At 54.4% G+C, this 93,753-nt stretch carries 62 protein-coding genes and 5 pseudogenes; 29 read left to right on the forward strand and 38 right to left on the reverse strand.

Going from position 1 to position 93,753, the window contains the following annotated elements:
* Positions 1-114: 114 nt before the first annotated feature.
* Both HDF15_RS22110 and HDF15_RS22115 read left to right on the forward strand, forming a co-directional pair.
* Positions 115-1,299, forward strand: a complete 1,185-nt coding sequence (locus tag HDF15_RS22110; RefSeq protein WP_260331260.1) for an arabinose isomerase — start codon at positions 115-117, stop codon at positions 1,297-1,299.
* A 157-nt stretch (positions 1,300-1,456) separates the two neighbouring features.
* Positions 1,457-4,219 carry an alpha-L-rhamnosidase gene (locus tag HDF15_RS22115; protein ID WP_184259568.1) on the forward strand — a complete coding sequence of 921 codons (2,763 nt, stop codon included), beginning with the start codon at positions 1,457-1,459 and terminating at the stop codon, positions 4,217-4,219.
* A 287-nt stretch (positions 4,220-4,506) separates the two neighbouring features.
* On the opposite strand, the gene HDF15_RS22120 is transcribed toward HDF15_RS22115, so the two are convergent.
* On the reverse strand, positions 4,507-5,076 hold the full coding sequence (locus tag HDF15_RS22120; protein WP_184259570.1) for a cytochrome P460 family protein: 570 nt from the start codon (positions 5,074-5,076) through the stop codon (positions 4,507-4,509).
* Positions 5,077-5,554: 478 nt separating this feature from the next.
* Here HDF15_RS22120 and HDF15_RS22125 point away from each other — a divergent pair, with 478 nt between their 5' ends.
* On the forward strand, positions 5,555-8,560 hold the full coding sequence (locus HDF15_RS22125) for a sensor histidine kinase (RefSeq protein ID WP_184259572.1): 3,006 nt from the start codon (positions 5,555-5,557) through the stop codon (positions 8,558-8,560).
* A gap of 73 nt (positions 8,561-8,633) precedes the next feature.
* On the opposite strand, the gene msrA is transcribed toward HDF15_RS22125, so the two are convergent.
* The 6 genes from msrA to HDF15_RS22155 form a co-directional block, all read right to left on the reverse strand.
* A complete protein-coding gene (gene msrA / locus HDF15_RS22130; protein WP_184259574.1) occupies positions 8,634-9,143 on the reverse strand; it encodes a peptide-methionine (S)-S-oxide reductase MsrA in 510 nt (169 codons plus the stop codon).
* Positions 9,144-9,147: 4 nt separating this feature from the next.
* A complete protein-coding gene (msrB, locus tag HDF15_RS22135; protein ID WP_184259576.1) occupies positions 9,148-9,603 on the reverse strand; it encodes a peptide-methionine (R)-S-oxide reductase MsrB in 456 nt (151 codons plus the stop codon).
* Positions 9,604-9,747: 144 nt separating this feature from the next.
* Positions 9,748-11,304: a hypothetical protein gene (locus HDF15_RS22140; RefSeq protein ID WP_184259578.1), complete on the reverse strand. Its 1,557-nt coding sequence runs from the start codon at positions 11,302-11,304 to the stop codon at positions 9,748-9,750.
* Positions 11,305-11,631: 327 nt separating this feature from the next.
* Complete coding sequence (locus tag HDF15_RS22145) at positions 11,632-11,778, reverse strand: hypothetical protein (protein ID WP_184259580.1); 147 nt, start codon at positions 11,776-11,778, stop codon at positions 11,632-11,634.
* A 28-nt stretch (positions 11,779-11,806) separates the two neighbouring features.
* Positions 11,807-11,986: a hypothetical protein gene (locus HDF15_RS22150; protein ID WP_184259582.1), complete on the reverse strand. Its 180-nt coding sequence runs from the start codon at positions 11,984-11,986 to the stop codon at positions 11,807-11,809.
* A 180-nt stretch (positions 11,987-12,166) separates the two neighbouring features.
* Positions 12,167-13,546, reverse strand: a complete 1,380-nt coding sequence (locus tag HDF15_RS22155) for an FAD-containing oxidoreductase (protein ID WP_184259584.1) — start codon at positions 13,544-13,546, stop codon at positions 12,167-12,169.
* Positions 13,547-14,140: 594 nt separating this feature from the next.
* On the opposite strand from HDF15_RS22155, the gene HDF15_RS22160 reads away from it, so the two are divergent.
* The 3 genes from HDF15_RS22160 (at position 14,141) to HDF15_RS22170 (ending at position 17,238) form a co-directional block, all read left to right on the forward strand.
* The gene (locus HDF15_RS22160; RefSeq protein ID WP_184259586.1) at positions 14,141-15,625 is read left to right on the forward strand and encodes a hypothetical protein; all 1,485 of its coding nucleotides are present in this window, start codon (positions 14,141-14,143) and stop codon (positions 15,623-15,625) included.
* A 171-nt stretch (positions 15,626-15,796) separates the two neighbouring features.
* Positions 15,797-16,345, forward strand: coding sequence for a hypothetical protein (locus tag HDF15_RS22165; protein WP_184259588.1), 549 nt, complete (start codon positions 15,797-15,799; stop codon positions 16,343-16,345).
* 155 nt (positions 16,346-16,500) lie between these two features.
* Positions 16,501-17,238 (forward strand): alpha-amylase family glycosyl hydrolase, encoded by a 738-nt coding sequence (locus HDF15_RS22170; RefSeq protein WP_221314569.1) that lies wholly within the window; start codon positions 16,501-16,503, stop codon positions 17,236-17,238.
* Here HDF15_RS22170 and HDF15_RS26305 read toward each other — a convergent pair.
* The 5 genes from HDF15_RS26305 to HDF15_RS22195 form a co-directional block, all read right to left on the reverse strand.
* Positions 17,228-18,544 carry a carbohydrate porin gene (locus tag HDF15_RS26305; protein ID WP_184259590.1) on the reverse strand — a complete coding sequence of 439 codons (1,317 nt, stop codon included), beginning with the start codon at positions 18,542-18,544 and terminating at the stop codon, positions 17,228-17,230. The genes HDF15_RS22170 and HDF15_RS26305 overlap by 11 nt on opposite strands.
* A 397-nt stretch (positions 18,545-18,941) precedes the next feature.
* A complete protein-coding gene (locus tag HDF15_RS22180; RefSeq protein WP_184259592.1) occupies positions 18,942-22,328 on the reverse strand; it encodes a carboxypeptidase regulatory-like domain-containing protein in 3,387 nt (1,128 codons plus the stop codon).
* Positions 22,329-22,431: 103 nt separating this feature from the next.
* A complete protein-coding gene (locus tag HDF15_RS22185; RefSeq protein WP_184259594.1) occupies positions 22,432-23,130 on the reverse strand; it encodes a cytochrome P460 family protein in 699 nt (232 codons plus the stop codon).
* A 247-nt stretch (positions 23,131-23,377) separates the two neighbouring features.
* Complete coding sequence (locus HDF15_RS22190; RefSeq protein WP_184259596.1) at positions 23,378-23,800, reverse strand: Dps family protein; 423 nt, start codon at positions 23,798-23,800, stop codon at positions 23,378-23,380.
* Between the two features lie 239 nt (positions 23,801-24,039).
* Complete coding sequence (locus HDF15_RS22195; RefSeq protein WP_184259598.1) at positions 24,040-25,299, reverse strand: hypothetical protein; 1,260 nt, start codon at positions 25,297-25,299, stop codon at positions 24,040-24,042.
* Between the two features lie 519 nt (positions 25,300-25,818).
* Here HDF15_RS22195 and HDF15_RS22200 point away from each other — a divergent pair.
* Positions 25,819-26,460 (forward strand): thioredoxin domain-containing protein, encoded by a 642-nt coding sequence (locus HDF15_RS22200; RefSeq protein WP_184259600.1) that lies wholly within the window; start codon positions 25,819-25,821, stop codon positions 26,458-26,460.
* Between the two features lie 8 nt (positions 26,461-26,468).
* Here the strand turns inward: HDF15_RS22200 and HDF15_RS22205 are convergent, their stop codons facing one another.
* The 10 genes and pseudogenes from HDF15_RS22205 to HDF15_RS22240 form a co-directional block, all read right to left on the reverse strand.
* Positions 26,469-27,587, reverse strand: coding sequence for a HoxN/HupN/NixA family nickel/cobalt transporter (locus tag HDF15_RS22205; RefSeq protein ID WP_260331262.1), 1,119 nt, complete (start codon positions 27,585-27,587; stop codon positions 26,469-26,471).
* Positions 27,588-27,620: 33 nt separating this feature from the next.
* On the reverse strand, positions 27,621-28,502 hold the full coding sequence (locus tag HDF15_RS26505; RefSeq protein ID WP_184259602.1) for a TlpA disulfide reductase family protein: 882 nt from the start codon (positions 28,500-28,502) through the stop codon (positions 27,621-27,623).
* Between the two features lie 193 nt (positions 28,503-28,695).
* Positions 28,696-30,012 (reverse strand): NAD(P)/FAD-dependent oxidoreductase, encoded by a 1,317-nt coding sequence (locus HDF15_RS22215; protein ID WP_260331263.1) that lies wholly within the window; start codon positions 30,010-30,012, stop codon positions 28,696-28,698.
* A gap of 3 nt (positions 30,013-30,015) precedes the next feature.
* Positions 30,016-30,402: pseudogene (locus HDF15_RS26510) on the reverse strand (cyclic nucleotide-binding domain-containing protein); the annotation flags it as partial.
* A 121-nt stretch (positions 30,403-30,523) separates the two neighbouring features.
* Positions 30,524-31,864, reverse strand: coding sequence for an NAD(P)/FAD-dependent oxidoreductase (locus tag HDF15_RS22220; RefSeq protein WP_184259606.1), 1,341 nt, complete (start codon positions 31,862-31,864; stop codon positions 30,524-30,526).
* A 377-nt stretch (positions 31,865-32,241) separates the two neighbouring features.
* On the reverse strand, positions 32,242-32,871 hold the full coding sequence (locus HDF15_RS22225; protein ID WP_184259608.1) for a response regulator transcription factor: 630 nt from the start codon (positions 32,869-32,871) through the stop codon (positions 32,242-32,244).
* 127 nt (positions 32,872-32,998) lie between these two features.
* Entirely contained in the window at positions 32,999-35,422 is a 2,424-nt protein-coding gene (locus HDF15_RS22230) for a sensor histidine kinase (protein ID WP_184259610.1), read from the reverse strand.
* A 1,012-nt stretch (positions 35,423-36,434) separates the two neighbouring features.
* A complete protein-coding gene (locus HDF15_RS25600) occupies positions 36,435-38,672 on the reverse strand; it encodes an amylo-alpha-1,6-glucosidase (RefSeq protein WP_260331273.1) in 2,238 nt (745 codons plus the stop codon).
* The gene (locus tag HDF15_RS26050; RefSeq protein ID WP_184259612.1) at positions 38,584-39,090 is read right to left on the reverse strand and encodes a DM13 domain-containing protein; all 507 of its coding nucleotides are present in this window, start codon (positions 39,088-39,090) and stop codon (positions 38,584-38,586) included. The genes HDF15_RS25600 and HDF15_RS26050 overlap by 89 nt, the downstream gene beginning before the upstream one ends.
* A gap of 60 nt (positions 39,091-39,150) precedes the next feature.
* On the reverse strand, positions 39,151-39,567 hold the full coding sequence (locus HDF15_RS22240) for a DM13 domain-containing protein (RefSeq protein WP_184259614.1): 417 nt from the start codon (positions 39,565-39,567) through the stop codon (positions 39,151-39,153).
* 635 nt (positions 39,568-40,202) lie between these two features.
* Here HDF15_RS22240 and HDF15_RS22245 point away from each other — a divergent pair.
* The 8 genes and pseudogenes from HDF15_RS22245 to HDF15_RS22280 all read left to right on the forward strand — a co-directional run bounded on the left by HDF15_RS22245 (position 40,203) and on the right by HDF15_RS22280 (position 49,178).
* Entirely contained in the window at positions 40,203-40,625 is a 423-nt protein-coding gene (locus tag HDF15_RS22245) for a hypothetical protein (RefSeq protein ID WP_184259616.1), read from the forward strand.
* A complete protein-coding gene (locus HDF15_RS22250; protein WP_184259618.1) occupies positions 40,588-41,217 on the forward strand; it encodes a response regulator transcription factor in 630 nt (209 codons plus the stop codon). The genes HDF15_RS22245 and HDF15_RS22250 overlap by 38 nt, the downstream gene beginning before the upstream one ends.
* Positions 41,218-41,945: 728 nt before the next feature.
* Positions 41,946-44,357, forward strand: coding sequence for a sensor histidine kinase (locus HDF15_RS22255; RefSeq protein WP_184259620.1), 2,412 nt, complete (start codon positions 41,946-41,948; stop codon positions 44,355-44,357).
* A gap of 423 nt (positions 44,358-44,780) precedes the next feature.
* Positions 44,781-45,584, forward strand: a complete 804-nt coding sequence (locus tag HDF15_RS26515; protein WP_184259622.1) for a two-component regulator propeller domain-containing protein — start codon at positions 44,781-44,783, stop codon at positions 45,582-45,584.
* Positions 45,536-46,723, forward strand: a complete 1,188-nt coding sequence (locus tag HDF15_RS22265) for a two-component regulator propeller domain-containing protein (protein WP_184259624.1) — start codon at positions 45,536-45,538, stop codon at positions 46,721-46,723. The genes HDF15_RS26515 and HDF15_RS22265 overlap by 49 nt, the downstream gene beginning before the upstream one ends.
* Positions 46,724-46,776: 53 nt before the next feature.
* Positions 46,777-46,923: pseudogene (locus HDF15_RS26055) on the forward strand (triple tyrosine motif-containing protein); the annotation flags it as partial.
* 120 nt (positions 46,924-47,043) lie between these two features.
* Positions 47,044-47,739 (forward strand): sensor histidine kinase, encoded by a 696-nt coding sequence (locus tag HDF15_RS22275; RefSeq protein ID WP_184259626.1) that lies wholly within the window; start codon positions 47,044-47,046, stop codon positions 47,737-47,739.
* Between the two features lie 542 nt (positions 47,740-48,281).
* Positions 48,282-49,178: a hypothetical protein gene (locus tag HDF15_RS22280; RefSeq protein WP_184259628.1), complete on the forward strand. Its 897-nt coding sequence runs from the start codon at positions 48,282-48,284 to the stop codon at positions 49,176-49,178.
* Positions 49,179-49,269: 91 nt separating this feature from the next.
* Here the strand turns inward: HDF15_RS22280 and egtD are convergent, their stop codons facing one another.
* The 5 genes from egtD to HDF15_RS22305 all read right to left on the reverse strand — a co-directional run bounded on the left by egtD (position 49,270) and on the right by HDF15_RS22305 (position 54,529).
* On the reverse strand, positions 49,270-50,217 hold the full coding sequence (gene egtD, locus HDF15_RS22285) for an L-histidine N(alpha)-methyltransferase (protein WP_311733180.1): 948 nt from the start codon (positions 50,215-50,217) through the stop codon (positions 49,270-49,272).
* Positions 50,218-50,298: 81 nt separating this feature from the next.
* Positions 50,299-51,447 (reverse strand): sensor histidine kinase, encoded by a 1,149-nt coding sequence (locus HDF15_RS22290; protein ID WP_184259632.1) that lies wholly within the window; start codon positions 51,445-51,447, stop codon positions 50,299-50,301.
* The gene (locus tag HDF15_RS22295; RefSeq protein ID WP_184259634.1) at positions 51,444-51,935 is read right to left on the reverse strand and encodes a heavy-metal-associated domain-containing protein; all 492 of its coding nucleotides are present in this window, start codon (positions 51,933-51,935) and stop codon (positions 51,444-51,446) included. The genes HDF15_RS22290 and HDF15_RS22295 overlap by 4 nt, the downstream gene beginning before the upstream one ends.
* A gap of 1,267 nt (positions 51,936-53,202) precedes the next feature.
* Positions 53,203-53,898, reverse strand: coding sequence for a sigma-70 family RNA polymerase sigma factor (locus HDF15_RS22300; RefSeq protein WP_260331264.1), 696 nt, complete (start codon positions 53,896-53,898; stop codon positions 53,203-53,205).
* A 400-nt stretch (positions 53,899-54,298) separates the two neighbouring features.
* Positions 54,299-54,529, reverse strand: a complete 231-nt coding sequence (locus HDF15_RS22305; RefSeq protein ID WP_184259636.1) for a hypothetical protein — start codon at positions 54,527-54,529, stop codon at positions 54,299-54,301.
* A gap of 48 nt (positions 54,530-54,577) precedes the next feature.
* Here HDF15_RS22305 and HDF15_RS22310 point away from each other — a divergent pair, with 48 nt between their 5' ends.
* Both HDF15_RS22310 and HDF15_RS22315 read left to right on the forward strand, forming a co-directional pair.
* A complete protein-coding gene (locus HDF15_RS22310; RefSeq protein WP_184259638.1) occupies positions 54,578-57,349 on the forward strand; it encodes a two-component regulator propeller domain-containing protein in 2,772 nt (923 codons plus the stop codon).
* A 346-nt stretch (positions 57,350-57,695) separates the two neighbouring features.
* The gene (locus HDF15_RS22315) at positions 57,696-58,559 is read left to right on the forward strand and encodes an alpha/beta fold hydrolase (protein WP_184259640.1); all 864 of its coding nucleotides are present in this window, start codon (positions 57,696-57,698) and stop codon (positions 58,557-58,559) included.
* Between the two features lie 126 nt (positions 58,560-58,685).
* On the opposite strand, the gene HDF15_RS25605 is transcribed toward HDF15_RS22315, so the two are convergent.
* The 3 genes from HDF15_RS25605 to HDF15_RS22330 form a co-directional block, all read right to left on the reverse strand.
* Complete coding sequence (locus HDF15_RS25605; protein WP_221314572.1) at positions 58,686-60,242, reverse strand: hypothetical protein; 1,557 nt, start codon at positions 60,240-60,242, stop codon at positions 58,686-58,688.
* 116 nt (positions 60,243-60,358) lie between these two features.
* The gene (locus HDF15_RS22325; RefSeq protein WP_184259644.1) at positions 60,359-60,898 is read right to left on the reverse strand and encodes an ester cyclase; all 540 of its coding nucleotides are present in this window, start codon (positions 60,896-60,898) and stop codon (positions 60,359-60,361) included.
* Between the two features lie 45 nt (positions 60,899-60,943).
* Positions 60,944-62,806, reverse strand: coding sequence for a glycoside hydrolase family 15 protein (locus HDF15_RS22330; protein ID WP_184259666.1), 1,863 nt, complete (start codon positions 62,804-62,806; stop codon positions 60,944-60,946).
* A gap of 391 nt (positions 62,807-63,197) precedes the next feature.
* Here HDF15_RS22330 and HDF15_RS22335 point away from each other — a divergent pair, with 391 nt between their 5' ends.
* Both HDF15_RS22335 and HDF15_RS22340 read left to right on the forward strand, forming a co-directional pair.
* Positions 63,198-63,917: a MarC family protein gene (locus tag HDF15_RS22335; RefSeq protein ID WP_184259646.1), complete on the forward strand. Its 720-nt coding sequence runs from the start codon at positions 63,198-63,200 to the stop codon at positions 63,915-63,917.
* Positions 63,918-64,431: 514 nt separating this feature from the next.
* Positions 64,432-67,455: a two-component regulator propeller domain-containing protein gene (locus tag HDF15_RS22340; RefSeq protein ID WP_184259647.1), complete on the forward strand. Its 3,024-nt coding sequence runs from the start codon at positions 64,432-64,434 to the stop codon at positions 67,453-67,455.
* On the opposite strand, the gene HDF15_RS22345 is transcribed toward HDF15_RS22340, so the two are convergent.
* A complete protein-coding gene (locus tag HDF15_RS22345) occupies positions 67,437-68,429 on the reverse strand; it encodes an MIP/aquaporin family protein (RefSeq protein ID WP_260331266.1) in 993 nt (330 codons plus the stop codon). The genes HDF15_RS22340 and HDF15_RS22345 overlap by 19 nt on opposite strands.
* Positions 68,430-68,739: 310 nt before the next feature.
* Here HDF15_RS22345 and HDF15_RS22350 point away from each other — a divergent pair, with 310 nt between their 5' ends.
* From HDF15_RS22350 to HDF15_RS22360, 3 genes are all read left to right on the forward strand, one after another.
* On the forward strand, positions 68,740-69,630 hold the full coding sequence (locus tag HDF15_RS22350) for a hypothetical protein (protein WP_184259649.1): 891 nt from the start codon (positions 68,740-68,742) through the stop codon (positions 69,628-69,630).
* Positions 69,631-69,672: 42 nt separating this feature from the next.
* Entirely contained in the window at positions 69,673-70,743 is a 1,071-nt protein-coding gene (locus HDF15_RS22355; RefSeq protein WP_184259650.1) for a DUF4331 family protein, read from the forward strand.
* A 346-nt stretch (positions 70,744-71,089) separates the two neighbouring features.
* On the forward strand, positions 71,090-72,253 hold the full coding sequence (locus HDF15_RS22360) for an outer membrane beta-barrel protein (RefSeq protein ID WP_184259651.1): 1,164 nt from the start codon (positions 71,090-71,092) through the stop codon (positions 72,251-72,253).
* A 94-nt stretch (positions 72,254-72,347) separates the two neighbouring features.
* Here HDF15_RS22360 and HDF15_RS22365 read toward each other — a convergent pair whose 3' ends face one another.
* The 7 genes from HDF15_RS22365 to HDF15_RS22395 form a co-directional block, all read right to left on the reverse strand.
* Positions 72,348-73,352: an MBL fold metallo-hydrolase gene (locus HDF15_RS22365; RefSeq protein WP_221314573.1), complete on the reverse strand. Its 1,005-nt coding sequence runs from the start codon at positions 73,350-73,352 to the stop codon at positions 72,348-72,350.
* A gap of 132 nt (positions 73,353-73,484) precedes the next feature.
* Positions 73,485-75,863 (reverse strand): MGH1-like glycoside hydrolase domain-containing protein, encoded by a 2,379-nt coding sequence (locus HDF15_RS22370; RefSeq protein ID WP_260331267.1) that lies wholly within the window; start codon positions 75,861-75,863, stop codon positions 73,485-73,487.
* 308 nt (positions 75,864-76,171) lie between these two features.
* A complete protein-coding gene (locus HDF15_RS22375) occupies positions 76,172-77,203 on the reverse strand; it encodes a VOC family protein (RefSeq protein WP_260331268.1) in 1,032 nt (343 codons plus the stop codon).
* Complete coding sequence (locus HDF15_RS22380; protein WP_184259655.1) at positions 77,200-78,804, reverse strand: GMC oxidoreductase; 1,605 nt, start codon at positions 78,802-78,804, stop codon at positions 77,200-77,202. The genes HDF15_RS22375 and HDF15_RS22380 overlap by 4 nt, the downstream gene beginning before the upstream one ends.
* Before the next feature lie 42 nt (positions 78,805-78,846).
* A complete protein-coding gene (locus HDF15_RS22385; protein WP_221314574.1) occupies positions 78,847-79,716 on the reverse strand; it encodes an aquaporin in 870 nt (289 codons plus the stop codon).
* Positions 79,717-79,792: 76 nt separating this feature from the next.
* Positions 79,793-80,596, reverse strand: coding sequence for a glucose 1-dehydrogenase (locus tag HDF15_RS22390; protein WP_184259656.1), 804 nt, complete (start codon positions 80,594-80,596; stop codon positions 79,793-79,795).
* A gap of 634 nt (positions 80,597-81,230) precedes the next feature.
* On the reverse strand, positions 81,231-82,961 hold the full coding sequence (locus HDF15_RS22395; RefSeq protein WP_184259657.1) for a DUF5597 domain-containing protein: 1,731 nt from the start codon (positions 82,959-82,961) through the stop codon (positions 81,231-81,233).
* Between the two features lie 112 nt (positions 82,962-83,073).
* Here HDF15_RS22395 and HDF15_RS22400 point away from each other — a divergent pair, with 112 nt between their 5' ends.
* The 7 genes and pseudogenes from HDF15_RS22400 to HDF15_RS22425 form a co-directional block, all read left to right on the forward strand.
* Entirely contained in the window at positions 83,074-84,282 is a 1,209-nt protein-coding gene (locus tag HDF15_RS22400; RefSeq protein WP_260331269.1) for a PKD domain-containing protein, read from the forward strand.
* 38 nt (positions 84,283-84,320) lie between these two features.
* Positions 84,321-85,700: a rhamnogalacturonan acetylesterase gene (locus HDF15_RS22405; protein ID WP_184259658.1), complete on the forward strand. Its 1,380-nt coding sequence runs from the start codon at positions 84,321-84,323 to the stop codon at positions 85,698-85,700.
* Positions 85,701-85,893: 193 nt separating this feature from the next.
* Positions 85,894-87,438, forward strand: a complete 1,545-nt coding sequence (locus HDF15_RS22410) for a sialate O-acetylesterase (protein ID WP_184259659.1) — start codon at positions 85,894-85,896, stop codon at positions 87,436-87,438.
* A 166-nt stretch (positions 87,439-87,604) separates the two neighbouring features.
* Complete coding sequence (locus tag HDF15_RS22415) at positions 87,605-89,383, forward strand: glycoside hydrolase 43 family protein (RefSeq protein ID WP_184259660.1); 1,779 nt, start codon at positions 87,605-87,607, stop codon at positions 89,381-89,383.
* Between the two features lie 234 nt (positions 89,384-89,617).
* A pseudogene (locus HDF15_RS22420) lies at positions 89,618-90,886 on the forward strand (family 43 glycosylhydrolase); the annotation flags it as partial.
* A gap of 134 nt (positions 90,887-91,020) precedes the next feature.
* A pseudogene (locus HDF15_RS26520) lies at positions 91,021-91,176 on the forward strand (hypothetical protein); the annotation flags it as partial.
* A 700-nt stretch (positions 91,177-91,876) separates the two neighbouring features.
* Positions 91,877-93,282: pseudogene (locus HDF15_RS22425) on the forward strand (error-prone DNA polymerase); the annotation flags it as partial.
* Positions 93,283-93,753 lie beyond the last annotated feature (471 nt).

The following is a 93,753-nucleotide window of genomic DNA, read 5'->3' on the forward strand; positions in this document are numbered from 1 at the left end:
TTCTCCCGCTTCGAGAAACTGGACGTACTCTTTATCGGCTTCCTCCACTTCGCACTCCTCGTCGAAGCGCTCAGATAGCGTGAACACGCCCTAATCTATGCAACGACTTATGCATTGTCCTCCACGGTGCTTCCGGTGATCACGCGCGCCAAGGTCCCTGTTCTTTTGTTGAACCTGCAGCCTGCTGCGGCGATCAACTATCAGCGCTTGAACAGCATGACAAGCCGCACCGCGATGACCGGTGAGTGGCTTGCATACTGCAGCTCCTGTGCGATTCCGGAGATCGCCAATGTGCTGGTGCGACTCGGCATCCCATTTCACCAGATCACTGGCATGCTGTATGGGGATCAGCATGTGCAAGATGAGTTGGAGACGTGGCTGCAGGCTGCAGGCGTTGCGAAGGCTCTAAGCCATAGTCGGCTTGGTCTTATGGGCCACTACTATAGCGGCATGCTCGATATCGCAACCGATCTTACCCAGATAAGCGGGCGTTTCGGGGTACACATTGAGCAGATCGAGGTGGACGAACTTGTCGCTCTGCGAAGGCACGTGAATGAAGCGGAAGTCGTAGCGAAACAAGCGGCGATTGAAAAATTCTTCGACGTGGATCAGGGATGCACGGGCGTAGAACTCAGTCGCGCTGCAAGAACCGCTGTGGCTCTCGATGCACTCATTGATCACAACAACCTGGACATGATGGCGTACTACTACAAGGGAGTCGGCATCCCGGAGAACGAGGACGTGTTGAGTTCTATTATCGTGGGTACATCAATGCTGACCGCTTCGCATGTTTCCGTCGCGGGCGAGTACGAAGTGAAGAACGTCATTGCGATGAAGATCATGGACCTGCTCGGTGCAGGTGGCTCATTTACGGAGTACTACGCCATGGACTTCGACGCGGACATAGTCATCATGGGGCACGATGGTCCAGGTCATCTTAAGATCGCCGAGGATCGGATCAAGCTCCGTCCGCTGCAGGTGTATCACGGAAAGGTAGGCAGCGGGCTTTCGGTGGAGATGTCGGTCAAGCATGGTCCCGTCACACTGCTCTCAGTGGTTGAAAGCAACAAGACGGGTTTGATGTTGCTCATCGCGGAGGGGCTATGTGTTCCCGGCGCGGTCCTCGAGATTGGTAACACAAACAGTTTTTATCGCTTTCCGCTCGGCTGCCGGCGCTTCGTCGAAGCGTGGAGCGCACATGGGCCCGCGCACCACTGTGCGATTGGCGTAGGTCACCTTGCGAAGGTACTGGAGAAGCTGGCAAAAGTTCTCGAGTTGGAGTTAGTGCAAGTATGTTGAATCGCTTTGAGGAAGATCGTGTTGTCGATTGCGCGCAGAGTGCTCCGGCCTCTGTGGGCACAGCTACGTGCAAAGCTTACGACCCGAATCTCCCTGCTGCAGGATCGATCATCGTCGTGCGGAGCCTTAACTGCTCAAAGGACAAAAGCTACAAATCATGACACTTCTCAAGGCTATCCTCAAGGCTGTCTCGCTTCTTTCGCTGCCCCTGATCGTGCCTGCTTCAGAGTGCCAGGTCGCACTGGTGGCCCATCTGCAAACGGGTGACACAACCGCGGCGCGGCTTCGCCTTGCATGGTCGCTTGATCCGGAAAAGGCACCGCGGGCCGTGCACGAGATCGCTTATGAAGTTCGCGTCGCGACCACGGCACAACTTCTCGCACAGAACAAGCCGGACCTTTGGGATTCCGGGAGAATCACCTCGCGTTCGATGAACGCGGTCTACATAGGGAAGCCGCTTCCCGGCGGTACGTCGGTCGTATGGCAGGTCAGATCGTGGCAGACCTGGATAGGACAACCCAGGTCTCAGGCATCCCAATGGTCCGTTCCGGCGACGTTTGAGACGGGACTCGTGAGTTGGTCGGCAAGGTGGATTGCCGCGACGCCAGACGCACTTCCGAAGTCACCCCTCGGAGTGGCCAACGACGTAACCTTGCCGATCTTCCGGCATACCGTCAGCCTTCGTCGTCAGCCTTCGTCGGCCATGCTTTTTGTCTCGGGTCTAGGTCAGTATGAGTTCCGGATCAATGGCCACAACATCATGCCCGATGTCCTCACCCCGGGGTGGACTGACTACGGTAAGCACATTCTGTATGACAGCTACGATGTAACCGCGATGCTTCGTTCGGGGCAGAATGCGCTGGCCGTACTCCTCGGCAATGGCATGTACAACGCACTTGCGGTCAAAGGGCGCTACAGCAAATTTTCCAACTCCTATGGTCAGCCGAAGCTCATCGCAGAGCTGCACCTGACGTTTTCCGATGGCACGAAGCAGACCATCGTCACCGACGAGAACTGGCGTACGACCTCCGGGCCCATCACCTTCTCGAACACGTACGGCGGCGAAGACTTCAATGGTTCGCTCGAGCGCTCCCGTTGGGATCAGCCGTCCTTTGACGACATCTCCTGGGCGAATGCTTTAGTTGTCTCATCTCCTGGAGGGGACCTGGTCCTAGACCAGATGCCGCCTATTCGCATCGTCGCCCGCTACAAGACGGTCTCCATCACCCATCCCCGCGCCGGCATCACCGTGTACGACCTAGGCCAGAATTTTGCAGGCTGGCCCGACGTGACAGTTAGCGGCCCCCGAGGCTCCTCCGTGCGGATGCTATGCGGTGAGTTGCTCGACAAGGACGGCCTTGTCACACAGCGATCCGCCAACGCGTTCGCGAATGATCCTGCCTTGTTTAGTTACACACTCCGGGGTACAGGAGAGCCCGAACAGTGGCACCCCCGCTTCAGCTACTACGGCTTCCGCTATGTGCAGGTGGAGACAACTTCTCCCGAAGTCGCAATCGTTTCGTTGACCGGTGAAGCCATTCGTCAAAACGACACGCAGACGGGAGAATTCAGCTCTTCGAATGAGCTACTTGAACGCATTCACCACTTGATTCTGAATGCTCTGAGCAGCAACCTGATGAGCATTCTCACGGACTGCCCGCACCGTGAGAAGCTCGGATGGCTGGAGCAGACTCACCTCTTCGCTGCGTCGCTGATGTCCAACTACGACGTGGAGGCGCTCTACCGGAAGATGGAAGATGATATAGCGGATTCCCAGATCGCATCCGGCCTGGTGCCTTCGATTGCGCCCGAAATCACGAAGTTCGTTGACGCAAACGGTCGCTCGTCTGACTTTCGCGACTCACCGGAGTGGGGCTCTGCGGTTGTGCTTAGTCCATGGGTGGCCTACCAATCTTACGGTGACTCCGAACCGCTGCGCGAGCACTACAGCTCGATGCAGCGTTACGTCGCGTTTCTCGAGGCGAAGACCGACAACCATTTGCTCGACTATGGACTGGGCGATTGGTACGATATGGGACCTGCCACTCCGGGATACTCCCAACTGACGAGTAAGCGAGTGACCGCTACCGGTATTCTCTATCAGGATCTAACAACCCTGGCGAAGATCGCCTCCATTCTCGGCAAACCAAAGGATGCGCGTACCTACAGGGAGCACGCGGATGCTGTGCGGGACGCGTTCAACGCCGCACTCTTTCATCCCGCAACACAAAGCTATGACCGCAATAGTCAGACAGCAAACGCTATGCCTCTGGCGCTCGGGATCGTTCCACCAGACTCGCGAACGGCCGTCTTAAACAGCCTCGTTCGCGATATAGAGTCGCACGGCTATCACGTCACTGCAGGCGATATAGGGTTCCACTACGTCGTACGTGCTCTAACGGATAGTGCCCGTTCGGATGTTCTCGCCAGGATGCTGGAGGTGACGTCAAGCCCGAGCTACGGTTATCAAGTGTTCCATGGGGCAACCACGCTCACCGAGGCATGGGACTCGAACCCGGACTCGTCGCAAAACCACTTCATGCTCGGTCATGCCGAGGAGTGGTTTTACCGCGGACTGGCAGGAATCGACTTCGACCTGAGCCGGACGCCGGGAGAGCAGATTCGCATAGCCCCGTACGCTCCTGATACGCCTGACCTGACCATCCACAAAGCAGCTGCATCCATGCTGACGCCCCTCGGGTTGATTTCCTCCGCATGGACGCAAGCCGACGGGCTTATCACCGTTGAGATTACGGTTCCGCCGAATAGCTCCGCCATCGTCGAACTGCCGTCGCGCTATGAAGGATGGACAGAGTCGGCGCATTCTCTCGAGCATGCGCCGGGTCTGCGTCTGATGGGAGGCAGAAGGATTGAGGCTGAGTCTGGAAGCTATCGGTTCGAGGGACATTCGATCCGGTGATCGTTTCGAGATCCATCGCCCGGAGACGAGGAAAGAAGGATCAGCATGCGTAGCGATCAAGTTACATTTGCGCTGAGGATGAGAGTCAGGACTGTTCTCCGGATCCGGGCCGCTTGGATAACGGTTTCCTCTCGGGGCCACGCTTGGCTAGAAGCTTGCAAAACCTCTTTTGCTGATTTAAAGGTGGGAAGATCAGAGAAACGGTACGTGCATCAATCCGATCTTGCCTGGCGATTTAGTGATATGGATGTGGGGAGTTTCCCTTCGACATGCTTGGCGATAGCGGTCTAGTCCATAACGACATAGTCTGTTTTCTCTCCAAGTTTTACATGGCACGACTCACATTGCTGTCGTGGCCGGGCGTTAGCTGTGCTGGGAAAGTTGGAACCGTTTGGCAGAAAGGCGTAGTAGGACCAGTTGCCGGGCGCGCCCGGAAAACGCTCGCTGCTCTTGACCATCAAGCCTATCCCCTTCTTGCCGGTCTTGACCACGCTGAATTCGTTGACGATCGTCGTGCCGTCGCGCCATTGTCCTGTCTTCTTAAAATAAGCGAAGGCAGACGGCTCGACGTAGGCTCCCTTTAAGGTAACGATGTCTGTCCCGTCCAACACCGCTTTATCAATCGGAGTAGACGGCTCTCCCATATGCTTCCATTGCTCGTAGCCGACAGGCAGACGGGCACTTCCATCGCGATCGAAGAGCTCCTGGGATGAACTCGAGGCTCGCGAACTCTGAGCCGCGACGCTGACTGTGCCATGCCATTCAGTGATCACGATGAGCATAAGGATAGCGGCACCACCAGCGACTCCTAGCGAAATTCCTCGTCCCCGCAGGAAAACAATCAAAGACTTTGTCATTCAGGTTGACCTCTCTAAATAGCAATCGCGCGCGTTTGGGCATTGGGAAATGTTCGAAGAACAATCTTCTAATCATTTCCTTCCTGTCCGGATCACAACCCCTCTGAAACTTCAGCTGAATACCCATCACTTTCTTCAGGTCTTCTATCCAGACGCCCCGCATTTGACCCGATTCGATAAGCTCAACGACTCGATAATTCGATGCGACGTACTAGAGCTTTCTATAGTCGACTGAACAACCCTTACAACTAAACTTGGGACGCCCTCTGTGTGTCTAACGATGCGCTGAGTAATCTTTCCTGCAGTTCCGAATCCTGCGGCTGCCATTCCACTTCACGAGCAGAATGATTTGTTGCTTTATGACCAAGTGATGCGCGCTGTCCGGCCGCAGTTCCTGCGTTCTTCGGAAATTTCGTGCTCGGAGCTCCGCTTCACCGGTCTGAAGAGAAAGCTGGCGTACAGAAAAGTCGAGGCCCCTGTGTCGTCGCTCGTCACACTGGCAGTCTGTTGTTTCTTCTTCTGGTGTGCTCCCAACGCTAACGGTCTTGAGCCTTCTACGCAGATCGCACAATATGGCCATACAGCGTGGCCAACAGGACGCAGTGGATTGACCAGCCCTCCAAGGGCAATTGCTCAAACGAGCGACGGGTACATCTGGATAGGAACTGACGATGGCCTCTTTCGCTTCGATGGGGTCCACTTCGTTCGCTGGAATCCACCGAAGGGCGAAGGCCTTCCCAGCCAGAACATTACCTACCTTTTCGGCGCCCACAATGGCAGTTTGTACATAGGAACCGAACTTGGCATGGCACGACTAACCAAGGACGCTTTCTATATCTATTCAGATCGCCAGAGAGCATCGGGCCCGTTTGCGGAGGATGCCCAGGGGAACGTCTGGGTAGGGCAGTCCTCGCCCTCAAGCGAATCAGGCAGTCTATGTAAAGTCGGCGAAACCAATTTGGAATGCCACGGCGACGGACTCGGGTGCCAGCGTAGCTCCGCTGTCTTGTCAGAAAGATCCGGTTCTGTGTGGTTGGGGTGCGACGCGCGCATCGCGCATTGGCAGCTGAACAAGCCACCCGAGTCTTACCCTCTTCCCGCACTGAAGCCTCTCGGCATCATCCACGCATTGGCTATGGATCAAGAGGGGTCGCTTTGGGCAGGAGCTACTTGTATCGGGTCTGGCTGCGGTTTACTTAAATTCTCTGATGGCGCATGGCATACGTTCAGAACGCCACAGGTCGATGGCAGAAAGCTCTTCGTCCAGTCCCTGTTGCTTGATTACCGCAACAATATGTGGATCGGAACCGATCGAGGGCTTTATAAGTTCGACCAGGGAAATCTTGATCACTACTACACAACGGATGGCCTTACTGGCAAGTTGGTCCATCAGATCTTTGAAGATAAAGAACGGAATCTTTGGGTTGTGACGAGCGCCGGCCTCGACATGTTCCGCGATCTCCCAGTCGTCTCCTTTACAACTCGCCAGGGATTATTGGACGACAACGCGAGCGCTATCGAAGCGAATCGGGATGGGAGTGTATGGATCGGAACGCCAGGTTTCATCAACATCCTTCGCGGCCAACGCTTCTCCTATCTCAAGGTGCCACACGCAGGGAACCCTGGTAACGTTTCGATCATCTTTCGAAACTCCCAAGATCAGATGTGGATCGTCGATGATGGGCAGGTCTTTCTCTATCGCAACGGTCGCTTCGATCCCTTGATCGGCTGGCAGAATGTGGCCAACCATGATGTGGTTTGCATAGCGGAAGACGTTCACCACCAGACATGGCTTCTCGATCACATTACGGGAACGCTGCACTACAGTCTCGTTCGCCTCAAGGGGACAACCGTTGCGGAGACGCTTTTGGTCCCCCACGCCCTTTCTCAAATCGAGCCCGACCTACGTGACGGTTTTTGGGCTTCTGGCTTACTTGGCGGCCTATTTCGGTTCCACGATGGTGCTCTGGACCGTCTGCCCCTGATCGAGAGCAACGAGAGAATTCTTTACATGAAAGCCGATGCCGAGGGCGCACTTTGGTTCGGAGGTGCGCAGAGCGGCATCGTTCGCTATTTCGAGGGACGCGTCCAAAGGCTGACAAGCAGGAACGGTTTACCTTGCGACGCTGGCTACGATACAGCCGATGATGGCCAGGGATCGCGTTGGTTCTATATGCGATGCGGCATAGTACGAGTCCCGAACAGTGAGCTTGCCCGTTGGTGGCGAGACTCTTCTTATCATGTCCAATCAACAATCTTTAACGGGTACGACGACTATAAACTGCAGAGCTACCAGGATGAGGTCGCGGCCTACTTCCCCTCCAGCGGTCGCCTTTGGTCGGTGAGTGGAACCGGAGCCCAGAGGATCGACCCTAGCCATCTGCCTTCGAACGCAGAGCCTCCACCAGTTCACATCGAGGGTCTTCTCGTTAACCATAAAGAATTTTTGTTGAACGGCAAGCATAACATCCCTGCAGCACCAAGAGAGGTTGAAGTGGACTACACAGCTTTAAGTTACGTCGTACCAGGCAGGGTGCGATTCCGCTATCGGCTGCTGGGTCACGACAAAGACTGGACGGATGCGGGTTCGCGCCGGCAGGCTTTTTACACTGATCTCAAACCTGGCCACTATACGTTCCAGGTGATTGGATGCAACAACGATGGTGTCTGGAACAACCGGGGGGCCCTACTCGGCTTTGTTGTTCTGCCCACCTGGTATCAGACGCCGTGGTTCCGGCTCACCTGCGTATCGATTGGCTTCGTTCTGGTCTACTCGCTCTATCAGCTGCGAATCCAGCGGTATTCGAGAGCCATGAAAATGCGTTTCGACGAAAGGCTCGAAGAGCGTATGCGCTTGGCTCGGGATCTTCACGACACTTTGCTGCAAACCATACAAGGCATAAAGATGGTTGCTGACCAGGCAAAGGAGAGCGCATATGAGCCTGCTGCCGCAAGCGCATTCGCCAATCGCATCTCCGAATGGTCGGAACGCGCTTCATTGGAGGGTCGAGCGGCACTTGATTCCCTTCGCAACTCGACAACAGAGGGAAACGACTTGGCAGCAGCATTTCGTCGGTCATTTGAAAACTATGTCAACGACGGAACGACAAGCGTCAACCTATCAGTGACCGGCAAAAGTAAAGACATGCATCCAATCGCACGGGACGAAGTATATCGGATCGGCGATGAGGCAATTCGGAATGCCTGTCTCCACTCTGGTGGTCAGCGGATCGACATTGAACTCGTCTACGACGAAAATATGTTGCTCCGCGTTCGCGACAATGGCAAAGGTATCGATCCGATGACTCTGCAGGCCGGAAAAGCCGGTCACTACGGTCTGACCGGGATGCGCGAGAGGGCGACGCGTATCGGAGCCAAACTGGCAATATCGAGCTCCACGCAGGGAACACAACTGGTACTGAGCGTTCCAGGAAGGGCGATCTATGCGTCGCCGCCTCTTCGAACCAAGTGGCGAGGGCGATAAAGCTCCAGCGATAACATACATTCCCCGATTGAGGTTTTGCGGACAATTCGATAGTCGAAGCGGCCTCGATACGTTAGCCAACTCGCTTTGGAAGGGTCCAATTCGGTCTGATGAAATGGCAGGTATATCCGTTGGGGATTCGTTCCAGATAGTCTTGGTGCTCCGGCTCGGCCTGCCAGAATGCAGTTGCAGGGACAACCTCGGTCACAACTCTGCCGGGCCATAATCCAGAGGCATTGACGTCAGCAATCGTATCTTCTGCGACCTGTTTCTGTTCATCGGTCGTATAAAAGATGGCTGAACGATAACTTGTCCCAGTATCGTTTCCCTGCCGGTTGGACGTTGTTGGATCATGAATCTGAAAGAAGAACTCCAAGAGTCGTCGATAGGCTAATTGATTCGGATCGAAAACGACTTCGATCGCCTCGGCATGCCCATCGTGATTGCGATACGTCGCGTTCGAGACGTCGCCTCCCGTATACCCGACTTGGGTCGAAATTACACCAGGGTATCGGCGCAGAAGGTCCTGCATACCCCAAAAGCAACCGCCGGCAAGCACTGCACGCTCATTCGATGAGGCCATATCGTTACTTTTGCTCCTTTGCTTCAAACAGACGGAGATAGTCACCGTAGCCTTCGCCTTCGAGCTCATCGAGCGGGATGAAACGGAGCGAGGCGGAGTTGATGCAATAGCGCAGACCGCCGGCGTCCTTTGGACCATCACCAAAGAGGTGACCCAGATGGCTGTCGCCATGGCTTGATCGGACTTCCGTTCGGCTCATGCCATGACTGCCGTCAGGCCGTTCTTCCACGTGAGCCGGTTCAACCGGCTTCGTGAAACTCGGCCAACCGCAGCTGCTGTCGAACTTGTCCAACGACGAAAACAGCGGCTCACCTGAAACAATGTCTACATAGATTCCAGGCTCGTCATGATCCCAATAGGCATTCTCGAAAGGGCGCTCGGTCCCGTTTCGCTGGGTGACTTGAAACTCCTCGGGGGACAGGCGAGAGATGGCCTCTGCATTTTTGGTGTATTGCGACATATTTGCTCCTCGCAAGGAAAGCTAAAGCTCAATCTTACAGTGCCGTCGCTCGATCGATCAGAGCGGAGCGGCAGACGTCTCATCCTCTGTTGGAGGAGTGCCACACCACGAAGCTGCTCTTGCAGAAGCAGCGCTTCGCTGCCCTTAGTCGATCTTGCATGAACCAGAACGCGCGCCGTCACTCATTACCCATTGCCATCCGGGCTGTGGAGGCCCGTAGGGTGAGAAGTTGAATGTGAGCGGCTGGCCGGCACGTATGACTTTCATCTCCATCATCTCGCCGGCCGTCTTCTCCAGAACACGCTTTGCGGTCATTGAGACGATCAGGTCGCCCTCCTTGACGCCGGCTTTGGCTGCTGGTGAGTCGCCAAGTAGGTTGCTCACAATGGCGAGCCTCATGGGGTCGAAGCCGGGATCGTATCTCGGCAGTTCGACGGGTTCGGGATGAAAACAAGGGCCGAAGCTATTGACCGAAGGTGCCTCAGTTTTGCCAGCAACCATCGCTTCGTATTGCTGCCTGCCTTCGGGACCGAGCTCTTTCTCCACGAGATTCAACCAGTCCCGAAGTCCCACCTTCTCCCCGTGTCGTTGCCGGTCCGTGAGTTCAACGACGAGCGTATCTACACTACGCTGGCCGTTCGACTTTGCCCTAATCTCTGCATCGACGAAGGCAAGATACATGAAGCCGCGAGCGTAAGGAACCTTCTCCGCAGCGTCATCTATCCATGCTTTGGCCGCAGCCTCCTTGTTACTCTTCCCGCGGTACGGGCTCGTGTAATACACCTGGGCGTGGTCGTTGATCAGCGAAAGGAAGTCCGCGCTTGAAATGATGCCGGCACGCAGCGGAAGAACGGCTGAGAAATAATCGGCCGTTCCCTCCGCGTACCAGGCTGTATCGCTATACTCGTCGCTATCGAGCGAGGGCCAGTTATGCACCATCTCGTGGGCGATATACGTCCGAACGCGGGAAGGGTCCGTTCCACCTTTCTCTGAATAGCCATACATGAACGAGTGCGCCAACGCAGTCCCGCCAAAACCGGGGTATGGATTGGATCGGATGAAGATGCGATACGAGGATTGCTCATCGTGGAAGAACTTTGCCAAGTACGAGTGGACGGCTTGGAGTTGCATGGCCGTTGTCTTTACATCCGGGGGTGCTAAGCCCATCCAATAAAAGGTGAACTTCGAGTCGCCGGCTTTCGGCTCGCTATGGACAATACCAGCTGCATAGTAGGATCGAGCCAGAATCTCCGCTGGAGCGACGGTGTGCTGCGTGCCTTCGCCCAGGCTCCAGACGCCGCGAGAGCCAGCCGGCATGTGCGAAAGGTCCCAACGCAACGTGATGTTGTACGTCAACGTGGTGGCGACATCCGCAATGAAGTAGTAGCCCGCTCCCATCATGCCGTCAGACTGCGCGCGAAGGTCGTAGAGAGGTCCGTTGCGTGTGGCGAGGGAGACGGGGCGCGGCGGTGTGCCGTACCGCACGGAAACATCGCCAACGGTGGCCCGATCGACGATCCAGTGACGCATCGTGTCATGCGGAGTCGCCGGTTCGTCCACCGAAGTCAGATGCAGAGCCCCCTTTGTATCGCTGGCATGGATGTCGATTGTGGAATAAGCCGCCGACGGACATCCCACGAGGATTAGAGGCATGCGAAGGAACGTATCTCCGGCAGCCAGATGAGGACTCTGAATCTGCATCTTCACCTCGATGCGCTTAAACGCAACATCATCGCCAATCGGCGTCAGTGTGACGAAGAGATGCGGCGCTCCCGGATGTTGCGTTCTGGGCGAGGACGCATGCGCCCGTGGTATCAACCCCAGGAGCAGTACCCAAGCAAATATTCGTATCCGCTGCATAGTTATTGAGTCTCACTCAGTTGAAATTTCTTGCTGCGCGATCGGGTGAGTCTTATTGGCGACGTCGACGGTGGAGGCGATGCACTCTCGCGATTTCGACGGAAGCCGGGTCTCGGTCGACGGAGTGCGTCGATGAAGGATGCGCCAGTATCATCATTGGTGACACAGCTACTGCGCAGCTGACGGAGGAGGCAGACCAGGGATCGCTACGTCGCGCGCCATCTTCCATCCTGAGGAGATCTTTACCCCTTCGATCAGGATCAAGAATGTTTTGGGAACCGCCTGCAGTCCACCGTGGCCAACAGTAATCTGCACGGGCAAATAAGTCTCGGCGACATCTGCGCTAAGCAGGCTTCGCCCTCGTGTAATCAGAATCGATGCGAGAGGGACCGCCGTAGATAACCTCGTGGAGATGCTTTACTACAACGTCGTGTCGCCAGAAACCGGCCCAGATGAGTGCGGGGCTATCAGGATGCGATGTGACTACGGTAAAAGCAATCTCTCCGCGAGAAGTGTTTGGCATCGGGATACTCCGAAAACCTTGCAAGCCTCAACCAGGTTTGCTACACGACGGCATACACAATCGGTGCTGGTCATTATGGCCTCGTCCATTGTCTAAAGGTGATGCCAGTTGGAGGTGAATCGCCCGAACAACATTCTTATAATCCTCCGCAAGCCCGATGCTCCTCAACTCCAGTTCGACTTAAGGAGCCAACGGCTGTAGGGTCTGGAAGACTGTCGGGATCAATTCTGCCACCGTGGGATGGATGTGAACCGAACGCGCGAGTAGAGAGGCTGGCTGGCGTGCGTACATCGCCGTCGCGATGCAATGGATCGCCTCATCGCCACCGACGCCCAGAATAGTGCCTCCAAGAATCTCCTGGGTCTCTGCGTCTACGAGAACTTTCATGAAACCATAAGTCTCGCCTTTCTCGATCGCCCTCCCGATGGTTGACATCTGTCGCATGCCGATGAGCGCGGGCCTGCCCCGCTCGCGAACCTGTCGCTCGTTCATCCCCACTTGAGCTAGCGGAGGGTCGGTGTAGAGAGCATGAATTGGAATACGATCTGTGACGCGTCGAGAGCCGCCATCAATCAGGTCTGCGGCGACGACATCAGCGTCGTTATAGGAGGTATGCGTAAACCCACCGCGGCCATTGCAGTCTCCCAGAGCCCATATTCCTTCGACCGGGGTCCGAAGCTGGTCATCTACCTCGACAAAGCCTTGGCTATTCACGGATAGTCCCGCATGCTCCAAGCCGAGATCGTCGGTGTTTGGATCGCGTCCCACAGCCAGAAGGACATGAGACCCGTGGATTTCTGGGCTGCCATCCTTACATCCAACCCGAACGACGACGCCCGATGGTCCGCGCTCAAGAGCAAGGCACTCTGCATGAAAACGAAGAGTAATATCTTCAGCTTGGAGGATTTCTGTTATGCCTGCGCAAACGTCGGCATCTTCATGCCCCAGGAGCGTCGCCCCTTTTTCAACAACAGTTACCTTCGACCCAAAGCGTCGGAACATCTGCGCGAACTCGAGGCCCACATAACTGCCACCTATTACGATGAGGTGCTCGGGAAGCACCTCGAGATCGAGAATGGTCGTACTCGTTAAGAATGGAACATCCTCAGTTCCGGGCATCATGGGGATTCTGGGGCGGGCTCCAACATTTAGAAAGAAATGCCTCGAGCAAAGCACGTCATCCCCGACTCGTAACCTATCAACCGCTTCAAAGCGCCCAACGCCATGAAACAGCGTGCAACCCTTCATACCCGCAACCGCCGCTTCGTTCTTCGCTCGAAAATTCAGGACGATCGCGTCTTTTCGTGCCTTGACTTTTCTGAGGTCAACACGAACACCTCCGTCGCTGAGCACCCCGAACTCATCAGTGTGAGCAGCGACATAGGCTGCTTTCGCGCTAGCGACCATGGCCTTCGTAGGCGTGCAACCGACATTGACACAGTTTCCTCCGAGCCATTTCTTTTCGACCAGAGCCACTGTCCAACCTGCTTTGGTCAACCGTCCAGCGAGCGACGCGGCCTGGCCCGCTCCCACGATCACTGCGTCAAATGAATGCTCCATACGAACCTCATCCTCACTAGAAACATGTCCGAGTGTTGTCGGCACGACAAAGACGCACCTCGAAACACTGGATTCATCTTCATTAGTTTGGGTAGCAGAAGCGAGCCGATTGCTCGCTTCTGCTACCCCAACCTCACGCAGGCTACCATGTCAACGTTGGCCAATGAAGTGGCTTTCAACAGGCAACATCCTGTAGATATCTCTAGCTGCAATCCGCGCAAAACGCGGGACAATAATTTGATTTCGATTTGATCGCGAGGTCGTCGGGTCGTTGTCGCTAGCTAGGCAAAGCTCAGAGAAAAGATTAATCGCACCTCCGGTTGCGTTGGCACCGGCACAAAATGACCCTTAACTCTTGAAGAAATGATCAACAGAAAACTGTCCCTGACCCCACGTTGGCGCATTTCTCGTCTGCCCCTTTGGTTGATTAAAGTCATATACAGAATCGCCGACGTGTCCTGAGCGGAATCGTCAGAAATGTAGAGTGTTATGCGTAGTGAGAACTCGACAAAGGTCTCGATCATCGCATCACGGCGTTCGCTGTGCCGCACCTCCGGTTTTTTGCTTATATTTGCGTTCGGAGTTGGACCCTTTATGAGTCTTGGTCGAAATGCTGGGCTGGCGCAGGAGGCGAGTGCTTTAGTCGTAGTGGTAAAGCCAGTCCGCGCCGCCGACGGGACGGTCTCCGCCCTCGAGATTCGGGAACAGTTGCAGTCGTCCACGCGGGATGGCGCCCCCCTTAGCTTGAAGGCCGCTCTTTCCGCCATTACCGTGAAGCACATTGCCGACAGCATCACGAACCTTCAAGTTACTGACGCTCAGGGTAGCGTCCCACTCACCACAACCGACGACCCCCCGGTGACCAGCGATGATTCTGCCTATCGTCATTGGAAGGCAACACGTCAGACGAACTCACCAATAGCGATCAGCTATCGTTTCCCGACAAATCCGACTGTCGCTCGCCGTGGACCTCCTCTTGGCATGGAAAGGGCTGGGCAAGGCGTTGCAGGGAGTGGCATCGGGTTCTTCTTGCTTCCCGAAAATTCAACCTCGGAGACGACGAGACTATCCTGGGATCTCTCGGACATGCCAACGGATTCGGTCGGCGTAACCACAGCCGGAGGAGGGCAGGTGAACATTGCCGGACCTCCGTCAGAGCTCTTCAAGTTATGGGTTCTCGCTGGCCCGGCGCTTGCTGTTCACGCCCCCCCGCCCTCGGGCTTTAGCGCCTATCTGGTTGGCACACCACCGTTCGACGGTACAGAGATGTTGAAGTGGGCAAGCAAAGCCTATAGTTCCATCGGTTCCAGCTTTCAATACATGGGTTTGCCCAAATATAACCTGATGATTCGGGCACTTGACGGCGAATCTCTTGGAACCGGGACGGCTGGCGAAGGACGTGGTGCAAGTCTCATCAATGTGGGCAAGACTTACTGGCCAGATCAGGACCGAACGTACTTCCGGAACACCATCTTTCATGAGATGACGCATCAATGGGTTGGGCTGATCAAGGACCGAGCAAGCTGGTACGAGGAGGGACTGACGGTGTATGTTACCGCAACCCTACCCTGCGAGTCGCACCTGCTCAGTCCTGCCGAATGCGCCGATGACCTAAACCGAACTCTAGAAAGCTATTACACAAGCGAGGGACGAAATTGGTCTCAGCAGAAGATAACTGATTCGCCCTTTCTAAACGAAGGCGTTCGCGATGTGCCTTACGGACGCGGCGCTCTTTACTTCGCAAACCTGAACTCGCAGCTACTGACCAAATCGCATGGGCGGCGCGACCTCGAAACAGCGCTTCATCCTCTGCTCGTCGCTCGTCGCGATGGCAGCGGTCTTGATCAAGCAGACTTCGAGGCTATGCTTCGCCGTGAACTCGGTCGCGTTGCGGTCACTGAGTTCCATGAGGAGGTCATCGACGGAACCAAGGAAATTGTCCCACCATCGAACGCCTTCGGGCCATGCCTCATGCGGGTAAGAGTGACCTTTCCCTCCGAGAAAGGTGGCAACTCTGTGAACGGGTATGTGTGGCACCCGATAGGGAAGGGAGCGCCGGCTCTATGTAACATCCCGTAATACGCCGGAGATATGACTACGAGCAACATCCTGAGCGACGCGTAGAAATCAATCCATCACTTCAGAGATCATGGATTTCTGGATTTGGCGCTTAAAGGGTCCGCAATGTTGATACAAAGCAATCCACGATCGCTTTGAACTGAACGCACTATTGATACAAGAGGAAAAATTGTGATTCTGGGAATGAGTCGATCTACTTTCGTTGTCGTCCACACCTCCCTAAGTGTGGTTGCCATCATAGGGGGATTTTTCGTAGTCTTCACTTTCTTGAACGGGACACTGTCCAGGCTATGGAACGCAGTCTTTCTTCTGACCACGACCCTCACCAGCGCCAGCGGTTTCCTGTTCCCTCGCACCAGGGTGACGCCAGGGATCGTTCTTGGCATCCTCTCAGTGACACTTCTCTGTATTGCTATTGTCGCCCTGTACGGTTTCCGTCTCCGTAGCCATTGGCGCCGCATCTACGTCATTTCCGCGCTGATCCCTTTTTATTTTAACCTCGTCGTTCTACTCGCCATCATGTTCGCAAGGATCTCGGTGCTCCAGATGCTAGCTTCTGCAACGAGGGGAGCAGCCTTCTCGATCGCCCAAGTTCTTCTGCTCATTCTTGCCATAGGTGTCATCGCGATCGCAGTCAAGAAATTCTGCTTAACGCCCTCATCGGATCTCTGGAAGTGGAATAGAGTGGAAGGCTTGCCGCGAGACGCGGGGGGATCGTAGAACCCTCACCCCGACCATCCAGAAAGGAAATCAAATTTGATAGACCGCCGTACCTTTTCCAAATATCTCGGCGCTTCAGCGGGCTTCGCATTGATGCCTCAAGGCTCAAATGCGGCTGCGGGTCTTATCCCTGTGCCGAATGACGCAGGCGAAGCATGGTGGAAGACTGCCGTTCTCTATCAGATTTATCCACGCCCCTTTCAAGATTCGAGTGGAAATGGTCTCGGGGATTTCCCGGGGATGACCTCACGGCTGAGCTATTTGCAGGATCTGGCATTGACGCCGTTTGGATCACAGCCTGCTTCGATTCGCCGAATGCGGATAACGGCTACGATGTCCGCCACTACCGACGCATCCACCCCGACTTTGGCACCATGGACGACTTTGAGCACTTCATGGCTGAAGCCAAGAAATGCAATATCCGAGTCATCGTCGACATGGTCTTCAATCATTCGAATGACGAGCACGATTGGTTCAAGCAGAGTCGGTCTTCGCGAGACAATCCTTACCGGGACTTCTATTTTTGGAGGGATCCGGTCGATGGAGGACCACCGAATAACTGGCCATCTTTCTTCGGCAGCTCCGCTTGGGTGTTCGATCGAGCGACGGGTCAGTATTATCTTCATCACTACGCAGTCAAGCAGCCCGATCTCAACTGGGAGAATCCGAGGGTTCGCAAAGAGCTCTATGCTGTCTTGAACTTCTGGGCGGCCAAAGGGGTCAGCAGATTCCGTTTTGATTGCGTCGGCGAAATCTCCAAACCACTGCCTTTTCGTGACATGACATCAGCCGAATGTGCCGGGGTCAGAACCCGCCCTGGCGGGCACGCTTCACCTTCTGCTGTGGCAAGCGACGATGTTCGCGTAGGAGCGCTGGGAGAATCTAAAAAATGATCCGCATCCTCGCGCTGGGCAGAACGCTCGTGTAAGCCTTCGCAGCATACGTCGGATGGATCGTCACTTGAAGGTCAGGCCCTACTTCGATGCTGTTCGTCAGTCGCAGTCGATAGAAGGTTTCAAAAAGACTTTCGTGGTGTCTGCCAGTGTGGTTTGGCTCGGTGTAGTTCATCGCAACGCCAAACATATCTCCTCGTCGTCCAAATGGTCTTATGTTCGTTACACCAAGCGAGGCCGCCCGCTTGATCAGTCCCCCCGTATCTGTTGCAAAGCCAACTCGTCCCAAAGGTGCCCAGCCGTTGCGGTATTCGTGGTCGAAACCAAAACCAACTCCAAAACCACTCCCAAGATCCTTCGTATCGTCACGCCAAAATGCAAGGCGAAGACTTTGAAAGCCACTTCCGGGCTTACCTGTGAACCAACCCAACTCAGTAGCTTCGAAATATTTCTTGTCTACCAATGTCGCAATGCCATCTTGGGGTCCCCCCACTGTATCCACGGCCACACTATGCAGATATAGGTGTGGAGTGAATTGGTACTCTACCGCCGCACCACCCGCAAACGCACCAGCGTAAGGAACGGTGAGGTTGCCATTATCTACGCCATTCAGGAACTGCGTCGTCTCATCGTCGTTATATAGACTCAGGCCGATGTGTTGATTTGGATGCACCTTGCCTACATAGATCGAAAGCCGCTTATGAAGAAAATCCTGTCTCCAGTAAAGAATATTGAGCGTGATCGGCTGCTGTTCGCCGCCACCTTGCAGTGAATTCAAAAAGACTCCCGACCCCATCGCGTCACTCAAATTAAACTGCTGGCTCATACCGATATTCGTGCCGGAACGTGCCAGTAGCCCGATCGACCCACTCGTGCTCTCGCCGTCATACACTGCCAGGTTTCCATTGAAATCGAGACGTCCACTCACCTGATCGTGCCGCACATCAGGAGGGGTTTCCGTCGCATACTGGTTAATGACGGTGTATGTGGCACCCAAACGCAATCGTGAGGCCTTCTCCAGCCAACTCACACCATTATCGCTCGGTCGCGTGATGAATCCCAAAGGATCACCATTCAAAAGTGGATCTGCTGGAACCATTGCGAGAGCCACCTCCACTGTATCCAGTTCCTGCATCACGCCCGGCGACATCTTCAACAGAGGCGGCATCGCATACGGCTCCATCTGGCTGGTCCTCGTACTGTCTCCAGTGATGCCACTCGATGCCGTGCTCTGAGCCGCGAGGATAGCAGGTGTTCCTACCAGGGCAATCACAATCAACCTTCTTAGGTACTTGCCGATCTTCACTCAACTCCTTATGAGACTTTTCTCATGGCTTGCCTTAAGACGTAATCTCAACGAGGTCTTAGGCGATCGAGAGTCAGTCACGATTCAGCGGCCTCATGCAAAGAAAGCGGTGAATCGACATGAAAATGTCAGCGATTCATCCGGCGCTTCAATGGTCTAGACGAGGATCGCTGCCGTGCTCGATTAGTGTTGCAAAGGGGAGCGAAATCGCGCCTGTAGAAAAGTGCAGTGGAATGCCCCACAAAATTGCCGCCGAAACCGACGGCCAGCATCTTGCCGGCGCTTCCGCTCTCTGAGGTGCTTGGTCTGGACGCGTGCGCTACGCACACCGCTCTTACTGTGGATGAATAGCGGGAAAGCTGCTTGCCGCACATCATGGGGCGCAACCAAGGCAAGCTTAGAAGTTGATCTTTACGGCCAACTGTCCGAATCGCCGTTCTTCGCTCGTCGCGCCGTTCACCCCACCCTTCGAAGCCAGGATCTCCGGATTAGAAGGATAGTAGTTCGCTGCGTTCGCCAACGCCTGCTGGACATACAGGTTGTGATGGTTCAGCAGATCGAAGCCCTCCGCTCGCAGCTCAATGTTGGCTTCTTTCCAGACATAGAACTTTTTACTCAGAGCTAAGTCTATGTTCCACGCCCCAGGTCCAACGAACGAGTTCCGCTGGGGCGCGTATGTCGGAAAGGTCCAATTTGAGTATCCGCCCAGTTTCTGATTCACGATTTTTTGGCCAACCGGCAGGCTTGACGTTAAGTAGTACCGATTAACGCCCGCATTTACTTGTCCCCTTGACTTCGTATATTTCCAGCGCGTGACCGGCGTGGAGGGAACGTATCGGGCAATGTTGAAGAACGTCCCATCGTTGTTCGTCGAATCATAGTAGGTGAACGACGTTCCGGTTCGTGCCGTGTAGATGCCCGTTACTTGCCAGCCGCCTAATGCTTGGCCTTTCACCCCGTGAGCGCCCTTGAACCAAGGCGTCTGGTAGATCGACGCAATCACCAGGCGCTGCCGGACATCCAGGTCGCCTGTGCCGCGGTCGTACCCCGGGTCGAACGGATTGGTATATCCCAAGTTGTATCCGACGCCATTTGCATTAGTCTCCGATAGGGTCGAACTCAAATCGTCGATCTGGTGACCCCACGTGTAGTTTGCGGTCAGCCCCAGGCCCATCCGATGCAAGTCCACGGTTTTGAATCGCAGGTTAGTAGCTTCATAGTAAGAATCGCCGTCCGAGCCGCGGTTGTTGATATCCGAATACGTCGCATTCAGCCGAGTGAGCCCAGCATAGTTTGCACCTGGGTCCGGGTCGCCCAGCAGGTAGTTACCCGAGCCGAGCCCGTTGATATTCTTGATATCGTACAGGTGCGTACCACGCGCGCCCACGTACTCCACCGCGACTACCGTGTTTGGGGCAACTTGCTGCTCGACCGCAAGGTTCCAGAATTGGGTCTGCGACGTCTTAATATCCTGCGAGACAGTCCGGAGGCTGGTGCTTGGAAGTATTACGGGGCCGATCGAACTCCCCAGGTCTCCTAGGTTTGTCGTTGTCACCTGTACCTTGTTCTGCACAATCACGCCATAGTTGGGCGGATTCTGGATCACGTTGTACGTCACATTGCCGAAGTTCCGCTCATAACTGATTCCGTAACCACCACGAACCGAGGTCGTGCCCTTACCTGAAATATCGTAGGCGAACCCAAGCCGCGGGCTCACCGCGCCATAGCTCGGCTTCCACAACTCGTGGATCGGACTCTGTGGAGCCGTATATACTGCGCCGGTCCGCACCTGTTGCGGCAGACCATTACCCGGTCCCCAGTAGAAGTTAGAGTCAAGATCCTGCCTGTTGTTATGTTGCACACCGAAGTATTCGTATCGGACGCCGTAGTTCACTGTCAGCTTCGACGTCGCGCGCCAACCATCCTGTCCGTACACCGCCCAATCATGGAACCGGTCACTGCGTGCAAAGTTCGGCTGCGTTGCCGGCGTAGTAATTGTCTGACCGGGATAAGCTCCTTCCGGGTTTATCGCAGTGGAAAACGTTCCCAGAGTTCCTGAAAACAGGCCCGGATACCCGGTCGTGTCACCGGTGACTGAGCCGGCCAGTTGCTCTGTCGCCTGCGCATAGGCTCCGAAGGTCCTGTTCTCCTGGATGTACAGAACCTGCGAACCGAACTGCAACGAGTGGGCCTTCTTCGACCAGTTCACATCCTGGTTCCACTGAATCACATTCTGCGGTCCGCCAAACGGTAAGGGGAATCCTGTACCCGACAGCGCTACAGCCACACCACCAATATTTGCGTTCGCTCCAAGAAACAGATTTGGCGTCGTGACGGCAATCGGTGTCGAGTCATTATTGAGATTGATCCGGCTGAACGCAACCCGGGCATTCGTTACGAGCGACGTCGAGAAGCTGTGCGTAACGCCAGCCAGAGCGGAGTAATCCTTCTGAGTCGTACCTATATCGTAGTTCGAGTATGGGGTATATGCGATCGCACCCAGCGGTTCCGACAGCTTATATCCGATATAGCGTCCGAAGATACTTGTCTTATCCGAATAGGTATAGTCCCCGCGCAAGGTGAAGTTGTACGAGTTCACCGGCACCCCCCCGCCTGCATCCTGGGGAACGGTGTAATTCACCAAGCCCAGCACCGGCGTTGTCGCTGGAACACCGGAAAACAATGGAGAAGGATTCGGATTGCTGGGGTCCGAGGCCGTGCCCGCCTGTGCATTCGTCAGCGTTCTCGCAAAGTTGAACGTTTGGCCGTACTGTGTCAGAAATGACTGCACTGTCGGTGCCAGGTAGCTTTGTACCTGTGGCGTCAGAATATAGGCCTGAATGTTTGCGCTGCTACGCACGCGCAACCACTCCGTGCCTGTGGCGAAGAACAGCTTGTCCTTCACCACTGGCCCGCTCACAAAAAAGCCGAACTGGTTTCGCGTATATCCACCTCTCGGCTGCCCACTCAGAGCACCCGTCACACTGTTGGCCGTATACGCTGCAAGGCGGTTGAATTCCGTGAGCGTCCCATGAATCTGGTTGGTGCCGCTTGCTGTCACCACATTCACAACCCCACCTGAGGCACGTCCATACTGCGGTCCAAAGTTGCTCGTCGTCACCCGTACCTCGGCGATCGAGTCGATCGGAACCGGGAGACCCACCACATCGTCGAACAGTTCCGTATTCTCAATACCGTCCAGCAGAATCTCCGTACCACTCGAACGCTGCCCATTAATGGAGTAGCCGACGCCGAGGCTGGCTGAATTCTGCGCATGGCCCTGCGCCGCGTCGCCGTTTGAGATATTGCCAGAGATCGCTACAAAGTCGTATACATTCCGCGTCAAGCTCGGTAATTCGCTTACCTGCTGCGGACTGATAATCTCCGAGATTTCCTGCGAGTCTGTATTCACCTGGGACCCGCCCAGCGACTCCACCTCCACTGTCTGAATAACACCCGCGGCTGAGAGTTTTACATCGAGCGGCGCATGGCCACCCACCGTCACCTCAACCGCAGCCTTCAACGCCTCAAAGCCGACTGCCGTCACAGAAACCCTGTACACGGCGGCAGAGAGATTTCCTAACTGGTAGGTGCCATTGGCCGCCGTCTTCACCGTGTGAGCAGCATTCGTGCCTGCGTTGAAGGCCGTCACCGTCGCCCCGACAACTGCTGCACCCGTTGCATCCGTCACTATGCCCGAGAGCACGCCGGTATCGACCTGGCTGAACGCGGTTCCCACGGAAACTGTAAACACGAAGACCAATACGAACAGGCGCTTGAGCACTGAGACCCCCAATGGTGATACAGAGAAGCGCAAAAATCGGCATAGTCACCGGAAATTGCTATTACCCTGAGGATCGTAGGCATCGCAAGTGCCGGCTGACAAATCAGGTCCCAACGTCGTTATTGCGAATTGCCCGGTAACAGCCCAATGTGTGTGCTCGAAAAGACATAGTCGTATTCGACGAGAGCCTCATATGGCAGGACGCGCACTGCTGCTGAGGGCGGACCGTGGCAGTCGTTTGATACATCGATCCGTTTGATCGGAATGCGAAATAGCCCCAGTTGCCGGGTGCAGACGGAAAGTGTTTGCTGTCTTTCACCATCATTCCCATTCCGATATAGCTAGCCTGAAAGATCCCCGACCCAAACGATGTGGAACAGACAAAAGTGTTTTTATCGCAGTCTTTTCCAGTCTTGATAAGGCTGATCTCTTTAACGATCTGTGTGCCGTCCGGCCAGATCCCATTCTTCTTGAAGAACTCGAACGCTGCAGGAGCGATGTATGTATCCATCACTTGCGGTGTCGTGATCTGGGAGCCGTCAAGAACGCTACGTCCGTCGGGCTTGATTCGGGTGCCTACATGTTCCCATTGCCGATAGCCGGCGGGAAGGCGAAGGCTTCCGTCCTCTTCGAAAACTGCAGAACGAACAGGAGATGCCGATTCTGACTGAAAAGCCAGCACGTAATTTCTAGCCCAGCCTTCGGTCGTGACAATCATGACCACCAAGGCTGCAAAAGCTCCCAGCGCAATTCCTATGAGGCGGAGACGAATGGTGACTTTTAACAGCCTGGTATTCATCATGGAAAACTCCTGTCCAAATACCGTTCGATCCTTCATGCGGCTGGTTGTCGAATCGAGAATCTACGATATCGATGATAGATATCTATCATCGGCGTCTGCAGGAGCGCTCGGTACCCTATAGAACACGGGCCCAGACCTGTATTTTTCTATAGGTTCTTCTTTGCGTCGACAATACAGCTGGAACTTCAAGTTGCCCGGGAACCGCATCGGGCAGAACAACTGCCAATTGCAGTTCCTGGGAAAAATGCTATTCGCTGCGAGTCGCCTCGAACAGAAACCACCCACGCCGTTGGGCTTGATCGATCCAGTTCTCGAGGAGGCTGGCCGAAGCTATATCGCCCGCTTCGTCGCAGAGTGTATGTACGGCACGCATTCGCAAAACTAATGCCTTCTCTTCTTCATGAAGCTCGCTCAACATGTCGACCGGGGTGACGAAGTCGGCATCGTTGTCGGCGCCCCCTTGTAAACGCGCGATTTGTCCAATCGAGCGAATGGTATTCCCACTGATCTTTCGGACGCGCTCAGCGATATCGTCAGTCATCGCAAAGATCTGGTCCGCATGATCGTCCAGTAGAAGGTGGTCGTCGCGGAAATGCGGGTCACTCATATGCCAATGAAAATTCTTCGTCTTCACGTAGAGCCCGAAGGCATCAGCGAGAAGTGCATTCATAGCAGCGGTGATCTCTGATATGGATTTGGAATCGATGTCGGATGACGTATCCAGTGCGAGAGTTGCGGAGAGCGATCAGTTCAGACCTGTCGGACACGATCTTTCCTTTCGTTTTCTGGAAAATGGGAAGACAACTGACTACCTGTAATAGGCGTTCAGGATGTTGGGGTTTTGACGAAGGTTGTGCTACCCCGCAGCTTCTGGCATCGCCTTCAGCTGCGGGGTATCCGGCGTGTGACTCAACGAGCCGGCAACTCGGGGTGAGCAATCACTGGGCAGTTGATGATCAGACCTGAAGGATGCAGGCCACCGACGAAGGCATTGGATGGTGAGGAGTCGTCACCTGTGCCGCTCGTCAAGTAGCCATCAGCGATCAACTGCTTCTGCTCATCCATCGAAAGAATCCGATGGACTTTGCCTTCCTGTATTGCCTTGGGTGTCCACGCACTCACGTGGGCGTCCCACAGTGGGCTGTAGTTGTTCGATTCCGAGCTGTTGTCGTTGTCCGGGCCGAGGGGGAAAACATTGATGGGGTCGATACCACCGTTCGAAAGCGAGGCGGCAAATCCCTGCTCTTGGCCGGAATCGAGCTTCGTCACACCGTTGGCGTTCGGAGAGAATCCGAGCAGCGCGGAATTATCTGTTGGTTCGGATTTACCGAATGCGGGCAGCATCGCTAGACGAGGCGCAAAGACTCCCTTCTCAAGCACCGCCGGCAGGCTGTCCGATGCGTCGGTGACGAGATGATAGAAGTACTGTTTGCCGCCTTGGACACCATCAAGTATCGACAGTGTGACGGTGCGGTGTTTAATGTCAATACTCACAAGGCGATCATGGGTGCCCGTCTTGTTATCCACAATCTGAGCATTGATCACGATACCGCTCGGCAGGACCACAATCGACGACCAATCCGCGTCGGCGACTGCGCCAGGCTCAGCAACGGCTGGAGGGAAGGGGTTGGGCGAGCCTGGGACTACTTTGTAAACCGGGGAAAAGTCGACCTTTCCCTTGAAGGTGATCAGGCCGTCTTTAATCGTTGCAGTCTGGGCACCTGGGCTGCCGGCCGCCTTGCGGAGCTTCGGCGCATAGTTGATCCCCATCGCCTTCGCGAAAGCGAAGTCTGATGCATCGGTCAGAATGTAATAGACCGATTCACCGCTTGGGTCCATACCGCGAAAGAGGGGCAACGTGACGTTGGCTTTGCGATACGTGAAGTCCACCGCGAGTGCGCTCTGAACAAATACGTGGTCGCTCAGTTTGAACTTCGAGGGTGCGTCAGGGCTATATGCAGGACGATGGCTTTCCCGCGCCTCGAATTTGCTGAGAGCAGTGGCTTCGGAACTTGTTTGTGCGAGGACAACAGCCGGCGCACAGAGTGCCAGCAACAGCAGGATCGATTTACTGTACATTTTCATGACCTTTCGTCGTGTTAGGCCATTCTCTTCATATGGAGAATGACGGAGTTGAACTGCAATCAAGGAGTCGCATTGATCGTTCACATCACCGCTCTTACCTGTTTGCAGACTCTTCGTCAGTGCCTAGCTGGGCATTCTTGAGAAGCCGCTTGCCGTAAAGGCGTGAGCGTACCGCTTCGGTACCTTGATGTTCTCTGAGACGCGACATTTGAGAACCATCCCGTGCGACAGCAGAGGCCCTGTATCTTTCTCTAGGTGAACGCCAGTTTGTAAACCTGGCATGGGAAGATTGAGTAATGTCAATTTCGTCCAAGCTATTTCGAAGCGCGGTGCTTTCCTGTTAGACCTTTGTTGGCGCGGGTACAAGCCGCGCTGAAGACATCAAGGCACCGCCTCAGAATCAACTACTTTCGCCACAACTGAAATGGGGAGTCGAAGCCATCTTTCGCTCTCACGCGGAGTTGCCTCCTGAGTCCACGGTCGACATTGGTCCAAGAACGGCAAGTCCAGTGCCTGGCTATGATCAAGTTGAGATCTCTTAATATTGCGAATGGTGTTCGATCAAAGCCTGTCGATCTGCTCCTATCAAAGGACGGCACAAAGATGGCTCAGTTCCGTGAATTGGACATGCCGCTCACAACCCTTACGTCTGCCTCTGATGAAACTAGGCCAGGACGCGGTGGACCTTCAACGGCACCCGTGCGAGTTGTCGTCTTTGATGATCTGGAGTGTCCTTTTTTTTGCGCGCGTCTCAACCAGACTCTCTTTCCTGATCTCCTCAACAGGTACGGCAATCAAGTCCATTTCGTGTACCAAGACATGCCCCTCGACGAGCATCTAAGGGCGGTCAGAGCAGCGGTCGATACGAATTGCCTGGCGAAGTACAGTGCGCCTGCTTATTGGGAGGCAGTCGACCAGATCCATAAGGTGTCGAGTGACTTAGGCGGACCGGAGCGAATCCTAGCTAAGGCCAACGAAGAGATCGACGCAATGGTGCTTGGAATCGCAAACCAACGTCAGCTGGACGTCTCCGCGATGGACGCTTGCGTCGCAAAACAAGATGCCGGCGTTATCAAACAATCACAAGTGGAAGCGGAAACTCTGGGTGTCGTGAGAACTCCAACGCTCTTTATCAACGGAGTGAAGATAGAAGGTGCAGTGCCGCTACCGTTTCTCTTTCAAATAATCGACGACGCCCTCCGTTCACAGGGTATACAGTTCCCTGTCGTCGCGATCACAAAGTGATTCTTGGGTTAGATGTCTTTGGCGGCCAAGTCAAGACTGTCGAACCTGCGCCATTTGTAAAACCCGATGGAAACGATCCAACTCACAGCAAACAGCAAGACGATGCAGTATCCGAGAGTGCCAAAGTTCCCATTGAGTTCCGTCACGAATTCCCAGAAGACTCCAGTGAGTTGGAAACGTCCCGCCAGCAAACCAAGAGCTTCGATCCCTCCAACCGCAAAGGCCACGACGACCGATATGAACGTAATCGTGAGGTTGTAGTAAAGCTTTCGAATTGGCTTCACGAAAGCCCAGCCGTACGCTCCCAACATAAGGATGTTATCGGTGGTATCAATGAGTGTCATTCCCGCAGCGAAAAGAGCTGGAAAGACAAGGATCGAAGACAGGGACAAGCCCTTGGAGGCTTCTGCCGCCGAAATGCCGAGCAAGCCAATTTCGGTTGCAGTATCGAATCCAAGGCCGAACAACAGGCCCAGCGGATACATATGCCAACTGGCTCGGATCAAGCGGAACATGGGGCGAAAAAGACGGGCGAGCAACCCGCGACTGCCAAGCAGCATGTCAAAGTCTTCTTCAACATACGAAGCACCGCGACGAACTCGCTGGAAAGCCTCGTAAATAGATCGAAGCACGATCAGGTTGATCCCCGCGATTACGAACAGGAAGGTGGTCGATATCAATGTTCCGATGAGCCCTCCAATATCCCTGAATCCGTCTAAGCGATGATGCATAGCAAGCGTGGTGGCGGCAATAGCGATAGAACCGACTACAACCACCGTTGAATGCCCGAGTGAGAACATGAGACCAACCGTAACGGGACGTTTGCCATCTTGCATCAACTTTCGGGTGACGTTGTCGATGGCCGCGATATGATCGGCATCGACTGCATGGCGAAGGCCAAAACCATATGCCAAAAAGGCGCTACCGAGGAGAACCGGATAGTGGCGGAACGCGAGGAACGCCCAGAACCAGGCGGCGAGATTAAATACGATTAAGCCACAGTAAATGCCTATCACTTTCCCTTTCGTGCTGCCTCGCTCATCGATTAATCTTCTTAGTAAACCTGTCATTCGTCTCTCTATTCGCATCGTTTGTGTGGAGAAGATCTGGCCAGCGTTCTCATCCATTTACAGGCTCGCGCCTCCTGGCAAGAATTGGCTTCATGCGTGCCTTCTATTGTCGTCTTGCACTAACTTCGCAATGATGGAAGCAAGATGATTCTCGGTGCCCCCTGCTTGCATGTAGGCGATTTCACCTCCAGGTCTCAAAATGGCAGTGACTGGGACACCAAGACGGCCACCGGGCACAAGGAGACCATAGCGCCGCAATACTGGGGAACTTTTGTCCCCCGCCTTCGCAACTGGATAAGGCAGAGGATGTTTTCGGAGAAATGACAGGATATCCGAATTTTCGTCCATCACTGCGAGACCCACTACATTGATCCTGGGTGTCCGGGTGCGCGCAATGGATTCCATCTCCGGCAACTCAACTATGCAAGAACCGCACCAGGTTCCCCAGAAATTCACGACTGTCCAATACTTTCGATTTTCCGAGAGTGAGACCGTCTTGCCATCCGGGGATTTGAGAGAAAAGTCTGGAGCCTTGAAGCTCCTGCTGACGGTTGGGGAGATCGGCTTAGGCCTTGGGCTGGGACCCTCTCCACTCCAAAAGGTAAGCTTGACGGGGGTGTCGCCCCGCTTCACCGTCAATCTGACTGATTGGGGGTCTGCGGAAGCGAAAATCGACAAAATTGCAGGGGGACCAACCCGCGACGACGGTATACCACCGATGACTTGAATCAGATCATCATCAAGAAGTCCTCCAAATTGCCTCGCGCTACGGTCGAGGTGGATACGCCATCCCTCTCTTTCGAAGACAAGTTGCCCCCGATCAAACCTGACGGTGCTATGTTGTGCCAATAGTGGAAGACTCGTGAGGCTGAAGAGGCATATTAAAACACTCAAAAGTGTCATGATTGATCCCTTCATGACACGGTTATCGCTCGAAGCGAGATTAGAGGTCGGCCGCAGCGCGATGTTCATAGCCTTGAGCGTACTGGTGCAAGAGCGTAGGCGCGACCATCGAATCTGGAGTGAAGAGACTATAGGTTTCTACAGTTACGACTTTGGAGGCACTGATATCAGTGCACATCAGCCTAGAAGCAGAGTCTCGTAGCAACCGTTGGCTAGACTGTAAATGCAGAGGTGGGAGAGGAAAAGAGATGGGTATATCGAGTCATTCATGGATAGGTGCGCAGTCGAAGACTTTCAGCTTCTCCAGGTAATGATGCACATCCGAAATGACTACAGATCCTTCGCCTACGGCGGAGGCAACGCGTTTCACGGACCCGGCTCTCACATCGCCAATCGCGAAGATCCCTGGTCTACTCGTAGCGAAACGCGATTGCATTTCCCATTCAGCTCTGCCTGTCTCGACAAAGCCATTGTGATCGAGGTCGAGATGCTCCTTGAGCCAACTCGTATTAGGATCTGCCCCGATCATGACAAAAATGTTAGTGACGTTGAAGGCACTTCTTGCTCCTGAGGCACGGTCTCGCACCTGAACAGCGTGCAGTCGGTCGTCGCCCAGAACGGCATCGATTTCAGAATGGAGATGCAGCTTGATCTTGGGGGAGCAGATAATACGTTGTACTAGATAGTCCGACATCGTTGCTTCGAGAGTCACTCCACGCACGACGAGATGCGTGCAACCTGCATCCTTAGCCAGATGCAGCGCAGCCTGTCCAGCTGAATTGCCTCCACCTACCACGACTACATCTTGGCCAAGACAGCGGGTCGTTTCGATTGGTGTGGCAGCATAGTGGATGTTTGTCAGTTCATACCGCTCATAACCGGGAACCAGTAGCTTGCGATATCGAGCTCCCGTCGCAATCACGACGGTGCGGGAGGTTACCATACGACCACCCGCAAGACAGAGCCTATGCAGCTTAGAGGAGCTGCTTAGGCCAACCACATTCCGAGCGACCTCAAGACGTGCTCCGAAGCGCTGCGCCTGAATTTCAGCACGCGAAGCAAGTTCCTGTCCGGTTATGCCTGTTGGGAAACCGAGGTAGTTTTCGATCTTGGAACTGGTACCTGCTTGCCCCCCAGGAGCAGTGCCTTCCAGCACAACGGTCGCGAGGCCTTCTGAAGCGGCATAGACTGCGGCCGCCAGACCCGATGGTCCAGCACCCACAATGGCAACATCGAAGATCTCCTCGGTCTCAAACACCTTACTGATTCCCAACTCGTCCGCTAGCACCGTATTGCTTGGATTTTTCAGGACACGCTGATCGGGTAGGAAAACCACCGGCATCTCCGATGGATCCAGATTGAGCCCGTCGAGCAGTAACTGCGCGGTTGGATTCGACTCGGCCTCAATAAGCTTGTTGGGATAACCGTTGCGAACCAGGAATTGGTGCATCCGCATGGTCTCTGCGTCATGACTATGTCCAATCACAATAACGCCTCCATGGGATCGCTGCATGAGAGTTGCCCGCCGTTCGATCCACGCACGGACGATCACGTCCGCGATGTCCAACTCTGTGCGCATTAGGGTTTGCAGTGCGTGAGCATCGATGCGGAGAATTCTGCTCCCTCTCGCCGTTCGGCCGCTCAACAGCCCATCCCGTCCGCTAAGCAGATCCAATTCGCCACTGAATTGGCCCTTTGTTAGGGTCGCCAACGCAACACCGGGGTGCCCTGGCTTATCTTCAAAGAGCTCTATCCTGCCCCTGATGACGACAAACATATCGCCACCTCGAGACCCTCTTTCGAACAGAGTCAGGCTTGCGTCAAACGTCTGAGTCTCTCCATACATTTCGAGGCGTTGAATCATTTCCTGTGTGAGAATCGGCGGCGCGGCTCCCTGCGTAGTGCTCCCCGCGTATCTGGAGGTGTCATCCTGATTAGGTTGACGAGGTGCTCTTCGATTAAGTGCCATCGTCGTGTCCTCTCGTAAGTCCCACGGACCCACGTCTCGTCTTGCTGCTATGTCGTGCCCATCGTTATCGAAAAGCCAGGGCAGAAATCAGAAGTGCCGCACCTCTAAGCGTCGATACGTCTCACTCGGCTTGAGAGTTTGAAGCACTGACATTACTCGCTGAGGTGTCCAAAGAGCATTTCGCTGGAATGCCTTGACCAGGTGCCCGAAAGGACATGAACTGAACAGTGTCCTTGGAAAAGATCAGGTCAAAAAACCAGTCCAATGCAACATGAATACGTTTCTCCCATCGTGGGAGTTTGGTGAGATACACGGTTCTCCACATGAACCACGCTACAAATCCGGAACACTTGTATCCCAGGATTTGGGCAACTCCACTGCGACGACCAATTGAAGCCATCTGGCCGATTGTGTTGAAAGTGAATTCCTTCGTCGGTCGACCGTCCAAGGAAGCAGCCAGATTTTCTGCAAGTACCCTTGCTTGTCGCAAAGCATGCTGGGCTGTAGGTGGATAGTAACCACCATTCCCATCAGGAATCCGTGCGCAGTCACCTAAGGCCCACACATTGGGATGACCCTCTATCAGCATCGTTCTGGTGGTTATTACTCTCGCGCCGTCCGATGCGACTGTGAGGTGCACAAGTTCGGGTGGCGCGGCGTTTCCTCCAGTCCATACAACGAACTTCGTCGGAATGAGTCTTCCATCATCGAGCGTGACATCCTCGGCAGTGACGGCTGTCAGTTTCTTGTTTAGGAGAACTTCGATGCCGCGTGAGACCAGCTTATCCTTGGTGAAGGTGCCAAGTTCTGCTCCGAGTTCCGGGAGAAGGTGCGAACCTGCGTGGATGAGTACTACCCGGAGCATTGAAGGCGAAAGATTCGGATAGGACTGCACGGCTGATTCCATGAAGTCGTAAATCCCGGATACGGTCTCTACTCCAGCGAATCCTCCCCCCGCAACAACCATCGTAAGCATCGCATCTCGCGTAATCTCCGAGCAATCCGGGTCGGCCTCTTCCAAGTGGGCGATCATCCGGTTCCGAAGTGTGATGGCATCTTCCAGAGTCTTCATGGTCATCGCATTCTGTTCCAAGCCAGTGATTCCGCGGAAGTGCGGAACGGAGCCTAACGCAAGGACGACATGGTCATAGCCGAGAAGGTGGGTATGCCGGTCGATCCCATGCGTAATCGTCACGGTCTGTTCAATCAGGTCGATCGAGTTCACGTCTGCGGCTATAAACTCGGTGCGACGGACCATCTTTCGAATCGGATTCACGATGGTCGTAATATCCAGGTCGCTGGCGGCTACCTCATGCAGCATAGGAGTGAACAGGAGAAAGTTGTCCCTGCTTACGAGACGAATCTCCGCGTCTCGTGGCTCTAACAGTCGCTCCAAAACCCGAGCTACCTCTACGCCTGCGAAGCCTCCGCCAAGGATAAGGATTCTAGTTTTACGCGACACGTTTCTCTCCTATTTTTGTAGCTTCCGGGTGTTCAGTTGCTGCTGCGGCGGCCAATAGCGTTCGAAGAGTGACGTTAGTGCACTTGCACTAACGGGCGGCGTGATGGCAGTGCTGCTGGACGTCTATACGAGCAGGGCCTGGTTACCTCTCCCTGCAATTGAAGGGAGTACGCGCCGATCAGCTAGCATTATTGTGTCGATTCTGGCGCGGGAGCGAACTAGCATTCGCTACGGTCGGAAGACTATCGTTTTCTTTAGGTGAAGTCTTGAGTCCTGGAATATTCGAGCTCACGTGATTGAGTGAGGACTTGGCAGGAAGGGGGACTCACGACACAACGATCGCGCGGAAGGCGTTGGAGCAACCTCGCTATGGCAGTCTATATGTTCAAAATGCCTCTGCGAATAGCGATAGATATGGCGTGTGCTCGGTCGTTGGCCTGCAGCTTATCCATGACATTCTTAACGTGAAAGTTTACTGTATTTTCCGATAGAGAGAGCTGTTCAGCGATCTGCTTATTCCGATTACCACTCTGAATCAATCTGAGCACTTCCATCTCGCCCTCCGTGAGATTCTCTTGACCTAAATGTTCGGCAAGACGGCAGGCTACTCCGGTCGGAATATGCGTGCGCCCGGTATGCACCGAGCGGATGATCGAAAACAATTCCTCCGACGGCGTGCTTTTCAAGACATAAGCTGAAGCGCCCGCGCAAAGAGCGCCCTTGATTTCGACGTCACCTTCCGACGTGGTCAACATGATCACGCGAGCGGCGGCGAACTCCTTCCGAATTGCCACCAGGGCGCTTGTTCCGGTCTGGCCAGGAAGTCGTTGGTCCATAAGCGTGATATCGGGTTTATGACGGCGGAACTCTTCGACTGCCTCTAATGAGGTCCCCGCCTGAGCTACTACCTGCATATCTGATTGCGACGCGATAATGATGTTCAGCCCCTGTCGGAAGAGTGGATGATCCTCGACGACCATGATGCGGATTGGGTCGGATGACTGCATTGGGTTTGCTCCCTCTAGAGTTATGACACGTGCCATGACTCCGGAAATGAATCGTGAATATGTGGATGAGGCCAGACGTGAAAGCAACATTTCATCGAGCCCACTCTGATCCTTGACGGTCCAATGCTTAATTGTGAGCACCACCTCCCGAGCCGTTATGGTGGGACGAATCCTGACCGAGGGCAAACAGCTTCAACAGTTGCGACCGTTTTGTAGGTCTATAGGTCTTGAAAACCACTGAGCCGGGAACAAGGAGGATTACCTCGGTTCCATTATTGGATGCCGTTCGCACTGAGAGCTTGGCGCCAATACGGTCCGCTCTTTCCCGCATGCCCTCTAACCCAAAGTGTCCGGTCTTACCGGACTGTAAGGTCTTTTCTCCAATGCCCTTGCCGTTGTCTCTGATCCTCAGCTGAACATTGTGGTTATAGGTGAGTTCAACCGTAACGAGACTTCCTCCAGAATGGACGCAGGCGTTATTGATGGCTTCGTATCCGATCCGGTAAATCTCATCTCTCACAATGGGATGCATGTCGCTGCTTGTCCCGCTGAGGACGTGGGATACCTGGATCGTGCTACCGATACGACAGTCTTCTGCTGCATGGCGAAAGGCCGCAGCTAGGTCGTTGGTGTCGACCGTCGAACTCCTCAGGGAGTTTAGAGCTGCTCGTCCCTCGAGTGTGGCTCGTTCCAACCACGTCGACACCAGATCGAGAGCCTTGTGCATGCGGGCAGAGTCGGTCGGTCGCTCAAGAGCATTGTCTGCAACCATCTTGCTGCCTTGAATTGTCTGGAGCAGCGTATCGTGCAGATCGCGAGCCAACCGCGTTCGCTCTTCGATCCGTTCGTCAAATCTGACCTTCAGCATGGTTGCATACTGTCTCATCCGGAATTGATAGAGACTGTAAGCAAGCATCGCCGCAACAACAACGCATAGGAGCTTGAACCAGATAGTCTGATACCACGCTGGAGGAATCATGAAACCGATAGTGGCTTCGTGTGTGTTCCATACTCCATCGTTATTGCACGCAATCACTCGGAAGGTGTAATAGCCAGGACTAAGATCGTTATAAAAGGCCTGACGGCGCGTCCCCGAGTCGGTCCATTCCCTATCGTGGCCAGCCAGCTGGTAACGGAAGCGTACCTTAGCGGACGCAACATAGCTCAGTCCCGCATAGTCGACCTCAACCACTTGTGGAGATACAGGAAGAGTAAGACTACCGACTAAGGGATGGTCGGTGTGGCCGACGAGCAAATGTTCAATATGAACCGGCGGCGGCAGAGCATTTGATGGAAGTCGCCGTGGGTCGATCATCTGAAGAGCGCTTCCATTGACGGACCACAGCCGCCCATCCGGGCTGAAAAACGGCCGTTCACCACGAAGTCGGGGTAATGCGCCATCGGAGAGGGTGAAGGTCGTAATCGTAAGCTGACTCGTAGCGTTGCTCCACCAGCGGGAGATTTCACTGTCGCGGATGCGCAAAATTCCGCACTGCATAAAGAGCCAGTGGGCACCAACTCGGTCGTTTATTACACTTAGGACGTTCTCGCAAGGAAGACCGTTCGAGCTCTTTATCGCTTGGGCCCTTCCATCCATGTAACGAATGGCACCTTGCGAGGTTGCAATCCAAAGCGCCCCGTCAGGGTCCGACGTCATATCGGCGACACGGCCGTCAAAGCCGGCGGGCTTGATCTGATCAAATGCTCCATTGTGGAACCGATACAAACCGTGAGAATACCCTGCAACCCACAGGCCCCCGCCAGGCTCCGGTGCAAGAACATTCAGTATCTGGTGGTCCGCCAGTGCGGGCGACGGAAAGCTTTCTGCTACACGCAGGTTCTGGATACGAATGAGCGCGTTTCCTCGCTGATCAGCCAGGTTTTGGACGGATGCCCACAGTCGGTGACGAGAATCTTCCTCCATCTCTATGACTTCGCCAACTCTGTCACCATATCGATCAGTGACAGGTGTGAATCGGCCGTGCTCGTATAGAAGGAGTTGTTGGCCTGCCCCCACCCAAATCCGATCATGTGAATCGGAAAAGAGGTAGTGGATTTCACGCTTCAGGAATGGATCGGTGAAGTGGAGAAACTGCCCCTTGTCGAGAAGATTCAGCGTGTGACTCGCCCCAATCCACACGTCCCCGCTTCGGGACGTGGTTATTTGATTCGGCGCACCGGAAAGGCCTTCACGCGAGGTGAAGCTAATCACGGGAAGATCACGAAGGCTGTCGATGCCCCGGTCCGTCACAACCCACAGAGTGTGCTCCCGGTCTTCGAAAATCTGCTTGACTGCATCGCCGCTCAAACCGTCGGTCGTATCGAAGTGTTCAAGTTTCCCCTCGCTCAACCGGTAAAGCCCCTGCGATTCAGTCCCGATCCACAAGTCGCCACTACTATCAGTGCATAGAGATCTGACTGCAAGCTTCCGCCCATCCACTTGTGGCGTTACAAAGGTCTTCCACTTCTTTCCAGTGAGTTTAAGTAGTCCCGCATCTTGCCCTGTCGTCGATATACCACCCCAGATGGAACCTTCCTTATCGACTGCCATTGCTAGAACTGAGTGGTCTGACCTTCCGTGAGAAGGCAGGAGGTAATTCTCCGGAGGGGCATTTTCTCGCCACCGACAAATCCCCTGAGGGCCGCCGATCCAAATTGATCCAGTTTTTTCAGACGTTAAGGAATAGCTGTACATACAACTAAATCCATCTTTCATGCCCTGACAGGAGAGGTGGGTTTCTCCAACCGCGCAGAGCGTGCTCGAAGTCGACAGATTGCCCCAGTCGCCCGTCCAGATGCGCCCTTGGCCGTCCTCAAGTAGCGGTCCTGCCCACCGCAGGCTCTCGGGATAGCTGTAAACGCGTCCGTTGGTTATCCGGGCTACGCCGGCTTCGGTTGCTACGTAGAGACTGCCGTTTCGCGCTCCCAGTACAGATCGAATCGCCGCATTGATTAGAGATTCACCGGCAAGAGGAGTCCATTTGGTCAAGCGAATGCCATCGAATCGGAACAAGCCATCGGTAGTTCCGACCCAGAGGTAACCGTCGCTAGATTGAGTGATCGAAGTTGGCAGGCCATCTAGTCCGCTCTCTCCGAGCCGCCAAGCTGTATGACCGTATTGTGAGATATGCGTTGAGGGATCTAAACCATATGCCACTCGTCCACAGAAAAGGAACATGCAACACAATGCCACCGCAATCATCGATTGTACGGCGAGTCTCCAACGCGTCGCATCTGCGCTGTCTTCGCGACACTCTGGACGCTCCGAACCAAGCGAGGTGAATCGAGATGTAGTGTTAGGCCCGATCCAACTATCCCTTTTCCACATGGGGCAACCTTCGCAAGCACTCTGGCACGGGTTTCGATTTCCGATCCGCGTGCCATGCGCTTCCAGTGTAGACACGGGTGATTGAGATTCCCCTGTAGAACCCTATAGGTGGCCCCACAAAGATTTATGTTTCCCAATCTCAATCGCTGTCGCAACGAGCGCGAGCTTTCACCTGAACTTGACCAACTGAGCGCACTCACGCTGTGGTCAGTGATCCGGACACTCACTCTTAGCCTTAGCTACGCCGTGCTGTCACATGATTCGCAAGTCGAAGAATTTCTGCAACACTCCAGGCCTGGGCAATACACCCGCGAGGAAAAAACGGATGGTCTCCATCGAAGATTTCCGAGACCTGCCCAAGTCCGGCATCGCGCAAGTGGGGGGTAAAGCCATCGAGCCAACGTTCGATCTGGCTCATCGTCGCAGCCGACGATGAGCTCACCGCTAGCTTCGCAAAGAAGAACGGCCCAGCGAGCCAGGGCCACACTGTTCCCTGGTGGTAGGCACTGTCACGGCTCCAACCATCTCCCTGGTAGTTACCTCGATATTGAGGGTCATCCCGCGATAGCGTCCGTAGACCGTATGGAGTCAATAGCTCTTCTTCTACTCTTTGGATGACCCGTGCCGCCGGCTGTCCGGTCAGGAGTGGATAGTGAAGACTCATTGCAAAGATCTGATTGGGACGGAGAGACGAGTCACGCTCGTCACTCCTCGCGACGTCAAATAGGCATCCGCGCTGCTCGTTCCAGAAGACGCCGAGAAAGTTCTCTTGCAGGCGATCTGCAAGGGCGTTATATTCCTCGGCCGCACTCTGATCTCCCAACAAAATTGCGAAGGAAGCGATCGTACGCAATGCGTTGTACCAAAGAGCTTGAATTTCGACTGGTCGTCCGTGCCGCGGTGTGAAGGCGACATCGCCATCCTTGGCATCCATCCACGTGAGCTGCGTGCCTGGATCGCCCGCCCACAGGAAACCCTGTTCATCAGCATGGATTCCATAGCGCGTACCCTCCCGATGAAACCGGATGATCTCTTTGAGTGGGACGTACAAGTGTTCCTTGAGTAATGTGGTCGCTTGCGACTGCCATGTGGGGCAATTCTCATAGAAAATATACTGCCGGATCGCTTCAAAGAACCACAGAGTCGCATCCACCGTGTTGTACTCGGGCTGTTCGCCGGCGTCGGGGAACCGATTCGGAAGCATGCCCCGATCGACATACTGCACGTAGTGAAGCAGAATCTCCCTCGCCAACTGATGCTTCCCCGTAGCAAGCATCAGACCGGGCAATGAGATCATCGTATCTCTGCCCCAATCTCCAAACCAGTGATAGCCGGCGATCGTTGATGTGAATGGTGTTCTGGTGATGGTGAACTGTCCCGCTGCTCTTTCAAGAAGAGAAGTCAAGTCAGAACGCACAGTTTTTTGAGCAGCTGTAATTGGGGACTTCCATCCACGTGTGAGATCTACCTGCTTGTATTGAGCCAATCTTGAGATGGGTTGGCGATCAGTCGAAGCGATAAGGCTAAAACAACCCTCACTGTCCAGAGTTGCTGTTAGGCGCAACGGACTGAACAGGTCTTCTTCATGATCAAGCCCCCTCTCTCGCTCGCGCTCGTATTCAAATCGTCGATACCAATAACCATCTACTTGCACTTCAGCGGGGTCATGAGCGATGTACAACTTTGGTAGACCTTGGTATGGTTGCAGCGTTAGAACCCCGTCCCTCTGCTCGACCGCGCGATTTATGGCTTGATTCTCATGGGTGGTTGCGTGATAACCACGAAAGGCAATGAGAGGTCTTACTTCGAGAAAGAAGTGCTTTCCGGAGCCTCTCTTGCCAAGTGCGTATTCGATGATGGTGGTGCTTTGACCTTGAACCATCGATACCGTTCGCGTAATCTCCCACTGTCCGTTGCTATAGGTGAAGACCGGATCCGGATCGAGTCGGAAGCCTATCAGGTTTAGATAGCCGGGAGGATGAACAACATTCTCCGAATAAAGGTTGGTGGATAAGGGGAACCGCACTCCATCGACGACAAGGGTATCTTCCAACTGCGACAGGAGGACAAGTCTTCCTAGAGGAGCCTCCATCGAAGCCACAAGCAAACCGTGATATCGCCGGGTGTTCATCCCCGCGACCGTGCCAGCCGCATAGCCACCCAGACCATTCGTTACCAACCACTCCTTCGTCCTCAGGCTATCCAGATCGGAGCACTCATTCGAATCGAATTTGATCACGGCTTTTCCGTTTCTCTGTTGCGGCAATGGCCAGCTCTTCTGGAGGAATGATAAAAATGGCGTGCTGCCTCCGTATCCGACGGAGTCTGAATTGCTTGCCCAGCGAAGAAGCAATTCCTCTCGAATCAGAACGCCATTGTCGGCTTTAGAAATTTTCAAGTTTCGCCGTACCGAAGTTGGCGTGAAAGCGTTCACAATAAATCGATACCGTACCGAACTTCTTGAAATCAACATCCTTGGGCACCGTATAGTCTTGATCTCCTTGATTTCCTTTGAGATCGCCAAGATCAACGTTCTTCACGGCCGCCAGAGCAAAGTCTTTCGTGGGGTCGGTGGACGTCCCGTCTATCAACAAAACGTGCACGGCGGGTCCGTTGGAAGTAGAAAAGTCAGTCAATCGCAAAACACGGCTGCCGTCCGCTTGCTGATACACGGTAGCGCGGCCAGAAGTCTTATGGACCTCTCCCACAAATCGGCCCGTCAACTGCGGTGTCAGTTGACCTGAGGCCTGGGCGGGAGGGGCTTCGTTCACCTTCTTATTAATGAAGAGCTTCTCGGGGCGAAAGGCAAACCAAAGCCCCGCGAGAATGACCACTCCGATAACACTTAGAACAATTCGTTTTGGTGTAGCGTTCGTCGAGGAAGACTTCATATTGGATCTCCTGATGGGATTGTCGGGGGAATAGAGCGATCGTGCTACACGCATGGCGATCTACTTTTCGAGTGGTGCAGTTCCAAAGTTGGCATTGAAGCGCTCGCAGAAGATTGCAACAGATTTATACTTCGCAAGATCGATTTTTGCCGGAAGAACATAGTTCTGATCGCCCTCATTGCCTTTCAGTGGTCCCAGATCAATTCGATCGACTTTTTCGGTGAGAAAATTTTCGTCGTCCTTCGCGTCAGCCGCCGCGATGAGCAAAACGTGTACGTTCGGACCATTTGAGGTCGAGAAATGGGTAAGGCGGAGCACGTTTCCACCTGTCGCCTGGTATACCGTCGCCCGGCCTGAGGTCTTGTGAACGGCACCGTGAAAAGTTCCGGTCGCTAGGATCGCGCCCGACTGAGCTAGAGAGGACATCGCAGGCAACGCCAGAACAGCCGACATTGCAATGATTCTGTGAATCTTCATAGTTTTTTTCTCCGGTGCAATGTGCTCGAAGGAAACAAGCGAGTCCGTCGGCGGGGTGGATCACTGTGCTGAGGTAAGCATCGACTCTGCGTGGATGAAACACCCCCCCGGATCGAAGAGTGCCAAACCTGTTCTTTTCTACAGGCCCCAAAGATTCGATTTGATCCCTGACAGCTGGTTTGGGACATAAAGATGCAAGCATCGTGAACTTCAGCGCATTCTCAGGAAGGTCAAGAGCTTCGTTCCAGGGGATGGATACGCAACCATAATTTGGTTGCGTATCCCAAAACGCCACGCCATCTACAGTTCGATGAGTAGGGATGAACTGCTATTGTCACTCGGATTCGGCGGACGCCGAATCCAGTCTCCCTGGTCAGACAGGCAATCCAGCCCTGAGGACTGCGCAAATAGGGTTTAGGATTTCGGTAAGGCTGGGACTATGGAGAACTATAGGCAGAACACTGTGGAAAGTGACTTTGCGGCCTTCTAACGACACTATACGCTTGGTCGTAATGATTCCTTGGTCGTGATGATTCACTGTGTCGGTGTTCAATTTCGGAAGCGTGGCTCTCCTTCTGTGAGACCACGGATCTGCCTGGACTGGCGAAATTCGAAGTCGCTAGGGGGTTCGGACAATGGAAACGCTTCATATCTCTATCTTCGTCTTGTACTCCGTCGGGATCTCTCTAGTTGCCGCCCTCGGCTCGGGCCTGCATGTGATGTACCGGCGCGGTGTTCGCCGTCACGAACGGGTACTCGACGATACCTATTCTCAACGTTTTGAGCAGCGCACGCTGGTAGCCAAGTCCGTCCACCCACATTTAGAGCAGATGATTCGTCGCAGTAAATCCGTCATTGATCAGGTACAACGGAAAGCAGATGGGCCAGAGACCACGGATGCCCTGAATCAGGTGTCAGAGTGGCTTGCTGGAGCGGCAGGAGAGAGTGATCGCGCGCTCAGATCACTTGAAAGTGGTTCTGCTACAGCGTTCAATAATGGTTACATCGCGAAAGGAGAACATGCCTACACCCAGACAAATTCGCATCATGGTCGTTGAAGATCATCCCGTATTCCGTGAAGGGCTAAATATGATCATTGCAGCCGAAGCGGATATGGAGACCGTGGCTCAAGCATCGACCGCCGAGGAGGCACTTCAGGAATATCGCCGGACCAGGCCAGATGTGATCCTGATGGATCAGAGGTTGCCTGGTGCAAGTGGCACGGAAGCCTTGATTGCCATCCGAAGCGAGTTTCCTCACGCCAAGATTATGATGCTCACAACCTCAAGCGGGGATATCGAAATTCAGCGTGCTCTCCGCGCGGGCGCTACCGCGTATGTCCTTAAAAGCACGCCGAAGAATGAGTTGCTAAGGATCATCCGGACCGTGTCGATGGGGCGTAAGCATATCCCATCCGACGTAGGCAGTAGTTTGGCGGAGCACATGGGGCAGGAGGACCTGACGCCGCGCGAGTTGGAAGTCCTTGAACTGATCCGCGAAGGAAACAAGAACAAGCAGATCGCCGATCAGTTGGGTATCTCGGAGACCACCGTCAACTTTCACATCAAAAATATCGTTGACAAACTGCAAGCGAATGACAGGACGCACGCGGTCACGATCGCCTTGCGGCGGGGTTTGCTCCAGATTTGAGCCACCTTCACCCAGAACGGACACAGTGTCAGAGTATGAACGTCCAGGCAAACGCGAACTTATCACGTCATCTGGCTCTCCTGGCCGCAGTACTGCTGCTGATCTTCGCGCCCCCCACAGCACAGTCTGTCGAACCTACGACAAGGCTGACACAGCTTGCCCATCGGGCCTGGCGCACGGGCGATGCCGGTTTGATGGGTACGCCGCAGGCTCTCACTCAAACCACGGATGGCTACATTTGGGTAAGTACGGAGAATGGCCTGTATCGCTTTGACGGCATGCGGTTCACCAAATGGACTTCACTAGCCGGTGAGTCTCTTCCCAGCATCTCTTTGTGGCATCTATTCGGAGCCCGTGACGGATCGCTTTATGTGAGCACTGACCGAGGTCTCGCGAGGATCAGAGGGGGCCACGTTTACACATATCCCGGAAGCCCGCGCTGGCCGGGTCCATTCGTCGAGGACCGTAACGGCGGGCTATGGATGGGCATCAGTGGAGCTCACAACAATCCAAGTGCGCTCTGTGAGGTGGGTGAGACAGATCTCACCTGCTTCGGAAAGAGTGAAGGATTCTCCTGCGTCAGGGGAGTCTCGAATACGACGAGCTCCGACGGCTTTCTTTGGGTGGGAAGCGCCGAGGGCATCTGCCGCTGGAAGCCCGGAACGAGACCCGTTACCGAACTTGTTCCATCACTCTCAAATGGTAGAGGGTTAAGCTCGATCACCAGCATGGCCAGTACCACGGATGGCGAGCTCTGGGCTGGGCTGAAAAAAAGGGGGCACGGGGCCGGTCTCCTTCGTCGAAAAAACGGACACTGGATCTCCTACACGGCTCCAGGAGTTGACGGCCGTATCTTCTCGGTATCCGCGCTCCTTCCAGACGAAAATGGAGCTCTATGGATTGGAACGGCCGACAAGGGTCTCTATCGAATTGTCGGCGGGCGTTTGGATCACTTTGACGCGATTGATGGTCTTAGCGATCGCAACGTTCTTTCGATCTTCGAGGACCACGAACGAGGAATTTGGGTTGTCACCCCGAAGGGCATTGATCACTTCAGGGATTACGCCGTTCTAAGTTTCACGGCAAGTGAAGGCTCGCTCGCGGACCATGCAAACGGTGTTGCGGTGGATCGCAGAGGATCGGTCTACTTGGGGAGCCACACACTGGCTCAACTATCGGGAAAGTCTCTGATTCAACTAAGGGACGATAAAGGCCGGCTACTGGAAGATGTGCAATTCCTTTTCACGGATTCGCGAGACAACGTCTGGATTGGATCTGGGGATCGGCTCTTTGTAAAGCGAGATCAGCGGATTGCTTCCGAAGTATCTGGATTTCCGGTTGGAAAAGGCGAATACGTAGCTTACATCACGGAAGACCACACGCATGACATCTGGGCATCTGTAGAAAACCTGGGTAACCAGGAATCCAGCCTGATTCAGATTCGCAACTATCGGGTGATCGACCGAATCGAAGTCTCCTCCGTTGTGGGAAAGCAGGTCATGAATGCACTTGCGCCGAACGCCGCGGGAGGCATTTGGATAGGCGGATCTGTGCATGGCCTGTTCTCGTTTCGTAACGGCCGACTTGAACGGGTAGCCGCGGGCGGCTTCAATGACAGAGTCGAGAACCTCATGGAGGATTCAGACGGCGCTCTCTGGATCGTGACGCAGCAAGGCTTTATTCGATACTTCGAGGGTCAGGCTAGAAGTTTGACCACCGCCTCCGGGATGCCGTGCGATAGCGGGGTCAACATCCACGACGATGGCCGCGGATTCAAGTGGTTCTATCTCCATTGCGGTATAGTGCGTGTATCCGACTCCGATCTTGCCGCGTGGTGGAAGAATCCTACCGAGCGTGTTCATGGCCGTGTCTTTGATGCGCTCGAAGGAGCACGCCCAAATCTCTCAAATGGAAATCCGGCGCAAACTTCTGATGGCAAGATATGGTCCGCCAGCGATTATGACTTCCAAGTCATCGATCCGCAACGCTTGCCCTTCAATGAAATGCCCCCACCGGTGAAGCTCGAACGGTTAATCGTCGATGGTAACGAAGTTTCATTCGGTCAACATCTGAAACTGCCTATGCACACGCGTCAGATCGAACTTGACTACGCTGCTCTGAGCTACGTGATCCCCGAACGAGTACACTTTCGTTACCGTCTGGATGGCCATGATTCCAACTGGACAGAGGTTGGCCGAAGGCGCCAGGCATTCTACAACGATTTGAAGCCGGGTCCTTACATATTTCACGTTACCGCTTGCAACAATGACGGGGTATGCAACTGGCGGGGCACAGAGCTTGCTTTCACCGTGCCGCCCGCATGGTTCCAAACTCTTTGGTTCCGCGCCTTGGCAGCGCTCTTATTTTTTGTGATCGTATTTTTCGCATATGTGTATCGGTTGCGTAGGTTCGCCAAGACTCTTAGACAGCGTTTCGACGAACGATTACAGGAGCGGATTAGACTTGCACGGGATCTTCACGACACACTCCTCCAAACGATTCAAGGTAGCAAGATGGTTGCAGACAATGCGCGGGAACACTTGGATGACTCACGTATAACGGGTCGCGCATTGGATCGCCTTTCGGAGTGGCTTGACCGTGCGAGCATAGAGGGCAGAGCTGCATTGGAAGCCCTGAGAAGCTCCTCCGTAGAGGCCAATGATTTGGTAGGAGCACTTCATCGCGTGGCCGATGATTGCATTATGGGCGCCAGGACGGCTGTCAGCATTTCAACGGTAGGCGCGATTCGGGAGATGCATCCGATTGCGCGCGATGAGGTGTATCGCATAGCCTATGAGGCCATCCGTAACGCCTGTGCCCACTCTGGAGCGCGTGATTTATGGGTCGAACTAGAATACAAGAGACGCTTCCACCTCACGGTCCGAGACAACGGGCGCGGTGTCGATGAGGACGTCCTGCGAAGCGGCAAATCGGGGCATTTTGGCTTGGCAGGGATGCGCGAGCGAGCGCTGTTTATGGGTGGCAGTTTCAACATATCGAGCTCCCCTCAGAGTGGTACGGTTGTGTCCGTTGTCATACCGGGGCAGGCAATCTACAGGAATCCGTCCAGGAGACTTCGCGAATGGCTAGTTGAGCCCTTCCAATCGAAAGCTGATCCCCACAAAGACAAGTTGCTCTAGCGGTCAACCGTCTCACACCAGTTCACATCTTCCTTGACTGGATTAACGTTGCAACCGTAGGGGTGCGGGCGTTCGTCTCCGGAAGCTTTTAGTTCCCATCCGGCCCGCATGGATCATGGATCGCACGAATCCCACAGAGCAACCATCACCGCTACGCGGATGCAGCGATTGCTTTGCTACAGCACGTAGAGACGGATCGCACGACAATTTCGTTGCGTTTGCTGCGTCACCGCCAATTTGAAAACTGGTTAGATATGGCAGACAAGGTGTAAAAGAGGTCTCATGAGCGTTGAGATTTGCCGACCACGCGATGATGATCGAAAGCGCCATGCCCACGATCCTTCGCGCGCGCTTGTATTGAGCTTCTGTTGGATGTGGCTTATTTCAGTCCTATCTGTTCCCGCCAGGGCCCTTGACCCCAACATGAATGTTTCTCAGTTCGCCCACGCCGCATGGCTGACTCAGGATGGATACTTTAGTGGGCCGCCCAGCGTGATTGCCCAGACCAGCGATGGTTACCTTTGGATCGGCACAGGATCCGGTCTAATGCGCTTTGACGGTTCACGGTTTCTGCCATGGGCATCCCCGGATGGGAAACGCTTGCCATCGAACTGGATAACCTCTCTGCTCGGGGCAAGGGATGGAAGTCTCTGGATTGGGACACTAGCCGGCCTTGCGCACTTCGTGGACGGGAAACTGGTCCAGTTTCCCAATTTTGGCGACGCGGTATTTTCGCTCTTTGAGGACCCTGCAGGGAAAATCTGGTTTACGCGTGATGGCGTACAGAGATCGCCCCCACTTTGTGAAGCTTCAGGCACCCTCATTCATTGTCTAGACAAAACAGATGGCGTCTCGGTTACGGGCCTTTCAGCTACGCTCATAAGGGATATATCAGGAAATCTATGGGCGGGCACAGATCGTGGCCTCTTCCGCTGGCAGTCGAATTCTTTCGCGAACTATCTTTCGCCTGGACTTGAGAACTCAGAGGGGCATGACGGCGTGACGGCCCTCGCGCAGGGTCCGGATCGATCGCTATGGGTTGGAATGGCTTGGACTGGTAGAGGCCGGGGACTTCAGCAGTTCAGAGACGGAATTTGGAAGCCCTTGATCGAGCCGGGTTTGGATAGCTCAACCTTGAGCGTAATCGCCATGTTGCTCGACCGCATGGGGAACTGTGGGTGGGAACGGCAAACCAGAGGATTTATCACATCCACGGCAGCCATGTAGATCGATTTCGCTCGGAAGACGGCCTCTCTGTGAACAAAGTCAGGAGTTTCTATGAGGACCATGAAGGCGGGATTTGGGCTGTTACGACGCGTGGTATTGAGAGTTTCCATCGACCGCAGGTCGTTACATTTTCAACGCGAGAAGGGCTCAGCGTAGACAACGTGGTGTCCGTCGTTGTCTCTTCGGACGACACAGTTTGGCTTGCCAATGGCAATAGCCTGGACTCGATAAAGGACGGCCATATATCGTCCGTTCGATCGGGCGCAGGTCTGCCTGGCAACGAGGTGACTGCGCTCTTCGCAGATCACGCCGGTCAATTGTGGGTGGGCGTCGATTATGATCTGTTTTTGTACAAACAAGGCCGGTTCAGCCGCGTCGTTCGGAGCGATGGAAGTTCGACCCGGTTCATCGTAGGGATGACCGAAGATATAAACCATGACATTTGGGCTGAAGTCAGTGGGTCGGATAAAGAGTTGATCCGTATCCGAAACTTGAAGGTGGTTGAGGAATATCCAGCGGCCGTGATTCCGTCCGCGCGCCTTCTCGCAGCTGATTCACATGGCGCAATCTGGTTGGGACTTCGAGATGGCAACTTGGCAAGATTCCGCAACGGCCAAGCTGATGTATTTGCTTTTCCGCACTCGGAATCGGATGAGGTCCGCCAGGTCGCTGTCAATTCCGACGACTCCGTATTTGCCGCAACGGCATATGGCTTGATTGCATGGCGAAATGGCAAGACTCAAACCCTGACCTCTCGCAACGGCCTGCCCTGCGATGCCGTTATCGGAATGAATTGGGATCATCAAGGGGCGCTGTGGCTCTATATGGAGTGCGACTTGGTTCGAATAGATAAAGAAGAGGTTCAAAAATGGTGGAATGCCCCGACAGCTAGAGTCATCACAAGGGTCTTCGATTCATTCGATGGCCTACAGTCTGGAAAGGCCGACAACAACCCGACCGGACAATCAAGCGATGGAAGACTCTGGTTCGCGAATAAAGTTGTCTTGCAAATGATCGATCCGAGTCACCTGTTTCGCAATGAAATCCCACCCCCGGTGCATGTGGAGAGCGTAGCAGTAGATGGAAAGCAGTTTCTGCCGCGGGGACAGTTCGTCTACCGCCCCTGGTACGTGATTTAGAAATCGACTATACGGCATTAAGTTTCGTTAACCCACGATGAGTAAGGTTTCGTTACCGGCTTGAAGGTCGAGATGCATCCTGGCAGGAAGCAGGCACGCGTCGGCAGGCGTTCTACAACGACCTGGGTCCTGGGCAATATCGGTTCCATGTGATCGCTTGCAACAATGATCAGGTTTGGAACGAAGCCGGAGCAACTCTAGTCTTCAACATTCCGCCCGCGTGGCACCAGACCAACTGGTTCAGAGCGTTGTGTGTGGTTGTGCTGATATGGCTGACTTCTGTGCTGTATCTCGTAAGGATGAATAGGTATGCCAAATCCATGAAAGTGAGATTTGATGAGCGATTAGGCGAGCGAACGAGACTAGCTCGTGAACTGCATGACACGCTGTTACAGACAATTCAGGGAAGCAAGCTGGTGGCTGACGGAATAGAGGAATACCTGGATGATCCCCTCAGGGCGAAGCAGTCTTTAGCGAAGCTTTCGCAGTGGCTTTCGCAGGCGATGGATGAAGGTCGAGCCGCTCTCGAATCTCTTCGTAATGCGGCGTCATCCGAAGAGCTATCCGAGGCTCTTCGGCATATCGCGAATGAATGCGCTCCCAACTCTATGCGGGTATTTCTGACAGTTACCGGCAATGTCTGCCCCCTCCATCCCGTCGCCAGAGATGAAGTGTGTTGCATAGCATTTGAAGCGATTCGAAATGCCTGTGCTCATTCCAGCGGGTCAGCGATGACGATAGCCGTGAGCTACGATCGCGACCTTAAGATTCAGGTTGACGATAACGGACGCGGTATCGATCCAGACCTGATACAAACAGGTAAACCAGGTCACTTCGGAATTACAGGCATGAAAGAGCGTGCATCCAAGATCGGCGCGCGTCTGCTGCTGCGGACGTCCATAAAGGATGGAACGAAGTTCTCGCTCCTCGTTCCGGGACACGTAATCTTCCGATCTTCTGCGCGCCGTTGGTCGCGGCTCCTATATAAACTCACATTCCCATTTACGAAGAAATAGATAACGCCAGGAAGGTCAATGGTGACGCATGAACGCGGCAGAGACAGCGATTTGCGCCCGGAGAAACGCCTGCTCACTCGGATTCTCCTGAGGCGGTTGTTAGCGCAACTTCAAGGCACTGGCGTGGGCACAGTTCATTGATCGGAGCAGTGCTGGATTTGCTCTAACCAACTTTTGAACCCCGAAACCGCGGTTAAGAACAAGCCACTACTAGATTATGCAGGCAAAAGCCCTAATTTTTGGGGGTGCTCCACAGGACATAAAGACCAACAATGGAAGTATGGTCTGTGACTGGATGATCGGAATCGTTCTAGCGAAGATCCTCTTGGCCCGTGTATGGGATCCAGCTTTCGTGTGCTCGCGCAAGGTGACGAGTAGTACGACGGAATCGGAATTCTCGAATTCTCGCGCCATCGCGAAACCGGCTCCCTCCGGAATCCTTGTGGCTAGGTTTCTGCATCAATCCAGCACTTCACCGAAGCACTAAAACCTTTATGACCGTAGTCTTCCACTCGAGCGAGGGCAATATGAAACCGTTTGTGATGGCCATGATCGTGATTACGAGTGCATCTATCTATAGTCCCGGGCAGTCGCAGTCGACATTGCGGCCCGTGCTTCCTCGCGAACATGAGACGTCAATCCCTTTCCATCTCAAGGCAGGCGGTTTCATGATGGTAGATGGAAGTGTGAACGGAGTTGGAGGCGAGTTCATGTTTGATACAGGGTCTCCATTTTCGTTCTTCTTGAACGACCATCGACTGGATCTTGGACCGGGAAAGGTTCTATCGCATGGAGGCGCCGCATCTGGGCAGAGTATTACCGTCATGCTCCATCAGGGCGAGACCAAAATCACGGTGGCCAACGATATAAGGATTGAAGGCGTTGAAGAAGTTCGCGTTTCGAATTTCGATTTTGTCGAAAAGGAAGTGGAATCCGATTTCCTCGGATTTATGGGGCGCGACCTGGTGAGAGGCGGAGCCATGTTGGTCGATTATGACACGAGCAAACTTGTCGTCCTTAAACGCGGCGCGGACTTGTCCATATATGGCACGGGGATCGTTCTTCACTTCGCTCCCAATGCAGCAGCACCTTCAGTGACGTTTCACATCAAGGACGTTTCAATCACAGGGAGTTTCGACACGGGCAGTCTTGGAGAGTTCGTCCTCACGAAGGAAACGCGACATCAGCTTCTCCAAAGCGGCGCGCTTCGGGAAGAAAAGCCAGGAGCGGCAAATACTACCTATGTCTTGAGTGGGCTTACGTATGAGGGGTCAATGATCACGTTGCGCGGATTGTCCCTGAAAACCGGCAATACCAATCGGATCAGCGGCTATATGTTTCTGAAGAATTTCCGGGCTCTCTGGAACCTTGATGAAGGCACGATCAGCCTTCTGGAACGCGAGGTTCCTCTTGACGCACACTCTGTTGCTCGTCTATGATCCCCGAGCACCCAGAGAGCAATAATCCGGAGGCATTGGTAGGCGTTACTTAGGGCACCAGCCAACAAGTCCCGTTGGATCCACGCAATACTTACTTAGAAACGATCTCCGCTAACGTGAGACTGTACAAATAGTCTGCGTCTGACCATTCTTTGATGGGCGTGAAGCCAGCTTGAAGGAGCCAAGAACCCATCATTGCAGATGAGAACTTGTAGCTGTTCTCAGTATGGATCGTTTCGCCACGAACAAATTGAATCTCCAACTGAGGGTTCTCAGGACTTGCTGGAATGCGAACCTGCTGCGAGATCTTGGATTCGAGGTGCATCTCAATGCGGGATTCGGTGGGGTTCCATACTGTCAGATGCTTAAAGTTACTTAGCCGAAAATCTGTACCGATCTCGCGATTCAGTCGCCGAAGCACATTGAGGTTGAAAGCAGCCGTCACTCCTGCCGTATCGTCATATGCTGAGACGAGTGTCGCCTTGTCCTTGACGCGATCTGCGCCAATAAGAATCAGGTCTCCTAGCAATAGCTCTCCGCGAAGTTTCAACAGTAGATCGAGGGCGTCTGGCGGTGAGAAATTGCCGATGCTCGAACCGAGGTACATCAAAAGGACCCGCGTGTCCGGAGGCCGAGCGTAATTGAGAGCTTCAACCGTATAGTCGGTTATCTGTGGCGAAACAGTTATGCCCGGAATGGACGCTTCGATGTTCAATCGTGCCGCCCTCAGCGCCGTCGCTGATACATCAATGGGATGATAGGAGACCGTACCCTGGCGCCGAGCAAGCTCCGACAGGAATATGCCTGTCTTGACGGCTGTTCCAGCTCCGAGTTCCACGACCATCACTCGATGCCTTCCAAAAGCTAGCGACACGATCTTGGGGGCGTAGTCGGTCAAAATCTTCCGCTCCGTCCGGCTGAGATAATACTCTGGCAAAGCTGTAATTTGTTCAAAGAGGAGCGACCCTTCCGCATCGTAGAAGAGCCAAGGGGCTAGGGTCTTAGGCTGACCGAGCAATCCTTTGATTGCCTCGGCCACGACCGCTCCGCAATAATCAACGACGTTAGAGTTTGTTGACATCGATCCTCACTTGAAAATATGTACAGCAATCAGACCAGATCAGGCGAGGAAGATCGCCTGGCCAGGCACGAACAGGGTGACGATCGTGCCTGTTGCCGAACTGACAACCGTGAGCTTTGCTCCGATGCGAGCAGCCCGCTCGCGCATACCGATCAGCCCGTAATGACCCGATCTGCCGGCTTGCAGGATGTGCGGGGCGATGCCTTCGCCATCGTCCTGGATACTCAAGAGCATATTTTGATCGTAGACAAGCTCGACGATGAGGCGGTTACCTCGGGAATGGTTGCAGGCATTCAATATGGCCTCATGTCCAATCTTGTAAACCTCATCTCGAGCGATTGGATGCATTTCCCTGCTCTCCCCGATAACCACCAATTCCAAATCCATCTGAGCATTACAGCCGTTGAAAGCCTCTCGTAAAGATCCGGCGAGGTGATTGTTCTCGGTTGTAGAAGCACGAAGAGAGTCTAAAGCAGCTCTACCTTCAAGGACAGCGCGCTCCAGCCAAGAGGAGAGGCGGTGAAGGGCAATCTTGGCCGCGGGCTCTTGCACATTATTCCGTTCATTGTCAGCCACTAGTTTTCCGCTTTGAATGGTTTGTAGCAACGTATCGTGCAGATCGCGCGCTAGACGGGCCCTCTCTTCGAGCCGTTCGTCAAAGCGCATCTTCATTGATGCCGCCTTGAGGCGGAGTCGATACAGATATAGCGAGCAGCCAATCGCAATCACCAGAAAGCCACATAACAGGCGAAACCATACAAATTGGTACCACTCGAGTATGTCCCCCAGGACATAGGCCATGAAGAAGCCGAATGACCAGATCGTAGCCGATCCCCATAGGAGCATACGGCTGAACTTACTCACCCGCCCGCACATGGTCGGATCATCTTCTATGCAAACTTCCCCTTCCTTGATCCGAGGAGCCATCCAATACGTCATCATGAAGCTCATGCTAATAAGCGCGGCGGCGATAGCGAACGTCCACACTTTATGCTTCGACATAGTCACAAGCCATGGAGCGACTGAGAGCGCGGAAGCTACAGAGGCTCCCATCCCCATCAATACGAGCAATGACGGTAAGGCGCAGCAAAGGAGCGTGCTGAAGGATCCAAACAGTGACACATAGTTCATCAGTGACGCCTGACGAACCCGCTTGATCGCTGGCATTGGAAGCGAAGAAGCTGTCATTTGGACACCGCGATCGTCTTGTATCGAAGGGTGACCGGAACCTTACCTCTCGCCGACTGAGGTAATACACCTTGTACGATTACAGATTTTCCCATTAGGGACGCAACATCGACTCCTTGAGCGAACGGCACTAATGCATAGCGATCGTTCGTGCCTGTTACCTGCAGGAGCGGTGCTTTCGACGAGCCTGATAGAACACCCTCGACAAGCACATCTGCATCTTGATGTGCGAAGCCGTTCTTTTCCACGGCCTCGTTGAACTGTCTCAGTTCAGCTGTACTTCCAGCCGTCAATTTGATCGTTACCAGCCCCTTGTTCAGGTCGACATCAACGCCGCTGACCCCACGGACGTTCTTCATAGAGAGCCGGATTGCGAAGGCGCACGGAGGACAGTCCATTCCGAAGACCGTCATATTGATCTGCTTGTACTGGCCCTGAGCGGTCAGCGCACACATTCCAAGGATTCCGGCAATTGCAATCTTCTTCATCACCAATCTCTTCAACGAGAGCGACTCCGCGACGAGTATTTGAGGTAGCTGAGGTTGATTCCGAAACGAATGCGCTCACGGCCATAAATGGCATCCGATTCATCACGAATGATTGGACCCTGGACGCCAGCCTCGACTGCGAATTCCTTAAAGATCCCCAAGACTGAAGGTCCCAGCCACGCCGTAGTGGAACTGCTGTTTGGCAGAATGGTTCCGCCGCTTTTCACCCCTCCGGTATGCTCGCCAGTTAACTCGACAAACCCGCGGTAATCCCATTGGTCCACGCCTCGACGCAGTTTAGATGGGCGGTAGCCATATGTCACACTCCATGAGGTCGTGTCTGGTCTCCGGTCGTGTGAGGCTTCGGCAAACCGGGTGTAACCGCTGCCGACCCAAAGATATTGACTCCGCGAAGTCATCCCCGCGGCTAAGGATCCCGCGACACCCGGTGCTCGATGCAGATTGCCAAGTACGCCCGTGGCAGATTGTGGACCTGGAGCAACCGCGCTTAGAGACACTGTTGACTCCAACCGGCGCCCCACACCTCTGCCTGAGTCGAGAAAGCGCCAAGACGTGCCAGCTGCCCACTCTGAACCGCTCATGATTCGGCTTTCTGGCAGATCGCCTGTTCCGAACATGGCAGGTAGAAAGGCGTTGAGGGTAACGTGCGGCCTAAGTCCATACCCAAACCCCGAGCCAGTTGAAAATTGAGTTCCCCCAGATCCGGTACGGCCAAAGAGTCCAGTGTCAAAACTGAACTCCCCTTCAGCATTAACAGGCGTCGCGTAACTGAACAAGGGGCTATGATCTGCTGCGTACGCTGAAGATGACATGATCATAGAGCACACGCAAAATAATGCGAATCGCGTCCACGTTTTTTCGATCAAATCACGTGTACTACGGAGTCGTACCTTGGACCTGTGCCAAGCGACCGCATTTTTACCTTCGCGCTGCCCCAAGCTTCTGATGCACCCAAGACGCGTATCGAGAGGCCTCCAGCGTGATTTGGCAGACGCGTAAGCATTGCACATTCGATAAGCATATGTGGCGTGAGGAATTTGCCGCCCATAGAAAAACATAGGTATCTATCAGTTTTTCTCACGTAGAATAATGTGGACCTAAACGCAAGTTACGTCTCAGCAAGCGTGATCGAATCATCGCTGCATATCGGTTCGTCTTGTGTCTGTGAGCGGGTTGGTTGAGGCGAAGATCTTCCAATTCCCTTTCCAATTCCGAGCGGCAAAGGTCTCTGGCAGACAACGCCCGTTCAACAATCACCGCAGGCGTGGAAGGTCTTCTCCCGAGTCCTATGTGCATTGAACCGTCTCTGAAGCATCCGGCGGGCACGGTGAAGCCGGGCTTTGATGACCCCTTCCGTTGACATAAGCGCCTGCGCCGTACAGCGGACACTACATTCATCGATAAGGCGCATCTGCAACACTTCTCGGTAAATCGTTGGAAGATCCGCTATGGCTCGCTGCAAATGAGATCGCAACTCAGTCCGCTCCAGACGTAGTAGAGCACTTTCCTGTTTGTCGCAGATGTATCGAGCGGGTAGCGGCGCCGTCTGACTCGAAAGAGAATCCAAAGAAACGGCAACCCCGTTTTTGCGACGCCGTAAACAGGCCCGCGCCTCGTTCAGGACAATGCTGGTGAGCCAGGTGCTGAATTTAGATTCAGATCGAAAACTTGCTAACTTACGATATGCCCGCAGAAAGCTCTCCTGAGCGGCATCTTCAGCATCGGCTTCGTTCCGAAGCATCACGAATGCCATGCGGTAGACAAGCGCCTCGTAGGGTCGGACGAGATCATGGTAAAGATTCGTATCCCCGGCGAGGATCGATTCGATTATCTGTGTCTCATCGCGGATTGCTGACGAATAGTCCGTGCATCTGATGAGAACCGGTGACGACTGACTTTGGGACGAAGCGATTACGGGTCGAAGGGTTTCCATGGTGGTCATACCTCCAGTCAAAAGGGCCGGCGCAAAGCGTTGTTACCGCGTTGAACCTTAATTTCAAGGATTTCGTCCGCTTCAGGAAGATTAGAAGCAACAGGACTGGAGCTACATATTTCTGCAGGTCTGTCCGGCACAGCGGGCAGACTGCGAACTCAATCAACAGAGTTGCAAGTGTTCTCTGAGTGACGAAAAGCAGAATGCTCTTGTCTTTGCCAACTCGCCAAAGATTTTGCGAGTCGACGGAGCGTCTCGCTAAATCGTCGATAGCTAGAGTTATCTACAGGTTGGCCAACCGCCAGGATGCTTAGGATTAGGAACTGTGGAGAACCTGCGTTTATGGCCAGCTGTTCGGATCACAAACGGAGCGAACACATCGATTGATGTGGCACTTTCGTGTCCTCCGTCACGGCTGGGAGCTAAGCTCGTAGCCCTGTGCCTCCTTCTGGCCTGTAGTGGCCCGGCACATGCGCTGAACCCATCGACCCGGATTGCGCAGTATGGACACAAGGTTTGGCGCATTGGCGAGAGTGGCCTCGATAGCTCCCCCAAGGCGATTGCCCAGACAACAGACGGCTATATCTGGGTTGGGACAGCCAATGGCCTGTTTCGATTCGATGGTATTCGCTTCACCCATTGGACTCCTCCGGTCGGCGAGCGACTTCCCGGTCAGGATGTCTCACAGGTGTTTGGCGCGCGCGATGGCAGTTTGTATGTGGGAACAGAGTTGGGGCTGGCGCGGGTGACCAACGGTCATGTCTATGACTATCCAGAGAAGCAGAGGCTACCTGGGCCATTTCTCGAAGACTCGCACAATGAAATCTGGATGGGGCAAGGCGACTGGGAAGCCGGCGGTCAGCCGAGGATGTTCTGCAAAATAGGTGATCTGCACATCTCCTGCATCAGCAAGCGAGACGGATTTGGATGTACACGCGGATTCTCTATTGCGTCGGAAAAGCCAGGGTCGATATGGGTCGGCAGCGAAGACAGCATCTGCCATTGGCAAGCGGGGGCGAAGCCTCAGACGTACCGTCTGCCAAATATGGGTTATTCGAAGTCATTCAACTATGTGCTGGCGCTCGTTGCGGATCAAGATGGGACGATATGGGCGGGCCGGCGGGACAGCGGTCCCTCAGGCGGGTTACTGCAATTCTCCAATGGACAATGGAAGAGTTATGTAGCCCCGGAAGTTGACGGTAAAACACTTTCTGTAAGCTGTCTCTTCTTCGATCATAACCATTCGATGTGGATTGGGAGTCAATCCAAAGGTCTTTACAAGCTCAGCGACGGGAGACTCGATCACTACGACACAACGAACGGCCTTAGCGGCAACTACTTGCGTAGCATCTTTGAAGATAGAGAAGGTGATCTTTGGGTAGCGACAAGCGGCGGAGTTGGCGAATTTCGCGATCTTCCGGCTATCTCCTTCACTTCAAACCAAGGGTTATCGGGTGAAGACGCTTCCAGTATTGCGGCAGCCGCGGACGGACATGTTTGGGTTGGGATGTACCATGGCATCGATGTTTACCAGGGTCAGGATTTCTCGCATTTGAAATCTTCGGCTTCTTACACCGACTTGCTCTACAACGATTCACAAGGAAGAATGTGGGCCTCAGCCGGGCAGAAACTACTGACGCACCTTGGCGGAAACGTTATCGAAGTGACGGGCCCGGAGGGTATGAAAATCCACTATGCTGCAGCGATTGCGCAGGATACCCATCACCAGATATGGATATCGGACATCGATCAGCATTCACGCGAGAAGGCTCTCTATCGCCTGGATGGAACCCGCGTGGTTGCTAAATTTCCCACGCCCGAAAATCAGACGCTATTTTTAGCTCCCAACCCCCAAGGCGGTTTGTGGGCCGGTGGTTATGTTCACGGTTTGTTCTGGTTCCGCGATGGACAATTCGAGCCCGTCAAAGGCTATGACGGAAGTGTCTACGGCCTGACATCAGACCCAGATGGCACTCTATGGATCTCGAGCGTTGAACATACGTTCTACCGATTTCAGAATGGAGAGGTGCGAAGCTTAACGACGAAAGACGGAATGCCCTGTGATACCGGATTTTCAATCGTTGATGATCGCGTAGGTTCACACTGGTTCTATATGACTTGCGGCATCATAAAGGTTAGTGACGAGGAGCTTGCACAGTGGTGGCGCAAACCCAGTCACCTTCTGCGAACGACCGTCTTTGATTTCCGCGACGGCGTCAGGCCGGGGCTCGGAGGCGGTAGCACGTCCGTGACGATCGCTCCAGACGGCCGCCTCTGGTCGACTAACGGCAGTATCGTCCAAGTGGTCGATCCTCACAATATTCCATACAACTCGATTGCTCCACCCGTTCATATCGAGCGGATCATCGTCGATCGCGAGGATCTGCCGCTGAGTACTAGCCTCCGATTCCCGATCTCGCCGCGAGACACTGAAATTGACTATGCGGGATTGAGCTATGTTTTGCCGGAGAAGGTGAGATTTCGCTATCGTCTGGTTGGACATGACAGAGACTGGATCGATGCTGGAATGCGCCGTCAGGCCTTTTACAGCGACCTTCGCCCGGGCCACTACACGTTTCAGGTAATCGCCTGCAACAACGATGGAGTGTGGAATCTTGTCGGAACTCTATTCCGATTCACAGTACCTCCTGCCTGGTACCAGACGGTTTTGTTTCGATTGTTGTGCGTTCTCTTGTCGTTGGCGTCGACATACTCCATCTATCTGATGAGGATACGGCAGTATCGAGCGGCAATGAAAGTACGGTTCGATGAACGGTTGGAAGAACGCACACGACTTGCGCGCGATCTGCACGATACCTTGCTGCAAACTATCCAAGGGATGAAGATTGTTGCAGATCAGGCGAATGAGACCATCTACGAGCCAACCGCTAAAAAGTTTGCACAACGTATCTCCGAATGGTCAGAGCGGGCTTCAAGGGAGGGCCGGGCGGCGCTAGACTCGCTCCGCAACTCAACGACGGAAGGAAATGACCTCGCAACAGCCCTTCGCGGTTCTTTTGAGGACTGTGCAATCAATCGCGCCATCGCCGTGAATCTATCGGTAATGGGCAAGAGTAAAGAAATGCATCCGATTGCGCGGGATGAGGCCTATCGGATAGGCGATGAAGCGATTCGCAATGCTTGCCTTCATTCGAATGGTCATCGAATCGACATCGAACTCGTCTACGACGACAACCTTCTGCTTCGCATTCGCGACGACGGAAGAGGAATTGATTCGACCATCTTGAAAAGCGGGAAGGCTGGCCACTATGGTTTGACCGGCATGCGCGAACGCGCCGCTCACATCGGTGCCAAACTCGTGGTGTCCGGTTCATCAGACGGGACGGAGATCGTCTTGCGAATCCCCGGGAACACGATCTTCAAGAAAGCTTCTGCAAGTCTTGTGACGCGCCTTCTTAGGCTAATTCGACGGATGACAAAGGGGCCTCTGTCCGATTGACCGATTTGAGTGGTCATTCCACGGGTGTATGCAGCTCTCTTTGCGGGCGAATCACCTGACAGATGGTTGTTATAGATGCCGGTTCCACCCGGCTTTGGGTCATGCCATTCGCAATAGCCGCGACATAAAAGTGTGATGTCTGCGGCGAGCCGATACCAGCGGGCGATTGCCCCTATAGATAAATAGAGGCACTTCGCCATTGAATCACCGTGTCATTCGCAGTTCGATCTCCTTAGGATTATTGTTCTATCTATGCGCCTGAATGTTGCACGATCTTAAGTTCACACAAAATCGATAGCCAACTCATGGAATAGGGACCGGAAGGTCAGGATCGGAGAACACTCACGTGCCATATACCTCCACTCATTATGTTCAAGTAGATGGCGTAAAGGTCTTCTATCGTGAAGCAGGCCAAAAGGACGCCCCCATCCTCCTCCTGCTGCATGGGTTCCCAGCATCGTCCTTTCAGTATCGCGAGTTGATTCCAATATTGGCCAACAAGTACCGAGTTATAGCTCCCGATATGCCTGGCTTCGGGTTCACCGAAGTTCCACTGGAGAGAGCCTATAAGTACACCTTCGATGCTCTCGCGACAACGATGCTAGCTTTCACACAGGCTCTGCAACTGGAACGATACACAATGTATGTCTTCGATTACGGCGCGCCGACTGGTTTCCGTATGGCAATGGCACACCCCGAACGCATTCTCGCTATAATCTCTCAAAACGGAAACGCTTATGAGGTTGGCCTGGGAGAAGCGTGGATTCCAATTCAGCGCTATTGGAAAGAACCTTCGTTGGAGAATCGCTTGGCATTACAGCCAGCGCTCAGTCTCGAGGGAATTCGTTCACAGTACATCGACGGAGTCCCGCATCCTGAGCGTGTTAAGCCTGAAAGCTATACTTTGGACACAGCGCTGATCGCTCGCCCCGGCAACAAAGATATCCAGTTGGATCTCTTCCTTGACTACGCGAATAATGTGAATCTCTACCCTGAGTTCCAGAGGTACTTCAGGCAATTCAAGCCGCCTCTGCTCGCCATATGGGGTAAATTTGATGCCTTCTTCCTGCCAGCAGGAGCAGAAGCGTTCTCGCGTGATGATCCGAACGCTATATCTCATCTTCTCGAAGCCGGTCACTTCGCTCTGGAAACTGATGTAGAAGAGATTGCATGTAAGATACTGGAGTTTCTTGCAACGATAATTAACTAACCAATCATCATTTAGCTCGCGTTCCAGCCGTATTGGCTCTTCATCAAGTTGCCTCACAACTTGTTTGATATTTCTATCGTCAGCTTTGTAGTGGAAGCAGACTCGGCACGAATCACGCCCTAACCCTTAGGGTTCTTTGCAGGATGCAGGCGCACCATCAACGATCGGTCTCCATTCGTATCCCTTAACCGCTACGTGGCCATCCTTGAGTACGCTAGTTACAGTGACGCGTGCTAGACAGGGACCGAATGCCCCAGAAGGAGGAACGATCTCCTCCGTACCTTCGATCGTAGTCGCGCGAAACTCCGCGACTGCCTTCTGGCCCAGCTCACGCCGTAGCATTTCCTCAAAATCATCCTGAGAAAGACCCTTGCCGTCACGACGAACGACGAACAGCGGATAGAGCGCCTCCTTGAGCCCGCGAGTTCCCTTCGACTTCGCAAGCAACTGAGAGTTCAGATTCGCAAAGTAGAGGGCGCCTCTCGCGTATGGTACTTCCCTCGCCGCCTCATCTGAGAAAGGTGTGTTGTCGATTCGCTTTTGTGACCATTTTTTGGCCTCAGAGGCGTAGTAATTTCGAAGATTGCGATTGAGGTCGTGAGCACATTCTTCGGGCGTCGACAAATGCGCCTCACACGGCAGCGTTGCTGTCATATAGACGGTCAGGCCCTCTTCAAACCAGCTTGCTCGGCCTTGAATCAGACCGACCCATTGGTGGGTCATTTCATGGAAGATGGCGCTACGGAAATAAGCGCCATCTTGCCCCGGCCAGTAGGCAGGACCAACATTGATGAGACTTCCACCACGCCCCTCACCCGCAGTACCGGTTCCAAAAGAAGGGATGTTGATGGCTCTCACGAGAAGGTTGTAATCGGGAAGACCCAGATACCTAAACCATGCGCCTAGGGCGCTGTACGACCTATCTCCAAATTCCAGCATCTGTCTGCCTTCAAAAGGCGGTGTACCCACGAGATACGCATGGAAGCCAGACGGACGGTCAAAGTTCACACTGAGCGCCGGACCCGCAAGCACCCACTGTTTGAACATCTCCGACGGAGGCCCGTTCACATTTATATCTCCTCTCCCAGAGGTAACGACACCCACCGATCCAGCCGGCATGCTCGACAAATCCCACATCATTCTGGTCACGTTGGATGCCGTGTTCTCGGGTAGTAGGAGGAAGCCTATGCCGCAACCTGCCACGCCCTTTCCCGCTGCGGCCATTCCGAGTGGAGGTCCATGTTTGGGAGCCGGCGTGATCGGGATACGGTAGCTAACGGAAACCCTTGATGACGTCGGTCGTTTCGCTCGCAAATGACGAAAGGCCGAGTCATAGCCTGTCACCGGAGGATCGTCGCTGGTCTCGAGGGGGACAATCCCGTGAGCGTCCTTTACCTCAAGATCAATAAGGCTGTCAGCGATGTGCTGAACGGTGATCGCTGAGAGAGCCGCCTTGAGGCTGAGCGGTGCGCCGTCACGTGTCGCGCCTGGGAATTCCTCTCGTACTTCGAGCATTGTCACGGTGCCATCCGAGCCCAGGACAGGCTTCACTTTGAGAATCAGCTCGTTCCCAGTTTGAGATATGTTTTGACCGGAGCTGCTGACGACTCCGCACACGAATAAAGCTGCGAATTGGCAGATCATCCCCAATCGACGGTTACATGCAGTTCCCATTAGCTTCATGCCTCGCTTCGAGCCCTCTTTACAAACTGTGTCCAGCGATCAAACACGTGATCTGCCGTGTGCGATCAGAAGCTGTCGCAAGACCTTAAGGCTTGTTCTTATGAAAAACAGGATGACTAATTCTTGAGCTGTTTGAGCAGGCCTTGGAGGTCTTCGACAGTCAGAAGATCAGTAAGCTTTCCATCCCTGTTGAAGGTAAGGTATTCGATCCCATCCACCTCGATATGCTTATTGGTTGCATGAATGACGCCTCCAGGGATTGCAAAGTCCCCTTTCTGAGTTCCCGTTATCACAAACCGGATCGACGCCATATTGCCATCAACCACGATAGAGAGATCTTTAATCGTGACATCGGGGAAAGGTCCTACAAACCTCGAAATAGCCTTTATGTATGCGTCAGTTCCCCGAAGCTCTGTGCCGTTGGAGTCAACATGTAGGTCATCGGCGATCAATGCCCTGTTCTTCTCAAACTCATGGTGGTTGAAGTTCCGATGGAATGTCGAGGCGTTCTCATAAACAAGTTGCTCGTAGGGAGTGTAGTGATGGGCCCTGTGCTCCAGTCTCTTTGCTTCGGCCTGTGCATAGGAGTACGAGGGAATCGCAATCTGGCAAGCCAATGCAATGGTTCCGAATAGGCCGATCATTTGAAGTTTCATGGTCAATACTCCGCCCTTTTATCCGTCGAAGAAGTCCGGCCCTTACTACTGTGCCATTGTGGAGGTTCTGGTCGTGATATCGTGCTCATCTTCAGACGCTCCATTCTCACGCTGAAAGATCGCCCATGCGGCATTTACCAGTCCGATGTGGCTGAACGCTTGCGGAAAATTGCCCAAGAGTTCCTTCGTATCTGGAAGGATCTCTTCCGAGAGCAAACCAACGTCATTGGCAAAGCCGATAGCTTTGACGAAGGTCTCCTTCGCTCGATCTAACTGGCCTGACATCGCTTGTGCCTGTGCAAGCCAGAAGGTGCAGAGAAGAAAAGATCCTTCCTTACCAGACAAGCCATCTTGTGCAATATAGCGAAAGACGAGACCATGCTGGTCCGTGAGGTGTGCGACAGTTGCCTCGATGGTGGAGAGAACCCTCGCATCGTCCGCCGGCAGAAAACCGACGATGGGAATCATCAAAGAGGACGCATCCAGGTTGTCTGTCCCAAATGCTTGCGAGAAAGATCCGGCCTTTTGGCTCCAACCTTGCGAAAGAATTGCTTCGCGAATCTCCTCTCGAGTCTGTTTCCAAGACGATACCCTATCTCCAGTTTGCAAGAATTCGGCCATTTGGATGCCTCTATCCAGAGCAACCCAGCACATTAGCTTGGAATAGAGAAAGTGTCGCGGCTCACCGCGGATCTCCCAAATTCCCTGGTCTTTTTGCTGCCAGCGCGATGCCGCTGCGTCTACGATATTGACCAGGAACTCGCGGGTGACCTCGTCCAGATCGTTGAGATGTTGCCTGAGCAAAAAAACGGCACCCATCAATTCACCATAAACGTCCAACTGGCGCTGGTTCCATGCGCCATTGCCTATGCGGACCGGGCTGCTATCGCGCCATCCGCGCATTTGAGGCAGCGTCCGTTCGGTGAGGTCGTGCTCACCACGAATTCCAAACATGATCTGCAGGTCCGCTCCTTTGCGGACCTGCGTCAGGGCTGCTTCCGCAAGGAAATTGAAGAACTTCAGAGCTTCATCCGGACAGGCCGCAACCCACAGAGCCTCCAGCGTAAAGCTGGCATCTCGAACCCAGGTGAAGCGATAGTCCCAGTTCCGGTCCCCGCCAACCGATTCCGGCAAAGAGGTCGTGGGCGCCGCAACAATGGCCCCGGTTGGAAAGTATGTAAGAGCCTGGAGCACACGACCGCTATGAGCGACGAGTTCCTTCCAGGGCCCCTGATAGTTCTGGTGCAACTGAGACCACGTTTGCCAGCCCTCCACTGTATCGGCCGAGTGATCAGCAATCTCCGTTTGGCTCCACGAAGACAGAGGTTCGTCGAGAACCGAACGATGCTGTAAGGAAAAGTGAACAGCTTGACCTGAGGTGAGCATGAACTCGGTGCGCGCAGCGCTCTCCACTAGCTCCAAATCGATTGGCGTGGAAAGGAGAAACATGCTTGATCCTCCGCGGCTTTCCAATCCTCCGCTGACCCGCTTCAGAATCGGAAGCACAAGCCCGTATTCTGGGCGTGGAAAGTATTCAAAGTCGACATGTACGTGACCGTCCGTGCAAACAACTGAGCGTAACAGAGCATGTGGAGATCGACGGCCAAGATCGTGTCCTCGCTCGCCCTTTCCAAGTGCCATTGCATCCGTAACAACTGCCGTCCCTGATTTCGCGACGAATGTTGTCTCTAAAACCATCGCTTCTTTCAGATATTTTCGACTTATCTGCACGATATCCCTTGGACAGATAGACCAATGACCGCAGTCCGCATCGAGGAGTCGGCCGAAGACAGACTGAGAATCGAAGTCTGGCATGCACAACCAGTCGATTGAACAGTGCAAGCTCACGAGAGCAGAGGAGCGGCAATCGGACAAGAGGGCGTATTCCGCGATCGGTGTACTTTGCAAGTGAATGCCTCCCAATCAATAAGAGCGGTTGGGCTGCAAAACCCGATCTTTTGGGCTTAGCGACATTTCCGCACTCACAGCTATCTGATACCCGTTTCAGGGATCGCGCGTAGGCAATCTCTTCAGGCTATCGCCTAGAGATTTCTTTAGGTGAGCACTTGTGACCCTAGAGAAAAGTACAGTGCAGGGGCTGCAGTCTATGGGCTGTCGTTGTAGCGCTCTCCTCAACGATGATCACAGTTAGGTCAGATTGGCTCGGACCCTCGAGAGGTTTCGTCCGAACGTTGTTGTCAACTCCAATGCATGCGTCCCTAACGAAGAGGTCAGCGAAAGGGCCCCGAGGATTTGGTCGCGGCTACGTGAGGACTGCCGTCGCACTGGTTCGTTCGCGATGCGAAGCAATCTTACAGGTGTTCCAGAGGGTGCAAATGTGTTGTTCTCAAAGTCTTTTATTCTCGCGCTGACCGCGCTTCTCCCGCTCATTAATCCAATTGGATCTGCGCTGGTCTTCCTTGGGTTGGTGAGGGACGAGCCTGCGGCGGTCTATCGTCAATTGGCGCGGAAGATCGCGTTCTCGACGTTTGGATTTCTCATCGTCATCGAATTTCTGGGTTCTTTACTCCTCGCCTTCTTTGGTATATCCCTTCCCATCGTTCAGGTCACAGGGGGGATCGTCATTGCAGCGACGGCATGGGCACTTCTTTTCGAGAAGGATGCCAACGCCTCAAACCGTGCGAAACATCAAGAAATCGAGGGGAGCGCCCCCACAGAAGATGAAGATCTTAATGACAAGATCTTCTATCCCTTCACCTTCCCCATCACGGCCGGGCCAGGGACTCTGGTAGTGACCATCACGCTCAGTGCACACGCTACGGCTAGCAGCCTGATTGAAAAGGGTGAAGCCTATGGTGGAATAGCCTTAGCCGCAGCGGTTCTGAGCGCATCGGTCTACCTTTGTTATGGCTATGCGCCGAAGCTGATTAAGGCGGTCTCACCGGCCACGGTGCACGGGATTTTGCGCGTCATGGCCTTCATCCTGATGTGTATCGGGGTGCAGATTGCCTGGAACGGCATGTCTCTCTTGGGGATGGTGCTGCCGGTGCATCATTGATCCCAATGTCTGTCATTTGTCCCATCGAAGTCGCACTCCACTCATAAACTTTCTTCTGTCAGGCGCGCGGTTGTGGACAAAATCGGCAGCCTGCGGCGGGAAAGATATGTGCCGTAAACGCCTTTGTTGCCGCGAAGCTCTCTAATGGTTGGCAATTCGGAAGTAGAGATGCTTGGGTTCGCGCGGGCCACCGGGAAGGTTCTTGAGACTTTGTCCGCGCGTTATGATGAAAAACCAGATGAAGGGAAGCGCAGGCATTCTGGCGAATCGGAGTCAGGAGTGCGTATCGCCGCTTCTGCATAGTCTGAGAGGGAGTTCGACTTTCCAAACCTGGGTTCGATGCGACTCTCATGTCAGGGTTTGCCAATTCGAGACACCCTGCGTCCTGAATCGAGTTAGACCACGCCGGACACTCCTGATATCGTTGTTTCCGGCCTGATCTGACGCATTCAGCGCGGCAAATCCGCTTCGGCATGCCCCGCGCAAATGAAGCAGCCCTTCGGGAGGGCAGAGAATGAAACTCGTAGGCGCGCTCTTGATCGCATGCGCACAGGCTTGGCTCATTCCTTCTTCGGCGTGGGCTCTTGACCCCAGCCGCCACATCTCCCAGTACGCTCATACCGCATGGCGTCTGCAGGACGGCTTCCTCTCTGGAACACCTTCCGCATTCACACAAACCAGCGACGGCTACCTTTGGATCGGGACTCAAGGGGCATTATTCCGCTTCGACGGCGTCCGCTTTGTTCTCTGGAGTCCTCCGGCAGGTCAAAAGCTGCCCTCGGATATCATCCTCTCATTAGCTCCTGACAAAGACGGGGGACTCTGGATTGGAACCAGTAGAGGGCTGACGCATTGGACCGGCCGCGAGATTATCAACTTCGGCCCCGTTTCTCGCATCAATCGTATCGTCACCGACGATGACGGAAATGCCTGGTTCACCCGAAGCAGAACTCGAGACGACCTCGGACCCCTCTGTGAGGCGGCTGGATCAACTCTCCACTGCCATGGAGTTGCAGACGGCCTGGCTTCCCCCAACGCAGGGCCACTCGCCCAAGAGGCCAAGGGTAATTTCTGGGTTGGCCTTACAAACGCGTTTGCCCGATGGCGTCCGGAGGCGTCGACCACCTTCAGAGTCAACGCGCTTGAGACCGCCAAAGGACTCTCCGGAGTTGAGGCCATTGCGATCGCAGCAGATGGATCGATATGGGTGGGCATAAATCGGTCCGGTCCGGGTTTAGGGTTACAGCACCTTATCAATGGACGGCTGAAGAACTTTGTACTGCCTGGCTTCGATAGCTCGAAACTCAAAGTCGGCGAACTATTCTCGGATCGCGCGGGAGATCTGTGGGTCGGTACCCTGGATGATGGAGTCTACCGTGTGCACGGCAATCAAATCGACCACTTCGACAGTTCGGCTGGTCTTTCCGGGGACTCAGTCAACGGCATCTTTGAGGATCGCGAAGGCGACATCTGGGTTGCCACAACATCTGGAGTCGACTGCTTCCGCGATCTGCCGGTCGCCACCTTCTCCAAACGCGAGGGTCTCTCTTCCGATCAGGCAAGCTCTGTTCTAGCGGCACGGGATGGAACGATCTGGGTCGGGACAGTCGGCTCATTGGATTTCATGCGCGACGCTCGTGTGTCGTCGATCCTTCCTGGTCGCGGCCTCCCCGGGCAGCAAGTCACCTCCATGTTGCAGGATCATCTTGGCAACCTTTGGGTAGGGGTCGACAACTCCCTCTATCTCTATCGCAACTCTCACTTCAGTCCCGTGCTCGATCTCGAGGGCAAGCCCACTGGCATCGTGGAGTTTCTCACCGAGTCCGAGGATCACACCGTCTGGGCTAGTTGCGTGCGATCCGCTCCCCTGCACAGAATCATCGGCTTTCGCAACGGCAAAGCATTCCAGGAGTTGGGCAGTGCACAAACACTTAACTCCTATCACCTATCCGCCGCTGCCGGCGGAGGACTTTGGCTGCTTCTTCGCAGTGGCTTCACCCGGTATCGCGACGGCCACATCGACGCCGCCATTCAGAAGCAGACCGCGAGCATCGGCCCCGTCACGGATATTTCTGAGGACGGCCCTAACTCCATCTGGCTGGCTACTTCCGTCGGCTTGGCTGCGTGGAGACAAGGAGCTCTACACCTTCTCACGAAACGCAATGGCTTGCCGTGCAATGCGATCTACGCCATGACCAGAGACGCTCATCGGTCGCTCTGGCTGTACAGTCACTGCGGGCTCATACGGATAGAAAATGACGAATTGGAACGGTGGTGGGCTCATCCCGATACCGCAATCGAGACACTTACCCTCGATGTTTTCAGCGGCGCACAGCCGTCGCATTCGACCTTCGCCCCAAGCGCGACGCGCTCCCCCGATGGACGCCTCTGGTTCAGCAACGACAGTGTGGTGCAAATGATCGACCCCGATCACCTCAACTTAAATCGGCTCATGCCGCCAGTCCACATTGAGCAAGTTCTCGCACAAGATACGCTGTATCCCGTGGGCGGCCAGCTACGTCTGCCTCCGCACACTCGCGACATCCAGATCGACTACACGGCCCTTAGCTTTGTTTCGCCTGAGCGCGTTCAATTTCGCATCAGGCTTGAGGGTCACGATCAAGATTGGAGGGACGTCGGTCCACGGCGCTCCGCCTTCTACACCAACCTCAATCCTGGAACTTACACATTTCTCGTGCGCGCCAGCAACAACGCTGGAGTCTGGAACGACCAGGGAGATGCGCTTCGCTTCGTTATCGTACCGACCTGGTACCAAACCCTATGGTTCCGCGCACTCGTCGCTCTGCTTGCCGTTTTACTTGCCTATACGCTTTATCTCTTAAGGATCCGCCAATACGCGGCTGCCGTACGCCAACGCTTCAATGACCGCCTCGAAGAACGGACACGCATCGCCCGCGATCTGCATGACACCTTGCTACAGACGATTCAAGGAAGCAAGCTGGTTTTGGACGGGGCGCGGGACAGCTTACCGGATCACAGTAGCACTCGAAACGCGCTCACTCTTGTCTCTGAATGGCTTGGCCGCGCGACACTGGAGGGGAGAACCGCATTGGATTCTCTGCGCGCGACGGAATTTAGCGATCTCACAGCATCCCTCAGATGCGTTGTCGAAGAGTTCCGCGCAAGCCATGACATCGAATTCTCGCTCTCATTCGACGCAATCGAGCGCGAGATGAATCCAGTAGCAAGAGACGAGGTCTACCTGATTGCGTTCGAGGCCATTCGCAATGCATGCAGTCACTCCGGTGCCAAGCGCATCAGCGTTGAGCTCGTGAGCAGGCAGGATCTGACGCTGCACATTTGCGACGACGGACGGGGAATCCCTGAGACCATCCTACAAAAAGGAAAAGCTGGGCACTTCGGCCTGAAAGGCATCCGTGAACGGGCATCACATCTCGGGGCGAAGCTTCAGATCGCGAGCGATCCCCAGACCGGTACAGACATCAGCTTGATTGTTCCCGGCAAGATGATCTTCTTGCCCCCGGATAAAAACACCAATCACTTCTGGCGGCGCTGAGAGCTGCTCATTTCTTCCGTCATCATTGAGCAACTCTGGCATATCTTACAAGAACCAGCAGTCTGATCGGAGCCCGACGCCGTGGCATCTCCGTGTGCCAGCACGTGAACCGACATCGGGGTCTGACGCTCCATCTCATGTTCGAGATCTGCAAATCGGCATGGAAACGGGCAGGTTGAGTGCAGATCGTGGAAAACCTTCGCACAATAAACTCGACTTGGTCCAAAGGTGCGGATGTATATACCTGCGGCCGCTAACATTCCGAGACAGGGAGCGATGAAGTATATCCAGATCCCCCACCAGATCCCGGCAAAGATCGCCGATGAGAAGGTTCTGGCAGGATTTACGCTGAAGCCCGAGATGGAAGAGCATATCGCAAAATAAAAGACAGTGACCGCCGCGACCAGGAGCGGACTAAAGCGTGCCAGGGTCCGATGGTTCGTGGCAAAGAGCACGACACCCATTAGCAACGCGGACAGCAGAAACTCCGCGATGAAGGCGGCTCCGCTCCCGTAGCTTCCTGGAACAGTAACAACATAGTGGACTGGATCAGCGGATAGAGAAAGCCCAAGTAATTGACGGGCGATGCACACACCAGCTAAAGCTCCCGAAAACTGGGCCGCGACGTAAGAAAGAGCGTCCCAGAGGTGAATTCGACCGAGCCAGAGATAGGAGAGTGTCATCGCAGGATTGAAATGTGCGCCAGAGCGTCTGCCAAATGGCGATCGAATGATAAGCAATGTTGTGGAGGCAACGCACATTCCCATAGCTGCTGCGTTTTCGGGTCGCGAGAGGGCAAAGCGCGCCAGAGGAGACGCGTTGCTGTAAAGAAGTGTCCCGAATAGACAGATGCAGAACATCAGTGCACCCGTTCCCGAAAACTCCATCACGTACTCCCGCCAATGCGTCCTCACGGCCTCTCCGAACGAGGCGGACGGAGACAGAGCGGTTATTCGAAAATCTGGGGATGACATGGATAGATCGCCAATGGTGCATGGGCACAGTTGAAGAGCTGAAGAAAATCCTTGCGGGACCGCTTGTAACCCTACTCAGAGTGCAGCAATTGAAGCCGACGAAGCACTAGAGAAAAATACAGGTATGTCCCTATGGAATGGGTAGATACCTGACTGTCCCACAGAGAGAAGAATAAGAGTTGTACAAGCGACGTTGCCTAGTTTCTGTGTCGCCATGAACCTGGTCAGGCTCCGACGTAGAAGGCGCTGCTGGGGCGTCAACAGCTGCAAACTCCAGCGTCACAAGGAGACAACAATGAAACGAGCAATCATGAATTTCGAAACAACGACCGTGACACGCCGTACGGTGTTGGGCGGTGTTCTAGCCAGCGCTGTGGCGTCGATGGTGCCGTCAACGGTATTCGCCGAGGTCGTCGACTTTGGCGCAGATGGCTGTGCCCACGGTTCCCACTCAAACAAAGCTAACCTGTACGCATTTCCTGGCGTACAGCCGGAAACAACCGTAATCGCCGCTACATGGCCGGTCCGTCTGAATCGATTTGACTCAAGCGCGCAAAAGGAATCGCAGGTCACGATCCACGCGGGAGCCCAGAGGTGGGACGTAGAGCTACCTCGCGGCGCTGCGGATGCTGTGTTGTTGGAACAGCACGGATCCCGAATTTTTGCTGGCAGCGTCGCCACACGGCCTGGAACAGACGGGGTCGTTCTCAAGGCAGTAATCATCGAAATGCCAAAGAAGGTGCTGGGCGGCTCGGGAGCTATGGATATATGGGCTGAGCGAGTGTTGCATGCTGGACAGCGGCAGAGAGTCGGATCGCCGTTTATCGCCGCCCTTGTCGCGGAAGACGCCGGCTTGGCGAGGTCGTATCACAACATCTCTCCTTCGGACGATCGCGAGATGCTCATGGAAGGCGTCGTCAAGGCGATTGCAGCAAAGGGGCGCAAGAGCGGAATGGCAGGCGATCCGGATGCGTACGCCCGACGGTTGGCCTCGCGGCTGCTACCCGACGTGCTGCACTACGATCCACAGTGGCCTTCGGGCTTTACGTTCGCTGCTCAAAACGGCCGGCACCCGGAGGAAGTTTCCGACCTGGTCGTGAATACCATTCTCAGCGGATCCCCCGCTCCGGGGTCGCCGAAGGCAGACGTTCGCCTTCAAACGCCGTTCCCATTCTTTTCACGGCACGACTCCGCCGCCTAAACCTTCCGATCTTCTGCAATCACTTCATGAAAGAGGTTACGTATGTCGCACCATTTCGATACAAAGCTTGCGAAAGAGGATCCAAGCCTCAACGTCTGCGATTTCTATCTCTTCGAGGGCACACCCGGCCACACGGTCATGGCTATGACAGTCAACCCGGATGCGGGTCTGTCTGTGCCAGATGTTCTCCACAAAGAAGGCTTATACGCATTTCGGTTCGACCTCAATGGTGACTCGCACGAGGACGTAACGTTCAACCTCCAGTTCGGCGATGCCCGTCACGCGGATGGTGAAGAACACACCCACATCCAGAGTTACAAGGTTCGCAGAGCAACGGGCAAAGATGCCGCTCGCAGTGCCGCGGGTGAAGTCCTGATTGAGGGTGAGACCGAGAAGGTCGAGACCAAGAATGGCATCCGTGCCTATGTTGGGCTGGCGCCAGATCTATTCGCTGGAGACGCCGTTGCCATTATCGGCTGGATCAAGACGTACTACAAAGAAAAGCGGTATGACGCCAGCCACTTCCAAAACCGGAAAAACTTCTTCGGTCACCGGAACGTCACGGCAATTGTTCTGGAGGTTCCAAACGAGCTCATCGGAAAGGGCAAAGTACATGCGTGGGCCACATCGTCACTATACGGTCATGCGCCGGAGATGCAGGTACAACGCTGGGGACTACCGTTGTACACCCACATCTTCCTGACCGATCCTTCGAAGCCGGAATTGATCGACAAGTTCAATGCTGCTGGACCGGCCGAGGATGTAGCGAACTACGCCGGCGTGACCGCCGAATTCGCCGAGAACATGTCTACCTATGCAGGATCAGTGGTCAATCCATCCGAATACGGGAAGCAGGTCGTAGGTCGTCTTCTCCCCTCCGTCCTTCCTTATGAACTCGGCACAGAAGCTGCGTTCGATCAGGCAGCTTTCAACGGTCGGCCATTGGGCGATGACGTCATGGACATCATGCTGCAGCTGGCATCGAACACTCCGCTTGCAGATGGCGTTGCCCCAGACCTCAGCCGCACCCGGAAGGAGTTCCCGTACTTCGGCGCCGCCTATACGAAGGAAGAACAAGTCGGAGTTGTTCCCGTTCCACGTCCCACCAATTAGAGCAATTCATTGTCGCAACGCGCGCAGCACGGCCATCGGTGCTTACTGCAGCGGTAAAGCTCGAAGGGGCCGGGTTTTCCGGTCCCTTTTTCGCTTTTGGCAACGGACTGCGGGACCAACGTTCAAGGGCCTCACACTTCAATCGACTCAACTCCAGTCGGACGCACTGAAGGCGTCCTCCTCGATCCCATGCAAACCTCGCAGCCGTACGCCGGTTTGGAAGACCACTGAAATGATGATGAGCAAACATGTAACAATCCGGGCCCACGCCCTAGCTATCCTTCTCCTGACGTGGTGTGCAATGTGCTCCGCGCAAACTTCCTCCGAACCCAAAGGAATGGGGCAGATGACCGGGCGTGACGACTCTGGCGCGGATCGGAAGACCTATACCCTCGGCACATACCCAGAAGACCAGAAGCCGTTGTTGGGGAGGGATGCCCTTTCCGATTGGGGACATAAACACAGGGTTCGCTCCTTTGGATGGCTCGATGGAGGATTCACTTCCGTCAGCAACGCTAGCGGCCTGGTTGCCGAGGCCCCCACCCCAAATCGATTCAGTAACCAGTTCATGCTCGATGCCGCGTGGGTGGTTCTGGAACGATCAACGATTAAGACTCTTTCATGGGGATTTCGGACTGACTTCTATGCAGGCTCCGACGCAGCTCTCCTCCGCTCGCAAAACCATTTTGGTCTTGATAGCACGCGATGGGGTACAGAGTTCCGGCAAGCCTACTTCAAATTGCACACACCGATTCTCTTTCGGGAAGGGATCGATTGGACCGCAGGAAGGATCAACATTCCCACAGGTGTGGAGACGACACTTTCCCCCTACAACCAGCTCTATTCCCGCGGCTATTTCTGGACGCATGATGGTTCGAGTGGCACCGCGTTATTTGCAACCGCCCACACTAATTCGCAAACCGACATCGTCCTGGGAACGACGATGGGCTACAACACATCCTTCATTCTTCGCGGGCGCGCTCCCGGGTATCTGGCCAAACTTATTTACCATCCGTTGACCGAGATGAAACAACAATATCTTGTAACGGTCTATACAGGGCCGAAGCCTCTAGCTGCGGCATCAAACCACGTTGGAACCTGGCAGACACTTGCTGAACTACAGGCGCGCGAAGTATGGACCCCTCACTTCAATCAAGCTTTCGACGTCGGGTATTTTTCTGATCCGCACGACCCGGCAAACGGGCGGCACAACTCGGGCAGTCAGGACGCGTTCGTTATCACGTCTTATGAACTGAATCGAATTGCCGCTTTGCACACGCGGTTGGAATGGTTTGCTGATCCTCACGGAGCAAGAGCCGCAGTACCGGGCTCCTACGGAGAAGCAACCGCGGGTATTACGCTGCGCCCCAAACCATGGTTCGAGTTTCGGCCTGAGATCAGGGGAGACTTTTCCGGGCAGCATTCGTTTGGAGCCGCGGACTCGCCTATCCGGCATCGCAACGAATTGAGCGCCGGGTTCGAACTGCTTCTCAAGGGCCGAATCTTTTGAGGAGCATGTAGGACACACGCGACGCGCTTAATGAGGGATTGTGAAAAGGACGATCTTCAACTTGCTAATCCGCTCTGCGCTCTCAGGACCGTGTTCACTTATTGTTGCCCGGCTCTCCGATGAAGTTGAGCGGTATGAACGTAAAACCTTGTTGTGACATCCGTATATGGCCGACGCCAGGAAATGGTAAATGGGAGCCGGCGATCAGATCCCTCTGAGAGCCAACCTCTTTCAGCATCTTGAAACGTTCCGCTCGGGCTTGTATCGGATCACTATCGAACAGGATTGTTGTCTGGGGCGTGGTGAGTTGCACCTCGGCCACGTGCACAATGTCACCCCAAAATAGAATTCGCGCACCGTCGCTCACCAGAGAGAACATGGTATGTCCAGGTGTGTGGCCAGCAGCGCTTATCGCACGTAGGCCAGGCAATACCTCCTCTCCACCGTGGAACCACTTGAAGTGGGCCGCGTCGATGTACGGCTGTATTGCTTTGCGGGTCTCGACGAAGTTGTTTTCGACGAACTTGGCCTGTTGGTCAGAGGGACGTCTGGAGGCATCTTCCATTGCCCGCTTCTCGTTTTCCGGATTCAGCCAGTAATTCGCCTCTTTATCGTCGGCGTGGAGTACAGCATTTGGAAATGCTCGCACGCCATTGCTGGTCAATCCGCCCTCATGGTCCATGTGCATGTGTGTCAAGAAGATCTCGTCAACCTGATCTGGCTCGTACCCGGACGCCCGAAGATTCGCCATAAGATGATTGAGCGTCGGACCCAGGGTAAGTCCTGCACCCGTATCGATCAGCACGAGCCTGCCACCGAAATTCAGAAGGAAGCAGTTTACCGAGGTTGCATAAGGCTCCCTGATGAATGACGCTGCGAGTGCGTGGTCCACGAGCGCCGGGGTGGTGTGGGTAAGCAGTTGATCCATCGGTAGTGGAACGGTCCCATCGGACAAAACCGTGACCTCCACTTCGCCCACTGTAATTCGATAAAAGCCAGGGGCTTGAAAGCCTGCCTTTTTTGCAGATCCGTGCATATCGGGACTCGCGATTCCTGTGACCGCGATCAATCCAAATACGAAGATGTGCCTGAATTTCATCTCAAGAGCCTCCAATGCTAGCTGTGTAGATAGATTTGTGAACTCCGCCTAAGCCGAGGACAGGATGATCCTTCGAACTTTTCAGGTGGACTCGGCGTGGCCTTGCGTCATCGAGAGGCGCACGCAGTGGCACTATTTGTGCGTGCTCGAGACAGGTTTTTGACCACCGCTTTGTTGCAGGAGTTTAGCCACGAGCCCGGTCCACCCGGTCTGATGACTTGCGCCCACACCCGACCCGTGGTCGCCGTGAAAGTATTCAAAGAAGAGCAGAAGATCTTTCCAGTGTGGGTCGCGTTGGAATTTCTCTATGGACCCATAGACTGGACGCCGGCCGGCTTCATTCTTCAAAAAGATGGCGCTCAGACGGTTTGATAGCTCAACCGAGACTTGCGCGAGAGTCATCAGCGTGCCGGAGCCAGTGGGGCACTCCACTTTGAAGCTGTCGCCGTAAAAGAAGTGGTACTTCTGCAGCGACTCAATGATGAGATAGTTCATGGGGAACCAAATGGGACCCCGCCAGTTGGAATTGCCACCGAATAGTCCGGAAGTTGACTCAGCGGGTTCATAGTCGACGCGATACTCTGTACCACCGACGTACTTGATGTACGGGGATTCGAGGTGACTCCGGGACAAGGCTCGCACTCCGTATGGGGACAGAAATTCGTTTTCGTCCAACATAAGGCGAAGAATTGCGCGAAGCCGTTCTTCGTCGATGATTGATAGAAGGAGACGATCATTTTGGCCGCCATGCATACGGGCGACATTTGAAGTGAGGTCAGGCCGATTCTTGACGAACCAGTTCAGCCGGCGCGTAAAGTCCGGCATCCTGTCCAGATCGGCCGATTCCAAAGTATCAACAGCGAACAAGGGCGTCAGACCTACCAGAGATCTCACCTTCATCCGTTCCCAATCACCACTCTTCGAGTACAGGACGTCGTAGAAAAAACCGTCTTCGCTATCCCAAAGCCCTTTTCCGTCGGCGCAGATATGGGTCATCGCGTGGGCGATGTAGAGGAAGTGCTCCCAGAACTTGCTGGCAACGTCTTCGTAGGCGGGATTGTACCGCGCCAACTCAGAGGCGATGGTGAGCATGTTGAGTGTGTACATGGCCATCCAGCTCGTGCCGTCGGACTGTTCGATCAAACCAGCCACCGGAAGGGGGGAGCTTCGATCAAAGACTCCAATATTGTCGAGGCCGAGGAATCCTCCTTCAAAGACGTTCAGACCATCGGCGTCTTTCTGATTTACCCACCAGGTAAAGTTCAGCAGGAGTTTGTGAAATGCAGACTCAAGGAATTTAAGATCACCTGAGCCTCGGCGTCGTTCTTCGATTCGATATACCCTCCACACAGCCCAGGCATGCACCGGAGGATTCACGTCCCCGAAAGCCCATTCATAAGCGGGCAGCTGCCCGTTCGGGTGCATGTACCACTCGCGCAACATCAGCGATAGTTGGCTCTTCGCGAAATCCGCATCGACGATCGAAAGCGCGATGCAATGAAATGCGAGATCCCAGGCCGCGAACCACGGGTATTCCCATTTGTCTGGCATCGAGAGTACGTCTGCGTTGTAGAGATGACCCCACCTGGAGTTGCGCCCTGTATTTCGTGCGGATGGAGGAGGCGGCTGCTTCGGATCTCCTTCCAGCCATTCTTTGATCACATAGTGATAGAACTGCTTGGACCACAACAGGCCCGCAAGGGACTGACGCATGACATTTCGTTCGTCATCATTGAGTTCTGCAGGGATGATAGCTGCATAGTAATCGTCGGCTTCCGAGACTCGCGCTTGAAAGATCGCGTCGAAGCCCTTGAAGGCGTCGGTCAGGCCATCGCCTTTGGTTAACCGGAGACGCAGAACTGCTGATTGTCCTCCCTGGAGGTCCACTTTGTAACGCGCGGCGGCTTTGCTTCCACGGTTCTCCGGATTGACAGCCTGCATCCGTCCGCTAACGACAACATCATTGATGCCATCTTTGGTGAATGAACGGTTTGGAGAACCGTATAAGCGCTCGTAGTTTGTCTCATTCTCGGTAAACAACAGATCTGGACTGCCTTCAAAAGACAACCCGTAGGAATTGAACTCAGCCTTCGTTGTAAGGAATCGAGATTGCCCTGCCTTGTTCTTCACGACTCTGATCTCAGGCGCCTCCTCACCTCCAGTCCACGACCACGTATTCCGGAACCAAAGCGTGGGGAGAACATCGAGAGATGCTGCATCGGTTCCACGATTGATTATCGTGATCCGAATCGCTATGTCGTCGACATCCGCTTTCGCGTATTCCACTTGAACGTCAAAGTATCGGTCTTCGTCAAAGACACCCGTGTCAAGCAATTCGAATTCAGGCTCATGTTTTCCACGCCGAGCGTTCTCGCTCACAAGTTCGTTATAGGGGAACGCCGCTTGCGGATATTTATAGAGAAATTTCATGTAGGAGTGGGTCGGTGTCGAATCGACATAGAAGTAGTACTCCTTCACGTCCTCGCCATGGTTTCCCTCGCTACCGGTCAAGCCGAACAGCCTCTCCTTCACAATCGGATCATGGCCATTCCAAAGGGCCAGTGCGAAGCAAAGGTTTTGGTGGTTGTCGCAGATTCCGCCTAAACCATCTTCATTCCAACGGTAGGCTCGTGATCGTGCGTGATCGTGCGGAAACGAGTCCCAGGCGGTCCCATTCGCGCTGTAGTCTTCACGCACTGTTCCCCATCCGCGTTCACTTAGGTAGGGACCCCACTGTTTCCAATGCTTTTCTTTCCGTCTTGATTGCTCTAAACGGGTTTGTTCGGGGTTATCCACTTCCGCGCTCTTCTTTTCATTGATCATTGTTTGACAGGCTCCATATGAGTGCCACGCTTGATCAATTCCAAGAGATGGCCGTCGGGATCCTTAACCCACACGGCTTCCCGATCAGTTCCGTCACGGGCAGGTAATTTGATCCAGTGTGTGAGTGAAAGTCCTTCAATCGCATTGACAGACGCTGGCCCCGGTGTGACCTCCAACGGGATTTGCCAGCGAGCGACATCGGAGACCCTAAGGTTGGCAGGAATCGGACGACCGGAACTCGGAGTTACGTAATCAAGGAGCTCTATTCCTATACCTGATTCGGTCCGAAGGCTGGTGATGACAACATGCGCGTTGAACACCCCGCTAAGGTGCTCTTGTTCTTCCCCGTAGTTCTCGCTGCTTCCGGCAACGTGAAAATGAAGGTTGTCGCGATAAAAAGCGATACTCCTCTCAGTGTTAGAAACGGCAATCGCAGTATGGTCTATGCCCAAGAATATCTTCTTTGACGGCATCTGCCACTTCGGCTGCCCCTTCCCGGATGGAAAATGGATCAGCTCCAGATAGTGTCCATCCGGATCGCGAAAATAAAATGCAGATATGCCTCCAGCATCCTTGTTCCACTCCGGTAGGGTTTGAGGAACGTTCGAGACAAAGCTGACGTGCGCCACTTTAAGTCGCTCATAAGCCTCATTCATGTTCGAGACCACGATCGCTACATGCTCGAACCAGAGATCATTCGCACGCGAATCGCCAGGAAACGATTTGCCTTTCGGCGAACTGTACTCTGTGATGTCCAGGCATTCGTCGCCAAGTGAAAGCTTCGCAGTCCTGGCCTTTGTTTCGGGAGACATGGCAGGCGCGAGCCGCGCTGAACTCGACGAGTCCTCCATCTTCACAAGCTGAAAGTCGAGCACCTTTGTGTAGAACATGACTGCGCGGTCGAGCGAGACCGTCGAGATCGAGGGACAACCTACGCTGGTCACACGAACCGACGCCCTGGCGCGCCCACCGCTGACGACCACAAGGCAAACAACCAGCCAACGAATTGTCAGAAATAAGTGCTTCATGCCTGCAACGCCTGTGACACTTCCTTGCGCGCATGCATTCGCTCTAACAAATGATCGCCAACACGCAGCGCGTTGGCAACGATCGTCAAGCCAGGATTTACCGCACCACTCGAAGGGAAAAAGCTCCCGTCGACTACATAAAGATTGTCGACGTCGTGAGCCTTGCAATTAATGTCCAGTGCGCTCGTCAGCGGATCATGACCGAAGCGCACCGTACCATTCTGGTGAGCAACCCCGGCAAGGGGAATCTGCTGGCCGATAAAGATGTTCCTGTCGAATAGTCCCTGGTGGCATCCGGACCCATGAAACTCGCACGAGGTGCTCTTCATCATCTTTGACAACTGGTGCTTCAGCCGCTTATGGGCCTCCAGGTTGTTCGGCGTATAGCTTAGAACGATCTCGCCCGCACTGTTGATCGTGACTCGATTCTCGGGGTCAGGCAGGTCTTCCGATGTGAGCCAGAAGTCGAGTGAATGTTTCGCCATCAACTCGAGACTCCAGCCAGGAGCAATCGCCGGAGCTCCCGCCCTGAGTGTGTCTAGATCCAGTTTTCCGACAAATGAGATGTGCCCCATCGGATACTCCCACTCACTCGAAGCCTGGTAGAAATCGTTGACCGAAAGCGTCTTCTGGAAAATCGTGGGATTGGGGCAGAGCGAGAGAGCCATGACCACCGAATTGGTGTGCCCCATGTAGTGCCGACCAACGACGCCCGAGCGGTTGGCCAGACCGTTCGGATGATCGTTATTCGCCGATCGCAGCAATAGAGCGGCTGAGTTGATCGCTCCGCAAGAGACGACGACAACATCTGCCGACATCTCCACTTGTTCCCCATCGTGCTCAAGCAGGACACCAGTAATCTCCTTACCCGATGCGCCTGTCTTGAGAGAAGTGACCTTTGCTTTGGTCAAGAGCGTGACATTGTCGTACATCCGAAGTGTCGGCTCAATGCACATCATCTCGGCATCGGATTTTGCGTGGATCAGGCAAGGAAATCCGTCACATGTGTTGCATCGAATGCAGCGGCTCGTGCGCCGGTGCTGCTCATCGAGGCGCACGCCTAAGGGCGTATGGAACGGATGGAGGCCCATGGACGAGAAATCAGCACTCAATCTCTCGAGCCGTTCTTCATGTGAAATAGCGGGAAAGGGATAGGGGCCTGTGGTCGGCGGGTCTGTAGGATCGACACCGCGCTCACCGCGAACCTCGAACAGATCCTCGGCCTCATCATAATAGGATTGGAGATCCGTGTACGAAATGGGCCATGAGGGCGACACGCCGCCCTCATGGCGAATCTCTCCAAAATCGACTTCGCGCAGCCGAAAGAGAGCCGCACCAAAGAACTTCGTGTTTCCACCCACGTTGTAGTTGGTATGCGGCTCGAGGACCTCTCCATCCTTTGTGCGCCATTTCTCCTTGGCGAGATAGTGTCCCTTGAGGTTGACCTCCAGAGAACTCCAGTTTTCCTTCTCACGCGGAACGTAGTCGCCGCGCTCAAGAATAAGGATCTTCATCCCTGACGGAGCCAGGCGTTTGGCCAGCGTAGCTCCTCCTGCACCTGTACCGATAATGATGACGTCGTAACGCGTTTGCTGTGCCATGATTCTCCCTTGGGATGCGTGGTTAGAGAGCCGTCTCCGGTATCACAAACGAGACGCAGATGGCTCTGGTTGTGCAAGCCGTCGAAAACGGCAGCGGAAAGGACAAGGACTATGAAGGTCGTGATAGATCTTGGCGCAGAGGACGGCCTGTGATCCGGAGAAGAGGACATAAAGCGAGGCCGCGAGAAGCATGCCCAACAGCGGAGCCGTAAGGTAAAGCCACATCGCGGTCCACACGCCGGCGAAGAGCGCCGAAGATATTGTGCGAGCGGGATTGAGACTAAAACCGGAAACCGGGGAGAACGCAATCACATAAGTCGCTACCAAAAGTCCAACCAGCAACCAGGTGATGCGTGAAAGACGCGGACGATTGGAACTCTGAAGCACCACCGTCATCGTAAGCAGCCCCATAAAGAACTCCGCCAGAAAGGCGAGAGGAACGCCGTACTGTCCCGGGACTGTGACCACATAGCGTACTGACGGGGAGGCAAGCTTGGGGCCGATGAGAATCCTCGCAACAACTACCCCAAATGCCCCTCCTAAAAACTGAGAGGTTATATACAGAAGCGCGTCCAATCGGTGCATCTTCCCTAGGCAGAAGAATGTCAAGGACACCACGGGATTGAAATGCGCTCCGGATCGACGCCCCATCGGAGAGAGAATGATCGCGATCGCAGTACCGCCCATCGCGATGCCCATGAGAACGAGACGAAGCACAGCGGATGGCGCCCACACAACGACTGGGGATTCGGAATAGAACAGCAGAGTACCGAAAGCGCAAGCCGAAAGCATAAAAGCCGCCAGTTCCAAGCCTTCAAATAAATACTCGGGCCAATGCAACGCGATGGCGTCTGCCAGAGTGGCCGACGGGGAAAGTGCTCGCACGGGATATGTTGCCGGTTGGTTCTCCACGATGGCCCTACCCTCTTCTTTAGAAGGAACTGGGGTCCATGCCTGCTGAACCCCAAAAAGCAAATACTGCCTTGGGCTATCCGCCTGTCGCAAACCCCGGATACAACGTCATGCCGCCGTCGACGAAGAGCGTGGTCCCGGTCACATAGTCCGACTCATCGGAGGCCAGCCATACGGCTGCCTTTGCAATATCCTCTGGAACTCCGACTCGGTCGTAGGGAATCAGAGTGCGTAATGCCGCTTCGGCAGCCGGCGTCTCCCAGGCCACTCGGTTGATGGGTGTCTTGATTGCTCCTGGTCCGATCGCGTTGACCCGAATCTTGTGCGGGGCCAACTCTTGGGCAATGCTCTCCATGAAGAGCTTGATACCACCCTTCGATGTGGCATAGTTGCAGTGCCCAGCCCAGGGAATCACCTGATGTACGGAGCTCATGCAAATGATCTTCCCCGTCGCAACAGATCGCGAAGGGTCAGGACCACGTCTCAGAAACTCACGCGTCGCCTCTCTCGCACAAAGGAATTGCCCAGTAAGGTTGACGTTCAATACGAACTGCCAATCTGCGAGACTCATTTTGGTGAAAGGTGAATCGCGTTGCAAACCGGCATTGGCAACCAAAATGTCGACGGTTCCGAATTGCGCGACGATATCGCGGAACATCGCGACTACCTCGTCCTCTTTGCTGACGTCTGCGCCAAGAGCAATCGCGGCGCCACCGTTGCTCTTGATTTTGCCGACTATCTCTTCCGCTGGCGCGGGGACATTCGGATGATTGACAACGACAGTCGCACCTGCATCTGCGAGTGCAACGGCAACGGCTGCGCCGATACCAGAACCCGCCCCGGTTACGACCGCGACCTGTCCTTTTAGCAATGTATTCATTTCGACCCCTTAGGCATTCGCCAAGTTCAATCTGTGAACAGCAACCTGCGTCGTGCTGTCACGATTGTTATTGGTGGGGGCTTCGATCACACCCTGTCTTCCTCCTGCTCAACGGCTGGAGTTTTCTACAGGGCGGTACAGGATGTGCCGCATTCGTATACATTACCTGCGCACGAATAAACCGTACGAAAGCGTAAGGCCAGCCTCAACACTTCCAGTGTTCTGAAGAGTTTCGGCCATTTTTCGGTGGAAATGAAGCCTAGGACGGGGAGGGCTGAAGGTCAGTCGGTTTCTTGAAAATATCCATGTGGAACAGGAATGGGTAAAAGAGAACTATCGTTCCTCGGACCGGTTGACTACGTCTGTCACTCTAGTAACCGAGCGTCTCCATTAATCTCGAAGCGCATCTGTCTCCTACTGCCGCACCGATTGGCTCGCCCGGCTGAGACCGGAGTTGTCTGGGGCTACCTCCGTTTGGTGCTGTATGACGGCGGCACGGCGTATCCGGCTCCGCCAGTCAATCAAACGCCAGACGATCCATCTTTCTCATAAATTAGGGCCCTTGCTGTTGCAAGCGCCCTCTCGCCTCATTAGCGAATGGATGCAATATTGCTACTGCCGAACTTCCACCTAGTCATTTGTACCGGTAGAGTTTCACGCTCTGTATGGTCGGCCCATCCGCTGCAAATCTTAGACCGCTTCCGGATTGGTTCGTTGCCGCGGCTTGAGCGAGCTTGTAGTTCAGAAGCACATCATCCCCGTTCAACCATCGGCCTGGCACCCATACTCCCTCCGCAAAGTGGCCAGCCTGCACCTGTGCCAATCCCGCCACGGGTGGGCCTGGCGTGTTCGGCGAGAAGGTGATCTCTGTATTGCTGGCAGCGATCACGTATTCGTCTGGTCCGGTCGCGATCATCATCGCGTAAGCCGGCGCCGCTTCCGCGGTAGTGGAGGCGACTGCCGTGGACCGTCGAGTTTGGACGGTGCTTACCGTGATGGTGTAATTGCCCACGGCGATGGACTGGCTCAGTTGTCCTACGTTGAGTACCACCGCACCGATCGATCCGGTTCCCTGATGCTTGAGAATCAGCGGCGCGAGCTGCCCCAGCACATCGTAGCCTTTGGTCAGCGGTAGATTCTGCACGTCGACCAAAGAAGTCGGCATCTGGTTACTCGCTGCCGGGCTGGGGGAAGGCGCCAGCAAACGCGCCACGTTATCAATCCCAAAGGGCGAATATCCGATGGCGTCATGCTGTCCGATGGCATAAAACGCATTCGCTACTCCGGCGGCGTCGCCGCGCGACTCGGGCACAAACAATGGGTTGCCATTCTGATGAAAGCGAGCGACCCACTCCGCGAAGTTGGGAAGGTAGATGTCCGGGGCGTTGATGTCGATGTCAGGTCCTCCGGCGCGCCAGACGTCGAGCACATGCGGCTCCGGGCATCCACTGGGATAGTCGCCCGGCCCGCGGTCTTCGGGCTGCACGATCCATGTATTCGTAAACACCGGCACCGGATACTCGGTCTTTCCTACCTTCGTCACCTGATTCATGTAATGCGCATAGTTCCACGCCATGAATACCTCATCTGACATTTCACTTCCGAAGACCTCTGTCCAGGTTCCTCCGGTCTTTTCGCCGTTTGCGTCCCAGACCTTCTTCAACTCCGGCCGAAGAGATGACTTATGGCTCTGCAGATAGTCTGTCAGTTGCTTCGGCACCGGCCCGGCGAACGCTTCATTTGCAGCAGTGCTGCGGTCACGCGAATCTCCCAGGACTCCCACCTCATTTTCGATCTGGATCATGATGACGGTGTGCTTGTCCGAATCGACCTCTCGCAGGTGGTGCATGAAGGCTTTGTACGCGGTGGAATCGGCCTTCACATTCTCCGGGCTCAAGGTGGACAGGACTTCGATCGACCTGCCGGAGCCCAGTTGCGCCCGCGGAAACCGGTCCTGGTCCGCTTTCACCCACGCCGGGGCGAAGCTTGATATACCGTTCTTCCAACTGCCGAACCAGACGAAGATAATCTTCAGATTCTGCTGCCGCGCCCCCGTCAGCAGACCGTCGATCAGAGCGTAGTCGAACTTTCCCTCTTCGGGCTCGAACTGAGCCCAGGACATGCCCGTCAGCACTGTGTTCAGATGCATCTGCGCCAGCCGCGGCCAAACCGGCTTCATATATTCCTGGCTCGAAGACGCTGTATTCGCCAGCTCGCCTCCCAGTACCAGAAAAGGCTGTCCGTCGACGATCAGTTGGGCAGCGGTGCCATGCTTCTCCAGATGAGCGGTCGATTGCGCCCCGGACATTGCCGTCGCGAAAAGACACATCAGAAACAACACAGTGTTGCGATTCAGGTTCATCATGCTTACCCTTGTCCGCTAAGATGCACGCAGCCCGCAGAAGAAGTGCGGCGTCTGTGTGCTAAAGTGATCAGCGGTAATTCTATAGCGAATATATTTCCTATGAGGACACGGCATGAATCATCGCATGACCGGCCGCCACAGACAAGAGGCCTTGCCGGTTGGCCGGGCGTGCACGCCCGGCTTCATCTCCGTTCTCATCTGCGCGGCGAGCGCCGCAGCGCATCTGATGACGTTCGCTCAGCCCACTTTCGCGCAAGCACCTCTCGCGCAGGAACCTCCCGCGCGGCGGACGGAGTTAGTCGGGACAGCGCCTCCTCCGGCACAGATATTCAAGATTTTCCAGTTCCCTGCGGACAAGATTCCACGCATCGACGGTGATCCGGGCGATTGGGCGATAGTTCCGGAGAGTTACTCCATCGGGCTCGACCAGATGCACGACGACGAGCACAAGCACGCGAAGCCCGACCCAAAAGATCTGGATGTTCATGTCAAGGTGGGCTGGGTGAAGGGTCTCAACCGCCTCTACTTCCTCTATGAGGCATATGACAACTACTGGGATTTCAGCGATCCCGGCCTGCACAACGATACGTTCGAGATTGTCGTCGACGGGGATCGCTCCGGCGGCCCACTGATCCCACAGTTCCGAAATAACGCCGACCAGGACACCTGGGACGCGCATTTCTCTATGCACGGCGTTCAAGCCCAGAATTACCACATCATGACTCCGGCCGAGGGTAAGGATTGGGCGCTGGCATGGGGATGCCAGCCTTGGGATAAGGAGCTGCCTTACGCGAATCACGCACAGAGTTACAGCTTTCGCCCCGGCCAGGCGGGAAAGTATGTTCTTGAGTTTTACATCACACCATTCGACTATGCCGGTTGCGAAGGCCCGCAGCGCGCGGTGGAGTCCCAGCTTCTTGAGAACAAGATCATCGGTCTGTCCTGGGCTGTGATCGACTACGACGGCAATCAGAAAAATAACGGCTTCTGGAACCTCTCTCCCGAGCACACGATGTATGGAAATGCCTCGTTCCTGAACGAGTTTAGGCTGATGCCACTTGAGCCGCAGTTTCAGAAGTCCATTGATGCGCGTTGGAGCTTTAAAATTCTCGACATGGATCGCCGTCTCGTTGCCTTTCAGGACGAGTCCATTGGCAAGATCACTAGTTGGAAATGGGAGTTTGGTGATGGCAGTAGTTCCTCCGATCAGCATCCGCTTCACAGCTACGCGAAGGCTGGTCAGTATGTCGTTGTGCTCTCGGTAGAAGGGCACGCGGGCAGGTCGCGTATGTCGAAGATCTGGGATGTGACGCTGCGCTAATCGAATGCAACATCGCATGTAGAAAGGCTGACGATACTATGATGATTTTGCGGGTGACAATCCTTCCTAAATACCCGGCTCTCCCTAAATACCTGGCACTGCTCTGTCCTTTGCTGGCTGGAACGTGCCTGTCTCAATCGGCCACCGCGACGTTGAAGTTCGATTTTAGCGGCGGCCCCGGCAAGCCGGGTTACATCCAAGTCAGTCCCGCGTCGGTCTACAAGGATGAGGTCGGATACGGCTATGAGCCCGGTGCCCAGGTTGCCTCAGGAGATAACGGCAAGACCACGACCAGCGAACGGCCGTTCACGTTCTCGGCCAAGGTGCCTGAGGGCGACTATAGCGTGACGGTTACGTTTGGAGACTCCTCCGCGACGACGACCACGACCGTCAAAGCGGAGTCCGGCCGGCTGATGCTGGAACGCGTGAAAGTGGGAGCCGGTGAGATCGTCGAGCGCAGCTTCACCACGAATGTTCGCACGCCGAAGCTGGCTAAGCTGCCCACCAACGCGACGGGACGCGAGGAGGTAACCCTGGACCAGTTCGATCGCGGCAATACCCGCGACTGGGACGATAAACTGAACATCGAGATTGTGAGCCCGCACGCTGCGCTGCGCACCATCGAGATAACCACGACGCAGTCGGCTCCGACCGTCTTCCTCGCGGGCGACTCTACCGTGACGGACAGGGATGGTGGGGGCGACGTCAGTTGGGGACAGCTGCTTCCGCGCTTTCTCAAGCCCGGCGTGGCCGTGTCGAATCAGGCTCAATCCGGCGAGACCTTGAAGTCTTTTGCCAATGCGCTGCGCCTGGACAAGATTCTGAGCCAGATGAAAAAGGGCGACTATCTGTTCCTTCAATTCGGGCACAACGATTCGAAAGAGACGTGGCCTCAGACCTATGTGGAAGCGGAGACAACCTACAAGGCTTACCTGAAGACTTACATCGCGGAGGCGAAGCTTCGCGGCGCAATCCCAGTGCTGGTAACTCCCATGGATCGCGCGAATCGAACCACCGGTGCGCCTTCGCACGGCCATGGCGGATATCCGGAGGCGATGCGAGAGGTCGCAAGGGAGGAGCAGGTTCCGCTGATTGATCTCTATAAGATGAGCATCCTTCTCTATGACTCTGCCGGCAGCGATGCGCCGAAGGTTCTGGCTGACGGTACGCACTCAACCGCATACGGCGGTTATGAGTTCGCAAAATGTATCGTCATGGGAATCAGGCAAAACAAGCTGGAGTTGGCCAACTATGTAGTCGCAGATTTCAAGGACTTCGACCCTGCCCACCCTGACAAGGCGGAAGAGCTTGCTTTGCAGCAGCTCTTCGATGCCAATGAGAGAAGAAACACCGGTGGCGGAAGGGACGGAACCGACCCGGGTAAGGGTGGCTCAGGGTCGCCCGCCGAGGCCAGCTGATTATGCCAAAGATTTCTGTGTTTGCAGTAGCAGCAAAGAGCCCACACCATTTGGTTGAGCTGTAAAGACAAGGCAAGCGAATGATGCTTCGATGGGAGTTCCTTTTGAACAACAATGCTAAGAGATTCAGGTATTCAATGCAGCCACTCCCCTAGTGGATAGGCGCGTGGCTTCAATCCGGATGAGGTGTCGAATGAGAATTGCCCAAGTATGTGCCGTCGTGTCTACTCTTTTGTTTACTGTTGTCGCATTCGCCGATGTGAAACCCAATCAGCTGTTCAGCGATCATGCCGTGTTGCAGGGCGGCATGTCCGTACCGGTGTGGGGCACAGCCGATCCGGGCGAAAAGGTTGTCGTGTCGTTTGCCAAGCAAAGAAAAGTCACGACTGCGGATGCCGATGGAAAGTGGAGGGTAAAGCTTGGCAAATTGACGGTGGGTGGTCCTTTCGTCATGACCATTACCGGAAAGAATACCGTCACCATCAACGATGTGCTCGTGGGCGAAGACTGGATCGGTTCAGGCCAATCGAATATGGCCTTTACAGTCTCGGCGAAGGTCGCCGCGTTCGCAGGAATGCAGGATGAAGATAAGGAGATAGCCGCGGCAAACTATCCGCAGCTACGCATCTTTATGGCAACGACGAAGAAGACCTACGAGCCGCAGTCAGAGATCAGTGGGGAATGGAAAATAGCCACACCAGAAAATGCTCCCGCATTTTCGGCCGTGGCATACCTCTTCGGCCGCGATCTGAATCAGGCTCTTAGAGAACCGGTCGGCATGGTAGTTGTAGCGTTTGGCGCAAGCACGGCGGAGTCTTGGGTTTCACGGCCGGTCGCAGCGGGTGATCCGCAAATAAAAACCATGCTCGACCACTTCGATGACCTCTACAGCTTTTACAAGACCCATCCCAATGCCACCACAGATCAAGCTCCATCTGCACCGCAGACGATCAACGCGCGTCCGGGTAAACCGGGTCCATTGCGTGACCCTGTGCAGGATCAGCACCAGCCTACGGTGCTCTATAACGGCATGGTGCATCCGATCATTCCTTTCGCGATGCGCGGCGTGATCTGGTACCAGGGTGAGTCGATCGTTGGCGGGAAAGCGGGAGTGGCAATCTATCCGCACGTTATGGAAGCACTGGTAAAGGATTGGCGCCAAGAGTGGGGCGAAGGCAACTTCCCTTTCTATTGTGTGCAACTGCCTCCGCTCAAGAACTCGAGCAATAACCCGATGGTTCGCGAGGGGCAGGCGCACCTGTTGTCATTACCAGATACTGGTATGGCAGTGACACTTGATGTGGGCGACCCGACTAACGTTCATCCCAAGAACAAAGAGCCGGTGGGAGACAGGCTGAGCCGCATCGCCTTGGCGAATGTCTACGGCAAAAAGATCGAGTTTTCCGGCCCGGTTCTTGCGGGCATGCAGATAGAAGGAGCAAATATCGTCCTGCACTTCAGCCACGCTGCGGGGCTTATTGGCAAGGGCGGACCGCTGCAATGGTTCCAGGTTGCAGGAGCTGACGGGAGATATGTCAGCGCTATGGCGATCATCCGAGGAGAGGCTGTCGTGGTCCACAGCGATGAGGTAGTGTCTCCCGTATCCGTACGTTACGCCTGGGACAACTACCCGGATGGGGCGAATCTTATTAACGGTGCGGGATTACCAGCTGCGCCGTTCCGGACGGATTCGCAAGACGCATTATCCGCAATCGCGAAGGACTTCACCGGAAAGTGACGGATAGGCGCGAAAGCCGAAAGACCGGCGAGTTACAAAACCAATTACATTCGGCACCCTCACTTGCATTGGAAAGTCGTCCACCAGCAGGACTACCGCTGGAAAGCAACTGACATTGATCGCAAGCACGAGCAAGACGAAGTTACAGAGAGAGAAGGGAGACGCAATGGTCGGAGCGGCAAGACCGTTAGCACATTGGACACGTAGTTCCCTGCTTACTAACGGCAGCCTCATAGCCGCGTCTGGCTTCCTGCGTGGATCTTCGTTTGGTCAGGCGGCGCAGCTCTCTGGCATTCTCAAACGAAAGCGGCACCCGTTTATCTTGCTCGCCATTTTGGGTCTGTGGGCTTTGATTGTGTGTGCGATCCGAGAAAATGCCTACGCTCAGCAGTATCCTTCAGGTGGCCCAGATCTACCTGCAGTGCAGTCGTCCATAGGCAAATGGGGTGATCGACATGATGGGACATTCTTGAATCCCATTCTTCCCGGTGACTTCAGCGATCTGGATGCGATTCGAGTTGGCGACGACTTCTACGCCATTTCCTCCACCATGCAATACTCTCCCGGAATGGCAATCCTGCATTCGAGCGATCTAGTCAATTGGCAGATTGTCGGCCATGTTGTTTCCAACCTGACCGCCTTGGATCCGGAGCTTGGATGGGATCGCATGAACCGCGATGGCAGAGGCATCTGGGCGGGCTCCATTCGTTACCATGATGGGCGTTTCTGGGTGTATTTTGGAACGCCAGACGGCGGAATCTATATGGCCACAGCGAGCCGCCCCGAAGGAGCATGGTCGTCACCCAAACAGGTCATCGCCGCAGCGGGCTGGGATGACCCGTGTCCTTTCTGGGATGACGATGGCAAAGGCTATTTGGTAGCGACTCGCTTCGACGCTGATGAGGATGGGCAGAAATATCGTATCCATCTATTTTCGATGAAGACTGGCAACGACGGTATCGTCGAAGGCTCTGACCGCATCATCCATCAGTCACGCGGCAGCGAGGCCAACAAGCTGTACAAGATCGGGGGTGTTTACCTTCATTACTTCAGTGAAGTGAGGCCTGAAGGTCGAGTGGCGATGATGGAGCGCTCCAGCAATCTGCAGGGACCATGGGAGGTTCGGCAACTCAACCACGTCCATGGAGTGGTGGACAAAGATCCGAATCAGGGTGGTCTTATTCAGCTGAAGGACGGGAGTTGGTGGTTTCTCACCCATCAAGGGCGGGGAGACTGGGAGGGTCGCGCGGGAGTTCTGCTTCCCGTAACCTGGCTCGACGGCTGGCCCATCATCGGACGGCCCGGCCGCGATGGGATTGGAGAGATGGTATGGGGTGGCTCCAAGCCTGTCCTCAACAACTCAAAATCTGAATTGTTTGCGAGTGACTCATTGCGCGAGCGGTCCCTTCTGCCTGAATGGGAATGGCGTTATCAACCACGGCCTGATGCATGGTCTCTTACCAATCGTGGTCTGCGGCTGCACGCTCTCGTCCCGCTCACTGGAAGGGCTGACTTTGCTGGTGTTCGTAATGTCATCACGCAGCGTGCGGTCCGGGCCGCGAAGGCAGAAGTGACAGTAAAGGTAGATTTGAACGGCCTTGTGGACGGGCAAGAAGCTGGCTTGGCACATTTTGCGAAAGCAAACTGTAGGCTCGCTGTTGTTCAGAATGGAGGGGTAAGAACGCTAATGCGTGTTGACCAGCCAGGATCGACCGTCGTCCCCGCAGTAGCTGCCAAGAGCATATGGTTGCATTCGACATGGGGTGTAGAAGGACTGGCGCGCTTCAGCTACAGCTTCGATGGCTTGGTGTTCACTGAGATCGGACATTCCTGTCGGCTCACCTGGGGTTCCTACCGCGGAGATCGAATAGGGCTCTATACATTTAACAGCGCTGGTGATCGAGGCTACTCAGATTTTAGCGATTTTCGCTATGAGATCGAATGAGTAGCAAGGGCTGCTCCTGATTCAGGCAGACAGCCCACTTTTCGTGCCATCTAATTTCTTATTGCCTGTCCAGACAAGCTCTCAGCGAAACGTCCTTTACTGGAGCGAAAAATGCCGAATCTCAGTTCCCCACAACTCTCCGCATTATCTTTTGCAATACTGTTTGCCTGCTCCTCGACTGCCGCGCTTCCGAAGTTACAGTCGAAAGCTGGAGACGTGGAACCGGCCTCCGCGATGGCCGGACGTCTGGGACATTTCGGAGACCAAAGAAATGGAACGTATCTCAATCCCATCCTGCCGGCCGACTTTCAAAATACAGACGTGCTGCGTGTGGGCAGTCACTACTACTACATCTCTGCAACGAAGGCGATGTCTCCGGGAATGGCAGTCCTGACATCCGACGATCTAATGGACTGGAAAATCATTGGCCATGTCATCCCCGACATTACTCAATTTAGCCCGCGATTTAACTACGATCACATGGACGGCGCCCAACGCGGAGTCTGGGCCGGGACGCTCGCATATCACGCTGGCCTCTTCTACGTGTATTTCACTACGCCCGACGAAGGAATCTTCGTCAGTACAGCGGCAAATCCGGCTGGTCCATGGTCTCCCCTCACCTGCCTGATGAAAGCCGCCGGCTGGGACGATCCCGCGCCTCTCTGGGATGACGATGGCAAAGCTTACCTGATCACCACCAATTTCGCGGTCGATCCGAAAAACGGAAAACCCTATAACATTCATCTCTTCCGGATGAGTTCGGATGGTCTCAGCATCGAGCTTGAGACCGACAAGATCATCTATCAATCACGGTGCAGCGAGGCCAATAAGCTTTACAAGTTCAATGGCCTCTACTACCACTTCTTCAGCGAGGTAACCAAGGAAGGCCGAGTGCCGATGATCGGTCGAGCGAAGACCATTGCAGGCCCTTATGAGATACACCAGCTCAATCATGTGAACGCGAGGACCGACCGCGAACCCAATCAAGGTTCGATTTTGCAGACTCACACAGGCAAATGGGTCTTCATCACACACCATGGATTGAATGAATGGGAGGGACGCCCCGCAAGCATACTACCCGTGACGTGGATTGACGGTTGGCCGGTTGCAGGCGAGATCGGGCAGGATGGTATTGGAAATATGGTCTGGTCGGGCAAAGAACCAATCCCCGTTATGCCCAGAAGTAGCATCCATCCTGCTCTATTTCAGACTACCGATGACTTCAATGCTGCGTTGCTCTCTCCTAAATGGGAATGGTTCTTTCAGCCAAAGCCCGACGCATGGTCGCTGACAGAACGTCCGGGCTACCTACGTCTGCATGCCTTACGTCCACTTGATCAGGAGAATCATCTGCTCAAGTCCCCGGACATCCTCACTCAGCGTCCCTTCCGGGTAAATAATAATGTAGCCGTAGTCAAAATCGATATCGGTCACATGGTGGATGGTCAGAAGTCGGGACTTTGTTTTCTCGGCCGAACTTATGCCTCGATGGATGTCATTCGAAAAGACGGAAAGTCGTCCTTCTCTTTCGATAATAATGGTCAAGCTATCCATGGCCCGGGTCTGCCGGCTGACAAAAAACAGTCTGGCTCGAAGCAGAATGGGGTACAGCAGGTGAGGCACAATTTTCATTCAGCACTGACGGCAAACGCTTTATATCTCTTGGAGAGGCTTTCCATATTACGAGCTTCGGTGGCTTCCTTGGAGCGAGAGTGGGATTTTATACAAAGAATGATTTGAAAGACGAAGGGTATGTCGACGTGGATAGCTTCCGCTATGACTACAGCCGTTAATCTTTAAGCAGAGGCAAGGAGATCTTCGCCTCGAAAGCCTTTTCGCAATTTTTCTACGAACTTCCGATTCACAATCGTGCCGACGGAAGTGCCCGTTGAATTGATAACGAACGAGGAAGCGTCTACAGTGGTACTCTCGGAAGCCGTACCCACTGGCAGAACAAAATTCAACGCAACGGCGCTTTGAACGTTCAGTACTAGATTCGTCTTGATCATGGTCTTGAATATAAGCGTGACACCTGTACGTGATAACGGCCCGGGCTCGGGTTTTGGAGCGCTGATCGGCGATTTTATCTCTCACGCCTCGGCCTGGGTGGCGTTGTAGATCACGGTCTCATCATGAGCATTGCTATTGCAGTTGTTGGCGCGGTAATCCTCACGTTTCTCCTCCGGCTTATTACAGGAAACAGGTCGGTTGAACTTTAGCTGAATGCATGTAGCCAGCGCAGCAACCTGCGCCGCAGGATCACAGGACTACCGCTTTCTGCCCGCGTTGTGCGCAGGAACGAGCTTGCAGCAACGAGGACATGTCCTCGTTCACACTTTGCTACAGAAAACGCTGAAAGCCTCGCTACAATGATTGCCGCTTCGAAGTTGCGATAAGTAGGACGGCTGCGCTCAAAACAGCAATAAAGGCAAAGAGAGAGCCCTCTGGTCCTACAGCACCGCCGGTGATGAGGTCGGAGCCACAGGGCGAATACGTGAAGATACAGTGGGCATGTTTCAAATCGAAAGTCGCGCTCAAATGGCCTCGTTACCGCGTAACTATCCGACACGGTTTTACGATTTAGTCGTTCAGGTAGCCATCATTCGGCCCGGTCCCATCGTGGGCAAGATGATGCATCCGTATATGCGACGGCGACAGAAACGGGAAGAGGTCACATCCCCACACCCGTCCTTAGAGCCGGTTCTGAAACGAACATTGGGTGTTCCGTTCTTCCAGGAACAACTGTTAAGAATCGCGATGACGGTCGCAAACTTCAGCGGGGCCGAAGCGGAGGAATTGCGCCGCTCATGGGAGAGAATGCGAAATCTGGAAGTCAACCTCCGGGCAGGTATGACAGCGAATGGCATCGACTCGAAGACGCAGGACACCATCGTCGAAAATATTAGCTCGTTTGCTTTATACCGCTTTCCCGAGTCGCACGCGGCCAGCTTCGCGATGATCGCCTACGCTTCGGCCTATTTCAAGGTCCGTTATCTTGCGGCTTTCACGTGTGCGATCTTGAATCGCCAACCGATGGGCTTTTACTCACCTACGGTTCTGCGCAACGGCATGGTCTGCGTGTCCTCCCGATTGATGTACAAGTGTCCGCTTGGCCCTGCATGATCGAACATGAGCAGGACGGTTCGCTATCCTTGCGGATGGGACTTGGCTACGCAAAGGGTCTGCGCCAGCAGTCTGCGGAAGCATTGGTTTCGTCACGAGCAGAGGCTGGCCTTTTTCAATCCGCGGAAGACCTCGCTCTGCGCGTTCCATTTTTGAATCGCAAGGAACTGACGCTACTCGCTCGAATCGGCGCACTGAACAAGCTCGATGCCATTGAGCATCGGCCCGATGCTCTGTGGCAGGTGGATCGTGCGGGAAAGATGGAAGGACCATTGCTGCGGCAGAATAGCGAATGGCTGCAAGAGGAAGCCCAGGCATTGCCGCTTCAGCAGATGACGACGGAAGAGCGCCTAGTTTCCGACTATGCGGGAACAGGGCTTACTGTAGGGAAACATCCCATGTACTACCACCGGGCGGAGCTGCAGCGCCAACGGGTCTTATCTGCCCTGGAGTTGAAGACCTATAAGGACGGAGAGTTCGTACGAACCGCCGGATGCGTAATCGCGAGACAGCGCCCCGGTACGGCGAAGGGATTTATCTTCCTCTCAATGGAGGATGAGACTGGGATCGCCAATGTGATTGTCACGCCCGATTTATATGAGCGTGATCGTCTGACGGTCACACGGAGCAAATTTCCCTTGGTGGATGGCGTTCTTCAGAACCAAGATGGGGTGGTTCATGTGAAGACGGTCCAGGAGCTTTTATGGCACGCCAACAGCAGGATCACGCTTGAGGTTTACACGCAGGCCGTGAACCCGCAGAAGCGGGCCGCATAGAGCAAGGTTGTCCAGATGATGGTGCCCGGCATGGGCACAAAGAGGGCTCAAGCACGAGCGGGTACAGAAGGGTAATTTGCTTAGTGTGCCTTTATTATGTCCTGATTTGCTTGTCACTTAGATCCCATATATTCCGTAAGTCTTTTGGAATGTGTGGCGGGGACGACGGGGCTCGAACCCGCGACCTCTGCCGTGACAGAAAAGAAGAAACCCGTAACTGTAAGAAACTAGGCGTAGCGGATGGCTCTCTGAGCGCCCTGAGGCACCATTAGGAACGCATATTGCACCCTTATCGAACCCACGTCCTCTGTCCACCAAATCTCTGTCGAGGGCTTTCGGAAGTTGGCAGATGTTGATGATATCCGCATCATGAAACACTCGACCTCGATAGATTTTTCATCGAGGTCGGCGAGGAAATAGAGAGCTTGAGGCTTTTATATCTGTGCCCTGGATTCGGAATTGCGACTTCCA

The sequence above is a fragment of the Granulicella mallensis genome, from assembly GCF_014203225.1.
In the GTDB taxonomy this organism is placed as follows: Bacteria; Acidobacteriota; Terriglobia; order Terriglobales; family Acidobacteriaceae; genus Granulicella; species Granulicella mallensis_A.

What these genes read in the sequence shown, in the direction of transcription:
- HDF15_RS22325 (WP_184259644.1), bottom strand. Translation starts at nt 60,898, where the DNA reads ATGAAACTTCAAATGATCGGCCTATTCGGAACCATTGCATTGGCTTGC.
- HDF15_RS22400 (WP_260331269.1), top strand. Translation starts at nt 83,074, where the DNA reads ATGAATCATCGCATGACCGGCCGCCACAGACAAGAGGCCTTGCCGGTT.
- HDF15_RS22300 (WP_260331264.1), bottom strand. Translation starts at nt 53,898, where the DNA reads ATGACCACCATGGAAACCCTTCGACCCGTAATCGCTTCGTCCCAAAGT.
- HDF15_RS22275 (WP_184259626.1), top strand. Translation starts at nt 47,044, where the DNA reads ATGAAAGTGAGATTTGATGAGCGATTAGGCGAGCGAACGAGACTAGCT.
- HDF15_RS22140 (WP_184259578.1), bottom strand. Translation starts at nt 11,304, where the DNA reads ATGCAGATTCAGAGTCCTCATCTGGCTGCCGGAGATACGTTCCTTCGC.
- HDF15_RS22230 (WP_184259610.1), bottom strand. Translation starts at nt 35,422, where the DNA reads ATGGCAGTCGATAAGGAAGGTTCCATCTGGGGTGGTATATCGACGACA.
- HDF15_RS26050 (WP_184259612.1), bottom strand. Translation starts at nt 39,090, where the DNA reads ATGAAGTCTTCCTCGACGAACGCTACACCAAAACGAATTGTTCTAAGT.
- HDF15_RS22280 (WP_184259628.1), top strand. Translation starts at nt 48,282, where the DNA reads ATGGCCATGATCGTGATTACGAGTGCATCTATCTATAGTCCCGGGCAG.
- HDF15_RS25600 (WP_260331273.1), bottom strand. Translation starts at nt 38,672, where the DNA reads ATGTTGATTTCAAGAAGTTCGGTACGGTATCGATTTATTGTGAACGCT.
- HDF15_RS22255 (WP_184259620.1), top strand. Translation starts at nt 41,946, where the DNA reads ATGGCCAGTACCACGGATGGCGAGCTCTGGGCTGGGCTGAAAAAAAGG.
- HDF15_RS22335 (WP_184259646.1), top strand. Translation starts at nt 63,198, where the DNA reads ATGCGAAGCAATCTTACAGGTGTTCCAGAGGGTGCAAATGTGTTGTTC.
- HDF15_RS22215 (WP_260331263.1), bottom strand. Translation starts at nt 30,012, where the DNA reads ATGCGCACAGAGTTGGACATCGCGGACGTGATCGTCCGTGCGTGGATC.
- HDF15_RS22155 (WP_184259584.1), bottom strand. Translation starts at nt 13,546, where the DNA reads ATGGAGCATTCATTTGACGCAGTGATCGTGGGAGCGGGCCAGGCCGCG.
- HDF15_RS26515 (WP_184259622.1), top strand. Translation starts at nt 44,781, where the DNA reads ATGAATGTTTCTCAGTTCGCCCACGCCGCATGGCTGACTCAGGATGGA.
- HDF15_RS22250 (WP_184259618.1), top strand. Translation starts at nt 40,588, where the DNA reads ATGCCTACACCCAGACAAATTCGCATCATGGTCGTTGAAGATCATCCC.
- HDF15_RS22295 (WP_184259634.1), bottom strand. Translation starts at nt 51,935, where the DNA reads ATGAAGAAGATTGCAATTGCCGGAATCCTTGGAATGTGTGCGCTGACC.
- msrA (WP_184259574.1), bottom strand. Translation starts at nt 9,143, where the DNA reads ATGGCCTCATCGAATGAGCGTGCAGTGCTTGCCGGCGGTTGCTTTTGG.
- HDF15_RS22200 (WP_184259600.1), top strand. Translation starts at nt 25,819, where the DNA reads ATGGCTCAGTTCCGTGAATTGGACATGCCGCTCACAACCCTTACGTCT.
- HDF15_RS22340 (WP_184259647.1), top strand. Translation starts at nt 64,432, where the DNA reads ATGAAACTCGTAGGCGCGCTCTTGATCGCATGCGCACAGGCTTGGCTC.
- HDF15_RS22185 (WP_184259594.1), bottom strand. Translation starts at nt 23,130, where the DNA reads ATGATGAATACCAGGCTGTTAAAAGTCACCATTCGTCTCCGCCTCATA.
- HDF15_RS22150 (WP_184259582.1), bottom strand. Translation starts at nt 11,986, where the DNA reads ATGCCAAACACTTCTCGCGGAGAGATTGCTTTTACCGTAGTCACATCG.
- HDF15_RS22395 (WP_184259657.1), bottom strand. Translation starts at nt 82,961, where the DNA reads ATGATGAACCTGAATCGCAACACTGTGTTGTTTCTGATGTGTCTTTTC.
- HDF15_RS22205 (WP_260331262.1), bottom strand. Translation starts at nt 27,587, where the DNA reads ATGGATGAGAACGCTGGCCAGATCTTCTCCACACAAACGATGCGAATA.
- HDF15_RS22190 (WP_184259596.1), bottom strand. Translation starts at nt 23,800, where the DNA reads ATGAATGCACTTCTCGCTGATGCCTTCGGGCTCTACGTGAAGACGAAG.
- HDF15_RS22120 (WP_184259570.1), bottom strand. Translation starts at nt 5,076, where the DNA reads ATGACAAAGTCTTTGATTGTTTTCCTGCGGGGACGAGGAATTTCGCTA.
- HDF15_RS22115 (WP_184259568.1), top strand. Translation starts at nt 1,457, where the DNA reads ATGACACTTCTCAAGGCTATCCTCAAGGCTGTCTCGCTTCTTTCGCTG.
- HDF15_RS22305 (WP_184259636.1), bottom strand. Translation starts at nt 54,529, where the DNA reads ATGGGTGAAGCGAATACCATCGAATCGAAACAGGCCATTGGCTGTCCC.
- HDF15_RS22225 (WP_184259608.1), bottom strand. Translation starts at nt 32,871, where the DNA reads ATGCAGTCATCCGACCCAATCCGCATCATGGTCGTCGAGGATCATCCA.
- HDF15_RS22360 (WP_184259651.1), top strand. Translation starts at nt 71,090, where the DNA reads ATGACCGGGCGTGACGACTCTGGCGCGGATCGGAAGACCTATACCCTC.
- HDF15_RS22245 (WP_184259616.1), top strand. Translation starts at nt 40,203, where the DNA reads ATGGAAACGCTTCATATCTCTATCTTCGTCTTGTACTCCGTCGGGATC.
- HDF15_RS22345 (WP_260331266.1), bottom strand. Translation starts at nt 68,429, where the DNA reads ATGTCATCCCCAGATTTTCGAATAACCGCTCTGTCTCCGTCCGCCTCG.
- HDF15_RS22415 (WP_184259660.1), top strand. Translation starts at nt 87,605, where the DNA reads ATGGTCGGAGCGGCAAGACCGTTAGCACATTGGACACGTAGTTCCCTG.
- HDF15_RS22170 (WP_221314569.1), top strand. Translation starts at nt 16,501, where the DNA reads ATGGTGGAAGACTGCCGTTCTCTATCAGATTTATCCACGCCCCTTTCA.
- HDF15_RS22365 (WP_221314573.1), bottom strand. Translation starts at nt 73,352, where the DNA reads ATGAAATTCAGGCACATCTTCGTATTTGGATTGATCGCGGTCACAGGA.
- HDF15_RS22350 (WP_184259649.1), top strand. Translation starts at nt 68,740, where the DNA reads ATGAATTTCGAAACAACGACCGTGACACGCCGTACGGTGTTGGGCGGT.
- HDF15_RS22290 (WP_184259632.1), bottom strand. Translation starts at nt 51,447, where the DNA reads ATGACAGCTTCTTCGCTTCCAATGCCAGCGATCAAGCGGGTTCGTCAG.
- msrB (WP_184259576.1), bottom strand. Translation starts at nt 9,603, where the DNA reads ATGTCGCAATACACCAAAAATGCAGAGGCCATCTCTCGCCTGTCCCCC.
- HDF15_RS22390 (WP_184259656.1), bottom strand. Translation starts at nt 80,596, where the DNA reads ATGAATACATTGCTAAAAGGACAGGTCGCGGTCGTAACCGGGGCGGGT.
- HDF15_RS22380 (WP_184259655.1), bottom strand. Translation starts at nt 78,804, where the DNA reads ATGGCACAGCAAACGCGTTACGACGTCATCATTATCGGTACAGGTGCA.
- HDF15_RS22160 (WP_184259586.1), top strand. Translation starts at nt 14,141, where the DNA reads ATGAGTCTTGGTCGAAATGCTGGGCTGGCGCAGGAGGCGAGTGCTTTA.
- HDF15_RS25605 (WP_221314572.1), bottom strand. Translation starts at nt 60,242, where the DNA reads ATGAAGCTAATGGGAACTGCATGTAACCGTCGATTGGGGATGATCTGC.
- HDF15_RS22240 (WP_184259614.1), bottom strand. Translation starts at nt 39,567, where the DNA reads ATGAAGATTCACAGAATCATTGCAATGTCGGCTGTTCTGGCGTTGCCT.
- HDF15_RS22355 (WP_184259650.1), top strand. Translation starts at nt 69,673, where the DNA reads ATGTCGCACCATTTCGATACAAAGCTTGCGAAAGAGGATCCAAGCCTC.
- HDF15_RS26505 (WP_184259602.1), bottom strand. Translation starts at nt 28,502, where the DNA reads ATGAACATCGCGCTGCGGCCGACCTCTAATCTCGCTTCGAGCGATAAC.
- HDF15_RS22410 (WP_184259659.1), top strand. Translation starts at nt 85,894, where the DNA reads ATGAGAATTGCCCAAGTATGTGCCGTCGTGTCTACTCTTTTGTTTACT.
- HDF15_RS22405 (WP_184259658.1), top strand. Translation starts at nt 84,321, where the DNA reads ATGATGATTTTGCGGGTGACAATCCTTCCTAAATACCCGGCTCTCCCT.
- HDF15_RS22375 (WP_260331268.1), bottom strand. Translation starts at nt 77,203, where the DNA reads ATGAAGCACTTATTTCTGACAATTCGTTGGCTGGTTGTTTGCCTTGTG.